Here is a 114,726-nt window from a genome sequence, read left to right as displayed (position 1 = left end):
CACGGTCCGCACCACGCTGGGCATCAGCGGCGCGGTCGCGCTCATCGTCGGCCTCCTCATCACGTTCTGGCCGAAGGACTCGGCAGTCGTCCTCACCGTCATCCTCGGCATCTACCTGCTCATCGCGGGCATCGCCTACCTCGGCCTCGGCATCTTCTCGAAGGGCATCTCGGGCGGAGCGAGGACGCTCGACATCATCCTCGGCCTCCTCTTCATCATCGGCGGCGTCGTCGCGCTCTCGAACCCGACCGAGAGCGCCGTCGTGCTCGGCATCTTCCTCGGCATCCTCATCGGTGTGCTGTGGATCGTCGAGGGCATCGTCGCGCTCGCGCAGCTCGGAGACGCGCCGTCGAAGGGCTGGGCGATCTTCTTCGGCATCCTGAGCATCGTCGCCGGCATCGTGCTGCTGTTCTCGCCGCTCTACGTGGTCGTGCTGTGGTGGATCATCGGCATCAGCCTGATCGTGCTCGGCATCATCCAGATCGTGCGCGCGTTCACGTTCGGCAAGGGCGTCAAGACCGCCTGACGAACGCGCGGTGCGCCGCGCATGAACAACGAGAAGGCCGGCCCCGGATGCTCCGGGGCCGGCCTTCTTCGTCGTGCGGGGCGTTACGCGGTCAGGCTTCCTTCGCGAAGCCCGAGATGTCGCCGACGTAGCGGGTGTGCTCGGCGGGGATCGGGTCCGCGACCGCCGAGGCGACCTCGGCGGCGAACTCGGCGACGTTGTAGAGCCGGCCCGCGTCCTGCTTGCGGGCGTCGATCGCGCCGGGGTTCGCCCGCTCGAGGAGCGTCGCGGTGATCGTGCCCTCGATCATGTCGCCCGAGACGACCACGAACTCGACGCCCGCAGCGTCGAACTCGGGCAGCTTGGCGCGGAGCGCGTCCTCACCGGCGCGCTTCGAAAGGGCGACGGGCTCGTACTCGGGCATGGTCGGAGTGGTGCGGATGAAGTGCGCCTGGTGGCTCGTCACGAACACGATGCGGGCACCCTCGGCGAGGTGCGGCAGCGCGCCCTCGACGACGTTCACCTGGGCGTCGCGGTTGAGGCGCATCGCGTAGTCCTCGCCGAGGCCGGTCTCCATGCCGCCCGAGGCGTTGAGCACGAGCACATCGATCGGCCCGAGCTCGGCGACGGTGCGCTCGAACATCGCCGCGACCGACTCGGGGTCGGTCAGGTCGGCGCCGACGGCGATCGCCGTGCCGCCGGCCGCGGTGATCTCGGCGACGACCTTGTCGGCGCGCGGCGCCTTGCTGCGGTAGTTCACGACGACGGAGGCGCCGGCCTCGGCGAGGTAGCGGGCGGTGTCGGCGCCGATGCCGCGCGACGAACCGGTCACGAGTGCGACGCGGCCGGCGAGCGATCCGGGGGCGAGTGGGTTGGTCACGGAGGCTCCTCGATGGTCTGGGCGCCGCGGGGTCGGCCCGCGCGGCCGAACCGAGACTATCAACTCCCCCATGCCGCGCCGGGCACTGCTAGTTTCGAGAGAAGCCGACCGCGTGCGAAGGAGACCCGATTTGGATGTGCTGACCCAGTACGCGTGGATCGTCTGGCTGGTCCTGATCCTGGCGTTCGCGACGATCGAGGTGTTCACCCTCGAGATGACGTTCCTGATGCTCGCACTCGGCAGCGTCGCGGGCCTGCTCTCGGGGCTGTTCGGCATTCCGTGGTGGGCGCAGTTCATCATCGCCGCGGTCGTCGCGGTCGCGCTCATGCTCGTGCTGCGGCCGCCCCTGCTGCGTGCGCTGCGACGCGGCGGCGACCCGACGCGAAGCAACATCGACGCCCTGATCGGGGCGGAGGGAACGGTCGTGCTGACCGTCGGCGGTGCGGGCGGCCAGGTCCGTCTGCAGAACGGCGAGACCTGGACGGCGAGGCTCTCGCCCGCGACCGAGCAGGCTGACGTACCGGTCGGCGAGCGCGTGCTCGTCACCGCCATCGATGGCGCGACGGCGGTCGTCGTGCCGGTAGAGAGGAGCACCACCGAGTAATGGATGTGCCCAGCATCATCGTGACGGTCGTCGTCATCGCGATCGTCATCTTCGTCATCGTCGTCATCGCACGTTCGATCAGGATCATCCCGCAGGCGTACGCGGGCATCGTCGAGCGGCTCGGCCGCTACCACAAGACGCTCACCCCCGGCCTCAACCTGCTCGTGCCGTTCATCGACCGGCTGCGCCCGCTCGTCGACATGCGCGAACAGGTCGTGTCGTTCCCGCCGCAGCCGGTGATCACCGAAGACAACCTCGTCGTCTCGATCGACACGGTCGTCTACTTCCAGGTGACCGACGCACGTGCCGCGACCTACGAGATCGCGAACTACCTCGGCGCGGTCGAGCAGCTCACCACGACGACGCTCCGCAACGTGGTCGGCGGGCTGAACCTCGAGGAGGCGCTCACCTCGCGCGACAACATCAACGGCCAGCTGCGCGTCGTGCTCGACGAGGCGACCGGCAAGTGGGGCATCCGCGTGTCGCGGGTCGAGCTCAAGGCGATCGACCCGCCCATCTCCATCCAGGACTCGATGGAGAAGCAGATGCGCGCCGAGCGCGACCGCCGCGCGCTCATCCTCACCGCCGAGGGCACGAAGCAGTCCGCCATCCTCACGGCGGAGGGCGAGCGGCAGGCCGCGATCCTCCAGGCCGAGGGCGACGCGAAGGCGGCCGTCCTGCGCGCTCAGGGCGAGGCCGAGGCGATCCTCACGGTCTTCGACGCGATCCACAAGGGCGACCCCGACCCGAAGCTGCTCGGCTACCAGTACCTGCAGATGCTCCCCCAGCTCGCCCAGGGCGACGCGAACAAGCTCTGGGTGATCCCGAGCGAGCTCACCGAGGCGCTCAAGGGCATCGGACGCGCGTTCACCCCCGGAGGCGGCGGGATCCCCCCGGTTCCGGGCGCTGCCGCGCAGACGCCGCCGGCCACGGGCAGCGACCCGCGTCCGCCGGCCGGACCGTTCCCGCAGGCCTGATCGCACGTGGCGTCGTCGTACTTCGATCTTCCGGGCCCCCGTGTGCTGGCGCACCGGGGGCTCGCGGTGGATGCACCGGAGAACACGCTCCTCGCCTTCGCGAAGGCGGTCGCCGCCGGAGCCCGCTACATCGAGACCGATGTGCGGGCGACGCACGACGACGTCTCGGTGATCGCGCACGACGAGTCGCTCGCTCGCGTCGCCGGCCGTGAGGTGTCGGTCGCCCAGTTGACGATGGCCGAGCTCCGGCGCATCGACCTCGGCCACGGGCAGGGGCTGCCCTCGCTCGAGGAGGCACTGGACGCGTTTCCCGACGCCAGGTTCAACATCGACGTGAAAGACCAGCGCGCCGTCGAGGCGACCGTCGCGGCGGTCACCCGCACCCGATCGTCGGAGCGCGTGCTCGTCACGAGCTTCTCCGACCGCCGTCGTCGGCAGCTGGCGCGCCTCGTCCCCGACGCGGTCAGCTCGGTCGGGGCGACGGGCGTGCTGGGGTTCCGTCTCTCCTCGTTCGCGCACGCCGGCACGCTCGCGTCGCGGGCTCTGCGCGGCGCGCGCGCCCTCCAGATCCCCGAGCGCACGGGGCCGCTCCGGCTCGTGACGCGACAGCTCGTCGACACCGCGCACACGCTCGGTGCCGAGGTGCACGTCTGGACCGTCAACGACCCTCGCGACATGGTGCGGCTGCTCGACCTCGGCGTCGACGGGCTCGTCACCGATCGCGCCGACCTCGCCATGCAGGTGATCGCCGAACGAAGCTGAGAATTCCCCGCGAAACTTCAGGCTTCGGAAAGGGAACGCCCAGCTTGATCGTTGAGACTGTCAGACGATCGAGAGGAGAACGCCATGGCGGATCGGAGCCTTCGGGGCATGCGGATCGGTGCGCAGAGCCTGCAGAGCGAAGACGGCGTGGTGTTCGCCGACCGCGCTGAGTACACCTACCAGTGCGAGACCTGTGGACGAGACACGACGATGGTCTTCTCGACCGAGGCCGAGATCCCCGAGACGTGGGAGTGCCGCCACTGCGGTGCATCGGCCGTGCTGCTCGTCGACTCGAAGCCGGTCGAGATCGACCGCTCGGGCGAGAAGGTCGCCCGCACCCACTGGGACATGCTGCTCGAGCGCCGTACCATTCCCGAGCTCGAGGAGCTGCTCGAGGAGCGACTCCAGTACCTCCGGGCCCGCCGCGGCCAGAAGGTCGGCGCCTAGTCCTTCGCGTCGCCGTCGCCGTCGGCTGACGCGCCGGTCGCGTTCGACCTCGTGAGTTCTGTGCGACCCGAGCGCTGCCGCGCGAGCACGCCCGCCGCGATGAGGCCGGCGATCGATCCGAGCACGATCACGATCGCGACCCACGAGCCGAGGACGACCGACGGCGTGAGCCCGTGCCGGAGTTCGACGTCGGTCACCATCGCACCCGCCTCGTAGGCCGGGAGGGAGTCGATCGTGCGCCCCGACGGGTCGATGACCTGGCTCGTGCCGACGGTCGAGATGTTCACGACCGACCGTCCGGTCTCGATCGCCCGCAGGCGGGCGATGGCGAGCTGCTGCTGGTTCTCGTCGGTGCCGCGGAAGTCGGCGTTGTTGGTCTGGAACATGTAGAGCTCGGCGCCCTCGCGGGCTCCCTGCCAGATCACGTCGTCGTAGATGACGTCGAAGCAGATCGCGAGGCCCGCGACGGCCGCTCCAAGGTCGAACACCGGCGAGTTCACGCCGGGCGAGTAGCCGCGTTGCACGAGTCCGGTCAGGTCGGGCACGATCGCATCGTAGAACCACCGGTCGGGGATGTACTCGCCGAACGGCACCGGATGCCGCTTGTCGTAGCTGTCGACGGCCCCCTCGCCCGACCGCCAGAGCAGTGAGGTGTTGAAGTACTCGTCGTCGCGCGTCGTGACGGTGTTGAGCACGATCGGCGCGTCGAGGCGCTCGCCGAGGGTGTCGAAGACCCCCGCTGCGGCGGCGCTCCGCGTCGGATCGATGTCGGAACCGCCCTCGGGCCACAGCAGCACGTCGATGCCGGGCTCGTCGAGCACGGGCTCCGTCGCGGCCAGCTGCTTTGAGAGCACGTCGCCCGGTTCGCGCTCGTCGAAATACCCTGCCGGACCGTTGCCCTGCACGCTGGCGACCCTGAGTTCGCCGGCCGGCGTGGTCGGGAAGGCCGGCACGACGACCGCGACCACCAGCAGCGCGGCGACCGGGATGGCGGTGCGGAGGTCTCGCCATCCGCGGAGCCGGACCCACTCGATGACGCCGGCGACAAGGGCGACCATGACGAACCCGAGCCCGGTCGAACCGATCCACGCCACCACCTCGGCGAACGGGCTCTGGGACTGGCTGAGCGCCGCGCGCCCCCAGGGGAAGCCGCCGTACGGCAACGTGCCGGCGGCCGTCTCGCGGACGATCCAGAGCCCGGCGACGAGCAGCGGCAGCCAGATCAGTCGCACCCAACGCGATGCACTCGCATGCGGCACCCAGCGATACGCGAGCGTGATGAGCACCGCGCCGCCCGCCATGAAGAACGACTCGAAGATCGACAGCGCGAGCCATGGGATCGGGCCGAGGTAGAGCGAGGTCCACGACACGTGCTGGAGGTAGAACGCGAGTCCGAAGACGAATCCGACGAGTGCCGCGCTCCAGGCTCGTCGGCCGATCAGCGTGACGAGTGCGAGGGCGATGCCCACGAACGCGAGGGGCCACGCCGAGACGTCGGGGAAGCCGAGGTCGTACACGACGCCGCCGATGGCGGCGACGACGACCGCCGCCCACAACGGCAGCGGCAGGAGACGGCGGCGCGCGGGCGTGGATGGCACCAGATCAGCCTAAGCGACCGGAGTCACGCGGCCGCGCCGTACGCCACCACCCCCCGGCGCACCGCGTCGATCGCCGCTCGCGCCGTCGTGGCGAGCTCGGCCTCGGCGACGATCGAGATCTGGTCGAGCAGATCGATGACCTGCTTCGTCAGGCGGACGAAGTCGCCCGCCGCGAGTTCGGTGTCGTCGAGCACGTTCGCGAGCGCGCCGCCCCTCGCCCAGCCGTGCATGGCCGAGGCGAGCGCCGGCGACGGCTGCTCGCTGCTCGGCAGGCGGTGGTCGCGTTCGAGGTCGTCGAGGGTGCTCCAGACGTCGAGCGTCCGGTCGAAGGCCTCCCGGAAGCCGCGACGCGGCAGCCGGTACTCGACCCCGCGATCGTCGCGTCGCGGTTCGTAGACGAGGGATGCGGCCATCGCGGCGATGCCCGGGACGTCGAGGCCGTCCCAGAGCCCGCGGCGCAGGCACTCGGCGACGAGCAGGTCGCGCTCGCCGTAGATGCGCTTGAGCACGCGCCCCGCCGGCGTCGACACGAGTTGTCCGCGTGCATCGGACTCGAGGTAGCCGAGCTCCGAGAGCACGTCCGACACACGATCGAACCGCTTGGCGACCTGGCCCGTGCGGCTGCGGATCTGGCGCGACAGGTCGTCGTGCTCCTGCTTCAGACGCCACCAGCGTTCGGCCCAGCGGGCGTGCGACTCGCGCTCGGCGCATCCGTGACAGGGATGCGCGCGCAGCCGCTTGCGGGCGGTGCCGAGCTCGCGCTGCAGGCGTTCGCGAGCGGCTGCGGTCGGGTTGCCCTTGGAGGATTGCCGCTCGAGCCGCCCGATCTCACGGCGGATGCCCGCGTACTCGCCGAAGTCGCCGAGGTGGCAGCGCATCGCCTCCTCGTACCCGGCCATCGACTCCTCCTGCTTCCGGAGCGTACGGGCGAGGTCGACGACCGCGCGGTCGGCCTGGAACTGGGCGAAGGACAGCTCGAGGATCTGCCGGGTGCGCTCGCGTCCGAACTGGTCGACCAGGTTGACGGCCATGTTGTAGGTCGGACGGAAGCTCGAGTTGAGCGGATAGCTGCGTCGCGAGGCGAGCGCCGCGACCGACTCGGGGTCGAGCCCGTCAACCCACTGGATGACCGAGTGCCCCTCGATGTCGATGCCGCGCCGGCCGGCACGCCCGGTCAGCTGGGTGTACTCCCCCGGCGTGATCGGCACCCTCGCCTCGCCGTTGAACTTCTCGAGCTTCTCGAGCACGACCGAGCGCGCCGGCATGTTGACGCCGAGCGCGAGCGTCTCGGTCGCGAACACCACCTTCAACAGCTTCTTCTGGAAGAGCTCCTCGACGATCTCCTTGAACGCCGGCAGCATGCCCGCGTGGTGGGCCGCGACGCCCCGCTCGAGGCCCTCGAGCCACTCCCAGTAACCGAGCACCGCGAGATCCTCGTCGCGGAGCATCCGCGCCCGCTCCTCGACGATCGCCCGGATCTCGGCGCGCTCGTGCCCCTCGGTGAGCCGGATGCCGCTGCGCAGCACCTGGCGGACCGCCTGGTCGCACCCTGCGCGCGAGAAGATGAAGACGATCGCGGGCAGCAGGTTCTTGCCCTGCAGGAGCGCGACGACCTCCGAGCGTTCGAGCCGACCGCCCTTGTCGGCCTGGTGGAAGCGCCCGCGGTCGCCGCCGCGGCGCCCGCGCTGCGAACGCGAACCGATCGATCGGCCGCCGGCGCGTGCCAGCTGCTTGAGTTCGGGGTTCACCCGGTGGGTCGCCGCCTGCCCCGATGAGTCGAACAGGTCGACGAGCTTCGACCGCACGAGCACGTGCTGCTCGAGCGGCACCGGGCGGTCTTCGGAGACGATCACCTCGGTGTCGCCGCGCACCGCCTGCAGCCAGTCACCGAACTCCTCGGCGTTCGACACGGTCGCGCTGAGCGAGACGAGTCGGACGGCCTCGGGAAGGTGGATGATGACCTCCTCCCAGACCGCGCCGCGGAACCGGTCGGCGAGGTAGTGCACCTCGTCCATCACGACGTACGCGAGCCGGTCGAGCAGCGGCGAGTCGGCGTAGAGCATGTTGCGCAGCACCTCGGTCGTCATGACGACGATGCGGGCGCCCGAGTTCACGTTGGTGTCGCCCGTGAGGAGGCCGACCTGGTCGGCGCCCCAGGCGTCGCAGAACTCCTGGTACTTCTGGTTGGAGAGCGCCTTGATCGGCGTCGTGTAGAAGACCTTGGCACCCTGCTCCTGCATGGCGAGGTGCACGGCGAACTCGGCGACGACCGTCTTGCCCGCGCCCGTGGGCGCCGCGACGAGGACGCTGCGCCCCTCGTCGAGGGCGGCACAGGCCGCGCTCTGGAACGGGTCGAGATCGAATCGGGTCGCAGCTGCGAACTCGGCGAGCCGAGGCTGCCGACGTTGTTGGCGCGACCGCGCGTAGCGTTCGGCCGGCGAGAGGCTCATCACCTCTCCAGCCTAGACAGCGTCGGGCCTCAGACGGCCTCTCCGAACTCGGCGAGGTTGCGACGCGCGACCCGCTTGTCGTGCAGGTTCGCGATGAACCACGCCGCGAAGTACAGCACGATCATCGGGATCGCGAGCATGAACATCGAGACGATGTCGGCCGACGGGGTCGCGATCGCCGTGAAGAGCACGATCACGAGGATCGCGACCCGCCACGACTTGATGATCGACGCCGCGCTGATGACGCCGGCGAAGTTCAGCAGCACGATGAACACGGGCACCACGAAGGCGATGCCGATCGCGATCACGAGCTTCAGCACGAAGTCGATGTACTCCTTCGCCGTGAGCAGCGACATCGCCCCCTCGGGCACGAAGCTCGTCATGAGCTTCACGATGTTCGGCAGCACGAACCATCCGGCCGCGCAGCCGGCGAAGAACAACGGGATCGCGGTCGCGAAGAACGCGAGCGTGAAGCTCCGCTCCTTCTTGTTGAGGCCGGGGACCAGGAACGCGAACACCTGGTACAGCCACACCGGGCTCGAGATCACGAGGCCCAACGTCAAGGCGATCTGCAGGCGCAGGTCGAAGGCGCTCGAGATCGTCGGGAAGACGATCGCCGTCTCGGCGTCCTGTCCGCGGGCCTCGGCCACGCGCGCGACCGGCTCCTGGATCGCGTCCCAGACGTAGAGGTCGGTCAGTACCCAGCCGGCGACCATGCCCACGACGATCGCGATCGCCGAGATGAAGAGGCGCTTGCGCAGCTCGATGAGGTGCGCGCCGAGCGACATGCGCTTCTCGCGGTTCTTCTCCCCGCGATCTTTCACCGCGGTCATCGAGGTCAGGCGCTCTTGCCGGAATCCGACTCTTCGGACTTCGGCGCCTCGTCACCGGCGGCGGCCGCGTCGCCGTCGCCCTTGTCGCTGCGCACCTCGGTCTTCAGAATCTTCATCGACTGCCCGAGGCTGCGGGCGAGGGCCGGAAGCTTGGGGGCGCCGAACAGCAGCAGGATGACCACGAGGATGATCAGCGCGTGCCAACCGGTGAAGCCTTGCCACATAGGTTTTCGTCCGTTCTCGGGGGATGTTGGCGACAGTCTACCTGCCGGAGGTTGCTGCGAGATCCTACCTGTGGACGGATGCCCCGACGAACCGCTCCGTTCGTCGGGGTACTCCTGGCTCAGTGGTCGGATGTCTCCTGGCCAGCGTAGCCTGCGAGCCCCGCGTCGGCCCACCCGGCGACCGCTGCTCGCGCTTCGGCGGGCGAGACGACCGTCACGAGTCCCGGAAGACCGGCGACGAGGCGCTTGAGCCCGTGCACGTGCGCGAGGCGGAGCGTGACCCTGAGCCGACCGTCGACCGCTTCGGTCTTCGAGTCGGCGAGGTAGTCGGCGAGCAGCGGCAGCGCCTCGGGCACCGCGTCGACGACCACGTCGAAGTCGCTCTCCGAGCCCTGGAACAGGGTGTCGGGGACCTCGGCCTCGGCATGCTCGTCGATCGGCAGGTCGCTGACGACCAGCCCGCTCATGCGGTCGACCCGGAAGTTGCGCACGTCCTCACGCGTGTGGCAGTAGGCCTGCAGGTACCAGTCGGCGTCCTGCGAGAGGATGCGCAGCGGGTCGACGCGTCGCCGGCCCGCGACGCCGACCGCGTTGCGGTAGTCGAACTCGAGCTGACGGCCGCCTGCGACGGCCTCGCGGATGATCGCGAGCGACCCGTTGCTCGCGGACTCGGCGACGGCGATGCGGCTCGGCGCCGCGGAGGCGCCCGCGGTGAGCTTCTGCATGAGCGCGCCGAGCGACGCACTGCCGGCGTTCTCGGGCAGCGCCGAGAGGTACTGGAGGCCGGCGATCAGCGCCGCCGCCTCGCGGGCCGACAGTCGCGGGGCGTCGTCGATGGCGACGTGGTGCACGATCACGATGACGTCGTCGTCCTCGAAGGCGTCCCAGTCGATGTCGAACAGGTCGTTCGGCTGGTACGTGCCGGTGGCACCCGGGAGGCCCGACGTCGCGATGAGGCGCACGGCCTCGCGGATCTCCTCGTCGGAGACGCCGAAGTGCGCCGCGGCGTCGGGTACGTCGACGACCTGCTGCTCGAGCAGGTACGGCACGAGCGAGAGCAGGAAGACGAGCTTGTCGGAGGCCTTCAGCGGCTTGCGGCGGGGTTCGTTCATCGGGCGGCTCCCTCGCGATGCGCCTCGGCGACGAGTCGGAGCCGGTCGCGCACCGCTTCGCGCAGGGTCGCGGGCGCGAGCACGCGGACCTCGGGGCCGTAGGCCGCGAGTTCGTCGGCGAGCACCGCCTCGTCGGTGTAGTGCAGGCGGATGACCCCCGCGTCCTCATCGCCCTCGACGGCCCGCTTGCCGAGGCGGATCTCGGCGTCGCTGCCCGCGGTCACCGCGAGGTCGGCGACGTTCGCGAGCCGCAGGGCGTCGAGCTCGGCGATCACCCGGTCCTGGATGCCGGGCGGCGGGGCGTCGAACGTCGAGCCCGCGACGAACTCCACGTCGCCCACGATGCGGGAGAGCAGGAACGTGCGGGGCTCGTCGACCGCCCGGTCGCGGGCGTGCAGGTGCCAGCGGCCCTCATGGAGCACGACCGCGAGCGGGTCGACGGTGCGCAGGCGCGGCTCCCGCTCCCCCGGCTTGAAATAGCGGAAGCGAACCGTCTGCCGGCGATCGAGCGCCTGGCGGAGCGGCTCGAAGGCCGCATCGCGAACGCGGAGTCGCGGTGCGTAGCCGATGACGGGGTCGCGCGGCTCGATGCCGAGCGACCGCAGCTTGGTGAGGGCGCGCTGCGAGTCGGCCGAGACGGATGCCTCGCGCCAGACCTCGGCCGCGAGACCGAGCAGGGCGAGCTCGTCGGGACTGAACCGCACCGTCTCGGGCAGTTCGTACTGCCCCTTCGGGATGCGGTAGCGCAGGGACTGGTTGTCGCCCGGCCGGTCGGGCGACTCGACCGTCTCGAGCGGGATGCCGAGATCGCGGATCTCGTCTTTGTCACGCTCGAACTGCCGCTCGAGGTTCGCGTTCTGCCCCCCGGCGTCGTAGCGCTCGGCATAGCCGCGGACGGTCGAGAGGATCTCGGACTTCAGGAGCCCGGTCTCGGTCGCGACGAGGGCGAGGACGAGGCTGAACAACCGGTCTTCGACCGGAACCTTCGCTGCACCACTGGGTTCTGTCACGGCCACACGAGCGATCATACTGAACCGCCGACGCCCAACGGGCGCCGGCGGTCGGGTCGATGGACGCTCAGAGCGCGCCGAGCACGTCGACGACGTAGAACTGCGCGGAACCGCTCGCGTCGTCGCCCTCGGGGACGACGATGACGCCGATCTGGGAGCCGGCCTTCTTGCCGACGAGCGCCTTCGTGACCGCGGGCGGGAGCGGTCCGCCCTGGCCGCCGTCGCCGGCGACGACGCCCGTTGCTGAACCGTCTTCCCACGTCGAGGCGGAAACCTCGTTCGTCTTCCAGTCGACCGAGGTGAACTGCACGATGACCTGGTCGCCGTCCTCGACGACCTCGCCCGAGCCACTCTTCAAGAGCTCCACCTCGGATTGCTTCGGCGGAGCCGCCTTCGGGACCGTGACGCCGGGACGGCCGTCTGGCGCGAGTACCACCGCGGGGAAGCCATCGCGGGTCAATTGGGGTGCACCGTCCGCACGAGCAGGGAAAGCCTGGTGCACGTCGACGACGAAGACGAGACTGTCGCCCGGGTTGACACCGAGCTGCAAAGCCTGCGGGCTCTCGCCGAACCCGTCCTTCTGAGGCATGACGATGGCGACGCGCGAACCTTCTCGAGCGCACGTGAGCCCCTTCGCCAAGCCGGGGAAGACGACGCTGTCCGAGGCGACGACTGGAACCGGCGCCTGGTCGCCGAACCCGTTCGACTGCAGAAGGTCTCCGGTCGCGCCGTTGTACATCGCGAAATCAATCGCAACGGGCTGACCGTTCTGGATCAGGGGCCCCTCCCCTTCGATGACCTCGGTGCACTCGGTCTCCTCCGGCGTGAGCGGCGTCGGGAACTCGACCTTCGGGGTCTTGCCGAAGTCGCCCGTGACGTCGATCGTCGACGACGAGTTGCCGGGCTCCGCCCCGGGCGCGGGGGCCTGGGCGGCGCAGCCGGAGAGCGCGACGGCGACGATTCCGGCCGTGGCGATGAGCGCGAGAGACGAGCGCACAGATCCTCGATTCTTCAGGGGTCGCATCTGGGGTGGTCGCTGAGCGGCGTTGAAAGCCTACCCGTCCGAGACGGGAGCCTCGGGTGCGGGTGCATCGGTCTCGTCGCCGTCGTCGCCGCCCGCGGACTTGCGGGCCGCCGCGTCGGCGGCGCGGACGCGCTTGCGCAGCGCCTTCGCGCTCACCTGACGCTCGCCGAGGGCGCCGGGCGTCCACGCCTCGACGTCCTCATCGCTGAACTCGGTCTTCGACGGCCGGCGCTTGAGCTCGGGCAGCACGGTGTCGGGCGCGAGCCGACGGGCGGTGATGAGGAAGCCGGTGTGCGCGATCATGCGGTGATCGGGCCGTACGGCGAGGCCCTGCACGTGCCAGCCGCGCACCATCGTCTCCGAGGACTGCGGTTCGGTGTAGAGGCCCGTGGCACGGATCGCCTCGGCGACCCGGGAAAGCTGCGTGACGGTGGCGATGTAGCAGAGCACGACACCGCCGGGCTTCAACGCCCGGGACACCTCGTCGATGCACTCCCACGGCGCGAGCATGTCGAGCACGACGCGGTCGACGCTCGCGGGCTCCACCGTTTCGGGCAGCACCTCGGCGAGGTCGCCGAGCGTGATCGACCAGTTCTCGGGCACGGCGCCGTGGAAGGTCGCGACGTTGCCGCGAGCCACGTCGGCGAACTCCTCGCGGCGCTCGAACGAGCAGAGGCGGCCGGTCGAGCCGATCGCGCGCAGCAGCCACAGCGACAGCGCCCCCGACCCGACGCCCGCCTCGACGACGGTCGCCCCGGGGAAGATGTCGGCCTGCGCGAGGATCTGCGCCGCATCCTTCGGGTAGACGATCGCCGCACCGCGGGGCATCGACATCACGAAGTCGCTGAGGAGCGGTCGGAGCGCCAGGTACTCGATGCCGACCTGGTTCGCGACGACCGAGCCGTCGGGCAGGCCGATGAGGTCGTCGTGCGCGATCGGCCCCTTGTGCGAGTGGAAGAGCTTGCCCGGCTCGAGCGTGATCGTGTGCATCCGCCCCTTCGGCCCGGTCAGCTGCACGCGGTCGCCGACCCGGAAGGGGCCGCTCTGCTCGCCTCGGCTCGCGGTCATCGGACGGCCTCCCGCTCGGCGACGAGCGCGGCGACGTCGGCGACGGTCGCCCCCTCGAGGGTCGGCCAGAGCGCGGTCGACGCCACCTCGTCGAGCGCCAGGATGTTCGGCACGCCGACGGCGATCGCGCCCGAGTCGTAGGCGCTCGTGAGTCCCGCCGGCGAGTCCTCGAACGCGACGCAGTCGGCGATGTCGACGCCGAGCTCGGCGGCGGCCTGCAGGTACGGCAGCGGGTGGGGCTTGGGGTGCTCGACCGAGTCTCCCGTGACGATCACGTCGAACGCCGTGAACGGAATGGCCGAGATGATCTCGTCGGCCATCGAGCGGAGCGACATGGTGACGAGCGCGGTCGGCACGGATGCCGCGCGGAGGGCCTCGAGCAGCTCTCGCGCCCCGGGCCGCCAGGGCACGCCGTGCTCGGCGAGCATCTCGCTCACCCGGTCGGTCAGGCGGTTCACGATCGTGTCGGCGTCGAGGTCGACGCCCTTCGCCTGGAAGACCTTGGCCGACTCCCACAGTCCGCTGCCGACGAGGGCGAGTGCGTCGTCGTGGGTCCAGGCACCGCCGAACGCCTCGACGAGCTCCTCCTCGGCGGCCATCCAGTAGCGTTCGGTGTCGACGAGGGTTCCGTCCATGTCCCAGAGGACGGCGGCAGGCAGGCGTGTGGTCACAACCCCCAAGTCTACGGGCACGGCCTATTGTGGAGAGGACCCCGGGCGTCCGGGGCGGGAAGCGGGGCACGCGGAGTGATTCAGCCGGCCGGATTCGAGGGCAAGAGGCTGCTCGTCGTCGCCTTCGAGGGATGGAACGACGCCGGCGAGGCGGCGACCGGGGCCGCGAAGCTCCTCGTCGAGCGGCTCGGCCTCGTCGAGATCGCCGCCGTCGACCCCGAACTCTACTTCGACTACCAGTTCACCCGTCCGACCGTGGTCGCCGGCGACGACGGCGTCCGCCGGCTCGAGTGGCCCGGCGCGGCGGTCCTCGGCCCCAGCGGCGGCGAGGGCGACCTCGACGAACCGGTCACCGGCCCCGGAGCATCCGGCCTGCACGTGCTCATGGGCGCAGAACCCGCCCGCAGCTGGAAGGCGTTCGCCGCCGAGCTCATCGACGCGGCCCTCGCGGCCGACATCGACGGCATGGTGATGCTCGGGGCGATGCTCGCCGACGCGCCGCACACGCGCCCGCTGACCGTGTTCGCGTCGAGCGAGAACCCCGAGGTGCGCGAAGCGCTGGGCGTCGAGCGCTCCACCTACGAGGGACCGGTCGGCATCCTCAGCGTGCTCGCCGACCGCGCCGAGCGGCTCGGCATCCCGACGGTGTCGCTGTGGGCCTCCGTTCCGCACTACGTGCACAACGCGCCGTCGCCGAAGGCCGTCCTCGCCCTCCTCGGCAAGCTCGAGGAGCTGACGGGGCTCTCGATCCCCCGCGGCACCCTCGAGACCGAGGCGCAGGCATGGGAGGCGGGCGTCGACGCGCTCGCCGCCGACGACGAGGAGATGGCGGGCTACATCGCCCAGCTCGAGCAGGCGCGCGACGCCGTCGACGCGCCCGAGGCGAGCGGCGAGGCGATCGCCCAGGAGTTCGAGCGCTACCTGCGCCGCCGCGGCGACGGCCCCGAGGGACGTGCCGACGGCCGGGGGCCTGCGGCTCCCTGACGCGTCCGGCCGCCTCCGGCGCTGATGCAGTGACCTGCGCCCGCGGGCGCGTCCGATCGGGATGCCTCCGGCGGAGGCATCCCGGTTCAGGATGGCCCTCAGAGGGGCTGGAGCGTGCCGTTCGCGAGCAGGAAGAAGATGAGCCCGCCGAGCGCGATGCGGTAGATCACGAACGGCAGGAAGCTGTGCTTCGAGATCCACTTCATGAAGAACGCGATCACGAGGATCGCCACGAGGAACGCGACGCCCGTCGCGGCCGCGGTCTCGAGCGGGCTGTAGACGCTGGGCTCGTCGAGGCTCTTCACGAGCTGGAAGAGCCCGCTGCCGAACACCGCCGGGATCGCGAGCAGGAAGGCGTACCGCGCGGCCGCCGCCCGCTCGTAGCCGAGCAGCAGGCCCATCGTGATCGTGCCGCCCGAGCGGGAGACGCCGGGGATGAGCGAGAGCGACTGGGCGAGGCCGAAGAGGATGCCGTGCGGGTAGGTCAGCTCGTCGAGCTTGCGGCGCTTGGCTCCCGCCCAGTCGGCGAGGCCGAGGATGATGCCGAACACGACGAGCATCGTCGCGGTGATCCAGAGCGATCGCAGGACGGTCTCGATCTCGTCCTGGAACAGCAGCCCGAACACGACGATGGGGATCGAGCCGATGATGATGAGCCAGCCCATGCGCGCGTCGGGGTCGTTGCGGGGCACCCGTCCGGTGAACGACCCGAACCAGTGCGACACGATGCGCACGATGTCGCGCCAGAAGAACACGACGACCGCGGTCTCGGTGCCGAGCTGGGTGATCGCGGTGAACGCCGCGCCCGGGTCCTGGGCGCCCGGGAGGAACTCGCCGAGGATGCGCAGGTGGGCGCTCGAGGAGATCGGGAGGAACTCGGTGAGGCCCTGGACGAATCCGAGGATGAGCGCTTCGATCACGTGGTGCATCCGCCTTCCGCCTCCGCGGAAGTCGGAGGTGTGCGCAAGCCTTCCGGGCGCGGGCCGATCGCGGGCCGCTGCGCCGACGACTCGCCGGTCAGTACTCGAGGAGCAGGTCGCGAAGGACCCGCCTACCGAAGACTAGTGCGTCGAGCGGCACCCGCTCGTCAACGCCGTGGAACATCGCAGGGAAGTCCAAGCCTTCGGGCAGGCGCAGCGGCGCGAACCCGTAGCCCGCGATACCGAGGCGGCTGAGCGCCTTGTTGTCGGTGCCGCCCGACAGCAGGTACGGGAACACGGGCGCGCCCGGGTCGTGCGTCTCGAGTGATCGCTTGACGGCGTCGACGAGACTGCCCGACGTGGGGCTCTCGAGCCCGACGTCGCGGTGCACGATCTCGATCTCGACGTCGTCGCCCACGAGCGCCTGCACCTCGGCCAGCACCGCCTCCTCCTCGCCCGGGAGGGTGCGGATGTCGACGAGCGCCTCGGCGCGGTCGGGGATGACGTTGTGCTTGTACCCGGCCTCCAGCAGCGTCGGGTTCGACGTCGTGCGCAGGGTCGCCGTGATGAATCCCGATGCCGATCCGGTCGCGAGGGCGAGCTCGTCGGGCGAGACCTGCTCGGGGTCGACGCCCAGGACGGCGGCGATCTCGGCCAGCAGTTCTCGCGTCGTGTCGGTTAGGCGCATCGGCCACTCGGTGCGACCGAGCGTCGCGATCGCCTCGGCGAGCTTCGTGATCGCGTTGTCGCGGATGAGCCGGGAGCCGTGCGCCGCGACGCCGCGGGCGACGAGCTTGATCCAGAGCAGGGACTTCTCGCCCGTCTGCAGCAGGTAGGCGCGACGGCCACCGACCGTTATGGAGTAGCCGCCGACCTCGCTGATCGCCTCGGTCGCGCCCGCGAAGAGCTCGGGGTGGTGGTCGACGAGCCAGCCGGAGCCCGCTCCCCCGCCGGCCTCCTCGTCGGCGAAGAACGCGATGACGAGGTCGCGCTCGGGCTGACCGCCGTCGGCGAGCACGTCGCCGAGGGCGGCGAGCATCATCGCGTCCATGTCCTTCATGTCGACGGCGCCCCTGCCCCAGAGCATGCCGTCGCGGATCTCGCCCGCGAAGGGGTCGACGCTCCAGTTGCGTGCGTCGGCGGGTACGACGTCGAGGTGGCCGTGCACGACGAGTGCCGGCTTCTCGGGGTTGCGCCCCGGCACGCGTGCGACGACGCTCGTGCGGCGCGGCTCGGGTTCGAACATCCGCGGCTCGAGGCCGAGCGCGGCGAGACGCGCTTCGACGTACTCGGCGGCCTCGCGCTCGCCGTTCGCGCGACCGTTGCCGTAGTTCGAGGTGTCGAAGCGGATGAGGTCGCGGGCGATCACCGCGGTCTCATCGAGCTGGGTGTCGGGGTTCGCGGATGCCTCGGCCATGCGTTCCACGCTAGTCGGTACCGGCTCCCCCGCGAGTTTCGTTCGTCTCATCCGGGGTTTCCGCTGCGGGAGGCACCGGCTGCGATCGTTTGGTCAAATGCCCTCTCGAAACCGTGCTAATGTCTTCTACGGCCGCTGAGAGATCAGCGGAAACCACGCGCGGGTGGCGGAATTGGCAGACGCGCTAGCTTGAGGTGCTAGTGCCCGTATAGGGCGTGGGGGTTCAAGTCCCCCCTCGCGCACGTGGGTCGAAAGGGCCGGATCGGAAGATCCGGCCCTTTCGCGTTTCTCGGGGCGGTTGCGGACGTTCGGTTTCGACGACTTGCCACATTCGAACATGTGTTCGAAACTTGATGGGTGACGCCGGCTGCTCCCCTCTCCTCGTCGACGGCCCGCCTCGAGCGGGTCGACGAGTTGCAGGCGCGCATCCACGGAATGCAGGCGACCCGGCTCGACACCCGGGCGGTGCCGACCCATCCCGCCTTCGCCGGGCTCCTGCCGGGCGGCAGCCTGCGCGAGGGCACCGTCGTCGAGGCACGCGGGTCGACCACCCTCGTGATGGCGCTGCTCGCGACCCCGTCGGCGAGCGGGCGCTGGGTCGCGGTCGTCGGTATGCCCGAGTTCGGCGTCGAGGCCGCCGCGCGGTTCGGCATCGACCTCGACCGGCTCGTGCTCGTGCCCGAACCGGGTCGGCAGTGGTTGCCGGTCGTCGCGGCGCTCGCCGACGTCATCCCCGTCGTCGCGGTGCGGCCGACCGAGCGCGTCGCCCCCGCCGAGGCATCCCGGCTCGCCGCCCGCCTGCGCGAGCGCGGTGCCGTGCTCATCGCCGCCGGCGCCTGGCCGGGCAGCGACGCGAGCCTCGAGGTCGAGGCGAGCGAGTGGCACGGGCTGGGGGTCGGCCACGGCCTGCTCGACGAGCGCGAGGTCGTGGTGAGCGCAGCCGGGCGGGGATCGTTCGTGAAGCGGCGCCGGTCTCGGCTGCGGCTGCCCGACCGGTCGCTCGGGTTCGCGGCGATGGCCGAGGCGGGGGCCGCCCGACCGGCCGGCGTCCTCTCGTCGTCCGAAGCCGCCCCGTCGGCCGGCGGGCCCGGGCTCGCACCCGTGCTGCACGGCGAGTTCCGGAGGCCGGCATGATGCCCGGCTCCCCCACCCGCTCGATCGTGCTCTGGTGCCCCGACTGGCCGGTGTTCGCCGCCGCCCGCGAGGCCGGGCTCGACCTCGACGCCCCGATCGCGCTCACCGACCGCGGTGCCGTGCACTCGTGTTCGGCGGCGGCACGTCGCGACGGGGTGAAACGGGGGCTCCGGCTCCGAGAGGCGCAGTACCGCTCCCCCGCGCTCACCGTGCTGGCGTACGACCCGGTGCTCGACGTGCGGGCCTTCGAACCCGTCGTGCGGCGGGTCGAAGGCGCCGTGCCGGGCGTCCAGGTCGTGCGGCCGGGCACGCTCGCGATGCGTGCGCGCGGACCGGCCCGCTACTACGGCGGTGAGGATGCCGCGGCCCGGGCGCTGCTCGACACCGTGACGCAGCTCGGCCCAGAAGTTCGCGTCGGGGTCGCCGACGGGCCCTTCGCCGCCGAGCAGGCGGCGCGGGCGGTGCGGGCCGCACCGGACGTCGGCATCGTGGAGCCGGGCGGCGCGGCCGGGTTCCTCGCCCCACTGCCCGTCGGCCTCGTGGTCGACGAGCGCACCCGGGTGCTGCTGAACCGGCTCGGTGTGCGGACCCTCGGCGAGTTCGCGGCGCTGCCCGCCGACGACGTGCGCCGGCGGTTCGGGGCGGCCGGGGCGTTCGCCCACGACCGGGCCGCCGGGCGCGAGTCCACCGGCGTGGCTGCCCGCACACCGCCACCCGAGTTCGAGGTGCTCGCCGAGTTCGAACCCCCGCTCGACCGCATCGACCAGCTCGCCTTCGCGTTCCGGGTGCGGGCCGAGGAGTTCATCGACCGCATGCGGGCGGTCCGCCTCGTCTGCACGGCGATCCGCGTCGAGCTCGACGACGAACGCGGTGGCCGGTCGAGTCGCAGCTGGCTGCATCCGCGCTGGTTCACCCCAGCCGACGTGGTCGACCGGGTGCGCTGGCAGCTGCAGGGTGCCGGCACGGCCGACAGCGGGCTCGCCTCGCCGATCACGGCGTTGCGGGTGATCCCCGAACGGGTCGACGGGACGGCGAACCACGAGGAGGGCCTCTGGGGCCGCGGGCCCGACGAGCGGGTGCACCACGCGCTCACCCGGGTGCAGAGCATGCTCGGGCACGAGGGCGTCGTCACGGCGGCCGTCGGCGGCGGTCGCATGCTCGCCGACCGGCAGGTGCTCGTGCCGTGGGGCGACCGCCCGCCCGAGCGACGCGAGGCACCGTGGCCGGGCAGCCTGCCGGCGCTCGCACCGGCGAGCGTCTTCCGCGAGCGGCATCCGGTCGCCCTGCTCGACGCGGCGAGCGCGCCCGTCGCGATCGACGAGCGGGGGGCGATCTCGTCGCCCCCCGAGACGTTCGCGGTCGGCGGCGCCGCGCCGGCACGGGTGCGCGCCTGGGCGGGGCCGTGGCCGGTCGTCGAGCGCTGGTGGGACGACGAGCACGCCCGCCGCGTGCACCGGTTCCAGCTCGTCGACCACGACGGCTGCGCGTGGCTGCTCGTGCGCGACGCCGACGGCTGGTGGGCCGAGGCGAGGTACGACTGATGGCCACCGCACGGAGGGACAGCCGCTGATGGGCTGGAACAACCCAGAGATCCCGTGGTCGGAGCTCGAGCGCAAGCTCAGCGACCGCCGCAGGCCGAGCCCGTCGAAGCTCATCGCCGACGGGGGCGACGGCCCGGCGTTCAGCCGCAAGCGCCAGCCCTACCGGCCGAGCGAGGGGCTCACCGCCCCCGAGGGCCCCGTCGTGCCGTACGCCGAGCTCCACGCGCACACGAACTACAGCTTCCTCGACGGCGCCTCGGCGCCCGAGCAGCTCGTCGAGGAGGCGCACCGGCTCGGCCTCACGGGGCTCGCCGTGACCGACCACGACGGCTTCTACGGCATCGTGCGCTTCGCCGAGGCGGCTGAGAGCTTCACCGAGCTCACGACCGTCTTCGGGGCCGAGCTCTCGCTCGGGCTCTCCGCGCCGCAGATGGGTGCGGCCGATCCCGAGGGCGAGCACCTGCTCGTGCTCGCGCGGCAGGAGGCCGGCTACCACCGGCTCGCCGCGGCGATCACGGCCGGACAGCTCGCGGGCGGCGAGAAGGGCCGCCCGGTCTACGACCTCGACGACCTCGGTGCGCGGGCCGGCGGCGACTGGACGGTGCTCACGGGGTGCCGCAAGGGGGCGGTCAGGCGGGCGCTCGCGACCGACGGTGCGGATGGCGCATGGCGAGAGCTCGACCGACTGGTCGCGCTGTTCGGGCGCGACCAGGTCGTCGTCGAGTTCTTCGACCACGGGCACCCGACCGACCAGCGGGCGAACGACCTGCTCTCGGGCCTCGCCGAGCGTGCCCGGCTGCGGGTCGTCGCGACGAACGCCGTGCACTACGCGACCCCGCCCGAGCACCGGCTCGCGAACGCGCTCGCCGCCGTTCGGGCCCGGCGCAGCCTCGACGAGCTCGACGGGTGGCTGCCGGCCTCCGACGGCCAGCACCTGCGCAGCGGTGCCGAGATGCAGGCCAGGTTCGCGAGGTACCCGGGCGCGGTCGAGCACTCGGTCACGCTCGCCGAGGAGCTCGGCTTCACGCTGCGCAGCGCCAAGCCCAGGCTCCCCCGTCAAGAGGTGCCCGAGGGGCACACACCGATGAGCTGGTTGCGCGAGCTCGTTCGGCAGGGTGCTGCGGAGCTCTACCCCGAGGCATCCGATGCGGTGCAGGCCCGGCTCGAGCACGAGCTCGCGATCATCGAGCAGAAGGACTTCCCCGGCTACTTCCTGATCGTGCACGATCTCGTCCGGGAGGCGCGCAGCCGCGGCATCCTCTGCCAGGGACGCGGCTCGGCCGCGAACTCGGCCGTCTGCTACGCGCTGCGCATCACCGCCGTCGACTCGATCAAGTTCGGCCTGCCGTTCGAGCGGTTCCTCTCGGCGCTCCGCGACGAGGAGCCCGACATCGACGTCGACTTCGATTCCGACCGGCGCGAGGAGATCATCCAGTACGTCTACGAGAAGTACGGCCGGCAGAACGCCGCGCAGGTCGCGAACGTCATCAGCTACCGGCCGAAGGTCGCGGTGCGCGACATGGCGAAGGCGCTCGGCTACTCGGCCGGGCAGCAGGACGCGTGGTCGCGCCAGGTCGAGCGCTGGGGCGCGGTGGTCGAGACCGACGACCACGACATCCCGGCGCCCGTGATCGAGCTCGCCGAGCAGGTGCTCGGGTTCCCACGCCACCTCGGCATCCACTCGGGCGGCATGGTGCTCACCGACCGGCCGGTGGGTGAGGTCTGCCCGATCGAGCACGCGCGCATGGAGCGCCGCACGGTGCTGCAATGGGACAAGGACGACTGCGCCTGGATGGGCCTCGTGAAGTTCGACCTGCTCGGGCTCGGCATGCTCGCCGCGCTGCAGTACACGTTCGACCTCGTACGCGAGCACACGGGCGAGACGTGGGAGCTGCAGTCGATCCCGAAGGAGGAGCCGGCGGTCTACGACATGCTCTGCCGGGCCGACTCGATCGGCGTCTTCCAGGTCGAGAGCCGGGCGCAGATCGGCACGCTCCCCCGCCTGAAGCCGCGCGAGTACTACGACCTCGTCGTCGAGATCGCGCTCATCCGGCCGGGGCCGGTGCAGGGCGGTGCGGTGCACCCGTACATCCGGCGGCGCACGGGCGAAGAGGCGGTGAGCTACCTGCATCCGAACCTCGAGCCGGTGCTCGAGCGCACGCTCGGCGTGCCGCTCTTCCAGGAGCAGCTCATGCAGATGGCCGTCGCCGTCGGCGGCTGCAGCGCCGCCGACGCCGACCTGCTGCGCCGGGCGATGGGCTCCAAGCGCGGGGTCGAGAAGATCTCGAAGCTGCGCGAGAAGCTCTTCGAGGGCATGGCCGACAACGGCCTCAGCGACGACGACGCGCAGGCGATCTACGAGAAGATCGAGGCGTTCGCGAACTTCGGCTTCGCCGAGAGCCACGCGCTCTCGTTCGCCCTGCTCGTCTACGCGAGCTCGTGGCTGAAGCTGCACTACCCCGCCGCGTTCCTCGCGGCGCTGCTGCGCGCCCAGCCGATGGGCTTCTACTCGCCGCAGACCCTCACCGCCGACGCACGCCGGCACGGGGTGCGGGTGCTGCGCCCCGACGTGCTGCGGTCGGGCGTGCACGCGGGGCTCGAAGCAGTCGTCGACGCGGATGCACCGGGGCGGGCGTCGTCCGGCCGCCGCACGCCGACCGGCATGGCGGCGTGCGCGTGCCCCGACCAGCCCGACATCGGGGACTTCGACCTCGACGCCCCCGACCGGTCGGCCGAGCACCGTCGCGACGGTGCCTTCGCGGTGCGGCTCGGACTCGCCGACGTCTCGTCGATCGGCGTCGAGGTGGCGCAGCGCATCGTCGACGAGCGCGAGGCGCACGGGCCGTATCGCGACCTGGGCGACCTCTCCCGGCGCGCGGCGCTCGACACCGAGCAGTTGGAGGCCCTCGCCGCGGCGGGCGCCTGCGAGGGCTTCGGGCTCGCACGCCGCGAGGCGCTGTGGCTCGCGGGCGAGGCGGCGCAGGATCGCGCCGAGTTCCTGCCCGGCTCCGTCGTCGTGGTGCAGCCCCCGCTCCTGCCGATGCTCTCGCCCGCCGAGCAGGTCGTGTACGACCTGTGGGCGACCGGCATCTCCCCCGACGACCATCCGATCCGGCACGTCCGCGAACGGCTCGACGAGCGCGGGGCCGTGCGCATCGACCGTCTGCGCGAGGTCGAGTCGGGGCGCCGGGTCGAGGTCGGCGGCGTCGTGACCCACCGCCAGCGGCCGGCGACGGCCTCGGGCATCACCTTCCTGAACCTCGAGGACGAGTCGGGCACGCTCAACGTGATCGCCGGCGTCGGCGTCTGGAACCGCTACCGGCGCATCGCCCGCGAAGCACCGGCGATGGTCGTCCGCGGCATCCTCGAACGCTCGAAGGAGGGGGTCACGAACCTCGTCGTCGACCGCTTCGAGCCGCTCACGGTGCAGGCGCAGACGCGGTCGCGCGACTTCCGGTGACGCGCCGATGACACGTCGCCGACCGACGTCGGCCCACTCGCCAGTGCGCCTCGCGCGACGGCGACCGGTGCTCCGATAGCCTCGACCGGTGCCTGCGACCCCTCCACTCGACGCCGACCCCTTCGACCGCTACGGCAGCGACGTGCTCGCCGGCGACTGGAAGGCCCACGGCCGCACCGTGATCCCGACCGTCGAGGCCGAGCGCGACCTCGTCGTCGAGCTCGCCGAGTCGGGCTACTGCGGCGCCGTCGTCGGCATCGAGCAGGGCAGCGTCGTGCTCGAGGACCGCTTCGGCAAGCGCCGGCTGTTCCCGCTCGGTCACGGATTCCTCGTCGAGGGGCGCGCCGTGCAGCTCGTGAAGCCCAAGCCGAAGGCCCCGGTGGGCCGCCTGCGCACCGCCTCCGGCTCGTTCGCCGTCGAGCAGGGAGGGCCCGCGAGAGTCGCCCTGCCGAGCCGCATCTTCGTCGAGGGCCGGCACGACGCCGAGCTCGTCGAGAAGGTCTGGGGTGCCGACCTGCGGGTCGAAGGCGTCGTCGTCGAGTATCTCGAGGGCGTCGACGTGCTCGACGACGTGCTCGCCGAGTTCCGGCCGGGGCCGGGTCGCAAGGCGGGCGTGCTCGTCGACCACCTCGTGCCGGGCTCGAAGGAGCAGCGCATCGCCGACGCGGTCGCGCGCGGCCCGCACCGGGCGCACGTGCTCGTGGTGGGGCATCCGTTCATCGACGTCTGGCAGTCGGTGAAGCCCGCCCGCCTCGGCAAGCAGGCCTGGCCCGTCATCCCACGCGGCACCGAGTGGAAGCACGGCGTGTGCGAGGCGTTCGGCTGGCCGCACGCCGACCAGGCCGACATCGCTCGGGCCTGGCAGCACATCCTCGGCCGGGTGCGCGGCTACGGCGACCTCGAGCCGGCCTTGCTCGGCCGCGTCGAGGAGCTCATCGACTTCGTCACCGCCCCGGCCGACTGACCACGGATCGACGCGCTCGCGCGCGGAGCCGGTACGGCGAGATCCTCAGATCGAGAAGCCGCCGTCGCTGTGGATGAGCTGGCCAGTCACCCAGCGCGCATCGTCGGAGACGAGGAAGCGCACGAGCTTCGCGGTGTCGTCGGGTGTGCCGAGTCGACCGGTCGGCTGCTGCGCGGTGAGCGCCACGCGGGTCGCCTCGTCCATCCAGCCGGTGTCGACCGGGCCGGGATTCACGAGGTTCGCGGTGATGCCGAGCGCCGCGAGCTCGCGCGCCGACGCCCGCACGATCCGGTCGAGCGCGCCCTTCGAGGCGCCGTACGGCACGTTGCCGACGATGTGGTCGCTCGTGAGCGCCACGATGCTGCCGCCGCCCGCGGGCACCTGCGCGGCGAACGCCTGCACGAGCAGCAGCGCGGCGCGCGTGTTCACGGCGAAGTGGCGATCGAAGCTCTCGAGCGAAGTGTCGAGCACACCCGAGTCGACGCTCTGCGCGTGCGAGAGCACGAGGGCGCTGACGGGGCCGAGCGACGCGGATGCCTCGGCGACGAGCCGCGCGGGCACCGCGGGCTCGGCCAGGTCGGCGTCGAGGCCGACCGCACGGGCGCCGATCGAGCGCAGTTCGGCCTCGAGCGATGCCGGGTCGCGGTCGGGGTCGCCGCCGAGACCCATGCGGCGGTCGTAGTCGGCGAGGTGGCTGAAGGCGATGTCCCAGCCGTCGGCGGCGAGCCGGGTCGCGATCGCCCAGGCGATCGTGTTGCGACGACCCGCGCCGGTGATGAGTGCGACGGGACGGTGCATGGTGCTCCTCGAGGTGGTGCGTTCGGGCCGGCTCGGCGGATCAGCCTATCGTCGTCCCGAACGCGAGCCCCAGAAGATAGGTGACCGCGGCGGCGCCGAGTCCGATCGCGAGCTGGCGCAGGGCCCGCTTGAGCGGCGACGCACCGGAGAGGAGGCCCACGGTCGCCCCGGTCGCGAGCAGCGCGATGCCCACGAGCACCGTGGCCGTCACGACCGCCGCGATGCCGCTCATGCCGAACAGGTACGGCAGCACGGGGATGAGCGCCCCGGAGGCGAAGAAGCAGAAGCTCGAGATCGCGGCCGCCATGCCCGTGCCGATCGCCTCGTCGTCGTCGGCTTCGATCGCGAGCGCGTCGGTCGGCGACTGCGCGAGCTCGGCGGCCTGCACGCGGGCGACGACGAGGGCGGCGTGCTCGACGGCCTCATCGGGTTCCATGCCGCGGGCACGGTACACGAGGGCCAGTTCGTTGGCGTCGACGTCGAGGTGCGGCAGCGCCTCGCGTGCGGTGGGGTCGGGCGCCGACGCCTCGAGCAGCTCGCGTTGCGATCGCACCGACACGTACTCCCCCGCGCCCATCGACAGCGCGCCGGCGAGCAGTCCCGCGACGCCGGTGAACAGCACGACGCTCGCGGGCACGCCCGTCGCACCGATGCCGAGCACGAGCGCGAGGTTCGAGACGAGCCCGTCGTTCGCGCCGAACACGGCGGCGCGGAAGGTGCCCGCGAGCCGGCGGCGGCCGCGTGCGGCGAGCCCGCGCACGACCTCGCCGTGGATGCGCTCGTCGGCGGCCATCGCCGCGGTCGCGTCGGGGTCGGAGGCGTAGGGTGAGCGGCCCTCCGCGCGCTGCGCGAGGGCGAGCACGAAGATCGAGCCGAAACGACGTGCGAGCGAGGCGAGCAGGCGCGTGCGCACGTCGGCACGCGGAACTCCCGAGTCGTCGCCGCCGAGCAGTGCGAGCCAGTGCGCCTCGTGGCGTCCTTCGGCGGCGGCGAGGGCGAGCAGGATCTCGCGCTCCTCGCCGTCGCGGCGTGCGGCGAGCTCACGATAGACGGCCGCCTCGGCCCGCTCGGCGGCGAGGTACTTCCGCCAGCGGTCGCGATCGGCCGGCGTGCCCTTCGGCGACTCGTCGGTCATCGTGCCTCCTCGATCATGGCGGGCGCGGGCCGAGACGGTCGTGGGCCCGCGTCATCGCGCGGCCGCGTCACGGCCGACGACCACGCTATCGGCCACGATGCGTCGAGCCGCGCGATTCCGCAGGATTGGCAGCATTTCGGACGACCGAACCGGGAGCTCGGGCGGGATCCCCGGCACCACCGTCTCGGCGATCGCCACGAACACGGATGCCCCGGCCCGAGATGATCCGAAACCGTGGCGATCGCCGAAGACGTGGCGGGCGGACCAGCCCGTGTCAGCCGACGAGCTTGTTCCAACCGTCGCCGTCGACGTGCTCGAAGATGAGGTTGGTCTCGGTGTGGGCGACCGCGGGGTGGCCGGTGAGGTGGTTGAGCACGAACTCACGAAGCTCTTCGGCGTCGCGTGCGGCGACGTGCAGGAGATAGTCCTCGGCGCCGGCCATGTGGAACACGCCGAGGACCCCGGGCAGGTGCGGCACCTGTGCACGGAAGGCGTCGATCTCGCCCCGGTCGTGCTTCACGAGTCGCACGGCGATGAGCGCTTGGAGCGAGACGCCGAGCGACGCGAGGTCGACGTCGACGCGGTAGCCGCGCACCGTGCCGAGCGACTGCAGCCGACGCAGTCGGAGCGATACCGTGGACTCGGCCACGCCGACCTCGGCGGCGAGGGCGGCACCCGATGCGCGGGCGTTCGTCGACAGCGCCTGCAGGAGCGCCCGGTCGACGCGATCGAGTTCTGGCTTCTGCGCCATGCGTGCACCTCATTCGCGAGAGATTGCAGATACTTCGAGATTTCAATCACATCTTAGCGATCGTGCGACCCGAGTTGTAGTTCGCGACAGAATCTGCTTCAGTGCGAGCCATGCAGACATCGTCGTCGCATCTCGAGACCCGCGCCGTGCACGGCGGAATGAGCGGTGTCCGAGAGAGCGGATCTCATGTGCCCACGATCGACTTCTCGACCACGAACCCGCTCGGTTCGGTCGAGACCGGCGGACTCTCGTACGAGGAGCTCGCGACGGGCCACGACCTCGGCGAGGGCCGGTCGGCCGTGTACCAGCGACTGTGGCAGCCCGGAGTGGCCCGCTTCGAGGAGTCGCTCGCAGGGCTCGAGGGCACCGACGGCGCCGTCGCCTTCGGCAGCGGCATGGCGGCGCTCGCCGCGGTGCTCATCGCCACGACCTCTGCGGGTCGACCGCACGTGGTCGCGGTGCGGCCGCTCTACGGGGGTACCGACCACGTGCTCGCGAGCGGGCTGCTGGGCACCGAGGTGACGTGGGCGACGGTCGACGAGGTCGCGGCGGCGATCCGGCCCGACACGGGCCTCGTCGTCGTCGAGACGCCCGCGAACCCGACCCTCGAGCTCGTCGACCTCGGTCGTCTCGCCACTGCGGCGGGCGAGGTGCCGCTGCTCGTCGACAACACGTTCGCCACGCCCGTGCTGCAACGCCCTGCGGAGCACGGCGCCCGGCTCGTGCTGCACAGCGCGACGAAGTACCTCGGCGGCCACGGCGACGTCATGGGCGGCGTCGTCGCGGCCGACCGCGAATGGGTCGAGCGACTGCGCCGGGTACGTGCGCTCACGGGCGGACTGCTGCACCCGATGGCGGCGTACCTGCTGCACCGCGGACTGCGCACGCTCCCCCTGCGAGTACGCGCCCAGCAGGCGACCGCCGGCGAGCTCGCGGTGCGCCTGTCGGAGCATCCGGCGGTCGGGCGCGTGCACTACCCCGGCCTCCCGGGTCAGGACCCGCAGGGCCTGGTCGGCCGGCAGCTCGACGGCGGCGGTTCGATCATCGCGATCGAGCTCGTCGGCGGGTTCGACGCGGCGGTCGCGTTCACCGAGGCGTGCGAGCTCGTGACCCACGCCGTGTCGCTCGGCGGGGTGGACTCGCTCGTGCAGCATCCCGCATCGCTCACCCACCGCCCGGTGGCCGGTGACGCGAAGCCGGGCGACGGCGTCGTCCGCCTCTCGGTCGGGCTCGAGCACGTCGACGACCTCTCGGCCGACCTCATGACCGCGCTCGATGCGGCGGCGGTCGTCGCCGGAATCGGTGCGACCGAGCGGGTCTCGATCGGCTGACCGGGCCGAACGGGTACGCGGCACGCCTCTGTGCCGCGTACCCGCGGCCGGTCACGGGCACGGCGCGCACCGCACGGGCAGCGCGTCAGCTCAACGACCCGACAGCCGCTTCCGCAGCAACTCGATGCGCGCCTGCAACTGGGTCACCGTCGCCTGCGCGACCTCGGGCCCGCCGCACGCCCGTCGCAGTTCGGCGTGCACCATCGAGTGCGCCTGACCGTTCTGCCGGGCGTACAGGCCGACGAGGCTGTTGAGCAGCGAACGCTGCTCTTTCAGCGTGCGGTACAGGGCGACCGGTTCGGCGGCCGTCTCGCCCTCACCGTCGCCGCCGTCGGTGGATGCCGCGTGCCGTCGCCGGTCACTCTGACGACGCGCCTGGCGTGCCTGTCGATGCCGCAGCAGCTCGGAGACCTGCTCGGGCTCGAGCAGCCCGGGGATGCCGATGAAGTCGAACTCCTCGTCGCTGCCGGGCTCGGCGAGCGTGCCGAACTCGGTACCGTCGAAGACCACCCGGTCGAAGCTCGCGTCGGAGGCGATCGCCTGCCAGGTGAACTCGTCGGCGAGCTCGTCGGAGGCCTTGTCTTCGCGGTTGGCCGATTCGAGCAGCCCGTCGTCGAGGCCCGGGTCGTCACCGGCGTCGCCGTCGCGTCGATCGAGGGCGTGGTCTCGCGCCCGCTCGAGCTCGGAGGCGAGCGCCATGAGCACCGGCACGTTCGGCAGGAACACCGAGGCCGTCTCGCCGCGCCTGCGCGCACGCACGAACCTGCCGATGGCCTGCGCGAAGAAGAGCGGCGTCGACGAGCTCGTCGCGTAGACGCCGACCGCGAGCCGCGGCACGTCGACGCCCTCGGACACCATGCGCACCGCGACCATCCACCGGCGCTCGTTGGCCGAGAACTCCTCGATGCGGCTCGACGCCTCCTTGTCGTCGGAGAGCACGACGGTCACCGGCTCGCCGCAGATCTTCTCGAGGATCTCGGCGTAGGCGCGTGCGACGGTCTGATCGGTCGCGAGCACGAGCCCGCCGGCGTCGGGGATCGAGTGCCGCACCTCGGTGAGGCGGCGGTCGGCGGCCTGCAGCACGGCGGGGATCCACTCGCCGGTCGGCTCGAGCGCCGTGCGCCAGGCCGACGACGTGATGTCCTTCGTGTTGTCCTCGCCGAGCTTCGCCTCCATCTCGTCGCCCGCCTTGGTGCGCCAGCGCATGTGCCCGGCGTAGACCATGAACATGACGGGACGGACGACGCCGTCGGCGAGCGCCCGACCGTAGCCGTAGTCGTAGTCGGTCTGCGAGAGGCGCACCCCCTTCGCATCGGGTGCGTACTCCACGAACGGGATCGGGGCGGTGTCGCTGCGGAACGGGGTGCCGGTGAGCGACAGCCGCTTGGTCGCCGGCTCGAACGCCTCGCGGATCGCGTCGCCCCACGAGAGCGTGTCGCCGCCGTGGTGCACCTCGTCGAGGATGACGAGGGTGCGCCCCGAGAGCGTCAGCTCGCGGTGCAGGGCCGGGCGCATCGCGACCTGCGCGTACGTCACGGCGACGCCGTGGTAGTGCCGGGCCGACCGGCCGTGGGCGTTGCGGAAGCCCGGGTCGAGGCGGATGCCGACGCGGGCCGCGGCGTCGGCCCACTGGCGCTTGAGGTGGTCGGTGGGGGCGACGACGGTGAACCGGTCGATGATGCGGCGCGATCGCAGCTCGGCGGCGAGTCGCAGGGCGAAGGTCGTCTTGCCGGCGCCCGGCGTGGCCGCCGCGAGGAAGTCGCGCGGCAGTTCGGCGAGGTACTGCTCGAGGGCCTCGGCCTGCCAGGCCCGCAGCTTCGACGCGGTGCCCCAGGCCGCACGCTCGGGGAAGGACGGTGAGAGGTGCTCGGCGGCCGACGTGCCCGGCTGGGCTCCTGAAGGCGTCGCGGTACTCACTGGTTCGAGGGTAGTGGAGCCCTCGGACAACCTCGAACCGGCGGGGTGTGCAGAATGGAGGAATGGTCACCCAGCAGCATCCCTGGTCTCGGTACGTCGCGATCGGCGACTCGTTCACGGAGGGCATCGGCGACCCCGAGCCCACGGTGCCGGGCGGCCACCGTGGCTGGGCCGACCGCGTCGCCGAGGTGCTCTCGCAGGGCACCGAGGACTTCGCGTACGCGAACCTCGCGGTGCGCGGCAAGCTCATCCAGCAGATCATCGACGAGCAGCTCGAGCCCGCGCTCGCACTGCGCCCCGACCTCATCACGATCTCGGCGGGCGGCAACGACGTGATCCGGCCGCGTACCGATCCCGACGAGATCTCGGCCCGGTTCGAGTACGCGATCGACCGGCTCAGCCGCGACCACGCGACGATCGTGATCTTCACGGGCGTCGACGTCGGCTTCTCCCCCGTCTTCCGCGGCATCCGCGGCAAGGTCGCGATCTACAACGAGAACCTGCGCGCGATCGCCGCGAGGTACGACTGCATCGTCGCCGACCAGTGGGCGCTCTCCGAGATCCAGGATCAGCGCATGTGGGCGCCCGACCGACTGCACCTCAATGCGCTCGGGCACCACACCGTCGCACGCATGGTGCTCGCGGCGCTCAACGTCGACAACGACCTCGACGCGCTGAGGCCCGAGCCGGTGCCCACCACGACGTGGCGACAGGCACGCGTCGAAGATCTCGCCTGGGCGCGCGAGTACCTCGTGCCGTGGGTCGTGCGTCGCATCCGGCACCAGTCGTCGGGCGACTTCATCTCGGCGAAGCGGCCCGACGCTGGGCCCTACTCGCTGCCCGACTGAGCCGTCGCCGGCGCGAGCCCGTCGGGGTTCGCGAGGCGCCACCACGTGCCGGGGTCGTCGATCGCCGCGTCGAGCACGAGCGGCACCGTGACCTCCTGGTCGCCCGCGCGCACGACGACGGTGCCGACGTCCGCGCCCTCCGGCGCGACCGTGACGGGCTTCGCGTGCACCTCGACCTCGACCGGGGTGTCGCTCCAGACGACGAGGGATGCCCCGTCGGCGGCCCTCGCCTTCGCGGTGTCGCCCCACGGGGTGTCGTAGCTCGCGAGCTCCTGCCCGGCCTCGAGGGGGGCAACCTCGTGGAAGCCCGGGGCGACGCTGTCGAGGAGCTTCGCGACGGCGTCGCGCAGCACCGCATGATTCTCGGCGCCGAGCAGGACGCCCACGACCGTCACGGTCTGGTCGCCGACGGCGTAGTCGGCCGAGAAGAGCAGGTTGGCGGCGTCGTCGGTGGTGCCGGTCTTGATGCCGTCGACGCCGTGGGTGCCGAGCAGCTTGTTCGAGTTGTCGAGCTCGCCGAGCTCGGGGATGTCGACCGACTTGGTGGCGACGATCGCCGCGAGCGCGGGCTCCGCGAGGGCGAGCTCGCCGAGCTTCACGAGGTCGGCCGGCGTCGACACGTTGTCCAGCGAGAGGCCGCTCGAGTCGGCGATTCGGGTGTTCGCGAGGCCGTGGTCGGCGAGCCACTTCGTGGCGGCGGTCACGAGCCCCGCCTCCGAGCCGTAGGCCCAGTTCGACAGGGAGATCGCGTAGTTGTTGCCCGAGGGCAGCAGCATCGCCTCGAGGCTCTCCTGGAGCGTGAGCGTCGCGCCAGCCTCGACGGGAGCGACGGAGCCGTTCTGGGCGATCATGTCCCAGTAGATGTCGACGTCGGCGTCGGTGTACTCGATCTCGGGACCGGACTCCCCCTCGGCGATCGGGTGGTCCTGCAGGATGGTGAGCGCCGTGATGATCTTCGTGATGCTCGCGGTCGCCATCTGGCGGTCGGCCTCGCCCGCGGCGAGGAGGCCGTCGAAGCCGACGGCGCCGACCGCATAGCCGCCGTAGCCCGGCAGGTCGAGCGCCTGCGGCGCCGCGATGACGGGTTCGGGTTGCTCGACGACCGGTGTTGCCTCGGGAACGGCGGCGCCGAGGGCGTTCGCGGAGTACACCCCGCCGCCGACGAGGAGGGCGAGAACAACGGCGAGGGCGCTGAAGACGACGATCCGGCGTCGGCGGTAGACGCGCTTGCGCGCCTCGCGGTCGTCGGTCGTCGTCATCGGGTCTCCTCGGGGTCTGCGGCGACGGCGTAGAGCACGACGGCCGCGGCGGCGGCGACGTTGAGCGAGTCGACGCCGTGTCGCATGGGGATGGTCACGACGTGGTCGGCGGCGGCGAGGGCTCGACGGCTGAGCCCGTCGCCCTCCGCCCCGAACACGAGCGCGAGTCGATCGGGTGCCTCGGCGGCGAGCCGGCGCAGCGGCACCGCGTCGTCGGCGAGCGCGAGCGCGGCGATCTCGAAGCCGGCGTCGTGCAGCAGGGCCGCGGCCGGCTCCCAGTCGGGAAGACGCGTCCACGGCACCTGGAAGACGGTGCCCATGCTGACCCGCACGCTCCTCCGGTAGAGGGGGTCGGCGCAGCGCGGCGACACGAGTACGGCGTCGGCGCCGAGCGCCGCGACCGAGCGGAAGATCGCGCCGACGTTCGTGTGGTCGACGATGTCCTCGAGCACGACCACGCGGCGCGCACCGGCGAGGAGCCGGGCGACATCGGGCAGTTCGGGCCGTTCGAACGCCGCGAGTGCACCCCGGTGCACCCGGTACCCGGTGATCTCCTCCAGCTGGTCGGGGTCGGCCAGGTGCACGGGGATGTCGAACGGCTCGAGCACGGGGGCCAGCCCGTCGAGCCACTTCTCCTCCATGAGCACGGAGCGCGGGCGGTGGCCGGCGCCGATCGCACGGCGGATCACCTTCGCCGACTCGGCGATGTAGAGGCCCTCCTCGGGCTCGCGCACGCTGCGCAGGGCGACGTCGGTGAGCCTCGCGTAATCGGCGACGGCATCGGATGCCGCGTCGCGGACTCGTTCGATGTGCATGGATCTCCTCCATCCAAGAGTGCCAGTCCGTGAAACAAACCGGAAAACGAAGGCGTTTACTCTCAGGGGTGTCGAAGGGAGACGACGTGGAGCAGACGATCGGGCGCAGGCCCGCCGACGGGTCGCAGGCGGCGGGGATCGACGAGGCGATCGAGCTCATGCGCGGCGCCCGTGTCGCGGTGCTGACGGGCGCGGGCGTGAGCACCGACTCGGGCATCCCCGACTATCGCGGCGAGGGCGCGCCCGTGCGCACGCCGATGACGGTGCAGACGTTCCTCTCCTCCGAGGCCGCGCGCAAACGCTACTGGGCGGGCAGCCACCTCGGCTGGCGCGACTTCGCCTCGGCTGCGCCGAACGCCGGCCATCGCGCGCTCGCCCGCCTCGAGGCATCCGGCATCGTGTCGGGCGTCGTGACGCAGAACGTCGACGGCCTGCACCGGCGGGCGGGCAGCCGTCATGTCGTCGAGCTGCACGGCGGCATGGACCGGGTCGTGTGCCTCGAGTGCGGCCAGCACTACGCGCGCCAGGCGATCGCGCACGAGCTCACGACGCAGAACCCGTGGCTCGACGCCGGCCGGCCCGTGCGGCTCAACCCCGACGGCGACGTCCAGATCGACGACGTCGACGCGATGCGGATCCCCGCGTGCACGGTGTGCGGCGGCGTGCTGAAGCCCGACGTGGTCTTCTTCGGCGAGTTCGTGCCCGTGCCGACGTTCCGTGCGGCGGCATCGCTCGTCGCCGGGGCCGACGTGCTCCTCGTCGCCGGCTCGTCGCTCGTCGTCAACTCCGGCATGCGACTGCTCGAGCAGGCCCGGCGCAGCCGCCTGCCCGTCGTCATCGTCAACCGGGGCGCCACGAAGGGCGACCCGCGGGCAGCGGTCAAGATCGACGCGGGCGCGAGCGAGACGCTGGCCGCCTTCGCGGCCGCGCTCGATTCGTGATCGCCCGTCCGTCCGTGGCAGAGTCTCCGACATGACGGATGCCACCACCAGCCTCGAACCGGTGACCATCGCGCTCGTGCGGCACGGTGAGACCGACTGGAACGTCGAGCGCCGCATCCAGGGCCGCACCGACATCCCCCTCAACGAGACCGGCCGTCGGCAGGCCGCGCAGGTCGGCGCCGAGCTCGCCGAGTCGACGTGGGATGCCGTCTACGCCAGCCCGCTCTCGCGCGCGGCCGAGACCGCCGAGCTGATCTCCGGTGCGCTCGGCGTACCGGTGCAGGGGCACGTCGACGCACTCGCCGAGCGCAGCTACGGCGTGCTCGAAGGCCTCGACCACGCGGGACGCACTGCCGTCGAGGCTCAGGCCGCCACGATCGAGGGCCTCGAGACCCGCTCCGCCGTGATCGAGCGATCGAGCGCCGCGCTCGCCGAGATCGCGGCTGCGCACCCCGGCGGCCGCGTCGTCGTCGTGTCGCACGGCGGCGTCATCCACTCGCTCATCCTGCACCTGAGCGACTGGACGCTGCCGGGTGCCGGCTACACCGTGACCAACGGCTCCGTCCACCTCGTGACCGCGACGGCCGACGGGCTCGAGCTCGCCGAACCCGAGCTGCTCACGGGTACCGAGGGCTGACGCCGGCGGTCGACATTCGCGACGTCGCCGGCGCTCCTCAGCGACCCCTCCGACGGCCGCCGGGCTCGGCGGCGACCCGTTGCATCAGCTCGAGGAGCGCAGCGGCCGATCTCGCCCACGTGTAGCGGGCGGCGACCTCGACCGACGCGGCCGAGCGCCGCTCCCACACGTCGTCGGTCTCGAGGGTGCGCAGCGCCTCGACGAGCGTCTCGGGCCGGTCGGCGTCGAAGAAGAGTGCGGCGTCGCCGCCGATCTCGCGGAAGATCGGGATGTCGCTCACGACGACGGGCGTCCCGAGCCGCATCGCCTCGACGAGCGGGATGCCGAACCCCTCGGCCTTCGACGCGTGCACGAGGGCCGTCGCGCCCGCGAGCAGCTCGCCGTACGCCGCATCCGTCACGCCGTCGTGGAAGACGAGCCGCGCCTCGGGGGCGAGCCGCGTGAGCCGCTCGCGCTCGGCGGGGCTGATGCGGCTCAGCAGGTGCAACTCGTGGTCGGGCAGGGCCGCAGTCGCCCGCACGAGCGTGTCGACGTTCTTGTACGGCATGTACGAGCCCATGTAGACGAGGCGATGGCCCTCGGGGCGCACGCGCGGCAGATCCGGCACGGCGAGGTCGTCGGCCGCGTTCGGCACGACCGTGATGGGGCGCTTGGTGAGTCGGTGCTCGCGGATCAGCCCGGCTGTGGTCTCCGAGACGGTGACGACAGCGTCGGCCCGGTTGAGGAGCACCCGCTGCGGCCACCACGCGAGGTGGTACAGGCGCCACAGCAACCGGATGGGCGCGGCGAGGTCGCGCGGCGGCGTGCGGTTCTCGTAGTAGATGAGGTCGTGGAGCGTGAGCAGCAGCCGGTAGTCGCGACCCCACGAGCCCATCGTCTGCATGGGCGAGAACACGACGTCGGGGCGCAGCCGCCGCACCTGCCGCGCGACGAACGGCTCGCGTGCGCTCGTCGGCGAGCTCACGAGCTGCCACGGCAGCGGCGGCAGCATCTCGAGCTGCCGGTGGTCGCTGACGAGCATCGTGACCGGATGCAGCTTCGCGAGTTCGCCGACGATGCCCGCGGTGAAGCGGCTGATGCCGTCGTGGTGGCCGATGCGGGTGTAGCGGCAGTCGACGACGATCTTCACGCCTGCTCCCCCGCCCCGAGGAAGCGGCCGATGCGTGCGGCGGCGTCGCCGGGGGTCTCGTAGTGGATGAGGTGCCCGACCTCGGGGATCACCTCGAGCGTCGCGTCGGGGAACCGGGTGGCGAGCCGGTGCTGCGCCGCGAGCGGCGTCACGTCGTCGCGCTCGGCGGCGACGAGCAGGGTGGGCACCGCGATGTCGGCGGCGTACTCGCTGACGTCATGGCTCACCGAGGCGCGGAACGCCTCGAGCAGCTGGTCGCGGTCGCCGAAGTCGGAGAAATAGCGGTCGTGCTGGTCGTGGATCCAGCGGCGGAGTTCGCGGTCGTGCGTCTTCGCCATGGTCACGCTCATGACCCGCACGATCGCCCCGTTGCGGAGCAGGGCGAAGCCCGTGCGTTCGGGAAGGGCGGCCGACGTCTTGTAGTAGAGCACGGCGAGCCGCGTCATGACGCCCCGCGGCCCCTCGAGCGCCGGCGCGCCGATCGGGTTGACGAGGACGAGCCTGCGCGGTGCGAGGTCGCGTGCGACGGCCGCGCTCGCCACGATCGAGCCGAACGAGTGCCCGAGCAGGTCGTAGTCGCCCGTGATGCCTACCGCGTCGATGAACGCGCCGAGCCAGCGCGCGTACCCGTCGATGTCGTGCGCACGGTCGGCGAACACGGCCGAGGCGCCGAAGCCCGGCAGGTCGGGCGAGACGATGCGATAGCCGGGCAGTTGCGCGACGATCGGCTCCAGTCCGTGGTGGTCGCCCCGGAAGCCGTGCACGAGCACGAGCACAGGTGCATCGGCGTCGCCGTACTCCCACCAGGCCGTCGAGGTGCCCTCGACCTCGATGCGGTGCTCCCTGACGGGGATGCGGTCGAGCGCTGAGGCGTACGGCGAGGCGATCATCCCCGCCATTCTACGGACGCCGACCGCGCGGAACCTGCGGAACCGGTGGACACGCGCGCCGCTGCGAGGGTCATGACGGTGGGGCTGCATAGCCTGTCGCACATGGATGCAGTGAACCGGGCCGGGTGGGCCGACAACCTCGCCGTCTTCGACCTCGAGACGACCGGAATCGACGTCGACGTTTGCCGCATCGTCACCGCGCACGTGGGCGTGGTCGGCCCCTCGGGCGAGGTGCTCGAGCAGCGCGAGTGGCTCGTCGATCCCGGCGTCGAGATCCCGACGGCCGCGTCGCTCATCCACGGCGTCACGACCGAGCGCGCCCGACTCGAGGGGCAGAACGCGGCCACCGCCGTCGCCGAGATCATCGACGCGCTCGCGGCGGCCGCGGCACGAGGGCTGCCGATCGTCGCCTACAACGCGGCCTACGACCTCACGGTGCTCGCACGCGAGGCCGAGCGGTACGGGCTCGCTCCGCTGCCGGGGCCCGGACCGGTCGTCGACCCGCTCGTCATCGACAAGGCCGTCGACCGGTACCGCCGGGGCAAGCGAACGCTCACCGTGACCGCCGCGCACTACGGCGTGACGCTCGACGACGCGCACAACGCGGGCGCCGACGCGGTCGCCGCGGGTCGGGTGGCGCAGGCGATCGCCCGGGCGTATCCCGAACTCGCGGCGCTCGCCGTCGGCGACCTGCACGCCCGGCAGATCGACTGGTGCCGCGACCAGGCCGAGAGCTATCAGGCCTGGCGCCGACAGAACGGCGAGCCCGAGTTCACGACGTCCGGCGCCTGGCCGGTGCGGGTCCGGGGCTGACCGCCCCGCCCGCCGAGCGCGGGCATGACGAAGGGGCGGGCGACCGAAGTCGCCCGCCCCTTCTGTTCGGCAGGATTACTTGCCGAAGTTCTTGAAGCGCTGGTTGAACTTCTCGACGCGGCCGGCCGAGTCCATGATGCGCTGCTTGCCCGTGTAGAACGGGTGCGACTCGCTCGAGATCTCGACGTCGATGACCGGGTAGGTGACACCGTCGAGCTCGACCGTCTTGTCGCTCGTCGCGGTCGAGCGCGTGAGGAACGTGGCGCCCGAAGCCAGGTCGCGGAAGACGATGGCGTTGTACTCGGGGTGGATGTCGGTCTTCATGGAGACTTCCTTGGATTTCGGTTGATTGAGCGATCGGATGGTTTTCGAGCTCCCGCCGCGCGAACACGGCACCTTCGCGGTGCGGCTCACTGGTGGGAAAGCATGATGGCGGTAGGGCCAGCTGACGAGTTTAGCAGAATCGGCGCCCGAACGCCTCAGACGGCACGCGCGGCGTACCGGCCGTCGCGCTCGGTGAGCTCGATCTGCATGTCGAAGGTCTTCGACAGGGTCTCGGCCGTGAGCGCCTCGGCGAGCGGCCCGGCCGCGACGATGCCGCCCTTCGACAGCAGCAGCGCGTGGGTGAACCCGACGGGGATCTCCTCGACGTGGTGGGTCACCATGACGATCGCGGGTGACGCGGGCGACGCGGCGTAGCCGCCGAGGAGGCCCACGAGCTCTTCGCGGGCGCCGAGGTCGAGGCTCGCGGCGGGCTCGTCGAGCAGCAGCAGCTCGGGGTCGGTCATGACCGACCGGGCGATCTGCACGCGCTTCTGCTCGCCATCGGAGAGGCTGCCGAACCGGCGACCGGAGAAGCCTTCGAGGCCCCACTCCTTGAGCACGCGCTCGGCACGGCGCAGGTCGATGCCCTCGTATTCCTCGTTCCAGCGACCCGTGACCGAGTAGGCGGCGGTGAGCACGACGTCGAGCACGGTCTCGTCGCGCGGGATGCGACGCGCCATCGCCGTCGAGGCGAACCCGATCATCGGCCGCAGCTCGAAGACGTCGACCTTGCCGAGCTTCTCCTGCAGCACCTCGGCCTTGCCCGACGTGGGGTGCATCGCGGCGGCGGCGATCTGCAGCATCGTGGTCTTGCCCGCGCCGTTCGGGCCGAGCACGACCCAGCGTTCGTCGGAGGCGACGCTCCACGTCACCGAGTCGAGGATCGTGTTGCCGTCGCGGACCACCGATACATCGCTGAACTGCAGGACCGTCGTCGCACTCGTACTCGCACTCGCCATACGTCCATGCTATCGGGAGCGACGACCCCGCCCGACGCACGCCGGCACGCTCAGCCGGCGAGCACCCGCTCGTAGACCTCGATGGTGCGGGCGGCGATCGCGTCCCACGCGAAGTGCGTCTCGGCGCGCCGGCGACCCGCCGCCCCCATCTCGGCGGCGCGCGCCGGATCGGCCACGACACGGGTGAGCGCCGCAGCGAGATCGGCGACGAACCGCTCGGGGTCGAGGGGGGTTCCGGTGCCGTCGTCGGCCTGCTCGATCGGCACGAGCACGCCGGTCACGCCGTCGTCGACGACCTCGGGGATGCCCCCCGTCGCGGTGCCCACGACCGGGGCGCCGCACGCCATCGCCTCGAGGTTCACGATGCCGAGCGGCTCGTACACCGACGGGCAGACGAAGCACGTCGCCGCGGTCAGGAGCGCCGTGAGCTCGTTGCGGGGCAGGTGGCGGTCGATCCAGACGACGCCGTCGCGCTCGCGGCGGAGGCCGTCGACGAGGCCTTCGACCTCGGCCATGATCTCGGGGGTGTCGGGCGCGCCCGCGCAGAGGACGAGCTGCACGTCGGCGGGCAGCATCCTCGCCGCGCGCAGCAGGTACGGCAGCCCCTTCTGGCGGGTGATGCGGCCCACGAACACGATCGACGGGCGGTCGGGGTCGACCCCGAGGGCGCGCACGGCGTCGGCGTCGTGCGACGGCGCCCAGTCGGCGAGGTCGATGCCGTTGTAGACGACCTCCACCCGGGCGGGGTCGAGATCGGGATACGACCGCAGGATGTCGCGGCGCATGCCGTCGCTCACGGCGATCACCGCGTCGGCGTCGGCGAAGGCGGAGTGCTCGACCCACGAGCTCAACCGGTAGCCGCCGCCGAGCTGCTCGGCCTTCCACGGCCGCAGGGGTTCGAGGCTGTGCGCCGTCACCACGTGCGGCATGCCGTGCAACCGCTTGGCGGTGAAGCCGGCGAAGTTCGCGTACCAGGTGTGCGAATGCACGAGGTCGGCCCCGGCGGTGTCGCCCGCGATCAGCAGGTCGACCGCCATCGTCGACAGGGCCGGGTTCGACGAGGCGAACTCGGCGGGCACCGGATAGGCGGTCGTGCCGGCCTCGTCGCGGGGCGCGCCGAAGCAGCGCACGCGCACGTCGATGCTCGCCCGCAGGGCCCTCACGAGCTCGGCGGCATGCACGCCGGCACCTCCGTAGACCTCGGGCGGATACTCGCGGGTGAGGAGGTCGACGCGCATGCTGCAACGCTAGCGCAGGGCACGTGGCGCGTGTCCGAAGTCGAGTGAAACGCTCCGAAACCGGGTGCGCCGAATCGTCGACGTCTGGCTACAGTTGGCACATGGTTGCGCGCAAGGTCTTCGGTATCGTCCTCGCCGGCGGCGAGGGCAAGCGGCTCATGCCCCTGACGGAAGACCGGGCGAAGCCCGCGGTGCCGTTCGCCGGCCAGTACCGGCTCATCGACTTCGCACTCTCGAACCTCCTGAACTCGGGCCTGCGCCAGGTCGTCGTGCTCACGCAGTACAAGTCGCACTCGCTCGACCGCCACGTCTCGCAGACCTGGCGCCTCAACGGCCTGCTGAACTCGTACGTCGCCTCGGTGCCCGCACAGCAGCGCCTCGGCAAGCGCTGGTTCTCGGGATCGGCGGACGCGATCCTGCAGAGCCTCAATCTGATCTACGACGAGCGGCCGGACCTCATCGTCGTGGTCGGCGCCGACCACGTGTACCGCATGGACTTCTCCCAGATGGTCGACGCGCACGTCGAGTCGGGCGCTGCGGCCACGGTCGCGGCGATCCGCCAGCCGATCTCGCTCGCGAACCAGTTCGGCGTCATCGAGGTCGACCCCGCCTCCCCCGAGCGCATCAGCCGGTTCCTCGAGAAGCCGAACGACCCGGTCGGCCTGCCCGACTCCCCCGGCGAGGTGCTCGCGTCGATGGGCAACTACGTGTTCGACGCCGACGCCCTCATCGAGGCCGTGCTGCGCGACGGCGAGACGGCCTCATCGAGCCACGACATGGGCGGCGACATCATCCCCGCCTTCGTCGAACAGGGTGCCGCCGGCGTCTACGACCTCCAGCGCAACGAGGTGCCGGGGTCGACCGACCGCGACCGCTACTACTGGCGCGATGTGGGAACGATCGACTCGTTCTTCGAGGCCCACCAGGACCTCATCTCGGTGCTGCCGGTCTTCAACCTCTACAACCGGGAGTGGCCGATCTTCAGCCAGCAGCTCAACTCGCCGCCCGCGAAGTTCACGCGCGACGCGCGCGGCTCGCTCGGCACCGTCATCGACTCGATCGTGTCGCTCGGCTCGGTGATCTCTGGCGCGCACGTCGAACGCAGCGTGATCGGGCCGTGGGCGATCGTCGGATCGGGCGCCCACGTCGCCGACGCGATCCTGTTCGACCGGGCCCGCATCGATGCCGGGGCGACGGTGCAGCGCGCCATCCTCGACAAGGAGGTCGTCGTCGAGGCCGGCGCCCGCATCGGCGTCGACCGGGCAGAGGACGTCGCGCGCGGCTTCATCGTGACCGACAGCGGCATCACCGTCGTGGGCAAGGGCTCCCGCGTCCGGACCCACGCGTGAGCGCCGCGGTGGACGGCCGCTCCGGCGGCCCGCTCGTCGTGCTCGATGCCGACTCGACGCTCATCCGCGAGGAGGCCATCGAGCTGCTCGCCGAGGCGGCCGGCAGCCTCGAGCACGTCGCGGCCGTCACCGAACGCGCCATGCGCGGCGAGCTCGACTTCGCGGCGAGCCTGCGCGAGCGGGTCGCGACGCTCGCGGGCATCGAGACGGCCGTGTTCGACGAGGTGCGCGCACGCATGACGCCCACGCCGGGCGTGCAGGAGCTCATCGACGGGGTGCATGCGGCCGGCGGCCGCGTCGGCGTGGTCTCGGGCGGCTTCCACGAGCTGCTCGACCCGCTGGCCGAACGGCTCGGACTCGACTTCTGCCGGGCGAACCGGCTCGACGTCGACGGCGGTCGGCTCACCGGCCGGGTCGACGGACCGATCGTCGACGCCGAGGCGAAGCGCACGGCGCTCGAGGAGTGGGCCGCCGCGAGCGGCATCCCGATCGCCCGGACCGTCGCCGTCGGCGACGGTGCCAACGACCTGCGCATGCTCGACCGCGCCGCGCTGGGCGTCGCGTTCTGCGCGAAGCCGATCGTGCGGGCGCAGGCCGACGTCGCGATCGACCGGCCCGACCTCGCGCAGGTGCTCGCCGTGCTCGGCCTGCGCGGCTGAAACTTCGACGCGACACCCGAGGCCGACGATCGGGGTTCGAGACTCCGCGTCAGGAGCGACGAAGGGTCGAGACGCAGTATTCGCGTCTCGACCCCTCGTGCGAGCGGTACCGGCTGCGTCGGCTCAGTGCCCCATGCCGAGGCCGCCGTCGACCGGGATGACGGCCCCCGAGATGTAGCCGGCGTCGTCGCCCGCGAGCCACGCGACCACGCGCGCGACCTCGTCGGGCGAGGCGAACCGGCCGAGCGGGATGTTCTTCTTGTACTCGGCCTGCTGCGCCTCGGGCAGCTCGTCGGTCATGTCGGTCTCGATGAACCCGGGCGCGACGACGTTCGCCGTGATGTTGCGGGCGCCGAGCTCGCGGGTGAGCGAGCGCGCCATGCCGACGAGGCCCGCCTTCGACGACGAGTAGTTGATCTGGCCCGGCGAGCCGTAGAGGCCGACGACGCTCGAGATGAGCACGATGCGACCGAAGCGGGCCTTCAGCATGCCCTTCGACGCGCGCTTGACGACGCGGAACGCGCCCGTCAGGTTCGTGTCGATGACGCTCGTGAACTCGTCCTCGCTCATCCGCAGGAGGAGCGTGTCGCGCGTGATGCCGGCGTTCGCGACGACGACCTCGACGGGGCCGAGCTCGGCCTCGATCTCGGTGAAGGCGCGGTCGATCGAGTCGGCGTCGGTGACGTCGGCGCGAACCGTGAGCGACCCCTCGGGCCCCTCGCCCGAACGGGCGGTGACGGCGACCCGGTGCCCCTGGGCGATGAATTCGCGGGCGATCGCGTAGCCGATGCCCCGGTTGCCACCGGTCACCAGGACGGTGCGGCTCGTCGTCATGCTGGACTCCGTTTCCAAAGGTCGTGCGGGAGGGCGGGCCGAGCGGCCCGTCTCAGCATAGAACGTCCCGTTCACGGCATCCGTCCGGTCGTATCGGACGTAGGCTTGACGCAAGAGGAGCGCCGTCAGATCCCGGCGACCCAGCATGAAGCAGCAGTCGATCACCTCGCTGCCGCCCTCCCCCGAAGCGGAGCGGCGCGCACGCATGATCAAGTACACGGTCGCGATGACGATCCGGGTCGCCTGCATCTTCGCCATGCTGTTCGCGCGCGGCTGGTGGCTCGCGGTGTTCGCGGCGGGGGCGATCTTCCTCCCCTACATCGCGGTCGTGCTCGCGAACGCGCAGGGCTCGGGCCGGGCGGGTCACGTCGTGCGTCCCGACCGCGCGCTGCCCGCGGGGCCGTCCGCGCCGCCGGCCGCACCGCCGTCGGACGAAGGCGACGGGCTGCGATGATCGGCGGGTTCTCCGGCGCCCCCGACGGCGCCGTCTGCTCCCGTGCCGCGTGCACGGCGACCGCGACGTGGCGCATCGACTGGCGCAACCCGAAGATCCACACGGGCGACCGCGGCAAGACCTGGCTCGCCTGCGACGAGCACGTCGGCTACCTGCGCGACTTCCTCGAGGCGCGTGCGTTCCCGGTCTCGGTCGCCGCCTTCGACGGTGACGCGAACGATGCGGATGCCGCGGCGGGAGGCCGCGCGTGAACGACTGGCGCTTCCTGCTGAGCGGCCGTTGGGCCGGCTATCTCGTGCTCGTCGTGATCTTCGCGATCGCGTGCTCGGCGCTCGGCACCTGGCAGCTCAACCGCCGCGCCGAGGCGCTCGCCGAGGTCGCCCGTATCGACGCGAACTACGATGCCGAGGCGGTCCCGGTCGCAGACGCCCTGCCCGATCCCACGGCGTTCGACATCGACCAGCGCTGGAAGGTGGTGTCGCTCGCCGGCGAGTACCTGCCCGCCGAAGAGGTCGTCGTGCGCAACCGCCCGCTGAACGGCAACGTGGGCTTCGAGGTCATCACGCCGTTCCGCCTCGACGACGGCACGGTGTTCATGGTCGATCGCGGCTGGATCCCCGAGGCGCCCGACGGCCGGCCGGGCGACATCCCTGCGGCGCCGACCGGCGAGATCGAGGTCGAGGCGCGGCTCAAGGCCGGCGAGGGCACGATCGCCGGGCGCACCTCGACCGGCACCGAACTCGCGACGATCGACCTCGACGAGCTCGCCGCACGCGTCGGTACGCCGGCCTACACCGGGGCGTACGGCCTGCTCGTGCAGTCTCCCGACGACGCGGCGGAACCCCCGCTCGCAGCGCCCCGCCCCGAGCGCGACGAGGGCCCGCACCTGTCGTACGCGCTGCAGTGGTTCGTGTTCGCCCTGCTCGCCTTCATCGGCCTCGGCTGGGCGGCGAACCAGGAGCGCAAGGCGCTCGCCGAGGCATCCCTCACCGGTGCAAGGGGCGGGCACGACGAGCGCCGGGCGCCCCGCCGACCCGAGCGCAAGCCGCGGCGCGACGCCGACGCCGACGTCGAGGACGGGATCCTCGACGGGCGGTAGCCGCGCGCGCGAATCCCGCTCCGAAACCGCGCGCCACCGCGCCACCGCGCAGCTGCGCGGCCGGCTCGCCCGCGGCCCGGGGTCAGGCGAGTTCGATGAGCTCCTGGTACTCGGCCGACCAGTGGTCCTCGACGCCGTCGGGCAGGATGAGCACGCGCTCGGGGTTCAGCGCCTCGACCGCCCCGGGGTCGTGCGAGACGAGCACGACGGCGCCCTCGAAGTGCGAGAGCGCGTCGAGGATCTCGGCGCGGCTCGCGGGGTCGAGGTTGTTGGTCGGCTCATCGAGGAGCAGCACGTTCGCGCCCGAGACGACAATCATCGCGAGCGCGAGGCGGGTCTTCTCGCCGCCCGACAGCACGCCGGCCGGCTTGTGCACGTCGTCGCCCGTGAAGAGGAAGGAGCCGAGCACCTTGCGCGCCTCGGTCTCGGTGAGGTTCGGCGACGAGCTCACCATGTTCTCGAGCACCGAGCGTTTGACCTCGATGGTCTCGTGCTCCTGCGCGAAGTAGCCGATGCGCAGGCCGTGGCCCGGCTCGACGTTGCCGGTGTCGGGTTCGTCGACGCCCGCGAGGATGCGCAGGAGGGTCGTCTTGCCGGCGCCGTTGAGGCCGATGATGACGACCTTCGACCCGCGGTCGATCGCGAGGTCGACCGCCGTGAAGATCTCGAGCGAACCGTAGCTCTTCGACAGATCGCTCGCGCTGATCGGCGTGCGACCGCACGGCGCAGGCGTCGGGAACCGGAGCTTCGCGACGCGGTCGACGGCGCGCACCTCCTCGAGGCCGGCGAGCAGCTTCTCGGCGCGCGCGACCATCTGGTGGGCGGCGGCGGCCTTCGACGCCTTCGCGCCGAACTTCGCGGCCTGCAGCTTGAGCACGTCGGCCTTCTTCTCGGCGTTCGCGCGCTCCTTCTTGCGGCGCTCCTCGTCGGCGGCGCGCTGGCGCTGGTAGTGCTTCCAGCCCATGTTGTAGACATCGATGAGCGAGCGGTTCGCGTCGAGGTAGAAGACGCGGTTCACGACCTCGCCGACGAGCTCGACGTCGTGGGAGATGACGATGACGCCACCCTTGTACGCCTTGAGGAATTCACGCAGCCACACGACCGAGTCGGCGTCGAGGTGGTTCGTCGGCTCGTCGAGGATCATCGTCTCGGCGTCGCTGAAGAGGATGCGGGCGAGCTCGATGCGGCGGCGCTGACCGCCCGAGAGCGTCTTCAGCGGCTGGTCGAGGATGCGGTCGGGCAGGTTGAGGTTCGAGGCGATCGATGCCGCCTCCGCCTCGGCGGCATACCCGCCGAGCGCGTTGAAGCGGTCGGTCAGGTTGCCGTACTTCTTCATGGCCTTCTCGGCGGCCACGGGGTCGTCGCTGCCCATGTTCATGGACGCCTCGTGCATGCCGAGCGCGAGCGAACCGAGCCCGCGCGCGTCGAGGATGCGCGTGCGCGCGAGCATCTCGGGATCGCCCGAACGCGGGTCCTGCGGCAGGTAGCCGATCTCGCCCGACCGGTCGATGCGACCGTCGGTCGGCAGCGTCTCGCCCGCGAGCGTCTTGGTGAGCGTCGTCTTTCCGGCGCCGTTCCGGCCGACGAGGCCGATCTTGTCGCCGTCCGAGACGCGGAACGAGACGTTCTCCATGAGCAGGCGCGCGCCGACGCGGATCTCGAGGTCGTGGACGGCGAGCACGGCGGGGCCTCCTGGCTGCATGGGAATCGGTGCCGAGTGGCACAGCCTCCCAGTCTAACGTCGAGCGGGCGCTGTGGTCGCGCGCTGTCGGCGGTGTCCGGCAGACTCGCAGCATGACGACGGATGCCTCGCCCGGGACTTCGCTCACGGCGCTGCGCGCCGCCCGACTCCGTGCGCAGGGACTCGCCTCGCCGTTCGGCTCGCCCTCCGAGGCGATCGAACACCTCGTCTGCGTGCAGGCGCAAGACCTCGCCGCGGCGAAGTGGGTGCTCGGCGCCCGCCTGGCCGACGCGAGCGAGGCCGCGATCGACGCCGCGATCGAGGATCGCCGGGTGGTGCGCTCGTGGCCGATGCGCGGAACGCTGCATTTCGTTGACCCGGCGATGCTGCGACCGATCCTGCGGATCGCGGCGCCTCGCGCCCGCCTGCGCTCCGCCAAGCTCGAGCGCGACGAGGGGCTCGACGCGCACGTGCTCGCCACGGCGCGCGAGGTGGCGATCGGCCTGCTCAGTGGCGGCCGCTCCGCCACGCGCGACGAACTGCAGGCCGCTTGGAGCGCCGTGGGCATCTCGACCGACGGGCAGCGCGGCTATCACCTCATCTGGGTGCTCGCGACCGAGGGGCTGCTCTGCAACGGCCCCGTCGAGACCCGGGCACGCCAACGGTTCGTCCTGCTCGACGAATGGTCGCCGGCGTCGTCATCGGAGCCGGGCGACGACGAGGCGCTCGCGCGACTGTTCACCGGGTACGCGCGCGGGCACGGCCCCGTCACCGTTCGGGACTTCGCCTGGTGGACCGGGCTGACGCTCACGCAGGCGCGCGCGGCAGCCGCCGAGGCGGGTGCAACGGTGCAGCCGTGGGGCGACGACCACTTCGTCGCCGTCGACGCGCCGACGCCGACGGCCGCTCCCGACGGCGACCACGTGCTCGCGCCGTTCGACGAGTACTTCCTCGGCTACGGCGATCGCACGGCGTACTGCTCCCCCGACGACGCGCTCCGCGTCGTGCCCGGAAAGAACGGGCTCTTCCTGCCGATCCTGGTGCGCGACGGCGAGGTCGTCGGCACCTGGCGCCGCTCGCCCGAGCGCCGTGCGGGCACGACGGTGACCCTCGACCCGTTCCGCGCGGGCACCGACCTCGAGGGCTTCGCACCCGCGCTCGAGCGCTGGGCTGAATTCTGGTCGGTGCGGCTCGCCGGGGTCGAGGCGGCCGCCGCCGGTTGAGTCCCGCGATCACCTCCCGCGATCGGCTGCCGAGCCCGGCCCGGGACGGCTCGGGTACGACGAAGGGCCGAATGCCTGTGGCATCCGGCCCTTCGATCGATCGCCGCCGATTACTGCTGGAGCGCCGCCTGCAGCTCGAGGGTGATGGTCACCTGGTCGCCGAGCAGCACGCCACCGGTCTCGAGCGCGGCGTTGTACATCAGGCCGAAGTCCTCGCGGTTGATGACGGCCTTCGCCGAGGCGCCGCCCTTGTAGTTGCCGTACGGGTCGCCGCCGAAGCCGCCGAAGTCGAAGTCGAAGGTGACCGGCTTCGTGATGCCGCGGATCGTGAGCTCGCCGTCGACCTTGAAGTCGCCCTTCTCGACGCGCACGCCGGTCGAGACGAAGTCGATGGTCGGGTAGGTCTCGGCCTCGAAGAAGTCGCCGGTGCGCAGGTGCGCGTCCCGGTTCGGCTCGTTCGTGTTGACCGAGGCGACCTCGGCCGACGCCGTGACGCTCGAGTCGAGCGGGTTCTCCGCAGTGACGAAGGTCGCGTTGAAGCGCTCGAACTTGCCCTTGACCTTGCTGATCATCAGGTGGCGGATCTGGAAGCCGACCTCGCTGTGCGTGGGGTCGATGGTCCAGGTGCCTGCGCGGTAGCCGGGGATCTCGATCGTCGGGGCGGTGGTCGTCATGTGTCGCTGTTCTCCACTTCGGATGGTTCGGGCCGATCGGCCTCACGTATGCAAACGCATGGATATCGACGATCTATTCCCGCCCTCGCGACTTTTTCCGAGGCGCGACCCGATCAACTCAGTTCACGACGGAGCGTGAGCACGCGGGTGACGGCATCGTCGAGCCGCGCTTCGGGGATACGGCCCGACGAGACGGCGGCGCCGATCGCGCCGACGAGCCCGTCGACCGAGATGCCGAACTCCGACGGGTCCGCCGGCAGCACGTAGAGCAGCAGGTCGGAGCCGGCGGCGATCGCGCGCACCGCGTTCTCACCGGGGTCGGCGTACTCGGGCAGGCCGTTGTGCTGCAGCATGAGCATGTCGTCGGTGACGACCACCCCGTCGAAGCCGAGCTCGTCGCGCAGGATGCGGTGCCACTCGGGCGAGAGCGACGCGGGGGCCGGATCGATCGCCGGGTACGCGAGGTGGCCGGTCATCACGAGCTCGGCGCCGGCATCGATGCCCGCTGCGAACGGCAGCGCCGGGCCGGCACGCCACGCCGCGAGGTCGAGCGGTGCGCTCGGGATGCTGGAGTGCGAGTCGCCCGGCGCGGCGCCGTGGCCCGGGAAGTGCTTGAGCGTCGTCGCGACCACGCCGCGTTCGCCGGCGACGGCCGCCGCGACCCGATCGGCCGCGGCCTGCGGCTCGGTGCCGAGTACCCGCCCGGCGATGAAGGAGTCGGGGTCGGCGGTGACGTCGGCGATGACGCCGAAGTTGACGTTCGCGCCGCCCGCCGCGACGCTCGCCGACCGCGCCGCGAACGCCGCGGTCGTGTCGGCCGGCGGAGCGTCGCGCAGCGCCTCGGCGGTCGCCGCGGTGTCCCAGTCGAGGCGCTGCACCTCGCCGCCCTCCTCGTCGATCGCGACGAGCGGCACGAGCTCGGGATCGACCATCAGGGCCTCGGTCAGCGCGTGCATCGACGCGGCATCCCCCGCGATGTTGTCGCCCATGAGGATGACGCCCGAGGTGCCCTGCTCGAGCAGTGCGCGAATCGGCCCGGGATCGGTGCCGGGGGCGTGCAGCATGAGCAGTGCCGCAGCCTTCTCGGCGACCGTCATGGCGGCGACGCGTTCGGCCACCCACGCCTCGGTCGCGTCGACCGTCGGGGTGGGAGTCGCCGTCGCACGGGGCTCTGCCGTCGCCGTCGCCGTCGCGGTCGCCCCCGAGGGCGACGAATCCGAGGCGCAGCCGACGAGCGCGAGTGCGCCGACGGCGAGCATCGTCACGGGCAGGAGGCGGGGGAAGCGCACCCGGCGAGTGTACGCTGCGTGTCTGACCGGGGGCGGAAGACAGCGCTGGGTAGACTCGCGGCCTCGGGAGGGGTGAGTCGATGCGCCGCAGTCGCCTGATCGTGCACGCCGCGACCGTGATCGCCCTCGTGGCGGGACTCGGCCTCGTCGCCGCGCCCGCGGCGGCGGAGGACTACCCCACCTGGGACGAGGTCGAGGCCGCGAAGCAGAGCGTCGCCGGCCGCGAGGCCGAGGCCGATCGGATCACGACGCTCGTCGACGGACTGGAACAGGAGGCCGGACGCCTCGGCGACCTCGCCGTCGAAGCGGCCGCCACCGCCGCGACCGCGGCCGCCGAGCACCGGGCGGCGGCGACGCGTGCCGCCGACCTGCGCTCGGCCGCCGATGCGGCGACGCGGACCGCCGACGAGGCGGCCGCCCGGTTCGCCCGGTTGAGCTCCGTGCTCGCACGCACCGGCGGGGCCGACGTGGCGATGCGGCTCTTCGTCGAGTCGGGCGAGGCCGGTGATGCCGACGACCTGCTCGACAGCCTGACTCGCGGCGCCCAGCTCGCCGATCTCGCAGCCGGGCTCGCCGCGAGCGCCGAGGCGGCCCAGCACGACGCCGCGTCGCTCAGCGACCAGGCCGACGTCGCCGAACGGGAGCGGGCACGTCTCGCCCGCCTCGCCGAGCAGGCTGCCGACGAGGCACGCGCGGCGCACGAGGCCGCCGAGGCACGTGTCGCCGAACAGCGGCGTGCGCTCGACACCCTCTACGCGCAACTCGCCAGCCTGCGCGACCGCTCCGTCGAGCTCGAACGCCGATTCCGCATCGGTGAACAGGCGCGGCTCGAGGCTGAAGCACGCGAGCGGGCCGCCGCCGAGGCCGCCGAGAACGCCGGCGGCGGTGGCGGCAGCGGTGGCGACGACGCTCCGCCTCCCGGAATGGACGTCGACCCGGAGGGTGCCAAGGCGTACGCGGCAGGCGCGGTCGGTCGCTACGGCTGGGGCTCCGCGCAGTTCCAGTGCCTCGTGCTCCTGTGGACCCGGGAGTCGAGCTGGCGGGCCGATGCGTACAACGCTTCCAGCGGCGCGTACGGCATCCCGCAATCGCTGCCCGGCAGCAAGATGGCCGCCGCGGGAGCGGACTGGCGCACCAACGCCGCCACGCAGATCGAATGGGGTCTCTCGTACATCGCCGGCCGCTACGGCGCCCCCTGCGGTGCATGGGCGCACTCCGAGCAGTTCAATTGGTACTGATGCACGACGACGAACTCCTCTTCCGCCGCCATGCCGCCGAGGGAGTTCTCCTGCTCGGCGGCGGCGCGGCCATCCTGCTGCAGCTCGCCGACCCGCGGGTCGCGCGCGGGGTCGCCCGTCACAGCGACTTCGCCCACCGTCCGCTCGATCGACTCTTCGGCACGCTCGACTACGTCTACGCGGTGGGCTTCGGCGACGAGGACGTCGTGCGCGAGGCGGTGCGCCGCGTCAACCGGCGGCACGGCCCCGTACGCGGCGCGGGCGACGGCGACTCCCCCGGCTACGACGCGTTCGACGCCGAGACCCAGCGCTGGGTCGCCGCGACCATCCTGGCGACCGCGCTCGCGCTCGAGGAACGGCTGTGGGGTCCGCTCGACCCCCGGGTCGCCGACGTGATCGTGCGGGGCTACGGCGCGCTCGGCTCGCACCTCCAGGCCGGTCGGGCGGGGTGGCCGCAGTCCCGCGCCGAGTTCGACGCGTGGTGGCTGCACCGCCTCGCAGCGGTCGAGGTCGGCGACGAAGCGCGACAGGTCGCGCGCACGCTGTTGGGCGCGTCGAGCGCACTGCCGCGGGGGTCGGGGATGCTGCTGCCGTTCGTCCGCCTCATGACGGCGGCCCTCCTGCCGCCGTCGGTGCGCGACGCGTACGGGTTCCGCTGGACCCCGCGAACCGACCGCGTGAGCACCGCGTGGCTCCGGGTGATCGCCGCCGGCTGGCCATGCCTTCCGAGGTTCGTGCGGCAGGCACCGATGCGGGCCTCGCTCAGGCGCGCGACGCGGTCGAACCGGTACGCTGGGCGGTGAGGCAGAGGACGAGGATGACCCCGCAGGCACCGCATCAGAACGAGGCGCTCGACAGCATCGACCGCCGCATCGTGGCCGAACTCAGCCGCGACGGTCGCCTCTCGGTGCGCACCCTCGCCGACCGGGTGCACATCTCCCGAACCGCGGCGCACAACCGACTCCAGCAACTGCAGCAGCGGGGCGTGATCACCGGCTTCGGTGCACAGATCGACCGCCGTTCGATCGGGCTGCACATCTCGGCGCTCGTCGTGGTGCGCATCGGCGAAGTCTCGTGGGAGGAGATCGCCGCGAAGCTCGCCACCCTGCCGTTCGTCGAGAAGGTGCAGGCCGTGTCGGGCGACATCGACATCATCCTCACGGTCAGTGCGCCCGACCATGAGCAGCTGAGCCAGGCGATCCTCCGCGACATCCACGACATGCCCGGCGTCGTCTCGACGCGCAGCCACCTCATCCTCGAAGAGATCGACGGGCAGCCGCCCGCGCAGACCCTGGACATCTGGCGCAGCTGACTCCCCGCCGAGCGGACGAATGGCACGGATTCCGGCGGGCGCGGGCCGTTCGTTCACGGATGGATGACACGCCCGCGGGGCCGGGCGAACATGTCGCACGATGGGCTCATGAGCCTCAACGTGGAGCACCTCCCGACGCGCACCCTTCCCGCCGAGAAGCCCCTCCGCCTCCTCGACAACGCGGGGCATGCGGTCACCGGCGCGTCGACCGGCGGCTTCTCGCTGCCCGACGTCGACACCCTCCTCGACCTCTACCGCAAGATGGTCGTAGCCCGCCGCTTCGACGTGCAGGTGACCGCGCTCACGAAGCAGGGGCGGCTCGCCACCTACCCGTCGGCGTACGGTCAGGAGGCCTGCGAGATCGGCGCCGTCGCCTCGCTCGACCCGGTCGATTGGCTCTTCCCGACCTACCGCGACAGCATCGCGCTCCTCACCCGGGGCATCGCGCCCGGCGAGATCCTGCAGTCGTTCCGCGGCGACTGGCACAACGGGTACGACCAGCACGCCTACCGCACGGCCGCCCAGGCGACCCCGCTCGCGACGCAGGCGCTGCACGCGGTCGGCCTCGCGCACGCCGCGCGGCTCCGCCGCGACCCCATCGTCTCCCTCACGTACCTCGGCGACGGCGCCACGAGCGAGGGCGACGCCCACGAGGCCTTCAACTTCGCCGCCGTCTGGCAGACGCCGACCGTCTTCATCGTGCAGAACAACCAGTTCGCGATCAGCACCCCGCTCGCGCGCCAGACGCACGCGACGACCCTCGCCGACAAGGCCGTCGGCTACGGCATGCCGGGCTTCCACGTCGACGGCAACGACGTCGCCGCGATGTACGCGGTGACGAGGGCCGCGGTCGACCGGGCACGGGCGGGCGGCGGTCCGACCCTCATCGAGGGCGTCACCTACCGCATCGAGTCGCACACCAACTCCGACGACCCCACCCGCTACCGCTCCTCGCGCGACGTCGAGCACTGGAAGCGGCGCGACCCGATCGAGCGCCTCGAGAAGTACCTCGTGTCCGAGGGCGTCCTCACCGAGACCGTGCGCGCCGAGATCACGGACGCCGCCGAGGAACTCGCCGCCGCGACGCGCGAGGTCATGACGGTCGAGGCCGAACTCGACCCGCTCGAGCTCTTCGACCACGTCTACTCGCGGCCTCGTGCCGCACTCGCCGAGCAGCGCGCCTACCTCGCGGCCGAGCTCGCCGGCGCCCGCGACCAGGCGGAGGGCGGCCGATGAACGCCACGACGACCGAGGCGCCTCGCACCGAGGCATCCCCGACCCAGCTGACGATGGCCGGCGCGCTCAACGCCGCGCTGCGCGACGCGATGGCCGCCGACGACCGCGTCGTCGTCTACGGCGAGGACGTGGGCCCGCTCGGCGGCGTGTTCCGCGTGACCGACGGCCTGCAGGCGGAGTTCGGCGACGAGCGCATCTGGGACTCGCCGCTCGCCGAGTCGGGCATCATCGGAACGGCCGTCGGCATGGCGATGTACGGCATGCGGCCGGTCGTCGAGATGCAGTTCGACGCGTTCAGCTATCCGGCGTTCGAGCAGATGGTGTCGCACGTCGCGAAGATGCGCAATCGCACGAAGGGCCGGGTGACGCTGCCGATGGTGGTGCGCATCCCCTGCGCCGGTGCGATCGGCGGGGTCGAGCACCACTCCGACTCGTCGGAAACGTACTGGGCGTCGACCCCGGGCCTGACGGTGGTGATGCCGTCGAACCCCGCCGACGCCTACTCCATGCTGCGCGAGGCGATCGCGAGCGACGACCCGGTCGTGTTCATGGAGCCGAAGAGCCGCTACTGGGCGAAGGCGCCGCTCGCCCTGCCCGTCACGACGACGCCCATGGATCGGGCCGTCGTCGTGCGCGAGGGCACCGACGTGACCCTGCTCGCCTACGGACCGACCGTGCGCACCGCGCTCGAGGCCGCCGAGGCCGCGGTCGACGAGGGCCTCTCGATCGAGGTCGTCGATCTTCGCAGCCTCTCCCCGTTCGACGACGAGACGGTCGGCGCCTCGGTGCGGAAGACATCCCGCGCCGCCGTCATCCACGAGGCGGCGCAGTTCGGCGGCTACGGGGCCGAGGTCGCGGCCCGGGTCACCGAGCGCAACTTCCACCACCTCGCGGCGCCCGTCCTGCGCATCGCGGGCTTCGACATCCCGTACCCGTCGCCGAAGCTCGAGGAGCACCACCTGCCGACGGCCGACCGCGTGCTCGCCGCGCTCGACACTTGGGAGTGGGACGCATGACGCGCGAGTTCATCCTGCCCGACCTCGGCGAGGGCCTGACCGAGGCCGAGATCGTCGCGTGGCTCGTCGCTCCCGGCGACGAGGTCGCGATCGACCAGCCCGTCGTCGAGCTCGAGTCGGCCAAGTCGGTCGTGCAACTGCCGACGCCGTTCGCCGGCGTCGTCGAATCGCTCGGCGGCGACGTCGGCGAGACCCTGCACGCCGGGGCCGTGCTGCTGACCCTCGCCGCAGACGGCGCACCCGCTGCGGATGCCGCTGGCCCCGCGTCCACCGCGACCGCTGACGACCGTGATGCCGACACCCCCGGCCCAGGCACTGGGCCGGTCGCTGCCGAACCGGGCATCGCCGCGCCGACGGAGGTGGCGACCGAGGCGTCCGGCGCCGTGCTCATCGGCTACGGCACCCGCACGTCGAGCGTCACGAAGCGCGCCGCGTCCGCGCCCGCGCGGTTCGGTCGACGCAGCGGCGTCGACGCCCCGTCGGAAGCGGCGACAGCGACGGCGACGATGACGCTCGACGCGACTCGCCGATCGCCCGTGGTCTCCCCCATCGTGCGACGCCTCGCCCGACAGCACGGCTTCGACGCGAGCCGACTCGAGGGCACCGGTCCCGACCACCTCGTCATGCGCCGCGACGTCGAGGCCTTCATCGGCGAGCAGTCCTCCCTGCGAGCAGCCACCGCTCCTGCGGGCGGTGCATCAACCACGCCATCGACGGAACCCGTCGGCGCCGCGGCATCCCCGTCGCAACCGGCGGCCGCCGCGGCCGAGCCGGCTCCTGCGCCCCCCGGTGACGAGCGGATTCCGCTCGATCGCGTCGCTCGCGCGGCCGCCGCCCACTTCTCGCGGTCGCGCCGTGAGATCCCCGAGGCGACGGTCTGGATGGACGTCGACGCGACCGCGCTCGCCGACGCCCGGCGTCGGCTGCAGGACGCCACGGGCGAACGCTTCGGCACCACGGCCCTCATCGCACGATTCGTCGTCGCGGGCCTGCGCCGACACCCGCGCCTCAACGCGAGCTTCGACGCCGAGCGCGGAGAGCTCGTGCTCCACCATGCGGTCAACCTCGGCCTCGCGGCGCAGACCCCCCGCGGACTCATGGTCCCCGTCGTGCACGGCGCCGAGGCGATGAACCTCCGTCAGCTGCGAGACGCCGTCGGCGCCCAGACCGACGCCGCCGCGACCGGTGCGTTCGCGCCGGCCGCCCTCTCGGGCGGCACGTTCACGCTCAACAACTACGGCACGCTCGGGGTCGACGGGTCTGCGGCGATCATCAACCACCCCGAGGTCGCGATGCTCGGCGTCGGGCGACTCGTCGAGCGCCCGTGGGTCGTCGACGGCGCGCTCGCGGTGCGCACGGTCACCGAGCTGACGCTCTCATTCGATCACCGCGCGTGCGACGGCGCCGAGGCGGCCGCCTTCCTGACCTTCGTGGCGCGGTGCATCGAGCAGCCGGTCTCGCTGCTCGCGGAGCTCTGAGGCCCGGGCGGCCGAGCGATCAGAAGAACTCGTCGGGCGTGCCGGCTGCGCGCTCGACGTCGCGCGTGTCGACACCTGCGGCGCGGAGCTTCGCGACCGACACCCGGAGGCCCGACTCCATCTGGGCGGCCCAGGCGTCGGACTCGCGAGCACTCGTCTCGGCGGCGTGGGCCCGCGCGTCAGCGGCCACGGCGGCGTCACGGGCGTCACGCACCTGACGGAGCGCGAGCGAGATGCCGTAGTAGGCGGCGACCATGGTGGCGATCGGGGCCGCGACGATCGCGAGGGCACTGACGGCACCGGCCGTCGGACCGAACGCCACGACGAACACGAACGCGATGAACAGCACGACGACGGCGACGAGCACCACGAGCATGAAGCGGAGATCGCGCCCCCACGGGCGCTGGTCCTGCACCGGAGCCGGCGGAATCGTCACGGCGTCGTCGGTCTCTGCGGCCGGAGCGAAATCGGGCACCGTCGGCTGGTCGTCGCGGCTCGGTCGGGCGTACACGTCGGACATTCGGACTCCGCTCACCTGTTCAGATCGACTGTTCAGATCGACCCCCCAATTGTGGGCCGCCCCCGTCGGAGGGTCAAGGAAACGCGCCGGGCGGCGATGGATGCCTCAGGCTGCGCGCAATCCCTCGAGGCCGCGCTCGATCGTGGCGACGATCTCGGGGTCGTCGGGCTCGGTCGTGGGCCGGAATCGGCGCACCTCTCCGCTCGGCAGGATCACGAACTTCTCGAAGTTCCACTTGACGCGGCCCGCCTTGCCTCGGGCGTCGGGCACCTTGGTCAGCTCCTCGTAGAGCGGGTGCCGGTTGCGCCCGTTGACCTTCGCCTTCTCCATGAGCGGGAAGCTCACGCCGTATGTCATCGAGCAGAACTGCTTGATGTCGGAGGCGTCGCCCGGCTCCTGGCCGGCGAACTGGTTGCAGGGGAACCCGATCACGGTGAAACCGCGGTCGCCGTACTCGCGTTGCAGCGCCTCGAGCTTCTCGTACTGCGGCGTCAGGCCGCATCGTGATGCGACGTTCACCACCATGACGACCTCGTCGGCGTGGTCGGCGAGCGATGCGGCTTCGCCGTCGATGGTCATGAGGGGGATGTCTCGGATCTCCACCCCTCGAGCCTACGCGGCCGCACGGCCACTGTGGGCAGCTGCCGCTACGATCGCATCGCCCTACCGGAAGGATCCGCCCGATGCACCGCTCCCCCACGACCGTCGACCACGCCACCGAGAGTCGTCGCCCGTGATGGGCGTGAATCACGCGGTCAGCGGCGCGGCCGCCTGGATCGCGGTGACCGGTGCCGTGCCCTACCTGACGGTCGGGGTGCTCCCCCTCGACCCCGTGGCCGTCATCGCCGGCTCGGTCGTCTGCGCGGGCGCGGCCCTCCTGCCCGACGCCGACCACCACAGCGCGACGATCGCGCAGTCGGTGCCCGTGCTCGGCCGCCTCGGCGCCCGCACCGTCGAGGCGATCTCGGGCGGCCACCGGCACGGGGCGCACTCCCTGCTCGGGGCGTTGCTCGTCACGGCCGCAGCCTGGGCACTGACGTTCGCGACGATCGACGTCGGTGCCGCCGGAACCGTCGCGATCGGGGTCGGCGCCGGCATCGCCGCCCTGACGTGCTTCGCCGTCAAGGCGCGCGGATTCGTCAGGTCGTGGCTCGTCGCCTGGATCACCGGCATCGCGCTCGCGTTCGCACTCGTCAGCGTCGTGCCCGGCGGGCTCGCGTGGTTCCCGGTCGCCGTCGCCGTCGGCTTCGTCGCCCATCTCGCGGGTGACGCGCTCACCACGGGCGGGCTGCCCGGCCTGCTCTGGCCGTGGATGCCGCGGCCGCCGTCGATCGTACGCTCGGTGCCGGTCGTGAATCGCGTCTGGCTGCCGAACGGGTTCGTGGCACTGCCGTTGCTCGGCGACACCGGCTCCTGGCGCGAGAAGACGTTGGGCGGGGTGCTGACGCTCTACTGCACGGTCGTCGTCGGGTTCGAGGCGCTGCGGCTCGTCGGGATCGAGCAGACACTGCTCGGGTAGGCCCGCGCAGACACTGCTCGGATAGACCCGACGCGGAACGGCTCGTGGGCGACCGACTCCGCCGACGACGTGGGATCCGGCGCAGTTTCAACCGGGCGCGCTTGCGCCGACCCCTGCGCCGGCGTCGACCGGCGAGGTCGACCTCGTGCGCAGTCCCATCGTCGCGAACATCGCCGATGTACCGTCCGCCGATCGTCGGGATGCCGAACGTGGCACGCTTGCCCCGAATGCGGGCGATGACCTCGAACATCATCACGCACATCACGAGCGTTCCGAAGCCCCAGGGGACGAAGGTCGCGATCGCGCGATCACACGGTCGCACGAAACGAGAAAGCCCCGGTCCTCTGTGAGAACCGGGGCTCGTTGGTGGATCTGAGGGGACTCGAACCCCTGACCCCCTGACAGTGCTGCGCGTCGGCGTGAGCGCACCTGTTTGGTTGTGGATACCAGCAATTGTACGGCCAGGATGACCCAGCGGGCGATCCGAGGGCGTTCGATGGATGCCGTTACATGGAGGTGCCTGTGGTTGAAAACGGACCCAAAAGGGCCCCACTCGATCTCACCGACGAGCCGTATTGATCCCGTGCCCGATGGCTCCCAGCGGGTGACTATCGGTACTCACGATTGCCCTCGCCGCATCTCGACTGATTTGGACCTGATCAAGCACTTCTTGTACGTCGTGTTTCCACACAGACAGAAGACGCGGTTCTGTCTCGGGCGTTCTGGACGCGTCTCGGATCGAAAAGTGGAGGATAGATGATCACGCGGCGGATCTACTCTGCGCGCGAGTACCGCCTCGCGGGAAAGACGAGGTCAACGACGCCTCCAGCAATCCCCTCTGCATCCGATGCGGTGCCCGCGGAGGTCTGCTGCAGTTCGGCACGCTTGGCCCGCTCCTCGCAGAAGATGGTTGCTCGACTGACGCGTGAGGCCCGCGAAGCGCGTGAGGCAAAGCCCACGGCGACCCTCGAGTCTGCGCGGAGTCGGCAAGATTTCTGGCCGGATTAGGAGTCCTGGATCCGCGACGAGATCTGGCGCGCGTGGGTGCACCGAGTAATGGCCGGAGAGAAGAGCGTGTATCAATTGCGGGACGGGTACCTCTTGAGACCGGCGTTTGCGGATTCGCTCCAGATCCTCGACGACGGGCAGCTCGACAAGACGATGCGGGCGGCGGTGTACGTACTGATCGGGCGAGCGCACGAAGTGCAGAGCCTCGACTTGCACGAACTTCGCACCGGACCTAGCGGCGGCGATCCCCCGGTCGTGCCCGCCGATGGCGCCAAGTGCTGGCGCGTGGCGATAGAGCAGAAGAGGGCATCAGCGCGGCGCCTGCATTATTGGCTGCTGCCGGGCGGGAGGATCGAGCTCAGCCCGCGTCGGAATCCACGACGATTACACACCCTGATCGCGAAGCGAGTCTCTCCCGGGCATCGTCGCTGCCCAAGCACGCGCCAATGGGTTAGGCCACCTGAACCGATCGCCCGCGGGCCATCGCGGCGCCGGGCGAACACCACCTGGTTCTGCCGTTCTGGAAGCGTGCGAGTTCCTTCGCGCTGTGCGCGACGAAGCTGACTTGGATGAGGGTAGGCATGATTCAGGCGACCTTCAGTTGCCCGTCACGGGACGGAGAAACCCTAGCCTGACCAGGCCAATCCGACAGCGTGGCGAGAGTCCGACGGTGTGCTCCGTCCATGGACCATCTCTCCGCGACCATCAGTCCAATCGCGAAACCCCGGCTGCCTCCAGGGGCGACGCGCGCCTCCATTGGCTGCCGTTCAGTTCGCCAGTCGCGTCGGTTGGGCCCGGGTATGTCTCGGCCGGGACCCAGCAGTCGCCCGGACCGCACCAGCCGTGACCTCCGGGGGCGGGGTGCGTACCTCTGCCTGACGCGAGGGTCCGCGGCGGAAACCACGCAACATTGCCGAGCAGCACACACCAGAGCACCCGGGCTAAGCCCGCGCGAAGTGCCTGCGGGACCGGTCGCCTTTTCAGCTGAGTGCGCTCTCTTTCGATCGAGCCCACTCGCGAGTCTTCTCCTGGCGTGTCGGCGTGTACGCATAACGTGGGATCAGATTCCTGGACCCGTAGGAGCTCGAAGTGGTTGATGTGCTGAAGCTCGATCGAGACGAGTTCGAAAAGTTGGTCGAGCTTCTGATTCTTCGCATGTATCAGCGGAACCACCCTGAGCTCGTGGCGACCCCAGTTGACGGCCGCGGCGGCGACGGCGGCATCGACATCGACGTCCGCGTGAAGAAGACGAATCAGCTGGTGAAGATCTACCAGCTGAAACACTTCCCCGAGGGATTCTCCGGTGCGTGGGGAAAGTCTAGGAAGCCGCAGATCAAGAAGTCCTTCAACGCAGCGATGAAGGAGGAGCCACCCGTCTGGGCACTCGTCATCCCCCGCAACATCTCGGTATCCGAGCGCAAGTGGGTTACAACCATCTCGAACACGCACAAGGTGCGGATCGAGTACATCGGCGAAACCGCGCTCAACAGTATGCTCACCGACGACCCCGACGTAGCCGACCGGATCGAGAGAAACGCCCATAGGGAGGCACTCAAGGTAGTAGCGCGCGACAGCGCCGCACTGGCCGATTCGCACGCCCTCATGGACGAAGTCCGGCGACTGTCGGAGAAGGCGAACGCGCGCAGCGCTTTCTGGGGCATGAACTTCTCCGTCGATGGTGGCGCGATCATGGAAACGATCTACGCTCGGCGACCCGATGCTCCTGACCACGAACCGCTTGCGATCAACTTCGAAGCGGACTTCACTGATCGCCAAGAACTCCGCGCGGACTGGCAGCGGATGCTCGCCTACGGGTCGTTCACCCCAGTCGTCCTGCCAGCCGACGTCATCAAGAAGTTCCAGAAGGTGGGCCCAGATTGGTTCGCAAGCTCAAGCGACGGCGGCATACTCGAGGTTCACGCAACACGATCTGATCGCAGCGACCCCACGAGGATTCGCGTTCGCCCGCGAACCCCTGGCCCGGCGCGTTCAATTTCGGGGACGACGATCTGGTCAACGGCCGGAACTGACGGCGGCATCGTGCGGATGACCCTTACCGGCGGCCTCACGATGACGTGGACATTGAGCTTTGCACTCGAGGGCGATATCACGGTGAACATCGATTTCGCGCCCCCCGGCAACGGCATCACCGACGTCCGAAACGCGATCGCATTCCTTGAAGCATTCAACGATGCCGGCCAGATCGCCATGGAGATCGGCGGGCACAAGATTGACATGACGATCAGCAGGCCCGGCGGCATTGAGATCAGCCAGTTCGTCAAAGAACTCCTCGATGATCTCGCGGTGATCGAACGCGAGACCGGCGCGCGGTTCAGCTTCCCGTCATCCTTGGAAGACAGCCATGAGCGGATCTGGGCGCGAGTCTTGCGCGCCGTACTCGAAGGTCGGTGCATGTTGATGCCCGGCGTCAGCGGACTGAACTTCACCCTTGAAGGCACTCTGTCCGAGGGCATGGAGAATCTGCTCACGTCTGGAGGCGCGATACTCGCGTCTCAAGCGGATTACGAGCACGAGCTGTTCGGCGAGACAGTAGTGATTGGTGAGCTCTTCGCGTACATGCCGGCGGCCCACGTCCCAGACAGCGCAGCGCACCTCGCGGCGCTGAAGGCCGGGGTCGGCAGGGGGCGCCGCATCGATATCGAGCCCATTGAGAATGCTGGCATCCGTGTCTACCGACCGAGACCAGACAACCCCGACAGTGCAATCGAGCTCGAACCATGGGGCATCGAGGGGCTGAAGGAGCATCCGGAGCTCCGTGACGAGTCAGGTGCGGAATCCATCGCAAGCTGACAAGCCAATACTGTCGCACCGTGGAGCGATCGTCTCGAAGTGAGCGCATTGCATGATGGGCCGATGTGGCCAAGCACGGACGCCGGGACACCTGACCAAATGCTGACACTTCACGGCCGAGCCGACTCGCAGTCAGTGACAAACTGACCGGCGATTCACACTGCGGACAACCAATAGCGTTGACCTCATGGCACAGTTCAAGCAGGTCATCGCTCCCAATTCCCCAGCGGCTGTCCGGCTTGCCCTGCTAGCCGGCTTCAACGCTGATCTCACGGATGCCCTTTATGGATTCAGCATCGCGCTCCACATGATCGAGTCGAATGAGAGCTCGGAACAGAACCTCGCGCGGCGGCTGGTCTCGGACGCGACAATCGCGTACGTTCGGTGCTTCTCGCGTTCGAATGTCCGGCCGAACCTCGACACGATAATCGCCGTGCCGGACGGGTACGCAGACGCGCACCGTACCCTGAAGAGGCTCCGCAACAGCACGGTCGCCCACTCGGAAAGCACCCTTACGCCTTCGTACGCCGTCGTGAGCCTTGAACGGGATGAGACGACTGGAAAGGTGTGGGCAACCGAGGCCCTAGCAATGACGGTTCACTTCTCGTTCTCAGCTGAGGTGATTCGACTCTTCCACGATCTCGTCAAGGCTGTGAAGGCGCGACTGCTTGTCGAAATCGAGTCGGCCAAGGGCCTGCTCGTCACCGAACTTAACACAAAGGGCGAAATCGTGGCGCTCTGGGCTGAGGGCGTGCTTCCGCAGATCGCGCCAATCGCGATGGAGGAATGGGACGTCGACTCTCGGCGCGCGAGTTATCCCGACTCACACGTGATCCCGGTCGTGGCCGCGCCAGTTAGAACGTTCCTGGCTCCGTCGTCTGGCGATGATTTCGAGGGCGAGGCCGACGCAATTTAGTCGCGCGCCTAACCGGGGCCCTCGACGCCATCGCGGCGGTGTTCAACCGGTCAGCCCGGGCGGCGCGATAATGGTCTCGACTCGCAATTGCCGTGCCGAAGCCAGACTCAGCTCAGACTCGAGGATCCCCCTGATCTCCGTTGATCCGCGATCAAGCAATTTCCGGACATCTCCAGCGCTCAGCAGGTTCGTCGGCGTCCGATCGACTACTTCCTGGAGCGCTATCCGGATCAGGAGCTCATCTCGAGTGAGTGGTGGTCTCCCACGTCGGCGCCGAGCGTGACTCTCAATCGCCGCATCCGCAGCGAGCCTCGACCGATCCCGCTTCACGAGCATCGTGACGGCCCGCACAAGCTGGTCGTATTGTTGCTTCCGCTCCAATTGTCGCAACGCCACCTTCGCACTCCGCACCGCCGCCGCGACATCCCGACTCGTGAGCAGTTCGACCCTCGGCCCCTGATCGAGCACGACCTCGACTGCCCGTGCCCACGTCACGTCATCAGCCTGCGCATCGGGCAGCCCCATCCGTTCGCGTGTTGCGACGTAGGACTCGGCGAATTCGCGCATCCGCGCATGGTGTTTCAACATGTGCCCGGTGAGCGACTCAACAAAGACGCTCACCTGACGCACATGCTCCGGCAGCGCCGGGTCGGCGAAGTATGCGTCGGCAGCGCGTTCATTCGCTCGACGCTCAGCCGCCGTCGCTGGATGCACGCTCTTGGGCGGCAGACCCGCGCGGGCGAGCGCGCGCTTGAGTCGGCGCGCAGCGGCGCTCGCCTCGAGCTCAGCCGCGTAGATCTCGGGGTTGGCGCGGCGAGCACGCTGCAGCTCAGCGCGCCGCTCCTTGTGCGCGGCAGCCCACGCCTGATTCCTGGCCTTCGTGCCGACCGGGTCTGCGTCACGACGAGCGGTCATCTTGGCGTTCACCTCGTCGCGGTGCGTGTCGTAGTACCGGCTGGCGTACTCGCGTACCTTGTCTCGGTTCGCCGCAGCCCAATCTCGCTGATAGGCCCGAATGCGATCGGGATGCTTCTCTCGCCATCGCCGTGCTCGTTCCTTGGTCTTCGCCCGGCTCTCGGCGTCGCGCCGCTTTCGGGCAGTGGAGCGGCGCATCGACTCACGGTTCTGCTTGCGCGCGTGCTCGAGGTGCTCGTCGCGCCATCGACGGTTCGATGCGCGGATTCGTTCGCGGTTCGCCTCAACCCACCTGCGGCGCTGGGCGGCATGCTCTTCGGGGTGGGCGAGCCGGTACCGCCGATCGCGCTCGCGCTTCCGATCGCGAGCTGCATCATCTCGCGCGGAGACGCGAGCATCCGGCTCTGACTGCGGCGAGGCATCCTTGTCGGCTGAACGCGTCATCATCGCCTACTCGTTCGGCGGCGGCGCCAGTTCCGCGACAAGCGCGAGCAAATCAGACCTGAATGAGGTCGGATCCGCGATTGCTCGCCCGATCGACTCCCGCAGGCGCTCCATGTCGGTAGCGGGCAAACCATCGACCGGCTGCAGGCAATACTCGACATCGTCCTGCAACCGGTACGCGCCGTCCTCAACGGTCACCTCCGGAAGGTAGAACAGCGAAGCCAGCGCGGTACGGCCGAGCAGGTCGTCAAACTGTTCTTGCGAAATCGCCATGCGGGGCCTCCCTGTCGGCACGCTCGTACGTGACAAGCCTGCCGTGAGAAGGAGGTGCGCCGACGGCGCCGTGCCGCTCGACCGCGCCTTCAGCCCTGAAGCGCCGGCTCGACCCTCGTTGTGTCCTGCTCCTCAGTCTCGAGTTCGAGCATTGCGAGAATCTGACGGGCACGCGCCTCGCGTGCCCGCACTCGCAGAAGGCGGACGAAGGTGACGGGACCTGCAACGAGAAACTTGAACGCGTTCCACACGCAGAGGAGCGCGAGCAAGCTGTACCACCCGCCGTGCTCAGTCAGCCCGGTGAACGCGACCGCGGCGAGCAGATACGGTACCGCGAGCAGCATCGCCGGCACACCCCACTTCAGGCCGCGACGCTTATGAACAGCATCGAGCAGGATGCTAGTCGGCATGAATCGACGAAAGAACGTCGCCGTGCGGATAGTCATGGCGAAGACGATTGCGAACATGCGGCTGCTCTCCGATCCGTCAGCAGCGAGAACCAGGAGAGACGGCCTGTCAGACGTCGTGCCTTCGTGTCGAACGACGGCGAACATATTGAATGCTGCTCGACCTGCACTTTAGACCCGAAGACCGACATCCGAAAGACCGGGCGTGACGTTCGGCCCATAAGCCAGTGACGGGTTGATCTCCTGATCCGCGATGCGCCGGGCAGCTTCGAGCGCGGCCCGGGCGCGCGCAGCATCCGCCTTCTGGGCGTCGGATGTTGGTTGCCCGATGCCGAGCGGTCGGCCGCCGACGATCCGGTAGCGGTCGCGGTACGCAGCGACGGTGGCCGCGCAGCGCCACCACGTGGCCGAGGCTGCGCCGGTTGGCGCGGTGCCGAGCGCACGCAACCACGGCTCCGCCGCCGCGTCGGCGTGCTTGGCCAACGCCGTTGCTCGCGCCTCGATGAGGCTGACCCGCTCGCGTAGAGCACGCTCGGACGCGGCGTCCATCGGGCCGCTCGCGACCGGCAGCAGTCCCGCGACGAAGCGTCGCGTATGCGCTGCACGTCCGGCTGCAGCATCCTGCATCAGGGCGCGCGCGACCCGTGCGCGCAGGACCGCAGCGATGTCGGCCGCATCATCGAACCCGCGCTCGCCGGCCACGCGTCGCAGCAATAGCGCGACGCCCGCGCCGTGTGCCTCAGCCCGTCGGAGTTCGGCCCCGAGTGGGCCGAACGCGTCCGAGTTGATGGCGGTGTCCGCCTGTTCGGCGGTGAGCCCGCAGTCGCCCACGGCTGCGACCCAACGGTCGCGCTGGGCGGCGGCGGCGATGGTCTCGTATTCCGCGGCGAGCTGCGCAATCGAGCCCCACGCCTCCTGCTCGGCCGCGAGCATCTCGTGCGCGGAGAGCTCTGCTCCGACGTGCTGGAGCACGCCGGTCAGCACCGACTCGGCGGTTGCGTCGGCGTCGTCTCGGGGTCGAATACCGGTGTGGGCGACATCCGGCCGGTCGAGGGCAACATAGGCGGTATTCGCTTCGCGTCCGCGGGTCATCGCGACGTAGAAGTTCTCGCGGGTCATGCCACGCGCGACGACCACGTGCGCGGTATCGGTCGTCAGGCCCTGGGCGCGGTGGGCGGTCACGGCGTACCCGAGCTCGACGTGCTCGATCACGTACTCGGCGGGCAGCAAGGTACTGCTCCCCCACCGATACCCGTGCCGGCGGACCTCGAGCGCACCGTACCGGTGCACGGCGAGGATGGTCCAGCGGTCGCCGTTGCGCACCCATCCCCGGCCGGCACGCAAACGCCGGTCGTTGCGGCGGGTGATGATCGTGTCGCCCACCCCGGCGCGGGTGCCGTCGTGCAGGGCGACCTCGTGCAGGGCGTCGACGCGGCCGTCGAGGATCGCATCGGTGCGGGCCCGTTCGTTCAGCGCCGCGACCGCGTCGTTCGAGTCGCTGATCAGCACACTCACCCGGCCCGCGCGGGCGTCGGCGCGCCAGCCCTCGTAGGCGGCATCCGCCATCACCTCACTCTCACCCTCCCGTACCCGGTCGTGTGCGAGGTACCGGTCGATGGATGCCACGTCGCCACGTCGCAGCCCGAGCGATGCGGTCTTCTCCCAGCCGTTGACGAACCGGTGCACGTCCACGAGCTCGGGTGGGTCGGGGCGATCGTGCACGAGCATCGCGAATACGCCGCCCGCGTCCACGGATTGCAACTGCGCGTAGTCCCCGACGAGCAGCACCTTCGCCCCCGCCCGCGCGGCGAGGGCGCTCACGCGGTCGAGCGCAAGCGTGCCCGCAAGGGAGGCTTCGTCCACGATCACGAGCTGGCCGGCATGGAATGCGTCGCCGTGGATGAGGTGGTTCTGCCACCACTTCGCGAGGTTCTCGGTCGCGATGCCGAGATCTACGGCGAGCACGTGCGCGGCCGCCGCCGACGGGGCGAGACCTATCACGGAGCCGCGACCGTACTCGCTCTCCCAGGCGCGGCGAAGCGCGCCCATCACCGTCGACTTGCCAGCGCCGGCCGGTCCGACCAGTACATCCACGACGCGACCCGAACCGACGATCGCTTCCAACGCGGCCGCCTGATCAGCACCGAGGCGGGCGCCACCTCGGAGCCTTCGTCGGGCGACCTCGCGCACGATCGCCGACTGGATAGTCGGGCCGGTCGTGGTCGCGGCACATTCGCGGAGGTGTGCCTCGGCGTCGAGCAACACCTCCGAGGTGTAGACGGTCGAGTGCTTCGGGCGAAACACGCTCGTGCCGTCATCGCGTTGGAACACGGCCGGGCTCGTCGCGAGCTCGGGTGGTGTGATCCGCAACGACGCACGCTCGGCCGCGTCGACGACGAGCCCGATGAGTGCCTCGCGATCGTAAGTCGTCACGAACCGGTACTGCATCGTCTGGCGTGCAGCCTCGGCTACGAGGTTCCAGTGCCGCCAGGTTGCACGCTTCTCACACACCACACGCAATACCCGCCCGCCGAGCGTTGCAACGACATCGAGCGGCACATCCTCGGCGTGCAACACCAGCGGTGCAACGTCGGCGGACGCAACACGCGCCCATGCCGTGGCATCCTGCCCGAGAACAGCGGTTGCGCGCTCCCGCCAGCCATGGGTGAGCTCAGAGAGGGAACGCACCTGCTTCTCAGGCCGCGTCGACAGCGTCGTCTGCGCGCGAAGCCTCATGATCGTCGCCCGACTTGGGCGGTGGCCGTGCGCTTCGACGTAGGCGGCGATCAGGCGATCGGTCGCCGCGTCGATGTGGCGTGAACGCGTCGAGAACTCCGCGATCAGTGGTTCAGGCACCGATGCAATCGACCACGTTGGGTTGCGATCACGGCCACGGTCGCGCTGCTCCCACTCGACACCGACCGCACGCGTGAGCGCATCCTGGAACAGCGCCTCGTGCAGCTCCGAGAGTGCGACGACCGCAGCGTGCAACGGACGCCCATCAAGCGAGCGCCACCTGCCGTCAAGCACGGTCTGCACCTTGTTGCTCACCACCACATGCGTATGCAGGTGCGGATCCCCCGCACGGCTATCGAAATGATCGAACACCGTCGCAACCAACCCCGTCACGTCGACCTGCGCGACCGCCCCGTCACTGGCCGCGACCCCGGTGCGTGTCGCGGCGACCTCGCGCTCCATGAACGCCACCACCTCCGCAACTGCTCCGTGGTGCGCCCGCACGATGATCTCCTGCGTGGTCGCATCCGCCACACCCCACAGCACGCTCGCCGACTTCGGCACCGAGAACGTGAAGTCGAACCCCGCCACCGCACGCTTGCTGCCGCTTTCATACTGCGGGAACGAACGCCCGAGCGAATCACCGGTGACCGGATCACGGCCGAGGCCGATCAGCAACTGAAGCTGCTCCTCGGTGACCGCGTCGCCGGCCGAGAGCACACCGCCGGCAAGCCCGCCAACACCGCCGCCCATCCACCTCCCTGGCGGCGTGCCTTTCGCCTCGTAGTACCGCGTCAACGGCGTCGCAAGCGACCGCTCACCATCGTCGGCCACGACCGTGCGAAGCAGATACCGGAACCCGTCCCCGGCGCTCATCACCCGCATCGACACCGTCACCCGCGCCACCCCCAATCACGCCGACAAGGTGCGCGCCCTCGATCTGCAAGAGGCGTGGCATGGCAACGGTACGTGCCGTGTCACGTTCGAAGCGCTGTCAGCATTGCTCGTCCAGCGGGGCGACGCGTACACGGCAAGACTTGGTTGCGACTACGGCGCCCCCGCGTGTGTCAAGGCCCGGCGCCGCACCCGATGAATGACTATGCGCTGCACGCTCGACACCAACGCGATCCAGTCCGGGTGTGACCGACTCGACTCGAAATCTGAGGCCAACGAACCGCTCGTACTTGCCGCCGCTCAGGACGCGATGTGCGCCGCCGCAGGCGCGTAACCGCTACGCAGTGTTAGCTGGCTCCAGTGCGTCGCGAAGGGCGTTCGCGCTGTCGCGTAGTGCCGTCCCGATCTTCCAAATGTGGATCATCGGTTGCTGAATACCGGTAGCAGTATCCCGATGTATCCGCCGACGACAGCCAGCACCGCGAACACCGCTTGAACAAGTCGCGGCCGATCTCCGCGTGGACGACGGCGCGCGAACTGGATCGCAACGATAATTGCGCAGATGCCCCAGACGACAGCGTCGAAGTAGATCTTCAAGACAAGACTCATCAGGAGTCCTGTCGCTGTAAGCAATGCGGCCGCCCAAAGTGACGGGATGTCAATTCTCCTGCCGAACGGCGTTAGTACCAGCGCACTGAAACCGAGGACGACGGCGGCGGCTACGGCGGTCGTCAAGGTGAAGGATCTTCCCAGACTCACCTCGAAATAGAGCACTGTCGCCAATTGGAGCGTTGGTGGCAACATACGCGCTGGCCATCGTTCAATCGAGATTCGAGCGAGGATCAACGTCGGCAGATAGAAACCCAGCCCAACGCCACGCGGCGCAGCTCCCGCGCTTCCCTCGAAGGGCGACACGAAGATCCCGGCAGCCACATAGAAGAGCGAAGCCCAGATCATTGCGCCGATGGCAATCGCCACGGACGGCACGATGTCGCGTGTCACGCTTCTGCTGTCTTCGGAGCCCGCTTCAGCAAACTTATCGGTCATTGGCTCCATCCTCAGTACCGAGTGCCGCACCAGCGTGATGGCATATCCGGGTTGAATGCGGTGCACGTGCGTGACGCAAGGATCGGCCAGAGCAAATCGGGAATCGGGTTCCATCCTCCGTTTGGCCCGACTGCATCTACATTCAACTTACTGCCGCCGTCGCTGAGTGAGAAGGTAATCACGTTTCCCGCACCCTCCGCATGACCTGGCAGGGAAGCGAGACTCAGTGACGTCGGACCAACGGCGACCACCTTCGCCGGATTCGAGAACACGCCCATCACACCGAGGCTAATCTTCTGGCCAGGCTTCGGATTGTTGGGAAGCCCTGACAGCGGGAAGATGGAGGACAGATTCGACTTGAAGTGCTTGAAGGCTGCACGACTCGACGAATACGTGTGCCGATCTCCAAACTGTACGGTGTAGCTCTTTGAATAGTTGTATCCGCCAGTTGTTCGTGCGGTCACAGCCTTCCCCCTGAAGTAGCACGCATTGCCGCAATCCAACCGCGTCCCGCTAAGGTCCGTACCGTTGATGGGGTCAGCAGGGTAGTCGTAATTATTGGTGACGCCGCCTTCGACCGGGTCGACTTCGAGGAACCGGCCGAGTGCGGGGATGTACTGGCGGGCGCCCATCTCGATCGTCATGATCGACCCGGCGTGTTCGGTGAGCTTGCGGTTGGTACCGAGCCAACCCCAGTCTGCCGAACCAGGGAGCGTGTCGAGCCCCGAATCATCCCCGACTACGGTGCCTGCCTGCCCGGAGGCCGGATCGATCGGCCCACCGAAGGGGTCGTACCTCAGTACCGCGGCCACGCGCAGACCGGCTTGGTCGGCGGTGACGGTGATGTCACCATGCAGGTTCGGGTACGACCATGACTGCCCATCGGCGGTGATACTCATCGCGACGCCGCCCGGGAGGGCGTGCACCGACTGCAGCAGCGCCCCAGCCGCGTCGAGGATGAGAGATGGCGCGTCGCCACCACCGGAGTGGCCGTATCGAACGATCACCGGGTCCCCGGTGGTTGTGGACTCGGTGCGCTGCACGATACGGCCGGTGACGTCCCGCAGGTACTCCACCTGAGTACCGTCATCCAACGCTGTCGTGGTGTGCCGGTCGGCGGCGTCATATCCGAGCTCCTGGTCGGCCAAACTCGTCGTGTTACCGTGCGCGTCGTACCCGAGGGAGGACGCGGCAAGTCCGGCGCCGATGGGCGACAGGCCAGGACCGGCGGGCGCACCTGTGACGCTCGAGGAGGTCAGCCGGTCGGTCTGGTCGTAGCAGTATGTCGTGGTGACCGGCGCGGCGCCGTCTGGCGTCTCGGTCTTGCTTGTGCGGTTGTCGTTCAGCCCGGCAAGCGTGTTCACGCCGCACCCACCTGTGGCGGCGAACCCGTACTCGAGCGTGCGGCCCGGAAGCGTTGCCTTCACGAGTCTGCCGGCGGTATCGAAACGGTACTGCGAGACGTACTGTGAGCTGCCATCGCTGAGTGTGTTCGCGACAACCCGGCCCGACTGCGAACGCACGACCGTGTCTGTTACCGACGATTGCCCGCCCGAGAACTGCCAGGTCGTCGACGACACCGAGCCCACATGATCGCGTTGAATGCTCGTGAGCGAACTTCCATTGCCATACGCAACGCCCGCCAGCTGACCCGCCACATAGCTGGGGTCGGCAACCTGCACTCCGTTCACCTTGACGGTCTCAGCCTGGCCATCGAGGTCATACGTAGCCTCGGTCGTCGTCGCCGGCCCGACGGGAGGTGTCACGAGGGTCTTCGTTGCTTGCCCGAGACGGTTGTAGGTGACTTGCGTGGTCGTGCCCCACACGTCGACGTACGCGGTGACTTGGCCGAGAAGGTCACTGGTCGTCGTGAGCTGGCCCGCGGAGTCTTCCGCGCGAGTGACGAGCGGATTGCCGCCGACGGCGAACGCGAACGTCGCAGTGCGCGCCGCTTCATCACCATACGCGGGCGTCTTGACCTCGACTGTTCGGCCGCGTGCGTCGAATTTCGTGCACGACCAGCTGTCGTCGCCGCTGCGTTTCGAACCGACCGCGCGTCCGAACAGGTCGTACACGAACTCGGTGACGACCCTCGTGCCGTCCACCGACGCCGGCGGGGTGGACTTGCGGAGGGCACCGTACTGAGGTGTTGCCGCGGCAACCCCGCAGATCGCATCGCTCGTGTTGAACGCCTGACCGAGGGTCTCCTTGTCCCCGTAGTACGCGTAGGTGGTGCCGGCCTCTGCGACGGTTGCGCCAGCAGCGACGCCGGCTGGGAGCATGCGGCTGGTCCGACGGAGGTACCCGTCGCCCTCCGCTTCGTACCCGGTGCGTGTCGTGAGCTTGAGACCGGCCGGGTCGACGGTCGACTCCGTCGGGAGTCCGAGCCAGGGCGTGCTGCCATACTTCGTTGTCGTCGTGATCGAAGGTGCGGAATCGGTCGGCAGACCGGTCGCGGCCGCGACGCTGTCATCGGTCGTTGTCGACGTTGCGAGATCGTAGCCCGGCGACAGGCTTGCTCCCGGGATCGTGACGGACGTGGTCTGGCCCGGCGGCGTCCATTTCAGAACGAGGCGTGCGTCGCCCGTGTCGTCCATGTATTGCAGGCGGATGCGTTTGCGTTCGCCCGCAGTCGCGGTGATGTTCACCTCGGTCGACCGGAGAGCACCGGTCTGCCAATTGTCAAGCGCCAGGACATCGTTGAGCCAGATCTGGGTCGCGTCATCCGCGTACGTCTCAAACTTGTAGGTACCGGCCGCGGGGAAGGTGAGCACCCCGGTCAGCCGCACCGACCACTTGTCGATCGGCAGCCCAGTCTGAGCTGCAGCGGCCGCCCAGTTCTTGTCGATCGCCCCACCGGCGCCGCCGACCCCGGCAGCGAACACGTCAGGGACACCGGACAGGGTCGCGTTGTCGAAATAGGCGCCCTGGAGCCCTGTCAATCCCTCGTCGTACCTCGTTGACGAGTGGGCAGGCGTGATCGCGCACGTCGCAATCGGCTTACGGCTCGCGTCGAAACATGCCGCCGGCGCAGGCCCGTAGGTGTCAGTCGGGCGGTCGGCCCAGTCGTACAGGGTGGTGCTCATCCGCCCCTGCGGGTCGGTCGACGACAACTGCTGGTCCTTGTCGTTCCACACCGTGGTGCCCGTGAGCCCGAGCGCGCTTCGATCGGACGTCTGGCGCAGGGCGGAGTCGAACGTGACCGTGCGGGCGTGCCCGTTCGAGACCGAATCCGTTGGCACCGCTAGCGCGTCGACATCGACGTAGCTCGTACCGCTGCCGTACGTGTATCGCTTGATCGGCCGGTTCGCGAGCGTGACTCCGTCGGGCGCCGCGAGCGCGACACTCGCGACCTTGCCCGCTGCGTCGTACGCGATCGTGGTTCGATTCGCGTCGGACGGAGCGGTGCCGGAATCGGTCAGCCAGTCGACCTCCAACGGGCCGCGGACGCCGACCACGCGCCGCTTCGAGTCGTACTGCAAGTGCGTCGTCTCAGCGCCCGGGTCCATTATCGCGACCAGCCGGTCAGATGAGTCGTAGAACAGTTGGGTGGTGTCGTCTTGTCCGGTCGAGCCCGGGTAGATGATCCGGCACAGCTTCTCCGGGTCCGGCGCCGCGTACGACGTGCCCGATGGCACCGGGCACGCAGGACCGACACCCGGCAGCCCCACAGCTGCGAGTGTGTCGGAACCGTATGCGAATCGCACCTCGCGCGAGTACTTGGGCGTCGCGGCATCGTCCGACGACAACCGGTCCGAAATCCGGTCGGGGCTGCCGTTGGACCGGTAGGTGATCTTCGGTGTCGCGGGCTTCTTCCCATCCAGCGGATCGGCGGTCTCCTGCAGCTTGCCGGCCGCGTTGAACACGTAGACGACCCCATCGGAATCAGTCAGGGTGACGTTGCCCTTCGTGTCCAGGCTCGCGACCCCGTACTCGCCGGTCGGGGCGGTGTAGCCGCCCTTCGACGCCTTCGTGTACGTGTGCACTCCACCGGAGCGGTCAGTGAACACCAGCGTGGTATCGGTCGCCCGCACAGTCACGTAGGTCGAACCAGACCCCGCAACGGGCGCCGAGGCCTCCCACCCCTGCGGCAGCGTCGGCACCGACCGGGTGAACCAATCAGCCGGGACGATGAACTCCTTGTCGGTCGCTTCGTCGCGAGCCCAAAGCTGCGCGGCCGCTCCACCCGTGTGATCGAAGTACTGCAGGTCGAACGGGACCGCGCCCGCGGTCATCACGGTCGACGCCGGAGCCCACTCGATCGCCCCTGACGTCCAGGTGTCGGTGTACTTGTCGATGACTGTCTTGCCGTCGATCAGCAGCTTTGCGCCGTTGTCGCGGACCATACCGAACGTGTATGTACCCGCAGCGGGTGGCTTGATGAATCCGGTCCACTTCACGATGAAGTCGTTCGCGGGAACTGATGGTGCAGGCTCAGCTGCCCACTTGAAACTCACCATTGGATCGGTGCGGATCAGCACCGGTTTACGCGACCCGATCTGTGGATCGAACGTGACTCCCGACGCGGGTGTTGCGTCGTAGTACGCAGCGTTCAGACCGCGGTCATCGCGTGCGGGCGTGTAGTTGAAGGTCAACCCCATCGGGCCGCCCGCGGTCGACACCATGGGCGAAGCGAACGAGAGATTCAGGTTGCCGTTGCCGAGATTCACGCTCACCGGCCCGGCCTGATCGACCGGCGCCGGCCCTGGCGCACCGACCCGTAGATCGATCTGGAAGGCGTTCGTCCACACCGGGCCGTACTCCTCGATGCTGTCCTTCGTCAGCACCGTCCAGTAGTACTTGCCGCCGTCCTGCAGCGTGCCTGCCGGTGGCACCCACTTCGGGTTCGACCCGTCCGACGGCGCAGCCAACCACCCCGACGACGCGACGAGACCGGACTTGCCATCCGAACCCGACGTCACCTGGAACTTGTACTGCACCTGCTGGCCAGCCCCGTTCGTCACTCGCCCCGTCGTCAGCGTCGGGGTCAACGTCGCGAGCTTCGCGCCCTCGACCGGGGACGCGGTCGATTCAGCCGGCATGCCCGGCTTGTTCGTCGTGAACGACCACACCGACGAACTATCTACTGTCGACGTTCCCAAGTGCCCGTCAGCGGTGTCGTGGATGTCGACCTTCCAGTAGTACTTCTTCCCAGGCTCGAGCTCATTCACCGGGACGGTCGCCTCGGAGGTGCCGATCCCGGTCGAACCGACCCATCCCGAGTCCCACACCCGCGTGTCCCACACCGCCGACGACGTTCCCACAATGAATCGCCACGACACCTGATACCCAGCCGCCGACGTCGCCCCCGTCGACTTCAGCGTCGGCGTCAAGTCCACCAACGCGCCATTCGCGGGCGAAGAAGGCGATCCCGGCGTCGGGAAGCTCTTGTATGCCACGCGTGTGTGCAGTGATGCGTAACGCTTGTAGGTGTAGCCGTTGATCTCTTCGCCGCGCATCGCAACGTACTTCCCCGTAGCGCGAGCATTTACCCAGTCCGAGATCTGCTTTGACAGACGACTATCGTTTGCGTACGCATATCCGGTACCGCCGACGAAGGGCCCCAAGACGGCCCCATAGCCGCCATACGTCAGCGAGGTACCCACATGGACATAGTTCGTCCGAGTTGTTGTCGTGGAGTCAGATGAAAGGAGGTCGAAGTCCATCACGACGTCGAGCACCTGCTTGCCGAACAGACCCTCGTAATCAATGTCTGCCCAGGTCCGCCAGATCCCTGTTTCGTTGGTGTTGCCGACCTGGACTCCGTAGAACGAGTTCGTCTGGCCGTTCGACTTGATGCTCTTGACATCGTTCGACCCGTAGGTGCCCTCGGGGTCCACAGTCACGGGATAGACGCGAGCATCGTCGTTGAGCCAGTCGCGGTCGGCCTTCAACGTGAGGCGCCAGCGATCGCCATCCTCGACGACCGCTGCCTGCACGTCCTGAGTTGCATTGGGTTGGTCCTGCTCGCCGACTTCACCGGCGGAGTCCCACATCATGGGAGCCGGAATCACAAACACGGGCGTGTCTTCCGAGTCCCGCAGTTCGATCGTGCCGTCCTCGAGCTCGACCATGTCGAGCCCGTCTGTATCGATCGACCATTCCCACGAAACGCGACCATCCGACCCGGGCGCTTCCTTCAGCTGGAACAGGTCCTTCACCCCGCCGGTGCGAACATCGAACACGAGATCGGTGTTTGGGAACACGTCCCCGTAGACAACCCGCGATCGCTCCCCAGACCACGGATTCAGATCTCGCACGAGCTTCGAGCCGCCAGCGTCCACAAGTGTGAATGCGATGTCGTAGCCATCCTTCGAGAGACGCAAGATGCCGTCGTCACTCGCAGTCTCGGCGAACTCGGGGCGCAACGGGTGCTTCGCAACCTCACCGCCGCCGAACCCGAGGAACGACCAGAATCCCGTCCCGTCAACCGCGGTTTGGATGGTCTCCCACTCGCCGTCGATCTTGATGTTCTGCGGCTCCTGCGAGAGATCCACCATGCTCACCCCGTCGCCGAGGTCGTAGGTCGTCTCGAATTCTCCCCGATCAACGATGTCCGACTCAGGTGGCAGCGGCGCTTCGGGATCCAACTGGAACGGCTCTTCCGCCTCGACAGCGCTGGCCTCGGCCGCCTCGGGCAATTCTGCCGGGGTGTCACCGGCGGGTACAACAGGAGCCGGGGCCTTTGCCGGCTCCGCGGACTGTTCCATCGGGAGGTCAAGGACCTCCTCGACAGTCGCGAGCTCCGGCTCAGTGGTCTCCTCAGCGCCCGCCGGCGTCACCACGCCAACGATGAGCGCGCAGACCAGTGACGAGACCAGCATAAAACGATTCCGAAGGCGCACGGCTTCCTCCAGAGGCCACAGCATTGATACCGGCCCGGGAATGGAACCGCGGGAATGAACATAAACGTCAACACCCCTACCTTTCGTACAAAACCGGCGCATCGGTATGCATCCGTTATCGGAACCACGCATCAATAAGGCGGAGCGGGATCGGCGAGTCGAAAAACGCACAGCCGGCACCAAGGTGCCGGTCGATGCGGGAGCCCGCCCGCGCGGCTCAGTATTCGCCTGCTGGCCCGACGGTCGCCGCACGTGGCAGGAGGCCACGTGCACGTCCTAGCTGGTCACTCGCGCGGCACCTCGCAATGGCGCGGCCTCGAATTCGCTCCGGTTCGACGCCCGCGAGATTCTAACGTTACGCAGTGCGCATCGTGAGGCCGGAACAGCCTCGAACGCGTCCCGGGCACGTTGACACACGACTGGATCAACCGATCCCGTCGTCCCGCATCTCGCCGGGTCGCCTACAGGGCCGGGGTGAACCTGTCCGCGCAGGGTCAATCGATTGGCGCTTATGACGCGACACTTGGGCGAGCAGCCCTCCGACGCGGGTTCGCCAGCGGTCGGGTTCGACGTTCCATGTCATTGTGTGATCAGCATCGAACTCTTCAGTTCGAATGGTCGAATGTGAGTGCGCCAACTGCGCGACGAGATCGACGGATACCGAGGTATCCCGGGCACCGTGCAGCACAATGGCGGGAATCTGTAGCGTGCGAGCTCGCTCAACGGAGGCGACGCTTTTTAATCCAATTGGTGCGGTGAGACCGGCACAGTGTGCGAGGAGTGACGAATCCAACCATGGCACTGCCAGGGCGCCCGCGCTCTTTGGCAGTCCGGCCCGTCCGCAATTCGCCTTGATCGTCTCAACCCAGTCGAGCACCGGCGACTCGAGTACAAGGCCGGCCACTCGATCGCGAAGGGCCGACCGCACAGCGAGTTCCAGCGCGATCGTTCCGCCCATCGACCATCCGAACAGGACCACCCTTCCTGCACCGTGGTCGATGGCGTAGCGCACGGCTGCTTCGACGTCGTCCGTCTCTGTTGCTCCGAGTGTGGAGCGAGCACTTCCAACGCTCGGACCTTCACCATCATTGCGGTAGGTGACGACAAGCGAGGTCAGTCCAGCGTCTGCCGCGACCTGCACGCCGCGCAATGTCCCAGCCCGATGACTTCCGAGCCCGTGGATGTGGACTGCCCAGATGTCCTGGGAAACGTCTGTCGGCGGGATTAGCCATGCCGGCGCGGAACCAAACTCCGTTGACACCTCGACATCGATGGCGTCAAAGCCGGCATCAGCGGGCGTCTTGAAGTACATGCCACTCCACGAGGCCCGGGTGCCGACTGTGAGCGCCTCGGGATCCACGTCACCCACGACCTCGCGGCCGACGAGCTCGGCGCTGACGTCGAGCACCTTCTCGCTGAGCTTGACCCACGTGCCGTTCTCGAGGATCAGGTTGAACAGGCCGGGCGTCGCGGTCTGCGCGGTCCGGGTGAGGATGACGATGACTCGCTCTTCTGAGACATCGACCCCACGCACGACGAGATCGAATCGGCGCGGACCGACCGGCGCAGTAACTCGTCTGGCGATGACGTATCCGAGCCCTCCGAGTGCCGCGGAGACAACAACGCCGCCGGCGATGACGCCGCCAACGACCCGTCGGGCCCTCATGCCGTCACCCGCGTCCGCTGCGGCAACTTCGAATCCTCGCCGACGAGATGCCGCTCCGCCCGCTCGAGCACCTGACGATCCGCGTCACTGATCGAGAACGCAACGCGTGTGTCGATCATCGCGTCGCGGACCTCGACGACCTGGCGATGCAGCAACGCTTCGGGATCGGTGGCGTCGAACGCGGCATCCGGACGCTGGCTGATCCCGGGATGCACCGCCGAAGCTGCATGCCAGATGGGAGCAAGCTCGCGAGTCAGCGTTTGAGTTGCGCGGGCCCGGGCACGCGCCCGGAAGGCGCGCGCGGCCGGTTGACTCGCGAAGCCGCCGCACAAGAACACGAAGGTCAACAGGTACAGCGTGCTGTAGGGCGTCGCGGCTGAAGCCATGAGCTCTGGACGACCGGCGAAGTGCGCAAGATCCATCAGGATCACGTCGACCGTCAGAGCGATACCGAACGCGCATCCGATGATGAGCAGAATCGGTGGCGCAACGAGGATGCCACGGCTGACGCGGACCTGCCGAATCGCGACAGTGGCCATCGCTGCGAGCACGACCGCGTAGTACGTGAACAGCGCCATCGAGTAGACCATGGCCGCCGGTTGGGCTCCGAAGTCGATCATGAAGTTCGTCGTCGTCGCGTCTCGATCGATCACGAAGAACGTGCCGGCCGTAGCCGCCGCCGCGGCAACATACGTCACACGGCTCAGCGCCGTGCGCACCGCCCGGGGAGGTTCGTCCGCGGCTTTCATCACGCCTCGGCCGAGGAGAAACACGCCAGTCATGAGCGCGAGATCGGCGACGAGCGTGACGAAGTTCGTGCCACTGGCAAGACGGTCGAGCTCGACGTACACCGCGTCGATGTTGAGCGTCATCGCGATCGCGATCGTCAGCGACGCCCACGTGATCGCGCGCTCGACTCGACCTCGGCGCAGGATGAGCAAGCTCGCGACGAGGAGCCACATCAAACCCGCAACGAGGATCGCAGTCACCCGAAGATCTCCACGAACCGAGTGTCGTGCGTAGCCGACGAGCGAATCGCTGCTGCGAGCCGGTCGGCGAGGTATTCGGCCTCGATCTCGACCGGGTCGTCGAGATTCTGACGCCGAAGCAACCGTTGTCGAGTCTCACGCGGGATGTCGGGCAGCAAGAAGTCGGGGGCGCCGGCGTCTTCGCTGTCGATGTGCCCGAGGATGAGATGGGCGCACTCGTGCAGAACGAATTGCTGTCGGTGCAGCGCCGACTCGGTCGGCGCGTGGAAGATGAGATCTTCGCCCGCGCGTTCGACCAGCAGCGCACAAAGGCCGGCCTCATCCCCCAGCTCGGGGATCTCAACGATGTGGATCGCGGTCTCGCGCAGCCGCTCGATCGCGCCGATCAACTCGTTGAACGTGAACGACGTGCCGAGCTCGAGCCCCGGTAGTGTCGCCGACACTGCGCCTTCGCTGTTCACGGCTTCGTCCTCCCCTTCGGACGTCTACGGCTCGTAACCCTTGACGCTGACGCGTCGCCGGTTCACGTATGCGCGATCTCCTCATCGAGGTACCTGCTGATCGCGTTGAGTGCGTTGGGCGAGATGTCGCCCAACGCACGAGCTGCGTATGCCTTGACGCGCGCGGCTCGCATCGCTCGCACGAGGTCGAGCTGAGCACTCACGCGCTCGGGCGTCGCCGCACCACTCACCCCGGCGAGAAACTCAGGCTCAACATCGAAGAACGCCGCCAACCCCTCGAGGAGTCGTCGGTCTTGCACGGCGCGATGACCGTTGACCATGTAGGTCCAGCGCGAGCGCGAGAGTTTGATACCGCGTTCGCCAAGGAACTGGGCGATCTGCGTGTAGGTCGGCTCCGTGCCGGTCTCGGCTGCAGCGACATCGATGAGCAGCCGGAGGCGCTTCGCCAGGTCTTCGGCTGCCGCAGTCGTGTCGTATTCGGTCATGTGATTCAGTCCCTCTCCCCCTCGGGTCAGGCAGGGCTGAGCGTCACCTCCCGCTCGTATTGAGCAAAACTCACCCTAGCAATTGAGCATGCCCAACGCAAGGGTTGCGCATGCTCAAACCGAGTGCTATAAAGACCTCGAATCCATCGATTGAGCATGCTCAACAATGGCCGACGAGCCGGTGCTGAACATGCGCGGTACCGCCAATCGCGCTCGCCAAGCGGGGTGGCGGCGCCGGTTCTCAGTTGCGCCCGAGAATGCCTCGTGCGCAGCCGACACACCTCTGTGTCAGCCGCCCAGCTCGAGCGGCCGGCGCTTGCGAAAGGTGATGGACGTGCCCAGGAATCCAGAATCGCGACCTGACCACGAAGCCAAGCTCGCTGAACTCCATGAACGCCTGACAGCCGCTGTCGAAGCCCTCGTCACCGGTGACAGTTGGAAGCAGTCGTTGGAGTTCGCAGCACGCTTCCGCACCCGGTCATTCGGCAACATGCTGCTGATCCAGGCTCAGCACCTCGCTGCCTTCGAGCGCGGCACGGTGCCCGAGCCGATGCCCACGTACCTCGCCGGCTTCAAACAGTGGCAGACGCTCGGCCGGCGCGTGCTCGCGGGCCAGCACGGGTACGCGATCCTCGCACCGCGAACTGCCCGCTTCGCCTCCGCCGATCCGACCGATGTCACGTCGTGGCGACGTCTCAGAAATGGCGAACGTCCAAGGCCTGGCGAAGTCGTTCGGCCGAAGCTGACCGGCGTTCGCCCCGCCTACGTCTGGGACGTCTCGCAAACCGACGGCCGGCCGATCCCGGTGCGGCCGGTCCCGCAGCTCCTCCGGGGCGAGGCCCCACCCGGCCTCGAAGCCGCCCTCGCGATGCTCATCCGCGCCGCCGGTTTCGAGCTCACGACGGTGATGGATGCCACGGCAATCGGCGGTGCGAACGGGATCACCGACTTCGTGAAGCGCACGGTCGTCGTCCGAGGCGACCTCGACGCAGCCGCGCAGGTGAAGACGCTCGCCCACGAACTCGCGCACGTCCGCCTCCACGACACCACCGAGAACGCCGAGTTGCCACCTCATCGTGGCATCGGCGAGGTGGAGGCCGAGTCGGTGGCACTCATGATCGGTGCCGCGCACGGGATGGACACGACCGACTACACAATCCCGTACGTCTCCGGGTGGGCGTCGACTGTCCCCGACAAGACCCCGGTCGAAGTCGTACAGGCCACGGGCGAGCGCGTCCGCCGCGCCGCCCGCGACATTCTCGACGTGCTCCCGACTACGAAGTTCAATGGCGGCGACCCGCCCGGACTCACCCGCGCGCCCTCCCGCGCTTCGGCTTCGTCGGTGGCGCGGACAGCGCCGCGGAGTCGCACGCTCGAGCGCATCCAGTCGAGGCGGCTCGCATGAACATCGCAGAAGTGATGCTCGCCGTAGCATCGCTCAGCCCTCGTGATGCGGCGCTGAAATTCGCGGAAGCGGGGGTGCCGGTGTTCCCCTGCCTGCCTGACGGCAAGCGGCCACTGACGTCGGCCGGCTTCCACGATGCGACCTCCGATCTCGAGATCGTCCGGGTGTGGTGGTCGCAGTGGCCGGCAGCGAACCTCTCGATGCCGACCGGGCCGACTTCCGGATTCGATGTCGTCGACGTCGATATCACCGACACCGGCTCTGGGCTCCCCGCACTCGAGGCAGCACAGGCAGCCGGCCTTGTCGACGGTGACGCGATTCGCGTTCGGACCCCATCGGGTGGGCTGCACATCTACTTCCCCGCCGAGCCGCGTCGACCGCAACGCTGTTGGCAGTCGGCCAGCGCGCACATCGACTTTCGCGGCGATGGTGGGTACGTCGTCGTACCGCCATCAACACTCGTGAACGGCACCAGACGGACCAGCTATCGCGTCTGCGCGATCAACTCCTCCCCGCAGCATCCGGTCGACGCCTCGGCACTCCGTGAGCTGATCGATCCTCGGCCTGAACCGACGAACTGGTCGACACCGAGCGAACCGGCAGACCTTGCCCGCCTCGCCGCCTGGGTGAGCCTGCTGCAGGAAGGTGAGCGCAACCACGGGCTCTTCTGGGCTTCTTGCCGACTCGCTGAGGCCGGCCAATCGCCCGACGGAATCATGAGGGCCCTGGGTGATGCGGCAGCGAGTTCCGGACTCTCCGACCGGGAGATCGCCGTCACGATCCGATCTGCAGTTCGTCGTGCCGCTCTGCCGCGGGCGTCAGCAGACCACTGGCGCGATCCTGGGCAGACCTCCCGACGAGCAGGTGAGGCACCATGCCTGCGCTGACCGCCCATCGCCCTGACGGCGTGCGCCTCGCCATGATCACAGCGATCATCGGCACCATCTTCATCGCAGCGGGCGCGTTCTGGCTCTCGTTCACATCGCTCAGCGACCTCGCTCGCCGCTCCGGAGTCGCGACCGACCAAGCATGGATCTGGCCGCTGATCATCGACGGCATCATCGTGGTCGCGACCGTCGCTGTCGTCGCTCTCGCCAGCTCCCGCGCGGCGTGGTACCCGTGGATGCTCCTCGTGGCCGGCGCAGCGATCTCTGTCGCGGCAAACGCCATCCATGCCGTCGTCGCCGAGACCACCGAGGTGCCGCTCGCGCTCGCCGCGTGCGTCGCATCGGTGCCGCCCCTCGTGCTGCTCGCGATTACCCACCTGACCTCGATCCTCATGCGTACCCCACGAGCCACGGCCCCCGCGACGGCGGCAGCACCGGCTGCCTCGAAATCGACTGCTCGAGTCTCGGCGGCAACGAGTATCCCGAAGAAGCCCACGACCGTCCTCGCCCCTCGCGAGGACGCGTCCTCTCTGCGAGCACTCGGCTGGTCGAACTCGGCGATCGCCCGTCAGCTCGGCGTGCATCCCTCGACCATCGGCCGATGGCTCCGCGAACACGTCGGCGCACCTACCTCGCAAAACCCCACTGTGAGGGAGGGCGCGAACGATGGATGAGGACGACTTCGAGCAGAACCGCCGCCCCTGGGATGATCGGCGGCCCAGAGGCTCGCACGCGGAATCCGAGACCGACGACGTCGGCCACCGCATTCGCGCTGCGCTCGCTGCACGAACGCGGTCATACGAGAGCAACCCAGAAGCCACGGTCGACCCAATCGGTGGTGCCAATCAGCCCGGAATCGTGTGGGTCCGCGCGTCCGATCTCCTGAACACGGGCACGGGGCGAATCGCCGGCCGTGGTCTCGACCTCGAAGCCGAGCTCGCACGGCGACTCCGCCGCGCACCCGCAACGACCAGGCGCGCCATTCGCGAGCGGGCAGCGAAACTGCCGCCCCTCTCCGAATTCGGACGGACGCAGGAGCGCACCCGGTTCACCCGCCCAGGACTCGGACGGCGGTGAATCATGAGCATCCTGCTGACCGCGGCAACACGCACCGATCCGACAGGAGGTGCCGCCATGGAGTGGAGCTCGACGCTCGAACGTGAGACAGAAGCCTTCCGAGGGCCAGAAGGTCTGCGAAGACTCCTCAAGCGCCTGCAGGAAGCCGACGGCGCTGCGTGGCGCACCGACCCCGAGGCATCCGCCCTGCTGCAGTACGCCGCCCAGAAGTACTCGGCGCTCGCCCGCAAGCACCACCTCGACCCGTGGGAGGCCGCGTCGGCCGCATTTGATGCGATGCGGGCGCCCGCGACGCTGCGAGCGGATGACCCATGGGCGCTCGTCACTCGTGCCGTACAGGTCACGTGCATCGCCGAAGAGCGCGCACAGGGCTTGCTGTGCTCCGTGCACCAGGCACGACGAGCAAAGGTCTCAGCCTTCCACGATGCCGAACGGTTCAGCGACCGGGAGCACGAACTGCCCGAATACCACCCGGCGTTCCGCACCGAGCCGGCCGACGCCGTGCTCGACGCAGGCTCCGCACCCCGCGAAGACGTGCAGGCCGCCATCGCCGACGCGGTCACGCTGTTCACCCTGCTCGGCTGGCCCGGCGACCGCGCGCGCACCGGCGTCGAGTATGTGTGCGGGCGGCTCGCGGATGCCCCATCCCGAGCGTCTGCATACGAGTCGTTGCGTCGCGACTACGCGGCCCGCGCGCAACTCGACCTGCCGCAGCACGCCTGGCACGCCATGCTCAAGGCGCTCTTGGGATGCTGCGACCCGATGCATCAGCACACCGTTGCGGGTCGCGGCATCCTGCTGCGGCTGCTCATCGGGGAGCCGCTCCGCGCCCTTCTGCACGACGACGACCTCATCACCGACGTGGTCGTCAACACCCCGCGGGCGGCGACGTGACCAGCGGACATGGGCACATCGAGCTCGATCGGGCCATCGACTCGATCCGCGTCGGTGTGCGCCATCGTCGGGACCTCGGCGATATCGAGGCCCTCGCCGCCTCGATCGAGCGGCAGGGGCTGCTGCAGCCGATCACGGTGACGCCAGACGGCGATCTCGTGTGCGGGGCACGGCGGCTTGCGGCCTTGCGGCGGCTCGGGCATCGACAGGTGAGTGTGTGGGTGCGATCCGGCATTTCGGATGAACTCGCCCGGCTGCTTGCCGAGCAGGACGACAACGCCATGCACAAGTCGCTCGCACCTACCGAAGCAGCGGCGCTGTATCGCGAGGTCAAGGCGCTGCTCAGCGAGGACGCACAACGGCGGCAGGCGACCGGCCGATTCGGAATCGGCGGTGTCCACCAGAGCGGTGCCGCGTCGGACGCGGCACCGCTCCGACGAGGCCTCGGCGACACTCGATCGCAGGCCGCCTTGATGGTCACCGGACAACGCTCCTACGACACCCACGAGCGCATCGGTCGACTGCAGCAGATCGTGGACGACGAGCATGCGACGGAGGAACTCCGAGCCGACGCAGCTCGCGCGCTCGTCGCCATCGACGGCGGTGCGCCGGTCAAGCCAGCACTCCGAGCCGTGACCGCGCATCTGCATGCCGTCGACGGGTCGGCCACTCCCCCGGAACTGGAACAGCTCGCGAAGGAAGCGCTTGCCCGGGTGAAAGCAGATGCACGATCGAAGCGACGCGCCCGACCCACACAGCGCGTCGGCGGCGAGACCGTGAAGCTGCCGGTGCGGGCATTCGTGCTCCAATGGGCTGACCTGAAGGACTGGTGGCTGCGCTTCGACGTCGACGAGATCGCGGCGGAGCTCACCGACGAGCAGAGCGACGAGTTCGAAGCGACGATCGCGGGGACGGTCGAATTCGCTGCTGCGCTTCGCGGGCTCCGAAGCCAGACGCAGGCGATCGCCCGCTGACGACGCGCGCACCTGTCCCATGACCTTGCTCATCGGGATGCTTCGGAGGAACCAGCCGTGCCATTCGCCCATCGACGCCGACTGATCATCGCCATCGTGGCGGGCGGTTGCCTGCTGCTCGGGTTGATCTGCGTCGGCATGTACGGACTACTCCGCGGGACAGCGACCGCTGCCGATCATGAGTCGCGACCCATAGCCGACAGTTCCCAGGATCAGCCGACCCCGATCTCCTCACCTCGGTCGGTGGCCGGGACCCCGGATCCCGAGCGCTTCGTCCGCGCCGTCGCCCGAGCGCTCTTCGACTGGGATACACGCTCGTCCGATGGCCCCGGGGAGTGGGCGCAGCGCCTCGTCGACGTCGCCGACCCCGAGGAGGCGGCCGGCGTCGCGGCCGACGTCCGCGCGTACCTGCCGAATCCAACCACCTGGGACCAATTGCGGGCCTACAGCACCCGGCAGAAACTCGACATCAACACCATCGAGATTCCGGATGCCTGGAACACAGCCCGCGCGCAGGCAACGCGCGGGCAGTTGTCGAAGACGGCCGTCGCGTTCACCGTGACCGGCACCGCACAACGGCATGGCACCTGGAATCGTGACCCCGTCGAGAGTTCGCGCGCGGTGTCATTCACGGTCTTCGTCGATTGCCCAACCGATGAGCACTGTCGGCTGCTGCGACTCTCACGACCCGATGCGCCACTCCATTGAGGATCCCCGGTGAAGAAGATCCTCGCCATCGTGCTCCTCATCACCTTCCTCGGGCCGCCCGCTGGACTGGTGAGCGTGGCTGTGCTGGTCAACCCGGCAGCTCGCTCGTGCGAATCCGGGTCGCTCATCGTCAGCGACATCCCCGACTCGCTCACTGCCCGCACGCGCAGTGGCGAGACGCTCACGCTGAATCGCCGGCAGTTGACCCACGCGGGCACGATCACGACCATCGGCTCGCAGACCGCGGGCGTCGGGCGGGACGGCGTCATCATCGCACTGATGGCCGCCCTCACAGAATCGGGCCTCAGGATCCTCGCGAACTCCGGCGTCTACCCCGAATCGATCGGCTTCCCGAACGACGGTGACGGATCCGACCACGACTCGCTCGGACTGTTCCAGATGCGCCCGGCCTCGGGATGGGGCACGGTGGCCGAACTCATGGACCCGAGGTACCAGGCCCGCGCCTTCTTCGGTGGAGCGTCGGGGCCCAACGGTGGCTCGCCGCAGGGGCTGCTCGATATCGCCGGTTGGCAGCAGCTCGAACGCGGTGCGGCTGCGCAAGCCGTCGAGGTCAGCGCTTTTCCCGACCGGTATCGCGAGTACGAGCCGGTCGCCGAACGGATCCTCGCCGCACTCACCGATACGCGGTCGGCCGGTGATGCGCACGGCGGACTCCCCCGCGTCCCCGAGACGACGCGAGTCGTATTCCCCCTCCCGGAAGGCACCTATACGAACACCGACAGTTTCGGGCCCCGCGTCGACCCGTACACGGGCGAGTATCGGTTCCATGCGGGCAGTGACCTCGCCGCACCTTCCGGAACGCCGATCCTCGCGATCGCCGACGGTCGGGTCGTGTTCGCAGGCGACCGCGGAACCTACGGCGGGCTCATCATCCTCGAGCACACCATCGGCGGTCAGAGGGTCGCGTCGTACTACGCGCACATGTACGACACCGGCATCCATGTCACCGCCGGCGACAGCGTCGCCGCCGGACAGCACATCGGCGACGTGGGCTCAGCCGGCAAGTCGACCGGCCCGCACCTGCATCTCGAGATCCACCCCGGTGGACAGGACCATCCCGCAGTCGACGCCCTCGCCTGGCTCACCGAACATGGTGCGGCCGCCGTCGGCGACGCCGCCGTCAATCTCGCCGGATGCCGCCCCGAGGGGATCCGCTGAGATGGACGTCTTCCCCGACTTCGGCGCCGTGGGCGCCGCCGCCGAGTTCCGCAGCGTCATCGGCGCGCTCATGACCTACGTGCTCATCTTCGCTGTGCTCATGATCATCGTGAGTGCGGTCACGTGGGCGATCGCCGCCGCAAACGGGCACTTCCAAACGGCCACCCGCGCACGCCTCGGCCTTTGGATTGCCTGTGGCGCGGCCGCCCTCGCCGGAGTCGGCGTGGCGTGGGCGAACTTCCTCCTTAGCGTGGGTGCGACGCTCTGATGCACCATCGACCCGAACGGGGATGAAGTCCCGTGGCGCGCCTGCCAGGAAGGCATTGGCGCACCATTCGCGTCTCGCACGAGTGATCGCGATCAGTCTTCGATCCCGTGCTTCGCGTCGAAGGCCATGACCGAGAGCACCTCCCAGACGGTATGGGCCGCAGCGAGACCTGTGAGTTGGGCGTGGTCGTAGGCGGGCGCGACCTCGACGATGTCGGCGCCGATGATGCCGATCCCGGTGAGTCCCCGGATGGTGGCGAAGAGCTCCCTTGTCGTGAGGCCGGCGACCTCGGGCGTGCCGGTCGCGGGGGCGTGGGCCGGGTCGAGCACGTCGATGTCGATGGAGAGGTAGACGGGGCCTCCGGCGACGCGTGCGCGAATCCGGTCGATGATGACCTTTACACCGTGTTCTTGGTAGTCGTCGGCGCGGATGACCTGGAAGCCGAGGACCTTGTCGTCCTCGAGTTCGACGCGGTCGTAGACTCCACCGCGAAGGCCCACATGCAGGCATCGACTTTGGTCGAGGATGCCTTCCTCGGCAGCGCGGCGGAACGGCGATCCGTGCCAGATCGGCGCGCGGTGGAGGGTGTCCCACGTGTCCAGGTGAGCGTCGAAGTGGATCACTGCCACCGGTCCGTGCTGCTTGGCGACAGCGCGCAGGAGCGGCAACGCGATGGTGTGGTCGCCGCCGAGTGCGACCAGGCGGGTGCCCTGCTCACCGAACTCATTCGCGGCGCGCTCGATGGTCGAGACGGCGGAGGCGATGGAGTACGGCGACACCCCGAGGTCACCGGCATCGACGACCTGATGGACGGCGAACGGGTGGACATCGTGGGTCTGGTGGTACGGATGCAGCTGGCGGGAGGCTTCGCGGATGTGACTCGGCCCGAAGCGAGCACCCGGGCGGAAGCTCGTCCCGCCGTCGAACGGGATGCCGAGGACGGCGATGTCCGCGTGCGGAACGGATTCGATGTGAGGGAGGAGGGCGAAGGTGGCAATGCCCGCGTAGCGCGGCATTCCGGCTTCGTCGCTTTGGCCGACTGGGATGTGCTCGTTGCTCATCGGATGCTCTCTGTTCGTGAGTTCGGATTGCGTTAGCGGCCGTTGGTACTGTCGTCGCGCTGCTGGGCGGCGAGGCCGCGCTCGACGCCGGCGACGTTCTCGACGACGAGTCGGCGCAGCGCGGGTGCGGCGTCGGCGTTCTGGTCGAGCCAGGCGTGGCTCGCGTCGACGAGGGCGCGGTTCGCGAGGGTCGCCGGGTAGAGGAGCTCGACGAGCTTCTCGGCGATGGCGTAGCTGCGGGTCTTCCAGACCTCGCCGATCATGGCGAAGTAGCATTCGACGAACGGTGCGAGCAGCGACTGGTCGTCGGAGCGGACGAAGCCGGCTGCGGTGGTGCGCACGACCGAGTTCGTCGCGGTGTCGGCGACGACGATCGAGTCCCAGGCACGCTGCTTGCCCTCTGCCGTCGGCATGGCGGCGCGGGCGTGGGCGGCCGACTCCTGGCCGGTCGCGGTCTTGTCGGTGGCGAGTCGGGCGTCGATCTCGGCGTCGCCGGCGCGGCCTGCGGCGACGAGCGCGATGAGCAGCTCCCAGCCGAGGTCGGTGTCGATGTCGAGGCCCTCGAGCTTGCGCTCGCCCGCGAAGAGCGCAGCGAGTTCGTCGACGTGGCTGCCAGCTTCCGCTAGTGCGGCAAAGTACTTGACGAACTGGAACTGGGCGTCGCTACCGGGTTCGGCTCCGTTCGCCCATTCCCATAGCTTGTCCGCGAGTTCGCGTCGGGTCGATGCCTGACGCTCCGGGGCGGTGTAGAGGCTGGCGGCGAGTTGGGCGTTGGCGAGCACGATGCGGATGGTGTTCGATTCGGTTTCGGCGGCGATGTTGCCGAGCACGAGGTCGAGGTAGTCGCTCGCGCTGGTCTCGGCGTCGCGGGTGGCGTCCCACACGCTCGACCAGACGAGGGCGCGGGCGAGCGGGTCCTCGATCTTCGAGAGGTTCTCGATCGCGACCTGCTGGGACGCTTCGTCGAGGCGGATCTTCGCGTAGGCGAGGTCGTCGTCGTTGAGCAGCACGAGGTCGGGGCGTGCGAGGCCGACCAGCTCGGCCACGTCGGTGCGTTCGCCGTCGACGTCGAGCTCGACGCGGTGCTCGCGCACGAGCTTGCCGTCACGCAGGTTGTAGAAGCCGATCGCGAGGCGGTGCGGGCGGATCGTCGGGTAGTCGGGGTGGGCCGACTGGAGCACCGCGAACGAGGTGATCGTGCCCGAGTCATCCGTGGCGATCTCGGGGCGCAGGGTGTTGACGCCGGCGGTCTCGAGCCACAGTTTCGACCAGCCCGACAGGTCGCGGCCCGAGGCGACCTCGAGCTCGGCGAGGAGGTCGGCGAGGGTCGTGTTGCCCCATGCGTGCTTCTTGAAGTAGGCCGAGACGCCCGTGAAGAACGCGTCGATGCCGACCCAGGCGGCGAGCTGCTTCAGCACCGAGCCGCCCTTGGCGTAGGTGATGCCGTCGAAGTTGACGAGCACGTCTTCGAGGTCGCGGATCTCGGCGACGATGGGGTGCGTCGAGGGCAGCTGGTCCTGGCGGTACGCCCAACCCTTTTCGCTTGCCGCGAAGGTGGTCCAGGCTTCGTGCCATTCCGTGGCCGCCGCGGTCGCGATGGTCGACGCCCACTCGGCGAACGACTCGTTCAGCCACAGGTCGTTCCACCACTTCATGGTGACGAGGTCGCCGAACCACATGTGCGCGAGCTCGTGCAGGATCGTGACGACGCGACGCTCCTTGATGGCGTCGGTCACCTTGGAGCGGAAGACGTAGACCTCGGTGAAGGTCACGCAGCCGGCGTTCTCCATCGCGCCCGCGTTGTACTCGGGCACGAAGAGCTGGTCGTACTTCGTGAACGGGTAGGGCACGTCGAACTTCTGCTCGAAGTAGGCGAAGCCCTGCTTCGTCTTCTCGAAGATGTAGTCGGCGTCGAGGTACTGCGACAGGCTCTTCCGGCTGAACACGCCGAGCGGGATGACGCGGCCGTCGCTCGACGTGAGCTCGTCGCGCACGACGTCGTACGGGCCCGCGACGAGGGCCGTGATGTAGCTCGAGATGCGGGGGGTCGGTTTGAATGACCAGGTCGCGCGGTCCTGCCCATCGTGCGTTGGCTCGGCCACTCCGAGTGCAGCGGTCGGCTCGTTGGAGACGACCTGCCAGTGCGCGGGCACGGTGATGGTGAAGGTGAATGCGGCTTTCAGGTCGGGCTGCTCGAACACGGCGAAGACGCGGCGAGCGTCGGGCACCTCGAACTGGGTGTAGAGGTACACCTCGCCGTCGGCGGGATCGACGAAGCGGTGCAGGCCCTCGCCGGAGTGCATGTAGCGACCGTCCGACACCACGACCAGCGTGTTGGCGGTCTGAAGGTTGGGCAGCTGAATCCGCGTCCCGTCGCTCACGCTGGTGGGGTCGAGGGAGACGCCGTTGAGGGTGACCGAGTGCACGGCCGCGGTGATCGCGTCGATGAACGTCGAGGCTCCCTGCTGAACCGCGTCGAACCGCACTGTTGTGGTCGAACGGAACACCTCGGGGCCCGTCGTGACGTCGAGGACGACGCTGTAGTCGTGGACCTGGATGAGCGCGGCGCGCTCCTCGGCTTCCAGGCGGGTGAGGTTCTCTCCGGGCATGTGTTCTCCTTGCGGTGCGGCGCCTTTTGGGCGCGGTGAAGCTCGCCGGGTGCGGCGAATGGGTTCGGGCGGGCTATCGAGTGGCGGGGAGGGCGTCTCGGTCGCGTGGGAAGAAGCTGCCGGCCAGGATCCCGATGAATCCGAGACCTGCGGTGATGAGCAGGCCGATGATGAACGCTGCGGCAGGGAGATCGGGGTTCGCCAGCGCGGCGGCGCCGAGCTGGGTTCCGACTGCGAGGCCGAGGGTGCGTGAAAGGGAGACCAGCGCGGTGGCGATGCCGACCTCGTGGAAGGGCACTGCGAGCGCGGTCGCCGCGTACGCCGTGGACGAGATCGTCGCGGAGCCGATGCTCACCGTGACCAGGCCCATGACAGTCCCGACGGCCGTCGTGTTGAACGCGAGGAAGAGCGAGCCGAGAATGAGCAGCACGCTCCCGGAGATGGCGATCAGGGCGGTCCCGAATCGCGCGGCGAGGCGTCCGGCGAGGGGCGCGGCCACGATTGCGGCGATGGATCCGCCGATGAGGAAGAGGCCGGTCTGGCCGACGTGGGCTCCGAGGCCGTACCCGGTGTCCTCTGGGAGGGCGATCCGTTGAAGTATGAGGAACGAGGTCGCCGCCATCGTTGCCCCTTCGATGACGCTTGCGAGCATCGGCGCCCACACTCCGCGCTCGCGGAGGAGCCCCACTTCCACCAACGGGTTTCTGGAACGGTGATCGCTGATGAACCATCCGACGAGGAACACTACCCCGGCGAAGAGGAGTAGGAGGGTCGAGGGTTCGAGCCATCCGACGTCCAGGCCGAAGTTCAGCCCGGCGAAGGTCGCCAACAGTCCGATGCCGAGCAGGATCGCCCCGGTCCACGGCACGCGGCCGCGGTGTTCGCGCTCCGTGTTCCCGATGCGGCAGAGCCAGAGGAGGATGGCGGCGAGGGCAAGCAGGCCGGTGGGGATCGCGAACATCGCGGCTCGTGAGAACGACAGCGCGATGGGTCCGCCAAGCAGCGTTCCGAAGCCTTCACCGGCTGCGAGCATCGCCACCATCACGCCGGACGCCAGCTTCATCCGGTTCGCGTCGAAGGTCGCGCGGAGCACGACGAACGCGACGGGAACGAGGGTGAATCCGCATCCGATCAGAACTTGACCGATCAGGAACACCGGGAACGCCGTCGCAGCGCCCGACAGGTATCCGCCGAGGATCGAGATGCCGAGGATCACGAGCATCGTGGGTCGGGCTCCGTAGAGGTCTGCGATGCGTCCGGCGAGCGGCGTCACGACCACTGCGGCCAGGGTGGAGGCGGTCAAGGCAGAAGCGATGGTCAACGGGTCGACGCCCAGTTCCGTCTGCAGCAACGGCATCGTCGGCAGGATGAGGCCGGCGAGGAAGGGCCAGGCGAGCGCGATCAATGACAAGGTGATGAGCGTCAGGGTCCTGCGCTCAGCCGGGGCAGGGGTCTGGTGCGCGCCCTCGCTGGTCGCGGTCGTGTGCTCGGTGGAGTTCCGCCCGGTCGAGGTGGTCACGCTACCGCCATTTCTGCTTCGCGTGCCCGTTGCGCGTCAGGGGCAACGGAAGGAACTCGGCGGGTTGGCCGCCAGCCCGGGCCAGGCACGCTGTTGCGCAGCAACTGCGTGTAGGCGGCTTGGGGATTGTCCAGAACTGTGGGGGTCAGGCCGGATTCGACGATCTGTCCCTTCCGCATGACCACACAGGTCTCCGTGAGGTGCCGCACGACGGCAAGGTCGTGGCTGATGAGGATGTACGCGATTGACGTTTCGGCGCGGATGTCGGCCAGTAGGTTCAGGATCTGGGCCTGGATGGAGACGTCCAGCGCAGAGACGGACTCGTCGAGGATCATGACGCTCGGCTCGACGGCCAAAGCTCGTGCGATGGACACGCGTTGGCGTTGTCCGCCGGAGAGCCTGCGTGGGAGTGCACGGCGTTGGCGTTCGTCGAAGCCGACCAGGTCTGCGAGCTCGTTCACGCGCGCGAGCCGCGCCTGCTTTCCGAGCTCCGGCCGATGGAGTCTCAGCACCTCCTCGATGCAAGACTCCACAGTTTGGCGGGGGTCGAGCGTCGAGTACGGGTCCTGGAAGACGATCTGCAGCTCGCGTGCGCGACGTCGCCGCTCAGCGAGCCCGGCGTGGCTCTCCCGAACGCGTCCGCACACCCGGATCGTCCCGGCGGTCGGAGCCTCCAGGCCGATCAGCATCTTGGCAACGGTGGTCTTGCCAGATCCGGATTCACCGACGATCCCCAAGGATCCGCCGGGGTCGAGGGTGAAGCTCACGTCGTCGACGGCAAGGGTGTGGCCGAACTTCTTCTGCAAGCCGGCAACTTCGACGATCGGGGTTGTTGAGGTCATCGAAGTACGCCTTCCATCGGGTTGAGCTGGAGTTCGTCGGCGAGCAGGCAGCGCACCGCGCCACTGCGGTCGATCTCGAGTGGCGGATCGGTATTGAGGCACTCGGGCTCGACGAATGCGCACCGGTCGGCGAACGCGCATCCGCGGTGCACTTCGAAGGCGGCCCGGGGGCGGCCCGGGATCGCCTGAAGGCGGGAGACGGTCGAGGCGATTTCGGGCTTCGCACCGAGCAGCCCGGCTGAGTAGGGATGCCTCGGGGCGTTTACGAGTTCGTCACTCCCCCGGATCTCGATGACCTGGCCGGCGTACATGACGGCGGTGCGATCGCAGATCGCGGAGGCGAGCTCGAGATCGTGAGTGATGAACACGAGCGCCATCCCGCGCTCTTTGCAGAGCTCGTCGATGATCGCCATGACGTCGGACTGGGTGGAAACATCGAGGGCGGTCGTCGGCTCGTCCGCGAGGAGGATCCGTGGCTCGCAGGCGAGCGCGGAGGCGATCATCACCCGCTGCAGCAGCCCGCCGGAGAGCTCGTGCGGGTACTGCCGGAGCCGTCGTTCGCCGTCGGGGATGCCGACCTCGTCGAGCAGGCTGATGACTTTGCGTTCGGCGGCACGTTTGGTGAAGCCGCGGGTCTTCACGAGGCCTTCGGTGAGGAAGTCGCCGATGGTGCGGACGGGATTGAGATGGACGCGGGGGTCTTGGAAGATGACCGCCATCTGCGTCGACTGATATCGCCGAAGGGCTGCATCTTTCAGTGTCAGGACTTCTTGACCGTCGAACCTGATTGATCCGTCGACCTTCGCTCCGCGGGGAAGGAGCCGTGCGATGGCGCGGGCGGTCATCGACTTCCCGGAGCCGGATTCGCCGACGATGGCCAGTGACTGGCCGGCGTCGAGTTCGAGGTCGATTCCGCGGAGCACGACTCGTCGTTCTTTCCCGACGGGGAGGCTGACGCGGAGGTCTTCGATGGTGAGCAGACTCATGCTGCGAGCACCTCCCCGCGCCGGGTGATGCGTTCGCCGAGCAGGCTGAATGAGCAGATCGCGATGACGAGGCTGAGGCCGGCGGCGAGAGCCTCGGTCGGGTAGCCCTGCAGGACCCCGGTCTGACCGTTTGCGAGCATGATGCCCCAGTCGGCGGCCGGCGGTTGGATGCCGAGGCCGAGGAAGGAGAGGCCGGCGATGTCGACGGTCGCCCAGGCCACGGTGAGCACGGCTTGACCGAGCACGATGGGGAGGATGTTCGGGATCACGTGGCGGACGCAGATCACTAGGCCTGAGAATCCCTGCACCTTCGCGGCGGCGACGTAGTCCTTGTTGATCTCGGCGAGAGCCGCGGACCGGACGATGCGTGCCATGTACGGGGTGTAGGCGATCGCGAGTGCGATGACGGTCGCTTGGATGCCGGGACCGACGATGGCGACGACCATGACGGCGAGCAGGAGGCCGGGGAACGCCAGCGAGGAGTCGAGGATCCCGGCAAGAGCTGCATCGATCCAGCCCTTTCGCCACGCGCCGATGAGCGCGAGGGTCATGCCGAGCGTCGTGGCCACGACGACGATGATGAGCGGGCCGAGGAAGCTCGACCGTGCGCCGTACAGCAGACGGGAGAAGATGTCACGTCCCTGTTGGTCGTAGCCGAGCGGGTGTTCGGCGTCCGGGCCCCAGTACGAGCGGGAGAGGTCGACTGCGTTCGGGTCATGCGGTGCGATGAGCGGTCCGAAGGCGGCGAGGAAGGCGAAGACGAGCACCAGCAGCAGTGCGACATGCCCGATGAAATCGAGTCCGGGGATGAGGCGGATCTTTCGGCCCGCTCCCGGCGGGTCGAGTTGCGCGACGATGGCGGCGGTCAAGCTGTCCTCCAAGAGGTGCGAACGCGCGGGTCGAGTGCGGCGTAGAGGAGGTCGACGATGACGTTCGTGACCGCAAAGACCGTGACGAGGATGAGGGCGACCGCCTGGGCGACGGGAAAGTCGCGGCCGGTCACCGAGGTGATGAGCAGGCTGCCCAGCCCGTTCAGCTGGAAGGCGCTCTCGACGATGGCGGTACCGGCGACGAGCCCGGCGAAGGAAAGCCCGACAACGGTGCTGATCGGGATGGCGGAGTTGCGGAACACGTGCTTCCGGACGATGTGGGAGGGGGAAAGTCCGCGGGACCGGGCGGTCTCGACGTGCTCGCGCCCGTGCTCTTCACGCATCGATGCGCGCGCGGTCTCGCCGATGACTGGCCACCAAGCGATGGTCAACGCGATTGCCGGAAGGACCAAGTGATGGAGTCGGTCGAGGAAGTCGGTGCCTGGTCCGAAAACGGGGAACCAGCCGAGACCGACGGCGAACACCGAGATGAGCAGGATGGCGGAGACGAACACGGGGGTGGCCAGGGAAACGGTCATCGCGGAGAGGATGCCGTCATCGATCGGGCCGCGCCTGAAGGCGGCGATCCCACCGAGCAGCACTCCGATCAGCACGACAAGCAGCAACGTCATCAGCACGAGCAGGATCGTGGTCGGCAGGCTGGTCGCGATGAGTTCAGTGACGGGGCGGCGTCGCACAATCGATTCGCCGAAATCTCCGGCGAACGCGTCGCCGAGCCACTGCAAGTACCGCTGGAAGAAGGGGTCGTTGAGGTGGTATTGATCAGCGAGCGCTTCACGCATCTCGGGGGTGGAGGGGCGACCTCCGATGAGGAAACTGATCGGATCACCGGGCGCGAGGTAGAGGCCGGCAAAGATCAGGAAGCTGGCGCCGGCGATGGTGGCTGCGCAGATGACGAGCCTTCGTGTCAGGAACTGCTTCACCGGTTCATCCCAACGGCGCGGCGGCGTCAGCAGGGACGAGTGACCGGAGCAATTGGCTTAGCCCGGCACGGGCGGCCACACTGACGGTTTCCGGTTCGCGGGAGATCGTCGCGAACAGGAACAGACCGTCCATCGTGGACTCCAAGAACTCGACCATCGGTCGCTCCGGGTCCCGCCCGAGTGCCTCGAGCAGTGCCGCGTAGGCGTCTTCTGCGGCGGTTTCCCAGGCATCGAACAAGAGTCGGTCGATCGTCAAGCGCGGGATCTCGAGTGTGAGGGCGTATCCCGCGATCGCGCGGTCCCGGCGTGCTCCGGCGCGTTCCGCAACCTCGGCGACGAGCATCTCGGTGAGCGCTTCGACATCTCCAGGGACTGTGAGGATCCGGTCCCGGAGCTGCGTCATCTGCTCGGCCTCATCAGCCGCCAGGGCGTCGAGCGTTGCCGAGATCAGCGCATCGGTGGAACTGAAGTGGTAGGTAATCAGGCCGACGGACGCGCCGGCCTCAGTCGCCACCCGACGGTGGGTGACGGCGCGTACACCTTCGAGCGCGATCACGCGCAGGGTGGCGTCCAGGATGCTCGAACGTCTGAGCTCTCCCCGCGACATTGCAGTTGAAGTCATGACGGTCACCTTCGCACAAGTTGAGCTTGTGCTCAACTCCAACTTGTGCAATTGTTCAACTCGGCCACCCACGAGGAGCTGGCCATCCCCCACTTCGAAGGGTGCTCAATGACGAACATCACCTGGCGTCGGTCCGCCGCCACGGCCGCTGCCCTCCTCACGGCCGGCATCATGCTCGCCGGTTGCACGGGCAAACCGCACGAGACGAACGGCACGACGGATGGACTCGACCTGCCGACCGCTGCCCCGCCCGCGACTACGGACGTCGACCTCGTCACCTGGAACCTCAGCGGCGGCGAGCCCGCAACACTCGATCCGGTCAAGGCCTTCTCCGGCTCAGATCTGCAGGTGAGCGCGAACCTCTGCGAAAGCCTGCTGACGATGACCGACACCGGTGACATCCAGCCCGGTCTCGCGAGCTCGATCGACCAGCCTTCCCCGACCGAGTACGTCGTGCACCTCCGCGACGGCGTCACCTTCACCGACGGCACGCCGATGACTTCTGACGATGTGGTCTACAGCCTCAATCGCATCCGTGACCCCGAAGCCGGCTCCTACTGGGGCTACTTCGCCGAGCGTGTCGAATCGGTGACCGCCGTCGACGCATCGACCGTGAAGATCGACATGTCGCAGCCGGACGCCGTCTTCTACCGAATGCTCGTCACCCCCGTAGGCCAGGTCATCCAGAAGGCCTTCGCAGAAGAGGCCGGCGAAACGTATGGCACGCCGACAGGTGGCGTGATGTGCACCGGCCCGTACACGCTGGCGAACTGGACCCCCGGCGACAGCATCACCCTCGAGGCGAACCCGAACTGGTGGAAGATCGGTCAGCAGCCGCTCCGGACCAAGTCCGCGAAGTTCACATTCCTCACCGAGGACGCCACGATCACCTCCGCGCTCGTCAACGGCGACATCGACGGATCGATGGACATCGCGAGCACCAGCCTCCCGCAGCTGCTCAACGCACCGAACGGGGAGATGTACGCCGGCCCCTCGACCAGGCAGTTCGTGATCATCCCGACTGATCTGAGCGCTGACAGCGCAAGCCCACTAGCCGACCCGAAGATCCGTCAGGCCCTCGCCAAGTCCATCGACTATCAGGGACTGCTCACCACCGTCTGGGCGGGTCTCAGCGAGCCGCTGCGCACCATCGTCCCGCCGGGAGCCTGGGGATACAGCAAGGAGATCTACCAGACCGCCTACGACGAGTTCAGCGACCCCGCCCGCGACATCGAAGGTGCCAAGGCGCTCCTGAAGGAAGCCGGCAACCCGAACCCCAAGATCGTGCTGGCCGTGCCGGCGGACTTCCCCCAGTACGTGACCATCGGCGAGAGCATCCAGAGCAACGCCAAGGATGCAGGGTTCGACATCGAATTGCGCGCCCTACCCGGTGCCGAGTCGAACGCACTGTTCTCAGACCCGGACGCCCGCGCCAAGGTCGACGCGTTCATCTCCGACTACTTCTCCGACATCCCGGACCCAACCGAGCTGTACATGCAGCTCGGAGTTCCCGATGGCGCCTCGAACTTCAACAGCTACGACAACCCCGAGGTTGCCGCGCTACTCGAGGAAGCACGTGGCACCGCCGATGACGACGCCCGCGCCGAGCTGACGGTGAAAGCACAAGCGACGATCACCGAGGATCTCGTCTGGATCCCGGTTTCCTACCCGCTGCAGAGCGTCTTCCTGAACAACCGCCTCGGCGGTATGACGGCAGCGTTCCCCGCGGCCCTGTACACCCCCTGGCTGGCCTTCCTCGGCGGCCGATAAGCAACGGAGAACCACACACGATGGACCTGACGAAGGCGCTCGCCTCGCTCACACCGGAATCCAGATTTCCCACGTTCCGACAGATCCTCGCAAGGATCGACGAGTTGGCGGGCGCCTTCCCAGGCGTGATCGCAGTGGACACCATCGGGTTCACCGCCGACGGAAACCCCCTGCGACGATTGCGCCTCGGAACGGGTGCTCGTCAAGCGGTCGTAATCGGCATGCCGCACCCCAACGAGCCGACCGGCAGCCTCGGCGCCCTCCAGTTGGTGGAGCTACTCTGCCGAAACCCACGAATGCGGGGTCAGCTCGGCTTCACCTGGCACGTCCTCCCCTGCGCCGATCCGGACGGCACCGCACTGAACGAGTCATGGTTCTACGGCCCGTTCACACGCGAGACCTACTCGGCCGGCATCTACCGCCCACCAATCGACGTCGACTTCGAGTGGACATTCCACCGCGCCGATCTGAACGAACCCGGGCTTGCGCCCACCCCCGGCTCGCGCGCCGTCATGGCGCTCATCGACGAAGTGCGCCCGGAGCTTCTCGTGTCGATGCACAACAACGAGGCTGGCGGGCTCTACGCCTATGCGACGCATGATGACGTCCCCATCGCCGCCGGATTCGAGCAGACAAGCCGACTCACCGGCCTCCCCGTCGACTGCGGCTTTGCCGAGGCCCCCGCCGATACGCTCGCGCCCGGAATATTTCTCGCCGAGCCGCTGCTTGACGGTGGAGCCATGATCAGCAGCACCGACTACGCGGGCAAGTACGGCACCTTCGGCGTGATCGTCGAACCCCCGCTGTGGATCGCACCGCAGGTCACCGATACTCGGCTCACGCACATCACCGCGGGCCGGCTCTACGACGAGATGGAGCTCGAACGCACCGAACTGCGCGAGGAGTACGCCGGGTGGCTCAGCACACTCGACCACGAAGTCGACCGGCACTCCACCCGGTGGGCCGCCATCGCTGCTGGCACCAAGAACCTCGAGCATCCGTGGCACCCGATGACCGATGAGGATCACCGCATGACCTTCGCCGAAGTGTCATCGGTCAAACGCCTCCGCGACCTCGAACGGCTCCGCTTGGCGGGTCACGTTGTGGCGGCCGTCGCGCACTCGCCTCACCGCATCTCCAAGGCGGAATCCCACGTACTCGGCCAAGCACGTGCCGCCCTCCGCCGTTGGTCTCTCGCTGCAGAAGGCGGCGAGTTCTGCGGCCTCGACCGAGCAGTCGCCGCCCACGTCGGCATTACTCTCACGTGCGCGGATGCCATCCGGGCACGAGGATAGACGACCACGCACTAAGGAAGGCAAGGAGCTTAGGAGATGGGGACTCGGGAGCATCCTCGAGCATCTGAAGGATCAATCGGAGAGCGGGCCGACCTCCGGCGGGCACCAGGTCTGTCCCTCGATTCTCCGTCTGAGCGCGCGTCGGCAAACCTGGGTGCCCCGGCTGGGCTGACGCGGATGCACATTGCACTGACCGCGCAAGATCTCACTGGTGTTCAGCGTCTCCTGCAGGTGCTCGCCCAGCGCGGCCACCTCCTCGCCAAAGCGGCCCTCGAGACACGCGGCACTCACCTGAGAATGGAGTTCACAGTCGATGTGATCCAGCCACAGCTCCTCCTCGACCGGCTCCACCGCATCATCAGTATCTACGACATCTGGCATACGTCCGAACCTGCGCGATAGGGCCGACTTGGTCGCGGTCGAGCGGCCGAGCAAGCGAACCGGCCTGCTGATCCGTAGCCCTCCTTGCTCGCGCGAACGGGGCCACCACGCGCACCTCCCAGTCGACCGTTCGATCGGCTGAGGAGTGGAACATGATCGACATCGACCCCAACGGGACCGGCCTACCCGGCATCGACCAACTGCGCACCATCGTCGGTGCTGTCATGACTATCGGCCTCATCTTGGCCGTGCTCGCGCTGATCATCGCCGCGATCGTCTGGGGATTCGGCGCGAACTCGTCGAATCCCCACCTCGCATCGAGGGGAAAGACCGGCGTCCTCATCGCATGCGGTGCCGCCGTCGTCTGCGGCGCGTCAGTGACGCTCACCAACTTCTTCTGGAACGTCGGCCAATCCGTCTGAGAGCGCCACCCCGTTCAGGGCTGCACGATGAGCGTCTGCGACATCCCAGTCATCGCCGAGGTCTGCACGACGGTCGGTGAGGGCACCGCGTCACTCGTCACAGCCCCCTTCGACTGGCTCGCCTCGGCGATGGGCTCAGCAGCGGCATGGATGTTCGAAGCCGTCTGGACCGCGTTCGACACCACGACACTCGTCGATGTCACCGAACCGAGCTACCTCGACGTCTTCAACGTCCTCTTCGGCGTCGCCGTGTTCGTCACCCTGCTGTTCTTCTTCCTCCAGCTCATCACCGGACTCATCCACCGCGACCCGACTGCAATCCCCCGCGCCGGCGTAGGTCTCGCCAAGTCGATCCTCGGCTCATTCGTCATCGTCAGCCTCACTGCCTTGCTGCTAGAGATCACCGACCAACTCTCGATCGGCATTGTGCAGGCAACGGGCAACACGATGGAAGGCATGGGCGACCGCATCGCTCTCCTCGCCGGAGGTCTCGTGACAGTCAACATCGCAGGCCCCGGCATCGGCGCGATCGTCACGATCTTCCTGTCCGCCCTCGCGATCAGCGCCGCTGCGATCGTGTGGTTCTCGCTGCTCATCCGCAAGGCGCTGCTGCTGGTCGCGCTCGTGTTCGGCCCGATCGCTCTGGCCGGGGCGACCTGGGAGGTCACGAAGGGATGGCTCGGCAAATGGATCGCGTTCGTCGCGGCGCTCATCTTGTCCAAGCTCGTCCTGGTCGTGATCTTCCTCGTCGCGATCGCGCAGGTTGCGGCACCGATCGATGCCGACCTCGCCTCGATCAGCGACCCGATCGCGGGAATCGTGCTGATGTTCGTCGCCGCATTCGCCCCCTACATCACCTACAAGTTCCTCAATTTCATCGGTGTCGACATGTACCACGCCATGTCGAGCGAGCAGGAGGCGAAGTCCGCTTTGAACCGGCCAGTGCCGGTGCCCGGTGGGCACGGGGTCGACGGTGCGAAGAAGATCCTCGACGGCGGAGGAAGCACCAAGGATGCCGCGGCCGGGAATCCGGCCCCGACCGGCGCAACCGCGGGCCACGCCGGCGGCCGAGCGGGAACCCCGACGGGCTCGGCGGGAGGATCTGGCTCAGCATCGAAGGCGGGGACGTCGGGCGGTACCGCCGCCAGTTCATCCGGCGCTGCTGGGCGCGGCGCTGCAGGTGCGGGCGCGGCTGCGGGACCGATGGGCATTGCCGCCGTTGCCGGCGCGCAGGTCGTCGGCGCAGCCGCGAAGGCCGGTCCGAGCGTTGGAAAGGCTGTCGCACAATCGGCCGATTCGCATTTCGGCGCCGCAGGCGACACCGTCCGACCGCCGACGGTGTCCCCTCCAGCGACTCGGACGAATGGGCCGCCCGCGGTGCCACCGAATCCACGAAAGGATGGCTGACCGGTGAAGCTAGAAACACAACATGACTACCGGCTCGCCACCGTGCAATTCTCGCGGCTGACTCGACGCGGCATCCTGCTCGGCCTGTCAACGCCACAGTTGGTCGCGCTGACAGTAGCTCTGCTCACGATCGCGACCGCGCTGTACTCGGCGGGCGCCGACGGAGTCGCATGGACCACACCGATCTGGGCCACCGCCGCGCTGACCGCAGCAGTCCCTGTCGGCGGACGCAAGATCGTCGAATGGGTGCCCGTCACGACCAAATGGACGCTACGCGTCATGCGAGGCCAGCTCACTTACCGGCGCCGCATCATGCGACCGCGTCCCGTCGGAACCCTCGCGCTGCCCGGCGATGCAGCCCCCCTCCGCGAATGGCGCGACCCAGAGTCCGGCGCCGTGATGATCCACGACCCTCATCAGCAGACCCTGACCGCGATCGTTGCGATCTCCCACCCAGCGTTCGCGCTCATTGATCCAGGCGAACAACACCGCCGAGTCCAGGCGTGGGGGCGCGTGCTCGCCGGCGCATGCCGCTCTGGACGAATCGCACGCATTCAGGTCAACGAACGCACGCTGCCTGACTCCGGCACCGGGCTTGCCGAGTGGTGGGAGCAACACGGCCTCGAAGACGATTCGTGGGCCGCCGGGACCTATCGCGAACTCATTGAACGCGCCGGACCCGCCGGCGAGCGCCATGCGACCACGATAAGCCTCGCACTCGACCTGACCGCTGCGGCCCGGCAGGTGCGGTCGAACGGCGGCGGCATGCGCGGCGCCGCCGCAGTGCTCCGTCAGGAAATGGCAGCCCTCACGAGTGCGCTCCGCGCCGCAGATCTCGCGGTCGGCGGCTGGCTCACCGCTGACGACCTCGCCACAACGCTCCGAACCGCCTACGACCCGGTCGTCGGGGTCGAGCTCGAGCGGCATCCGACGATTGGCCGCGATCTCGCCGCCGCCGGCCCCGTCGCAGTCATCGAGTCCTGGGACCGGCTCCGCACCGACACGGCGTTCCATGCCGTCCTCTGGATCAGTGAATGGCCCCGGTCGCAGGTCTATCCCGGCTTCCTCGCCCCGCTCGTCTACACGAACGGCATCCTCCGCACGCTCAGCTTGCACTATCTCCCCGTCAGCGCGGACAAGGCCGCGCGCGACCTCCGAAAGAAGAAGACCGAGCTCGTCAGCGACGCCCATCAACGCCGCCGAATCGGCCAGATCGAGGATGCCTCCGCCACGGCAGAGTACGGCGACGTGCTCCAACAGGAAGCCGATCTCACCGCTGGTCACGGGGTGCTCCGCGTTACCGGGCTCATCTCGGTGACGGCGTCAACCGCCGACGAGCTCGACGCAGCGATAGCCACGATCGAACAAGCTGCGATTCAAGCGTCATGCGAGGTGCGGCGACTCGTCGCACAGCAAGCGCAAGCCTTCACGGCGGCGGCGCTGCCTCTGTGCCGCTGCCTTTAGTCAGCAGGTATCATCGCCGACGTGCTCCGCCTATCGTTCGCGCAACTCGCCAACCTCGGATTTGCGGCGCTTTCAAACGCCCGGACCCTTTTCGAAGACGCAGAACGACTACGCGCAGCAGAACGATTCACAAGCGCATACATTCTGCTTGGACTCGCCGCCGACGAGATCGGCAAGCACATTCTCGTTGTTGCCTTTCCAACCAGAGATGCATCGGATGCAGACTGGAAGAAGTTCTGGAGGCGGTTTCGCGCCCACGAGGAGAAGCTCGGGAATACCCTGTTCATCGATTGGTCGCTCGATCCGTTCGACGTCGACGAGCCTCCCAGCCGCAAAGACTTTCATCTCCGCCGGCTGGACGCGACCTACGTGGATTTCAGAGACGGTCGAGTTCAAGCTCCCCACGATTTCGTCGGTGCAGATGCAGTAGACGCGGCGCATGGATTGGTTAGTCGTCAGCTTGAGCGATGCGAGCAATTTACCTCAAGGACAACTCCGGCGAAGCTGGCCGCGACCATGGAGAGAGTTCATTCAGAACGGCTCCAAGCCGCTTCCCCTGTGGGCAGCCAGCACATACCTGGCCTTCGCAATCTCTCCACACTTATGCTTTCTGAGGAAGAGCTCGCGGCGATGGTCGAGGAGGCTGCGGTTATGTTCGGGCCTTCGAACAGAGCCAACCTCTTCAAGAAGCCCTAACCGATGTCTGGCGAGTAACGCAATCGGCGCCGAGCGCATCCACCCACGCCTCCGCGTGCGCGTCACCGAAGGAAGTCACGCCTTCCAAGGGCGGATCAACCCAATCGTGGCAGCCCTTTCGTCATGTGGGTGTCCGCCCCAGCCAGATCGGCATCGGAGAAATTCGCCCCTGCGAGATTCGCATTCCTAAAGGTCGCGCCAGCGAGCTTCGCACCACTCAGATTCGCGCCGCTCAGATTTGCCCCATTGAAGGTGGCAGGCTGAAGGTCCTCACCAAGTTCGTTCGCCCGAGCAAAGTACGCGTAGCTCAAGTCTGCGTCTATGAGGACTGCGTCCGAGAAGTTCGCGCCTGCAAGAAAGACGTCGTGAAGGTTCGCACCCGCGAGGTTGGCGCCAACGAATCTCGCCTCGCCCATGTTTGCGCCACGGAAATCCATGCCCGAAAGGTCACAACCAGAGAAATCGATGCCATACAAATTGGCGACCGGCCTACCCAGGCGAATATCTACGCCCGATATCGTCGCGCCTGACAGGTTCACGCCTTCGATGTGGGCACCGTTCAGGTTGGCCCCGTCCAATCGGGCATGCGAGAGATCGGTCGGGGACAACACACTCGGCAATCTTGTTCGAAGAGCCGCCTCAGCCTGCTCGATCTGATCGCGCGTCATGTTGTCGAGCACAAGCTTGGTCATGAAAGTGCCCGAAAGATTCGCTCGAGACAAGGCTGTTCGAGATAGGTCGCTCCCCCAGAACATTGCGCCTGCAAGATCGACCCCCGACAGATCCAGCCCGGAAAGGTCTGCATTCACCAGCGCAGCCCCCGCCAGCGACCTGCGGTCATTTACGGCGTCAATGACCGCCTCACGTAATGTCGATGCACGCTCGGAGCGATACATCGTGTAGTTCTCGGAATCCACGATCTCGAACAAGCGTTCTCCGTTCACTCACACGCCGGACACCATGGTTCTCCAGTATCGTCTCAAGTTCCTAGCGTGTGGACACGCCTTGCACACCTTTCATGCGAAGCATCCAGATTGGAGCTGTTCATGCATGTCTTCGAACGCGATGAGGCGTCGACGCGGTGGATCAGCATCGCCTTCCTGCAGGGTGAGGATGCCGAGGAGTTCCTCGAACTCATCGATGAGGAAGGCCCGATCTCCGCGATCTATCGCCTCAGCGAGCGCGACCTGGGCGACGAAAGCGTCGAGGCTGCCCTCGCGAACGGCTACGTGTACGACACCGTGCCCGCCGGAAGCACCGACCACACGATCGAACCGTTCGGGTCGCCTTATGCGCTGACGTACAGCGAGAAGTACGGATACGTCTCGCTCCTGCGCCGATACGAGGCGCAGCCTCAACCTGAGCCGGCGCCGGGCGGAGGAGCGCTGCTCGCGTTCGAACGGCCGACGCGGTCGATTGCCGGCGAATCACGCGCACCCACGTCCTCGGCGGCGCGAGGCTCGCGGATGGGGCATGGGGTGGCATTGTGATCGTCGGCGAGCGTCTACACACGTCGCCGCTGATCAACCCCCGCAACGAGCCACACCGTCTCCGGCGGGCACGCAAGCGCGCAGCATCCAGGATCGAACACGACGCCCGCAAATCGGCTGCCGGCACGAGGCGTGAACAATTCGAGGCCGAACGTGCGGCCGCCCGTGCAGCCGCCTACCTGCCACGATCCGGCGAGCTTGGCCCCGCCGCCCTCCGTACCCCGGGCCGGTTGAAGCTGCCGAAGCATCAGGACACCTCAGCGACCCTCGCAGGCCACTACCCGTTCCTCGCCGAGGGCGGGCTCGGCTCAGCGGGCGTCTTCGTCGGTCAGGACCTCTACTCGGGTGGATCATTCGTGTACGACCCGTGGGTGCTCTACCAGCAGGGCATGATCACCGCCCCGAACGTCGTGCTGGCTGGCATCGTCGGCTCGGGCAAGTCGTCGCTCGCGAAGTCGCTCTACACGCGGTCGCTGCCGTTCGGTCGGCGCGTGTACGTGCCTGGTGACCCGAAGGGAGAGCACTCCGTCGTGGCCGAGGCCGTCGGCGGCAAGGCGATCATCCTCGGCCACGGCCTCCGAAATCGGCTGAACCCGCTCGATGAGGGGCACAGGCCGAGCAATGCATCCGACGCTGAGTGGGCCGCCCAGCTCGCCGCACGCCGCCGTGAGCTCATCGGTGCGCTCGCCGAGACCGTGCTCGATCGCCCGCTCTCCCCGCTCGAGCACACCGCCATCGACCTCGCGCTCAACGACGCCGTGCGCAGCGCCGACGTGCCGATCCTGCCGATGGTCGTCGACCGCATCCTCGACCCGAGCATCACCACCGACCCCGACCGCCGCTTGGGCGAAGACGGACGTCTCGTCGGCCATGCGCTCCGCCGCCTCGTCGCGGGTGACCTCGCCGGCCTCTTCGACGGGCCGTCAACGGTTCGATTCGACCCGTCACTGCCGATGGTCTCGCTCGACCTCTCACGGGTGGCCGAGAATTCGACCCTGATCTCGGTGCTGATGACCTGCTCGTCAGCGTGGATGGAGTCAGCACTCTCCGATCCCGATGGCGGGCAGCGCTGGGTGGTTTACGACGAGGCCTGGCGACTCATGGCCTACCCGGCGCTGCTGCGTCGTATGGACGCTCAGTGGCGCCTCGCCCGGCACTTCGGCATCGCGAACATGCTGATCTTCCACAAGCTCTCCGACCTCGACAACGTCGGCGATTCCGGCTCCGCGATGCGCGCGCTCGCGTCATCCCTGCTCGCGAACGCCGAAACCCGCATCGTCTACCGGCAGGAACCCGACCAACTCGGCGCGACCGCGACGGCGCTGGGGCTCTCCAGCACCGAGCAGAAGCTCCTCCCAACCCTCGGCACCGGGCAAGGGCTCTGGCGCGTGAAAGACCGCAGCTTCGTGGTACAGCACCAGCTCCACCCCGAAGAGCTGACAGTGTTCGACACCACGGCCCGCATGATGGCGGGCGCTACACGGTGATCGGGGTGCCGCGTGCCGACGGCGACGCGGGTGCACCTTCCGTTCAACCGAGGAGGCCCCGTGACCACAGACGACGAACGTGACGCGAGGATGACGCTCGCCGCCGCATCCGAACCGGCCGACATCATCACCGGCACCCTCGTCAAACGCCTCGGCGCCTCCGAGGCCCTCGCGCTCGTGGATTCACGCACCGCCCTTCCGTCCGACATCGACCCGGCTGAGGGCGAGCTCTGGCGTCGACGGCTCGCTTCCCGGGTCACGCCTGGCGAGAACGAACGAATCCAGCGCCGAATGGAGCAGCACGAACTGCGCATGATCACTCCCGGCGACCAGCGCTGGCCCGCCGAGCTGAGCCAGCTCGGACCGAGCGAACCCCTCGCAATCTGGATACGAGGCGACATTGCACCGCTGAACGTCCCGCTGGAACAGCGAGTCGCAATGACCGGAGCGCGGGCCTCGACCTCATACGGCGATCGGATGGCGGCAGACATCGCAGCCGACCTGGCCGGCCGCGGGAAGGTGATCGTCACAGGAGGCGCGTACGGGATCGACGCTGCCGCACTCCGCAGCGCGACCGACATCGCTCCCGGGCACGCGATTGCCGTCCTCGCGGGTGGACTCGATCTGCCCTACCCCAGCGGCCACCACGACTTCTTCGCCCACGTCACCGACGCAGGGGGTCTTCTGCTCAGCGAACTCCCGCCGGGCACTGCGCCGACGAAATGGCGGTTCTTGCAGCGAGGCCGGCTCGTCGCCGTGCTGGGCAGCGCGACGATCGTCGTCGAGGCCGGTCGACGCTCGACCTCGCTGCACATCGCTGGGTTCGCGCACGCGCTCGGCCGTCCGGTCGGTGCCGTCCCTGGGCCGCTCACCTCGGTCGCGAGCGCCGGAGCGCATCGGCTGATCCAGGACGGCATCGCCAGCCTCGTCGTCAACGCCGCCGACATCATCGAACTGACCGACCCCGCCGCCAGATATGCGGCCGGCCGGCCGTTCGCCTACTCACACGCTCGCCGCAGTCGCCTCGTCGGCACCGGAATCGGTCGCTAGACGGATGAGCACCCAACGACACAGCACGGCGGGACTCGGCGACGAGCTCACCAACCTCGGCATGTTCGTGCTGGTCGGTGGTGCTGGACTCGCGCTCGTGCTCCGAGGCGCTGGAAGCGTCGCGGCATGGGCCACTGGCGTCACGCAACCAACCAGTGGCCCCGGGTCCGGCCTCGCCGTTCTCTTCCGGCCCGGCGAACCCGGCAGTGCGCTCGGCACCCCGAGCCTGCATCCGGTCGCCTACTGGGTTGCTGCCGGACTGCTCGTGTCGGCCGTCGCGGCGGCCGTGCTCTTGCTCGGGCGCGCGTTCCACACATCAACGCATGCCCACCGAATCGACCCGTTTCGGTACCCGGGAATCGCCACACGGTCCGAGATCGCCGATGCTGCATCGCACGCTGCGCTCATGCGGCGCGCCCGGCATCTCCGCCCGTCATTGACGGGTGCGACCCCCGCTGATGTCGGCTATCGACTCGGCAGCTCGCGGGGCGTCGAGGTGTGGGCGTCGGTCGAGGACTCGATCCTCGTCATCGGCCCGCCGCGCTCCGGCAAGGGCGCGCACATCGTCATCAACGCGATCCTGGATGCTCCCGGCCCTGTCGTGACGACCTCGACTCGCCCTGACAACCTCACGACCACTTTGCGCGCGCGAGCGCAGCAGGGGCCGGTCGCCGTATTCGACCCGCAGCACCTCGCTCCAGGCATCCCGGCAGGGCTTCGGTGGTCGCCCATTCGCGGCTGCGACGACCCGCTCACGGCGATGATCCGCGCGACCGGTTTGGCCGCCGGCACCGGTCTCGCCGCAGGTGGAGTCGAGAGCGGCAGCTTCTGGGAGGCCAAGACCCGCGTCGCCCTCCAAGCACTCCTCCATGCTGCCGCCCTCGACCATCGGACGCCCGTCGAACTGTTTCGCTGGACTCTCGACCCCGCGGCTGCAGCCGATGCTGTCGCGATCCTCACCGCCCACCCGGCCGCCGCGGTCGGATGGGGCGACTCATTGCAGGCGATGCTCGAAGCGGACCCGCGCACCCGTGACTCGATCTGGCAGGGCGTCTCCCTCTCGCTCGCCGCCCTCGCCGACCCGCGCGTGCTCGACGCCGTCTCCCCCAGCGACCAAGAGGAATTCCACCCCGAGGCGTTCCTCAGGAGCAACGGCACCCTCTACCTGCTCGCCACCAGTGCAGGCGCGAACAACGCCGCGTCGCTCGTCGCCGCGTTCCTCGAAGACGTCATCGAAACAGCCCGCCAGATCGCCGCCCGCAGCCCCGGCGCCCGCCTCGATCCTCCCCTACTGCTCGCCCTCGACGAGATCGGCAACCTCGCCCCGCTCCCCTCACTCCCCAGCCTCATGGCCGAAGGCGGTGGCACCGGCATCACGACGATGCCGGTGCTGCAATCCCTCGCCCAAGCCAGAACCAAGTGGTCCGACAGCGCAGCCAGCACGATCTGGGATGCCTCGATCGTCAAGATCGTCCTCGGCGGAGCATCCAACTCGAAAGACCTGCAGGATCTCTCCACCCTGATCGGCGACCGCGACGACCGAACCGACTCGACCACCATCGGCGACCGCGGGTCACGCTCCGCGCAGCGCTCGGTTCGCCGCGTGGCGACGATGCCACCCGACGCGATCCGCATGCTCCCTTTCGGCACCGGCCTCGTCCTGCTCCGCTCGGCCCCGCCCATCATTGCGCGCCTCCGCGCTTGGACCCGGCGGACCGACGGGAAGGCGGTCCGGGCAGGGCGTGTCGACGTCGAAGCGCTACTCCGCGCACCGACGCCGGCAGCGGCATCCGAACCGGAAGCCGACGAGGCGACCGATCCCGTCGAGTGAGGCTGCATCGAGCGGTGTGGATGCCGCGGCGGAGCGCTGAGCGCACCTCTTGGTGAGCGCGGATCGACGATCCGCCCGGCACAGGAAGGCACAGTCCCATGGCTCTGCACACTCAGCAATCGATCTCGGGCTTCATCGCGACCGAGCCCCGGCAGTCGGTCACCGAGCGCGGCGAGACTCGCTTCTACGCACGCATCGGCCAACCCAGGTTCCGCCGCGAAGACGACGGCACCTTCACCGAACTCGCACCCACGTTCCACGACCTCGTCGCCTACCGCGCCACTGCCGACCGAGCAATGGCCCGGTTCGCGAAGGGCGACAGCTTCGTCGCCGAAGGCTACGTCCGCACCTTCCAGGTCGAACACGACGGCGAGATCGTCGACCGAGAAGAGTTCGTCGCGAAGAAGCTCGGTCATGACCTCGCCCGCACCGAGTACGAAGTCGATCGCTCCCATCGGCACACTGCAGTGATTCAGGCGGATGCCACGACCAAGGCCCCTGACACCCTCGTGGCGGAGGGCGATCAGCCGCGAACCCACGAGAACGGCGGGCCGACAGCCTTCGGAAACGCCGTCCTCGGATTGTGATCGACGTGGTCGACGCATCGCGTGGCGCCGCGTCCGCCGACCAGGAGCCCCTGTTCGGCGGACGCACCTTCAACGAGGCCCTCTTCGACGACCATGCCTTCGACGGCGCCACCGAACCGCTGATCGCCGAGCCGCCGCATCCCGTCAACTGGAACCTGCTCACCGCGGAACAAGCCGAGACCGAATGGATCGAGCTGAACCGCTGGGTCAACTGGCTCCGCCGCACCTACGGTCTCCCGGCGTCGATCATCCCGCCGTTCTGGCACCGCCATCCCGAACTCGTGTGGGAGCTTTCGGCCCTGCACCTTCACTGGCTCAGTGCGTACGACCCAGACCAGCACGGCTCCGCACCATTCGGCTGGCATCGCGACTTCGCCGACGCTCGCAACCGCCTCCACGATTGGGTCGCCACTTCCGGAACCCGCCTCGACCGCGACCGCCCCACCCGCCAAACCGCGTGGCCGGGTGAGGCGCCGGCCGAGGCCATTGACGACGTCTCTATCGCGGACCGTGACGCCGACTTCGTTGAATTCGTCATCACGGATATCGAGCGGCGGCGTGCGGCCGACGGACAGTCATCCGATCCTCAGACAGGTTGTCGCCGCCCAAACGACCGTTGAAGCGGCGCGGGAGATCAGGCTCGCATGGCTCGGGCGACAAGCGGCACGGCGAGCCCCCGTGGCAGCCGAGGAAGCAGCGCAGCTGTGACCGCGTTCGCCGTGCCTGGCACGATGACGCTCGGGGGTTCCGGCGTGTCGAGTGCGCGCAGAATGGTCGCGACGACATCGGCGGGAGCGGCGTGCATCCTGTCGGGGCCGGGGATTCGACCACCATGGGCGCCGAACTCGGTGCGCGTCGTGCCTGGCATGACAGTGATGGCGCGGACACCGGTTCCCCTGAGCTCGACGTCGAGCGCGTAGGTAAAGCTGTAGACATACGTCTTGCTCGCTGAATATACGGCCATGTGCGGAGTGGGGATCGCTGCGGCGACGCTCGAGATGTTGACGACGATGCCGCTGCCGTTCGTGACCATGTCGGCGCCGTAGCGGCGGGACAGTCCTGTGAGTGCGAGCACATTCAGGCGCAACAATTCGTCGAGACGCTCCGCTTCGGTTTCGATCACGTCGGCGTCGGTGCCGATTCCGGCGTTGTTGACGAGCACGTGTATGCGAAGGCCGTGAGTTCTCGTATGAAGCCGCTCCGCCGCATCCGGTTCACTCAGGTCCATCAGGATGACCGTCACGTCGACCGACGCAGTTCTGCGGATGCGTTCGGCGACTTCGAGGAGGCGGTCCCCACGGCGGGCGACGAGGACCAGGTCCAGCCCGCGTTCGGCGAGCTGCACGGCGAGTTCGGCCCCGATCCCGGAGCTCGCTCCGGTCACGAGCGCACGCATGCCGCGTGCGAGTCCGGGTGCCTCGTGCGCGCTGTCGAGCCCCTCGTTCATGAACGGTCCCTCTCTAACTGGGAGCCGCCGGCACCGGCGGCCGCAACATTTCGGAGGGCAACCTCCACGGCTTCCGTCACAGGAAGGTGGTGGGGGACGACGAAGCCGCGCTCGTCGGCTGCGAGCGGTTCGAGCGCCTCGAGTTGCGAGGCGAGCATCGACGCGGGCATGAAATGACCGGTTCGCTTGGTGATGCGTTCGGTGAGCTCGGCCTCGGTGCCGTGCACGTGCACGAACGCGAGGTCTGTCTCGCTGGCCCGAATGAGGAACTCGCGATATCTCCGCTTGAGGGCAGAGCAGGAGACCACGATGGCGCGTCCCTCGGCATGCTCGTCGTGCGCCCGAGCTGCTACGCGGGCGAGCCAGGGCCACCGGTCGTCATCGGTGAGTGGGATCCCGGCGGCCATCTGAGCCTTCGCCTCTGGCGAGTGCAGGTCATCTGCCTCGATGAACACTCCGTCGATCCGGTCGGCGAGGGCTGCGGCGAGGGTCGACTTGCCGGCACCGGCAACCCCCATGACGACGATCGCCGCGGGCGGGACAGGCGCAACCGGGTCAGCACCGGTCGCCCCGATTCGTTCGGTCATCTCGGTCACCAGTCGTGGACCGTTCCGTCGAGGAGCCGGTTGTAGGGCAGGTAGGCCTGCTCGTACGGGTACTTGCCAGCCTCGTCGATGTTCAGCTCGACCCCGAGGCCGGGTTGGTCGCCGGGATGCAGGTATCCATCCGTCCAGGTGAAGGACTGCTCGAACACCTGATCGGTCTTCGCCCCGTGCTTCATGTACTCCTGGATGCCGAAGTTGTGGATCGACAGACCCAGGTGCATGGCTGCGGCCATACCGACCGGGCTGATGTCGGTCGGGCCGTGCATGCCGGATTTGACCTGATACATCGCCGCGTAGTCGAGCGTCTTCTTGAGCGGGGAGATGCCGCCCATGTGCGTGACCGCGCCGCGCACGTAGTCGATGAGCTGGTCGCGAATGATGTCCTTGAAGTCCCAGACGGTGTTGAAGATCTCGCCGATCGCGAGCGGTGTCGTGGTGTGCTGGCGCACGAGGCGCAGCGCTTCTTGGTTCTCGGCCGGGGTGCAGTCCTCGAGCCAGAACAGGTCATACGGTTCGAGGTCCTTGCCGAGTCGTGCAGCCTGGATGGGGGTCATCCGGTGGTGCCCGTCGTGCAGCAACGGCAGATCCGGTCCGAACTCATTGCGGACCGCCTCGAACACGCCGGGCAGGTGGTTCAAGTAGGCGCGGGTGTCCCAGTCCTCCTCCACGGGCTTGGCGCCGCGCCGCGCAGGCTCGTGGTCGTAGCGCACCGTCGCGTCGCCGACATCGGCGCCTTGCGCCGCGATGCCGTAGATCGCCTTCAGCGTTGGCACACCGGTCTGCACGCGGATCGCCTTGTACCCCTGCTCCTGGTGCGCCCGGATCGAGTCGAACAGTTCGGGCAGTTCCTTGCCCGACGCGTGTCCGTAGGCCATGAGCCCGTTGCGGGAGGCACCACCGAGGAGTTGGTAGACGGGCATGTCTGCGGCCTTGCCCTTGATGTCCCACAGCGCCATGTCGACGGCTGCGATCGCGGCCATCGTGACTGGCCCGCGACGCCAGTACGCCGAGCGGTACAGGAACTGCCAGGTGTCCTCGGTGCGGCTCGCGTCGCTGCCGATGAGCAGCGGCACGACGTGCTCCTGCAGATAGGCGACGACGGCGAGTTCGCGCCCGTTGAGGGTCGCGTCACCGAGGCCGGTGTGCCCCTCGTCGGTCGTCAGCTTGAGCGTGACGAAGTTCCGGTCGGGGCTGGTCACGATGACTTCAGCCTTGTCGATGATCATGAGGGCCTTCCGTGGTTCAGTGCAATGGAACTAAGGACTTGTCCGGTGAGAGCCGGGCGAGCGCAGAACCCACGAGGTCTGCGAAGCCCGGATGGTCTGTGAACCCCGAGTCGAGCGCGGTGAGGAGGGCGTCTCGCGCGGCCGCCTCGAGCGGCTCGGACGCCGCGACTGCGGCGATGCCGCCGGGCAACGCTGCCGTGCCCGAACGGACGCCGAGGATCCATGCGGCGATGGCGGCTGCGCATCCGCCAGCGGCTCGGCCGGCGGCGAGTTCGCGGAGGGCGACCGGCACGATGCGCAAGCGAACCTTCGTGGTCGAGTCGAGGGCGATCTGCGTGAGACGGTGCTCGATGCGCGGGTTGCGGAATCGAGTGAGAAGCGCCGCTCGGTATGCGGTGAGGTCAAGGTCGGGCAACTGCGCGGCGTCGTCGTCCCACAGCGACTCGACGGCCGCTCGGCACACGGGGTCCTCGATCGCGGTGCTCACGACCGCGTGGCCGCGCGCCTGACCGAGCGTTGCGAGCACGGTGTGCGCACCGTTCAGCATCCAGAGCTTGCGGTGCTCCCATGGTTCGAGGTGGTCGACGAACCGGGCGCCTGCGGCCTCCCATTCGGGCCGGCCGGCCGGGAACTCTCCAGACAGCACCCAGTCGGAGAACGGCTCGGTGACGACCGGCGCGGCGTCCAGGCATCCGGTCGCCCGGCCGATCGCGGCCGACTCGATTACTGCGTCGATCGCCGGCGTGATCCGGTCCACCGAGGTGGACACGACTGCCGCGTTCGCAGAGAGCCAGGCGGCCAGTTCGTCGGACACTCGCCCAGCGAGGTCGGCCAATGCGCGCCGGAGAAGTCCGCCGTTGTTCGGCAGATTGTCGC

General features: G+C 69.0%; 104 protein-coding genes and 1 tRNA gene (2 of these 105 cut by a window edge). 52 read left to right on the top strand and 53 right to left on the bottom strand.

Annotated elements, in window-relative coordinates:
* Positions 1-526, top strand: the 3' portion of a protein-coding gene (locus tag MUN74_RS18730) for an HdeD family acid-resistance protein (protein WP_244854112.1). The gene continues 77 nt to the left of window position 1, outside the view; the window shows 526 of its 603 coding nt (coding positions 78-603); the start codon falls outside the window, past its left edge; the stop codon is at positions 524-526.
* A 91-nt stretch (positions 527-617) separates the two neighbouring features.
* Here the strand turns inward: MUN74_RS18730 and MUN74_RS18725 are convergent, their stop codons facing one another.
* The gene (locus tag MUN74_RS18725; RefSeq protein WP_244854111.1) at positions 618-1,385 is read right to left on the bottom strand and encodes an SDR family oxidoreductase; all 768 of its coding nucleotides are present in this window, start codon (positions 1,383-1,385) and stop codon (positions 618-620) included.
* A gap of 136 nt (positions 1,386-1,521) precedes the next feature.
* On the opposite strand from MUN74_RS18725, the gene MUN74_RS18720 reads away from it, so the two are divergent.
* The 4 genes from MUN74_RS18720 (at position 1,522) to MUN74_RS18705 (ending at position 4,175) form a co-directional block, all read left to right on the top strand.
* The gene (locus MUN74_RS18720) at positions 1,522-1,989 is read left to right on the top strand and encodes an NfeD family protein (protein WP_244856501.1); all 468 of its coding nucleotides are present in this window, start codon (positions 1,522-1,524) and stop codon (positions 1,987-1,989) included.
* The gene (locus MUN74_RS18715; RefSeq protein ID WP_244854110.1) at positions 1,989-2,966 is read left to right on the top strand and encodes an SPFH domain-containing protein; all 978 of its coding nucleotides are present in this window, start codon (positions 1,989-1,991) and stop codon (positions 2,964-2,966) included. Before MUN74_RS18720 ends, MUN74_RS18715 begins: the two co-directional genes overlap by 1 nt.
* A 66-nt stretch (positions 2,967-3,032) precedes the next feature.
* On the top strand, positions 3,033-3,728 hold the full coding sequence (locus MUN74_RS18710) for a glycerophosphodiester phosphodiesterase family protein (protein WP_244854109.1): 696 nt from the start codon (positions 3,033-3,035) through the stop codon (positions 3,726-3,728).
* Between the two features lie 84 nt (positions 3,729-3,812).
* Positions 3,813-4,175: an RNA polymerase-binding protein RbpA gene (locus MUN74_RS18705; RefSeq protein WP_244854108.1), complete on the top strand. Its 363-nt coding sequence runs from the start codon at positions 3,813-3,815 to the stop codon at positions 4,173-4,175.
* On the opposite strand, the gene lnt is transcribed toward MUN74_RS18705, so the two are convergent.
* The 9 genes from lnt to MUN74_RS18660 form a co-directional block, all read right to left on the bottom strand.
* Positions 4,172-5,773, bottom strand: coding sequence for an apolipoprotein N-acyltransferase (gene lnt / locus MUN74_RS18700; protein WP_244854107.1), 1,602 nt, complete (start codon positions 5,771-5,773; stop codon positions 4,172-4,174). The two genes, MUN74_RS18705 and lnt, sit on opposite strands and share 4 nt — an antisense overlap.
* Positions 5,774-5,796: 23 nt before the next feature.
* Positions 5,797-8,223 (bottom strand): DEAD/DEAH box helicase, encoded by a 2,427-nt coding sequence (locus MUN74_RS18695; protein WP_244854106.1) that lies wholly within the window; start codon positions 8,221-8,223, stop codon positions 5,797-5,799.
* Positions 8,224-8,252: 29 nt separating this feature from the next.
* On the bottom strand, positions 8,253-9,011 hold the full coding sequence (gene tatC / locus MUN74_RS18690; protein WP_244856500.1) for a twin-arginine translocase subunit TatC: 759 nt from the start codon (positions 9,009-9,011) through the stop codon (positions 8,253-8,255).
* Between the two features lie 50 nt (positions 9,012-9,061).
* Positions 9,062-9,280 (bottom strand): twin-arginine translocase TatA/TatE family subunit, encoded by a 219-nt coding sequence (gene tatA / locus MUN74_RS18685; RefSeq protein WP_244854105.1) that lies wholly within the window; start codon positions 9,278-9,280, stop codon positions 9,062-9,064.
* A gap of 119 nt (positions 9,281-9,399) precedes the next feature.
* Positions 9,400-10,392, bottom strand: coding sequence for a helix-turn-helix transcriptional regulator (locus MUN74_RS18680; protein WP_244854104.1), 993 nt, complete (start codon positions 10,390-10,392; stop codon positions 9,400-9,402).
* On the bottom strand, positions 10,389-11,402 hold the full coding sequence (locus tag MUN74_RS18675) for a helix-turn-helix transcriptional regulator (RefSeq protein ID WP_244854103.1): 1,014 nt from the start codon (positions 11,400-11,402) through the stop codon (positions 10,389-10,391). The genes MUN74_RS18680 and MUN74_RS18675 overlap by 4 nt, the downstream gene beginning before the upstream one ends.
* 67 nt (positions 11,403-11,469) lie before the next feature.
* Positions 11,470-12,426 (bottom strand): FKBP-type peptidyl-prolyl cis-trans isomerase, encoded by a 957-nt coding sequence (locus MUN74_RS18670; RefSeq protein WP_244854102.1) that lies wholly within the window; start codon positions 12,424-12,426, stop codon positions 11,470-11,472.
* Between the two features lie 30 nt (positions 12,427-12,456).
* Positions 12,457-13,494: a tRNA (adenine-N1)-methyltransferase gene (locus MUN74_RS18665; RefSeq protein WP_244854101.1), complete on the bottom strand. Its 1,038-nt coding sequence runs from the start codon at positions 13,492-13,494 to the stop codon at positions 12,457-12,459.
* Complete coding sequence (locus MUN74_RS18660; RefSeq protein ID WP_244854100.1) at positions 13,491-14,165, bottom strand: HAD family hydrolase; 675 nt, start codon at positions 14,163-14,165, stop codon at positions 13,491-13,493. The genes MUN74_RS18665 and MUN74_RS18660 overlap by 4 nt, the downstream gene beginning before the upstream one ends.
* Positions 14,166-14,240: 75 nt before the next feature.
* Here MUN74_RS18660 and MUN74_RS18655 point away from each other — a divergent pair, with 75 nt between their 5' ends.
* A complete protein-coding gene (locus MUN74_RS18655; RefSeq protein WP_244854099.1) occupies positions 14,241-15,149 on the top strand; it encodes a PAC2 family protein in 909 nt (302 codons plus the stop codon).
* Between the two features lie 98 nt (positions 15,150-15,247).
* Here the strand turns inward: MUN74_RS18655 and MUN74_RS18650 are convergent, their stop codons facing one another.
* A complete protein-coding gene (locus MUN74_RS18650) occupies positions 15,248-16,078 on the bottom strand; it encodes an undecaprenyl-diphosphate phosphatase (protein WP_244854098.1) in 831 nt (276 codons plus the stop codon).
* A gap of 88 nt (positions 16,079-16,166) precedes the next feature.
* Entirely contained in the window at positions 16,167-17,486 is a 1,320-nt protein-coding gene (locus tag MUN74_RS18645) for a M20/M25/M40 family metallo-hydrolase (protein ID WP_244854097.1), read from the bottom strand.
* A 157-nt stretch (positions 17,487-17,643) separates the two neighbouring features.
* Between MUN74_RS18645 and MUN74_RS18640 the strand changes: the two genes are divergently transcribed.
* The 5 genes from MUN74_RS18640 (at position 17,644) to MUN74_RS18620 (ending at position 24,585) form a co-directional block, all read left to right on the top strand.
* Positions 17,644-17,728 (top strand) — tRNA-Leu (locus tag MUN74_RS18640).
* A 115-nt stretch (positions 17,729-17,843) separates the two neighbouring features.
* The gene (locus MUN74_RS18635) at positions 17,844-18,620 is read left to right on the top strand and encodes a hypothetical protein (RefSeq protein ID WP_244854096.1); all 777 of its coding nucleotides are present in this window, start codon (positions 17,844-17,846) and stop codon (positions 18,618-18,620) included.
* Positions 18,617-20,161: a DNA polymerase Y family protein gene (locus tag MUN74_RS18630; protein ID WP_244854095.1), complete on the top strand. Its 1,545-nt coding sequence runs from the start codon at positions 18,617-18,619 to the stop codon at positions 20,159-20,161. Before MUN74_RS18635 ends, MUN74_RS18630 begins: the two co-directional genes overlap by 4 nt.
* A gap of 28 nt (positions 20,162-20,189) precedes the next feature.
* Positions 20,190-23,621, top strand: a complete 3,432-nt coding sequence (locus MUN74_RS18625) for an error-prone DNA polymerase (protein ID WP_244854094.1) — start codon at positions 20,190-20,192, stop codon at positions 23,619-23,621.
* An 88-nt stretch (positions 23,622-23,709) separates the two neighbouring features.
* The gene (locus MUN74_RS18620; RefSeq protein WP_244854093.1) at positions 23,710-24,585 is read left to right on the top strand and encodes a DUF3097 domain-containing protein; all 876 of its coding nucleotides are present in this window, start codon (positions 23,710-23,712) and stop codon (positions 24,583-24,585) included.
* Positions 24,586-24,630: 45 nt separating this feature from the next.
* Here the strand turns inward: MUN74_RS18620 and MUN74_RS18615 are convergent, their stop codons facing one another.
* From MUN74_RS18615 to MUN74_RS18605, 3 genes are all read right to left on the bottom strand, one after another.
* Entirely contained in the window at positions 24,631-25,383 is a 753-nt protein-coding gene (locus MUN74_RS18615; protein WP_244854092.1) for an SDR family oxidoreductase, read from the bottom strand.
* Positions 25,384-25,423: 40 nt separating this feature from the next.
* A complete protein-coding gene (locus MUN74_RS18610) occupies positions 25,424-26,518 on the bottom strand; it encodes a VIT1/CCC1 transporter family protein (RefSeq protein WP_244854091.1) in 1,095 nt (364 codons plus the stop codon).
* Positions 26,519-26,792: 274 nt separating this feature from the next.
* Complete coding sequence (locus MUN74_RS18605; protein ID WP_244854090.1) at positions 26,793-27,269, bottom strand: Lrp/AsnC family transcriptional regulator; 477 nt, start codon at positions 27,267-27,269, stop codon at positions 26,793-26,795.
* A 110-nt stretch (positions 27,270-27,379) separates the two neighbouring features.
* Between MUN74_RS18605 and MUN74_RS18600 the strand changes: the two genes are divergently transcribed.
* Entirely contained in the window at positions 27,380-28,600 is a 1,221-nt protein-coding gene (locus tag MUN74_RS18600; RefSeq protein WP_244854089.1) for a trans-sulfuration enzyme family protein, read from the top strand.
* A gap of 90 nt (positions 28,601-28,690) precedes the next feature.
* Here MUN74_RS18600 and MUN74_RS18595 read toward each other — a convergent pair whose 3' ends face one another.
* Positions 28,691-30,517 carry a DEAD/DEAH box helicase gene (locus tag MUN74_RS18595; protein ID WP_244854088.1) on the bottom strand — a complete coding sequence of 609 codons (1,827 nt, stop codon included), beginning with the start codon at positions 30,515-30,517 and terminating at the stop codon, positions 28,691-28,693.
* A 62-nt stretch (positions 30,518-30,579) separates the two neighbouring features.
* Here MUN74_RS18595 and MUN74_RS18590 point away from each other — a divergent pair, with 62 nt between their 5' ends.
* Positions 30,580-31,365, top strand: a complete 786-nt coding sequence (locus MUN74_RS18590; RefSeq protein WP_244854087.1) for an SGNH/GDSL hydrolase family protein — start codon at positions 30,580-30,582, stop codon at positions 31,363-31,365.
* Here the strand turns inward: MUN74_RS18590 and MUN74_RS18585 are convergent.
* Positions 31,347-32,624: a D-alanyl-D-alanine carboxypeptidase family protein gene (locus tag MUN74_RS18585; RefSeq protein ID WP_244854086.1), complete on the bottom strand. Its 1,278-nt coding sequence runs from the start codon at positions 32,622-32,624 to the stop codon at positions 31,347-31,349. The two genes, MUN74_RS18590 and MUN74_RS18585, sit on opposite strands and share 19 nt — an antisense overlap.
* Positions 32,621-33,439: a TrmH family RNA methyltransferase gene (locus MUN74_RS18580; protein WP_244854085.1), complete on the bottom strand. Its 819-nt coding sequence runs from the start codon at positions 33,437-33,439 to the stop codon at positions 32,621-32,623. The genes MUN74_RS18585 and MUN74_RS18580 overlap by 4 nt, the downstream gene beginning before the upstream one ends.
* A 158-nt stretch (positions 33,440-33,597) precedes the next feature.
* Here MUN74_RS18580 and MUN74_RS18575 point away from each other — a divergent pair, with 158 nt between their 5' ends.
* Positions 33,598-34,380: a Sir2 family NAD-dependent protein deacetylase gene (locus MUN74_RS18575; protein WP_244856499.1), complete on the top strand. Its 783-nt coding sequence runs from the start codon at positions 33,598-33,600 to the stop codon at positions 34,378-34,380.
* Between the two features lie 31 nt (positions 34,381-34,411).
* Positions 34,412-35,017 carry a histidine phosphatase family protein gene (locus tag MUN74_RS18570; protein WP_244854084.1) on the top strand — a complete coding sequence of 202 codons (606 nt, stop codon included), beginning with the start codon at positions 34,412-34,414 and terminating at the stop codon, positions 35,015-35,017.
* A gap of 37 nt (positions 35,018-35,054) precedes the next feature.
* Here the strand turns inward: MUN74_RS18570 and MUN74_RS18565 are convergent, their stop codons facing one another.
* On the bottom strand, positions 35,055-36,146 hold the full coding sequence (locus tag MUN74_RS18565) for a glycosyltransferase family 4 protein (protein ID WP_244854083.1): 1,092 nt from the start codon (positions 36,144-36,146) through the stop codon (positions 35,055-35,057).
* Positions 36,143-37,036: an alpha/beta fold hydrolase gene (locus MUN74_RS18560; RefSeq protein WP_244854082.1), complete on the bottom strand. Its 894-nt coding sequence runs from the start codon at positions 37,034-37,036 to the stop codon at positions 36,143-36,145. The genes MUN74_RS18565 and MUN74_RS18560 overlap by 4 nt, the downstream gene beginning before the upstream one ends.
* A gap of 102 nt (positions 37,037-37,138) precedes the next feature.
* Here MUN74_RS18560 and MUN74_RS18555 point away from each other — a divergent pair, with 102 nt between their 5' ends.
* Positions 37,139-37,849: a 3'-5' exonuclease gene (locus MUN74_RS18555; RefSeq protein ID WP_244854081.1), complete on the top strand. Its 711-nt coding sequence runs from the start codon at positions 37,139-37,141 to the stop codon at positions 37,847-37,849.
* A 75-nt stretch (positions 37,850-37,924) separates the two neighbouring features.
* On the opposite strand, the gene MUN74_RS18550 is transcribed toward MUN74_RS18555, so the two are convergent.
* The 3 genes from MUN74_RS18550 to glgA form a co-directional block, all read right to left on the bottom strand.
* A complete protein-coding gene (locus tag MUN74_RS18550; RefSeq protein WP_231431010.1) occupies positions 37,925-38,173 on the bottom strand; it encodes a type B 50S ribosomal protein L31 in 249 nt (82 codons plus the stop codon).
* A gap of 155 nt (positions 38,174-38,328) precedes the next feature.
* Entirely contained in the window at positions 38,329-39,132 is an 804-nt protein-coding gene (locus MUN74_RS18545; protein WP_244854080.1) for an ABC transporter ATP-binding protein, read from the bottom strand.
* A gap of 50 nt (positions 39,133-39,182) precedes the next feature.
* Positions 39,183-40,370: a glycogen synthase gene (glgA, locus tag MUN74_RS18540; RefSeq protein WP_244854079.1), complete on the bottom strand. Its 1,188-nt coding sequence runs from the start codon at positions 40,368-40,370 to the stop codon at positions 39,183-39,185.
* 101 nt (positions 40,371-40,471) lie between these two features.
* On the opposite strand from glgA, the gene MUN74_RS18535 reads away from it, so the two are divergent.
* Positions 40,472-41,719, top strand: coding sequence for a glucose-1-phosphate adenylyltransferase (locus tag MUN74_RS18535; protein WP_244854078.1), 1,248 nt, complete (start codon positions 40,472-40,474; stop codon positions 41,717-41,719).
* The gene (gene serB / locus MUN74_RS18530; RefSeq protein ID WP_244854077.1) at positions 41,716-42,378 is read left to right on the top strand and encodes a phosphoserine phosphatase SerB; all 663 of its coding nucleotides are present in this window, start codon (positions 41,716-41,718) and stop codon (positions 42,376-42,378) included. The genes MUN74_RS18535 and serB overlap by 4 nt, the downstream gene beginning before the upstream one ends.
* 123 nt (positions 42,379-42,501) lie before the next feature.
* On the opposite strand, the gene MUN74_RS18525 is transcribed toward serB, so the two are convergent.
* Positions 42,502-43,212, bottom strand: a complete 711-nt coding sequence (locus MUN74_RS18525; protein WP_244854076.1) for a beta-ketoacyl-ACP reductase — start codon at positions 43,210-43,212, stop codon at positions 42,502-42,504.
* Positions 43,213-43,357: 145 nt separating this feature from the next.
* On the opposite strand from MUN74_RS18525, the gene MUN74_RS18520 reads away from it, so the two are divergent.
* Genes MUN74_RS18520 through MUN74_RS18510 form a run of 3 tightly spaced genes read left to right on the top strand, consistent with a single transcriptional unit; the run spans position 43,358 to position 44,765 of the window.
* Positions 43,358-43,666 carry a DUF3099 domain-containing protein gene (locus MUN74_RS18520; RefSeq protein ID WP_244854075.1) on the top strand — a complete coding sequence of 103 codons (309 nt, stop codon included), beginning with the start codon at positions 43,358-43,360 and terminating at the stop codon, positions 43,664-43,666.
* The gene (locus tag MUN74_RS18515; protein WP_244854074.1) at positions 43,663-43,917 is read left to right on the top strand and encodes a hypothetical protein; all 255 of its coding nucleotides are present in this window, start codon (positions 43,663-43,665) and stop codon (positions 43,915-43,917) included. The genes MUN74_RS18520 and MUN74_RS18515 overlap by 4 nt, the downstream gene beginning before the upstream one ends.
* Entirely contained in the window at positions 43,914-44,765 is an 852-nt protein-coding gene (locus tag MUN74_RS18510; RefSeq protein ID WP_244854073.1) for an SURF1 family cytochrome oxidase biogenesis protein, read from the top strand. Before MUN74_RS18515 ends, MUN74_RS18510 begins: the two co-directional genes overlap by 4 nt.
* An 82-nt stretch (positions 44,766-44,847) precedes the next feature.
* Here MUN74_RS18510 and abc-f read toward each other — a convergent pair whose 3' ends face one another.
* Positions 44,848-46,446, bottom strand: coding sequence for a ribosomal protection-like ABC-F family protein (abc-f, locus tag MUN74_RS18505; protein ID WP_244854072.1), 1,599 nt, complete (start codon positions 46,444-46,446; stop codon positions 44,848-44,850).
* A 113-nt stretch (positions 46,447-46,559) separates the two neighbouring features.
* On the opposite strand from abc-f, the gene MUN74_RS18500 reads away from it, so the two are divergent.
* On the top strand, positions 46,560-47,669 hold the full coding sequence (locus MUN74_RS18500; RefSeq protein WP_244854071.1) for a winged helix DNA-binding domain-containing protein: 1,110 nt from the start codon (positions 46,560-46,562) through the stop codon (positions 47,667-47,669).
* 110 nt (positions 47,670-47,779) lie between these two features.
* On the opposite strand, the gene MUN74_RS18495 is transcribed toward MUN74_RS18500, so the two are convergent.
* Both MUN74_RS18495 and MUN74_RS18490 read right to left on the bottom strand, forming a co-directional pair.
* On the bottom strand, positions 47,780-48,343 hold the full coding sequence (locus tag MUN74_RS18495; RefSeq protein WP_244854070.1) for a YceI family protein: 564 nt from the start codon (positions 48,341-48,343) through the stop codon (positions 47,780-47,782).
* Positions 48,344-48,456: 113 nt separating this feature from the next.
* The gene (locus MUN74_RS18490; RefSeq protein WP_244854069.1) at positions 48,457-49,632 is read right to left on the bottom strand and encodes a glycoside hydrolase family 3 N-terminal domain-containing protein; all 1,176 of its coding nucleotides are present in this window, start codon (positions 49,630-49,632) and stop codon (positions 48,457-48,459) included.
* Between the two features lie 80 nt (positions 49,633-49,712).
* On the opposite strand from MUN74_RS18490, the gene MUN74_RS18485 reads away from it, so the two are divergent.
* The 6 genes from MUN74_RS18485 to MUN74_RS18460 all read left to right on the top strand — a co-directional run bounded on the left by MUN74_RS18485 (position 49,713) and on the right by MUN74_RS18460 (position 55,912).
* Positions 49,713-50,870, top strand: a complete 1,158-nt coding sequence (locus tag MUN74_RS18485) for an aggregation-promoting factor C-terminal-like domain-containing protein (RefSeq protein ID WP_244854068.1) — start codon at positions 49,713-49,715, stop codon at positions 50,868-50,870.
* Complete coding sequence (locus tag MUN74_RS18480; protein WP_244854067.1) at positions 50,870-51,673, top strand: oxygenase MpaB family protein; 804 nt, start codon at positions 50,870-50,872, stop codon at positions 51,671-51,673. The genes MUN74_RS18485 and MUN74_RS18480 overlap by 1 nt, the downstream gene beginning before the upstream one ends.
* Before the next feature lie 14 nt (positions 51,674-51,687).
* Positions 51,688-52,182: an Lrp/AsnC family transcriptional regulator gene (locus tag MUN74_RS18475; protein ID WP_244854066.1), complete on the top strand. Its 495-nt coding sequence runs from the start codon at positions 51,688-51,690 to the stop codon at positions 52,180-52,182.
* Between the two features lie 108 nt (positions 52,183-52,290).
* The gene (gene pdhA, locus MUN74_RS18470) at positions 52,291-53,418 is read left to right on the top strand and encodes a pyruvate dehydrogenase (acetyl-transferring) E1 component subunit alpha (protein WP_244854065.1); all 1,128 of its coding nucleotides are present in this window, start codon (positions 52,291-52,293) and stop codon (positions 53,416-53,418) included.
* Positions 53,415-54,434, top strand: coding sequence for an alpha-ketoacid dehydrogenase subunit beta (locus MUN74_RS18465; protein WP_244854064.1), 1,020 nt, complete (start codon positions 53,415-53,417; stop codon positions 54,432-54,434). Before pdhA ends, MUN74_RS18465 begins: the two co-directional genes overlap by 4 nt.
* Positions 54,431-55,912 (top strand): dihydrolipoamide acetyltransferase family protein, encoded by a 1,482-nt coding sequence (locus tag MUN74_RS18460; protein WP_244854063.1) that lies wholly within the window; start codon positions 54,431-54,433, stop codon positions 55,910-55,912. The genes MUN74_RS18465 and MUN74_RS18460 overlap by 4 nt, the downstream gene beginning before the upstream one ends.
* A 19-nt stretch (positions 55,913-55,931) precedes the next feature.
* Here the strand turns inward: MUN74_RS18460 and MUN74_RS18455 are convergent, their stop codons facing one another.
* Both MUN74_RS18455 and MUN74_RS18450 read right to left on the bottom strand, forming a co-directional pair.
* On the bottom strand, positions 55,932-56,432 hold the full coding sequence (locus tag MUN74_RS18455; RefSeq protein ID WP_244854062.1) for a hypothetical protein: 501 nt from the start codon (positions 56,430-56,432) through the stop codon (positions 55,932-55,934).
* A gap of 105 nt (positions 56,433-56,537) precedes the next feature.
* Positions 56,538-57,035: a glutathione peroxidase gene (locus MUN74_RS18450; protein ID WP_305038259.1), complete on the bottom strand. Its 498-nt coding sequence runs from the start codon at positions 57,033-57,035 to the stop codon at positions 56,538-56,540.
* Between the two features lie 133 nt (positions 57,036-57,168).
* Here MUN74_RS18450 and MUN74_RS18445 point away from each other — a divergent pair, with 133 nt between their 5' ends.
* The 3 genes from MUN74_RS18445 to MUN74_RS18435 all read left to right on the top strand — a co-directional run bounded on the left by MUN74_RS18445 (position 57,169) and on the right by MUN74_RS18435 (position 62,686).
* Positions 57,169-57,951, top strand: coding sequence for a metal-dependent hydrolase (locus tag MUN74_RS18445; protein ID WP_244856497.1), 783 nt, complete (start codon positions 57,169-57,171; stop codon positions 57,949-57,951).
* A 2,097-nt stretch (positions 57,952-60,048) separates the two neighbouring features.
* On the top strand, positions 60,049-61,770 hold the full coding sequence (locus MUN74_RS18440; protein WP_244854061.1) for a hypothetical protein: 1,722 nt from the start codon (positions 60,049-60,051) through the stop codon (positions 61,768-61,770).
* 187 nt (positions 61,771-61,957) lie between these two features.
* The gene (locus MUN74_RS18435; protein WP_244854060.1) at positions 61,958-62,686 is read left to right on the top strand and encodes a hypothetical protein; all 729 of its coding nucleotides are present in this window, start codon (positions 61,958-61,960) and stop codon (positions 62,684-62,686) included.
* 42 nt (positions 62,687-62,728) lie between these two features.
* On the opposite strand, the gene MUN74_RS18430 is transcribed toward MUN74_RS18435, so the two are convergent.
* The 10 genes from MUN74_RS18430 to MUN74_RS18385 all read right to left on the bottom strand — a co-directional run bounded on the left by MUN74_RS18430 (position 62,729) and on the right by MUN74_RS18385 (position 79,848).
* On the bottom strand, positions 62,729-64,048 hold the full coding sequence (locus tag MUN74_RS18430; RefSeq protein WP_244854059.1) for a hypothetical protein: 1,320 nt from the start codon (positions 64,046-64,048) through the stop codon (positions 62,729-62,731).
* Positions 64,049-64,051: 3 nt separating this feature from the next.
* The gene (locus MUN74_RS18425; protein WP_244854058.1) at positions 64,052-64,318 is read right to left on the bottom strand and encodes a hypothetical protein; all 267 of its coding nucleotides are present in this window, start codon (positions 64,316-64,318) and stop codon (positions 64,052-64,054) included.
* 89 nt (positions 64,319-64,407) lie between these two features.
* Positions 64,408-64,785, bottom strand: a complete 378-nt coding sequence (locus MUN74_RS18420) for a sulfate permease (RefSeq protein WP_244854057.1) — start codon at positions 64,783-64,785, stop codon at positions 64,408-64,410.
* 111 nt (positions 64,786-64,896) lie between these two features.
* On the bottom strand, positions 64,897-68,346 hold the full coding sequence (gene mobF / locus MUN74_RS18415) for a MobF family relaxase (protein ID WP_244856496.1): 3,450 nt from the start codon (positions 68,344-68,346) through the stop codon (positions 64,897-64,899).
* A 429-nt stretch (positions 68,347-68,775) separates the two neighbouring features.
* On the bottom strand, positions 68,776-69,402 hold the full coding sequence (locus tag MUN74_RS18410) for a hypothetical protein (protein WP_244854056.1): 627 nt from the start codon (positions 69,400-69,402) through the stop codon (positions 68,776-68,778).
* A gap of 11 nt (positions 69,403-69,413) precedes the next feature.
* On the bottom strand, positions 69,414-76,226 hold the full coding sequence (locus MUN74_RS18405; protein WP_244854055.1) for a PA14 domain-containing protein: 6,813 nt from the start codon (positions 76,224-76,226) through the stop codon (positions 69,414-69,416).
* 445 nt (positions 76,227-76,671) lie between these two features.
* Positions 76,672-77,913, bottom strand: a complete 1,242-nt coding sequence (locus MUN74_RS18400; protein WP_244854054.1) for an alpha/beta hydrolase family protein — start codon at positions 77,911-77,913, stop codon at positions 76,672-76,674.
* Positions 77,910-78,902, bottom strand: a complete 993-nt coding sequence (locus MUN74_RS18395; protein WP_244854053.1) for a DUF6545 domain-containing protein — start codon at positions 78,900-78,902, stop codon at positions 77,910-77,912. Before MUN74_RS18395 ends, MUN74_RS18400 begins: the two co-directional genes overlap by 4 nt.
* Positions 78,899-79,363 (bottom strand): hypothetical protein, encoded by a 465-nt coding sequence (locus MUN74_RS18390; protein WP_244854052.1) that lies wholly within the window; start codon positions 79,361-79,363, stop codon positions 78,899-78,901. The genes MUN74_RS18395 and MUN74_RS18390 overlap by 4 nt, the downstream gene beginning before the upstream one ends.
* A gap of 62 nt (positions 79,364-79,425) precedes the next feature.
* Entirely contained in the window at positions 79,426-79,848 is a 423-nt protein-coding gene (locus MUN74_RS18385; protein ID WP_244854051.1) for a hypothetical protein, read from the bottom strand.
* A 166-nt stretch (positions 79,849-80,014) separates the two neighbouring features.
* Here MUN74_RS18385 and MUN74_RS18380 point away from each other — a divergent pair, with 166 nt between their 5' ends.
* From MUN74_RS18380 to MUN74_RS18340, 9 genes are read left to right on the top strand one after another with little or no spacing between them, the layout of a single operon-like run.
* On the top strand, positions 80,015-81,253 hold the full coding sequence (locus MUN74_RS18380; RefSeq protein ID WP_454665263.1) for an ArdC-like ssDNA-binding domain-containing protein: 1,239 nt from the start codon (positions 80,015-80,017) through the stop codon (positions 81,251-81,253).
* The gene (locus tag MUN74_RS18375; RefSeq protein ID WP_244854050.1) at positions 81,250-82,140 is read left to right on the top strand and encodes a bifunctional DNA primase/polymerase; all 891 of its coding nucleotides are present in this window, start codon (positions 81,250-81,252) and stop codon (positions 82,138-82,140) included. Before MUN74_RS18380 ends, MUN74_RS18375 begins: the two co-directional genes overlap by 4 nt.
* Positions 82,128-82,814 (top strand): DUF2637 domain-containing protein, encoded by a 687-nt coding sequence (locus MUN74_RS18370; protein WP_244854049.1) that lies wholly within the window; start codon positions 82,128-82,130, stop codon positions 82,812-82,814. The genes MUN74_RS18375 and MUN74_RS18370 overlap by 13 nt, the downstream gene beginning before the upstream one ends.
* Positions 82,807-83,217 (top strand): hypothetical protein, encoded by a 411-nt coding sequence (locus MUN74_RS18365; protein ID WP_244854048.1) that lies wholly within the window; start codon positions 82,807-82,809, stop codon positions 83,215-83,217. The genes MUN74_RS18370 and MUN74_RS18365 overlap by 8 nt, the downstream gene beginning before the upstream one ends.
* Before the next feature lie 3 nt (positions 83,218-83,220).
* On the top strand, positions 83,221-84,111 hold the full coding sequence (locus MUN74_RS18360) for a hypothetical protein (protein WP_244854047.1): 891 nt from the start codon (positions 83,221-83,223) through the stop codon (positions 84,109-84,111).
* Positions 84,108-85,085, top strand: a complete 978-nt coding sequence (locus MUN74_RS18355) for a ParB/RepB/Spo0J family partition protein (protein ID WP_244854046.1) — start codon at positions 84,108-84,110, stop codon at positions 85,083-85,085. Before MUN74_RS18360 ends, MUN74_RS18355 begins: the two co-directional genes overlap by 4 nt.
* A gap of 57 nt (positions 85,086-85,142) precedes the next feature.
* Positions 85,143-85,793, top strand: coding sequence for a hypothetical protein (locus MUN74_RS18350; RefSeq protein WP_244854045.1), 651 nt, complete (start codon positions 85,143-85,145; stop codon positions 85,791-85,793).
* 9 nt (positions 85,794-85,802) lie between these two features.
* Positions 85,803-86,972: a M23 family metallopeptidase gene (locus MUN74_RS18345; protein ID WP_244854044.1), complete on the top strand. Its 1,170-nt coding sequence runs from the start codon at positions 85,803-85,805 to the stop codon at positions 86,970-86,972.
* A 1-nt stretch (position 86,973) separates the two neighbouring features.
* Entirely contained in the window at positions 86,974-87,240 is a 267-nt protein-coding gene (locus MUN74_RS18340; protein ID WP_244854043.1) for a DUF6112 family protein, read from the top strand.
* Between the two features lie 92 nt (positions 87,241-87,332).
* Here MUN74_RS18340 and speB read toward each other — a convergent pair whose 3' ends face one another.
* The 8 genes from speB to MUN74_RS18300 form a co-directional block, all read right to left on the bottom strand.
* Entirely contained in the window at positions 87,333-88,301 is a 969-nt protein-coding gene (speB, locus tag MUN74_RS18335; RefSeq protein WP_244854042.1) for an agmatinase, read from the bottom strand.
* 32 nt (positions 88,302-88,333) lie between these two features.
* A complete protein-coding gene (gene pepN / locus MUN74_RS18330; RefSeq protein ID WP_244854041.1) occupies positions 88,334-90,910 on the bottom strand; it encodes an aminopeptidase N in 2,577 nt (858 codons plus the stop codon).
* Between the two features lie 73 nt (positions 90,911-90,983).
* A complete protein-coding gene (locus MUN74_RS18325; protein WP_244854040.1) occupies positions 90,984-92,429 on the bottom strand; it encodes an MFS transporter in 1,446 nt (481 codons plus the stop codon).
* A complete protein-coding gene (locus tag MUN74_RS18320) occupies positions 92,426-93,271 on the bottom strand; it encodes an ABC transporter ATP-binding protein (RefSeq protein ID WP_244854039.1) in 846 nt (281 codons plus the stop codon). Before MUN74_RS18320 ends, MUN74_RS18325 begins: the two co-directional genes overlap by 4 nt.
* Positions 93,268-94,257: an ABC transporter ATP-binding protein gene (locus MUN74_RS18315; protein WP_244854038.1), complete on the bottom strand. Its 990-nt coding sequence runs from the start codon at positions 94,255-94,257 to the stop codon at positions 93,268-93,270. The genes MUN74_RS18320 and MUN74_RS18315 overlap by 4 nt, the downstream gene beginning before the upstream one ends.
* A complete protein-coding gene (locus MUN74_RS18310; protein ID WP_244854037.1) occupies positions 94,254-95,126 on the bottom strand; it encodes an ABC transporter permease in 873 nt (290 codons plus the stop codon). Before MUN74_RS18310 ends, MUN74_RS18315 begins: the two co-directional genes overlap by 4 nt.
* Positions 95,123-96,070, bottom strand: a complete 948-nt coding sequence (locus MUN74_RS18305; RefSeq protein WP_244854036.1) for an ABC transporter permease — start codon at positions 96,068-96,070, stop codon at positions 95,123-95,125. The genes MUN74_RS18310 and MUN74_RS18305 overlap by 4 nt, the downstream gene beginning before the upstream one ends.
* A 4-nt stretch (positions 96,071-96,074) precedes the next feature.
* A complete protein-coding gene (locus tag MUN74_RS18300) occupies positions 96,075-96,692 on the bottom strand; it encodes a TetR/AcrR family transcriptional regulator (protein WP_244854035.1) in 618 nt (205 codons plus the stop codon).
* 108 nt (positions 96,693-96,800) lie between these two features.
* Between MUN74_RS18300 and MUN74_RS18295 the strand changes: the two genes are divergently transcribed.
* Both MUN74_RS18295 and MUN74_RS18290 read left to right on the top strand, forming a co-directional pair.
* Complete coding sequence (locus MUN74_RS18295; RefSeq protein WP_244854034.1) at positions 96,801-98,462, top strand: ABC transporter substrate-binding protein; 1,662 nt, start codon at positions 96,801-96,803, stop codon at positions 98,460-98,462.
* A 20-nt stretch (positions 98,463-98,482) separates the two neighbouring features.
* Positions 98,483-99,757 (top strand): M14 family zinc carboxypeptidase, encoded by a 1,275-nt coding sequence (locus tag MUN74_RS18290; RefSeq protein WP_244854033.1) that lies wholly within the window; start codon positions 98,483-98,485, stop codon positions 99,755-99,757.
* A gap of 72 nt (positions 99,758-99,829) precedes the next feature.
* Here MUN74_RS18290 and MUN74_RS18285 read toward each other — a convergent pair whose 3' ends face one another.
* A complete protein-coding gene (locus tag MUN74_RS18285) occupies positions 99,830-100,138 on the bottom strand; it encodes a hypothetical protein (RefSeq protein ID WP_244854032.1) in 309 nt (102 codons plus the stop codon).
* A 152-nt stretch (positions 100,139-100,290) separates the two neighbouring features.
* Here MUN74_RS18285 and MUN74_RS18280 point away from each other — a divergent pair, with 152 nt between their 5' ends.
* Genes MUN74_RS18280 through MUN74_RS18265 form a run of 4 tightly spaced genes read left to right on the top strand, consistent with a single transcriptional unit; the run spans position 100,291 to position 104,127 of the window.
* The gene (locus MUN74_RS18280; RefSeq protein WP_244854031.1) at positions 100,291-100,560 is read left to right on the top strand and encodes a DUF6112 family protein; all 270 of its coding nucleotides are present in this window, start codon (positions 100,291-100,293) and stop codon (positions 100,558-100,560) included.
* Positions 100,561-100,587: 27 nt separating this feature from the next.
* Complete coding sequence (locus MUN74_RS18275; protein WP_244854030.1) at positions 100,588-101,967, top strand: conjugal transfer protein TrbL; 1,380 nt, start codon at positions 100,588-100,590, stop codon at positions 101,965-101,967.
* A gap of 3 nt (positions 101,968-101,970) precedes the next feature.
* Positions 101,971-103,431 carry an SCO6880 family protein gene (locus MUN74_RS18270; RefSeq protein WP_244854029.1) on the top strand — a complete coding sequence of 487 codons (1,461 nt, stop codon included), beginning with the start codon at positions 101,971-101,973 and terminating at the stop codon, positions 103,429-103,431.
* Positions 103,432-103,452: 21 nt separating this feature from the next.
* Positions 103,453-104,127, top strand: coding sequence for an AbiV family abortive infection protein (locus MUN74_RS18265; RefSeq protein ID WP_244854028.1), 675 nt, complete (start codon positions 103,453-103,455; stop codon positions 104,125-104,127).
* Positions 104,128-104,222: 95 nt separating this feature from the next.
* On the opposite strand, the gene MUN74_RS18260 is transcribed toward MUN74_RS18265, so the two are convergent.
* Positions 104,223-105,056, bottom strand: coding sequence for a pentapeptide repeat-containing protein (locus tag MUN74_RS18260; RefSeq protein WP_244854027.1), 834 nt, complete (start codon positions 105,054-105,056; stop codon positions 104,223-104,225).
* A gap of 105 nt (positions 105,057-105,161) precedes the next feature.
* Between MUN74_RS18260 and MUN74_RS18255 the strand changes: the two genes are divergently transcribed.
* From MUN74_RS18255 to MUN74_RS18230, 6 genes are all read left to right on the top strand, one after another.
* Entirely contained in the window at positions 105,162-105,617 is a 456-nt protein-coding gene (locus MUN74_RS18255) for a hypothetical protein (RefSeq protein WP_244854026.1), read from the top strand.
* Positions 105,614-107,104, top strand: coding sequence for an ATP-binding protein (locus MUN74_RS18250; protein ID WP_244854025.1), 1,491 nt, complete (start codon positions 105,614-105,616; stop codon positions 107,102-107,104). The genes MUN74_RS18255 and MUN74_RS18250 overlap by 4 nt, the downstream gene beginning before the upstream one ends.
* A gap of 60 nt (positions 107,105-107,164) precedes the next feature.
* On the top strand, positions 107,165-108,154 hold the full coding sequence (locus MUN74_RS18245; protein WP_244854024.1) for a DNA-processing protein DprA: 990 nt from the start codon (positions 107,165-107,167) through the stop codon (positions 108,152-108,154).
* A gap of 4 nt (positions 108,155-108,158) precedes the next feature.
* Positions 108,159-109,985, top strand: a complete 1,827-nt coding sequence (locus tag MUN74_RS18240; protein WP_244854023.1) for a type IV secretory system conjugative DNA transfer family protein — start codon at positions 108,159-108,161, stop codon at positions 109,983-109,985.
* A 98-nt stretch (positions 109,986-110,083) separates the two neighbouring features.
* Entirely contained in the window at positions 110,084-110,572 is a 489-nt protein-coding gene (locus MUN74_RS18235) for a single-stranded DNA-binding protein (protein WP_244854022.1), read from the top strand.
* 50 nt (positions 110,573-110,622) lie between these two features.
* Positions 110,623-111,192, top strand: a complete 570-nt coding sequence (locus tag MUN74_RS18230) for a hypothetical protein (protein ID WP_370647391.1) — start codon at positions 110,623-110,625, stop codon at positions 111,190-111,192.
* 14 nt (positions 111,193-111,206) lie between these two features.
* Here the strand turns inward: MUN74_RS18230 and MUN74_RS18225 are convergent, their stop codons facing one another.
* The 4 genes in view from MUN74_RS18225 to MUN74_RS18210 are tightly spaced (at most 59 nt apart) and all read right to left on the bottom strand, a layout consistent with a single transcriptional unit that may run on beyond the window.
* Positions 111,207-111,956, bottom strand: a complete 750-nt coding sequence (locus MUN74_RS18225) for an SDR family NAD(P)-dependent oxidoreductase (RefSeq protein ID WP_244854020.1) — start codon at positions 111,954-111,956, stop codon at positions 111,207-111,209.
* A 59-nt stretch (positions 111,957-112,015) separates the two neighbouring features.
* Entirely contained in the window at positions 112,016-112,606 is a 591-nt protein-coding gene (locus MUN74_RS18220) for a gluconokinase (RefSeq protein ID WP_244856494.1), read from the bottom strand.
* Between the two features lie 5 nt (positions 112,607-112,611).
* Complete coding sequence (gene manD, locus MUN74_RS18215) at positions 112,612-113,850, bottom strand: D-mannonate dehydratase ManD (RefSeq protein ID WP_244854019.1); 1,239 nt, start codon at positions 113,848-113,850, stop codon at positions 112,612-112,614.
* A 16-nt stretch (positions 113,851-113,866) separates the two neighbouring features.
* Positions 113,867-114,726, bottom strand: partial view of a mannitol dehydrogenase family protein gene (locus tag MUN74_RS18210; protein WP_244854018.1) — the 3' portion only. It continues 562 nt past the right edge of the window; the window shows 860 of its 1,422 coding nt (coding positions 563-1,422); its start codon lies off the right edge, out of view — the gene reads right to left on this strand; the stop codon is at positions 113,867-113,869.

Source organism: Agromyces sp. H17E-10, assembly GCF_022919715.1.
Lineage (GTDB): Bacteria > Actinomycetota > Actinomycetes > Actinomycetales > Microbacteriaceae > Agromyces.
The sequence above is the reverse complement of the archived record's forward strand: the minus strand, read 5'-3'. Positions and strand labels throughout refer to the sequence as shown.

What these genes read in the sequence shown, in the direction of transcription:
- MUN74_RS18455 (WP_244854062.1), bottom strand. Translation starts at nt 56,432, where the DNA reads ATGTCCGACGTGTACGCCCGACCGAGCCGCGACGACCAGCCGACGGTG.
- MUN74_RS18285 (WP_244854032.1), bottom strand. Translation starts at nt 100,138, where the DNA reads ATGCCAGATGTCGTAGATACTGATGATGCGGTGGAGCCGGTCGAGGAG.
- MUN74_RS18475 (WP_244854066.1), top strand. Translation starts at nt 51,688, where the DNA reads ATGACCCCGCAGGCACCGCATCAGAACGAGGCGCTCGACAGCATCGAC.
- MUN74_RS18535 (WP_244854078.1), top strand. Translation starts at nt 40,472, where the DNA reads ATGGTTGCGCGCAAGGTCTTCGGTATCGTCCTCGCCGGCGGCGAGGGC.
- MUN74_RS18425 (WP_244854058.1), bottom strand. Translation starts at nt 64,318, where the DNA reads ATGGCGATTTCGCAAGAACAGTTTGACGACCTGCTCGGCCGTACCGCG.
- manD (WP_244854019.1), bottom strand. Translation starts at nt 113,850, where the DNA reads ATGATCATCGACAAGGCTGAAGTCATCGTGACCAGCCCCGACCGGAAC.
- MUN74_RS18240 (WP_244854023.1), top strand. Translation starts at nt 108,159, where the DNA reads ATGAGCACCCAACGACACAGCACGGCGGGACTCGGCGACGAGCTCACC.
- MUN74_RS18320 (WP_244854039.1), bottom strand. Translation starts at nt 93,271, where the DNA reads ATGACCTCAACAACCCCGATCGTCGAAGTTGCCGGCTTGCAGAAGAAG.
- MUN74_RS18715 (WP_244854110.1), top strand. Translation starts at nt 1,989, where the DNA reads ATGGATGTGCCCAGCATCATCGTGACGGTCGTCGTCATCGCGATCGTC.
- MUN74_RS18495 (WP_244854070.1), bottom strand. Translation starts at nt 48,343, where the DNA reads ATGACGACCACCGCCCCGACGATCGAGATCCCCGGCTACCGCGCAGGC.
- MUN74_RS18695 (WP_244854106.1), bottom strand. Translation starts at nt 8,223, where the DNA reads ATGAGCCTCTCGCCGGCCGAACGCTACGCGCGGTCGCGCCAACAACGT.
- MUN74_RS18365 (WP_244854048.1), top strand. Translation starts at nt 82,807, where the DNA reads ATGGATGAGGACGACTTCGAGCAGAACCGCCGCCCCTGGGATGATCGG.
- MUN74_RS18445 (WP_244856497.1), top strand. Translation starts at nt 57,169, where the DNA reads ATGGGCGTGAATCACGCGGTCAGCGGCGCGGCCGCCTGGATCGCGGTG.
- MUN74_RS18435 (WP_244854060.1), top strand. Translation starts at nt 61,958, where the DNA reads ATGGCACAGTTCAAGCAGGTCATCGCTCCCAATTCCCCAGCGGCTGTC.
- MUN74_RS18275 (WP_244854030.1), top strand. Translation starts at nt 100,588, where the DNA reads ATGAGCGTCTGCGACATCCCAGTCATCGCCGAGGTCTGCACGACGGTC.
- MUN74_RS18645 (WP_244854097.1), bottom strand. Translation starts at nt 17,486, where the DNA reads ATGGCCGAGGCATCCGCGAACCCCGACACCCAGCTCGATGAGACCGCG.
- MUN74_RS18560 (WP_244854082.1), bottom strand. Translation starts at nt 37,036, where the DNA reads ATGATCGCCTCGCCGTACGCCTCAGCGCTCGACCGCATCCCCGTCAGG.
- MUN74_RS18625 (WP_244854094.1), top strand. Translation starts at nt 20,190, where the DNA reads ATGGGCTGGAACAACCCAGAGATCCCGTGGTCGGAGCTCGAGCGCAAG.
- MUN74_RS18570 (WP_244854084.1), top strand. Translation starts at nt 34,412, where the DNA reads ATGACGGATGCCACCACCAGCCTCGAACCGGTGACCATCGCGCTCGTG.
- MUN74_RS18630 (WP_244854095.1), top strand. Translation starts at nt 18,617, where the DNA reads ATGATGCCCGGCTCCCCCACCCGCTCGATCGTGCTCTGGTGCCCCGAC.
- MUN74_RS18410 (WP_244854056.1), bottom strand. Translation starts at nt 69,402, where the DNA reads ATGACCGATAAGTTTGCTGAAGCGGGCTCCGAAGACAGCAGAAGCGTG.
- MUN74_RS18515 (WP_244854074.1), top strand. Translation starts at nt 43,663, where the DNA reads ATGATCGGCGGGTTCTCCGGCGCCCCCGACGGCGCCGTCTGCTCCCGT.
- MUN74_RS18670 (WP_244854102.1), bottom strand. Translation starts at nt 12,426, where the DNA reads ATGCGACCCCTGAAGAATCGAGGATCTGTGCGCTCGTCTCTCGCGCTC.
- glgA (WP_244854079.1), bottom strand. Translation starts at nt 40,370, where the DNA reads ATGCGCGTCGACCTCCTCACCCGCGAGTATCCGCCCGAGGTCTACGGA.
- MUN74_RS18525 (WP_244854076.1), bottom strand. Translation starts at nt 43,212, where the DNA reads ATGACGACGAGCCGCACCGTCCTGGTGACCGGTGGCAACCGGGGCATC.
- MUN74_RS18590 (WP_244854087.1), top strand. Translation starts at nt 30,580, where the DNA reads ATGGTCACCCAGCAGCATCCCTGGTCTCGGTACGTCGCGATCGGCGAC.
- MUN74_RS18555 (WP_244854081.1), top strand. Translation starts at nt 37,139, where the DNA reads ATGGATGCAGTGAACCGGGCCGGGTGGGCCGACAACCTCGCCGTCTTC.
- MUN74_RS18280 (WP_244854031.1), top strand. Translation starts at nt 100,291, where the DNA reads ATGATCGACATCGACCCCAACGGGACCGGCCTACCCGGCATCGACCAA.
- MUN74_RS18610 (WP_244854091.1), bottom strand. Translation starts at nt 26,518, where the DNA reads ATGACCGACGAGTCGCCGAAGGGCACGCCGGCCGATCGCGACCGCTGG.
- MUN74_RS18235 (WP_244854022.1), top strand. Translation starts at nt 110,084, where the DNA reads ATGGCTCTGCACACTCAGCAATCGATCTCGGGCTTCATCGCGACCGAG.
- MUN74_RS18220 (WP_244856494.1), bottom strand. Translation starts at nt 112,606, where the DNA reads ATGACCGAACGAATCGGGGCGACCGGTGCTGACCCGGTTGCGCCTGTC.
- pdhA (WP_244854065.1), top strand. Translation starts at nt 52,291, where the DNA reads ATGAGCCTCAACGTGGAGCACCTCCCGACGCGCACCCTTCCCGCCGAG.
- tatC (WP_244856500.1), bottom strand. Translation starts at nt 9,011, where the DNA reads ATGTCGCTCGGCGCGCACCTCATCGAGCTGCGCAAGCGCCTCTTCATC.
- MUN74_RS18520 (WP_244854075.1), top strand. Translation starts at nt 43,358, where the DNA reads ATGAAGCAGCAGTCGATCACCTCGCTGCCGCCCTCCCCCGAAGCGGAG.
- MUN74_RS18585 (WP_244854086.1), bottom strand. Translation starts at nt 32,624, where the DNA reads ATGACGACGACCGACGACCGCGAGGCGCGCAAGCGCGTCTACCGCCGA.
- mobF (WP_244856496.1), bottom strand. Translation starts at nt 68,346, where the DNA reads ATGCGGGTGATGAGCGCCGGGGACGGGTTCCGGTATCTGCTTCGCACG.
- MUN74_RS18615 (WP_244854092.1), bottom strand. Translation starts at nt 25,383, where the DNA reads ATGCACCGTCCCGTCGCACTCATCACCGGCGCGGGTCGTCGCAACACG.
- MUN74_RS18405 (WP_244854055.1), bottom strand. Translation starts at nt 76,226, where the DNA reads ATGCTGGTCTCGTCACTGGTCTGCGCGCTCATCGTTGGCGTGGTGACG.
- MUN74_RS18460 (WP_244854063.1), top strand. Translation starts at nt 54,431, where the DNA reads ATGACGCGCGAGTTCATCCTGCCCGACCTCGGCGAGGGCCTGACCGAG.
- MUN74_RS18360 (WP_244854047.1), top strand. Translation starts at nt 83,221, where the DNA reads ATGAGCATCCTGCTGACCGCGGCAACACGCACCGATCCGACAGGAGGT.
- MUN74_RS18290 (WP_244854033.1), top strand. Translation starts at nt 98,483, where the DNA reads ATGGACCTGACGAAGGCGCTCGCCTCGCTCACACCGGAATCCAGATTT.
- MUN74_RS18430 (WP_244854059.1), bottom strand. Translation starts at nt 64,048, where the DNA reads ATGATGACGCGTTCAGCCGACAAGGATGCCTCGCCGCAGTCAGAGCCG.
- MUN74_RS18485 (WP_244854068.1), top strand. Translation starts at nt 49,713, where the DNA reads ATGCGCCGCAGTCGCCTGATCGTGCACGCCGCGACCGTGATCGCCCTC.
- MUN74_RS18370 (WP_244854049.1), top strand. Translation starts at nt 82,128, where the DNA reads ATGCCTGCGCTGACCGCCCATCGCCCTGACGGCGTGCGCCTCGCCATG.
- MUN74_RS18380 (WP_454665263.1), top strand. Translation starts at nt 80,015, where the DNA reads ATGGCCGACGAGCCGGTGCTGAACATGCGCGGTACCGCCAATCGCGCT.
- MUN74_RS18480 (WP_244854067.1), top strand. Translation starts at nt 50,870, where the DNA reads ATGCACGACGACGAACTCCTCTTCCGCCGCCATGCCGCCGAGGGAGTT.
- MUN74_RS18420 (WP_244854057.1), bottom strand. Translation starts at nt 64,785, where the DNA reads ATGTTCGCAATCGTCTTCGCCATGACTATCCGCACGGCGACGTTCTTT.
- MUN74_RS18300 (WP_244854035.1), bottom strand. Translation starts at nt 96,692, where the DNA reads ATGACTTCAACTGCAATGTCGCGGGGAGAGCTCAGACGTTCGAGCATC.
- MUN74_RS18340 (WP_244854043.1), top strand. Translation starts at nt 86,974, where the DNA reads ATGGACGTCTTCCCCGACTTCGGCGCCGTGGGCGCCGCCGCCGAGTTC.
- MUN74_RS18650 (WP_244854098.1), bottom strand. Translation starts at nt 16,078, where the DNA reads ATGCACCACGTGATCGAAGCGCTCATCCTCGGATTCGTCCAGGGCCTC.
- MUN74_RS18315 (WP_244854038.1), bottom strand. Translation starts at nt 94,257, where the DNA reads ATGAGTCTGCTCACCATCGAAGACCTCCGCGTCAGCCTCCCCGTCGGG.
- MUN74_RS18550 (WP_231431010.1), bottom strand. Translation starts at nt 38,173, where the DNA reads ATGAAGACCGACATCCACCCCGAGTACAACGCCATCGTCTTCCGCGAC.
- MUN74_RS18295 (WP_244854034.1), top strand. Translation starts at nt 96,801, where the DNA reads ATGACGAACATCACCTGGCGTCGGTCCGCCGCCACGGCCGCTGCCCTC.
- MUN74_RS18400 (WP_244854054.1), bottom strand. Translation starts at nt 77,913, where the DNA reads ATGAGGGCCCGACGGGTCGTTGGCGGCGTCATCGCCGGCGGCGTTGTT.
- pepN (WP_244854041.1), bottom strand. Translation starts at nt 90,910, where the DNA reads ATGCCCGGAGAGAACCTCACCCGCCTGGAAGCCGAGGAGCGCGCCGCG.
- speB (WP_244854042.1), bottom strand. Translation starts at nt 88,301, where the DNA reads ATGAGCAACGAGCACATCCCAGTCGGCCAAAGCGACGAAGCCGGAATG.
- MUN74_RS18385 (WP_244854051.1), bottom strand. Translation starts at nt 79,848, where the DNA reads ATGACCGAATACGACACGACTGCGGCAGCCGAAGACCTGGCGAAGCGC.
- MUN74_RS18600 (WP_244854089.1), top strand. Translation starts at nt 27,380, where the DNA reads ATGCAGACATCGTCGTCGCATCTCGAGACCCGCGCCGTGCACGGCGGA.
- MUN74_RS18705 (WP_244854108.1), top strand. Translation starts at nt 3,813, where the DNA reads ATGGCGGATCGGAGCCTTCGGGGCATGCGGATCGGTGCGCAGAGCCTG.
- MUN74_RS18500 (WP_244854071.1), top strand. Translation starts at nt 46,560, where the DNA reads ATGACGACGGATGCCTCGCCCGGGACTTCGCTCACGGCGCTGCGCGCC.
- MUN74_RS18575 (WP_244856499.1), top strand. Translation starts at nt 33,598, where the DNA reads ATGCGCGGCGCCCGTGTCGCGGTGCTGACGGGCGCGGGCGTGAGCACC.
- tatA (WP_244854105.1), bottom strand. Translation starts at nt 9,280, where the DNA reads ATGTGGCAAGGCTTCACCGGTTGGCACGCGCTGATCATCCTCGTGGTC.
- MUN74_RS18545 (WP_244854080.1), bottom strand. Translation starts at nt 39,132, where the DNA reads ATGGCGAGTGCGAGTACGAGTGCGACGACGGTCCTGCAGTTCAGCGAT.
- MUN74_RS18605 (WP_244854090.1), bottom strand. Translation starts at nt 27,269, where the DNA reads ATGGCGCAGAAGCCAGAACTCGATCGCGTCGACCGGGCGCTCCTGCAG.
- MUN74_RS18465 (WP_244854064.1), top strand. Translation starts at nt 53,415, where the DNA reads ATGAACGCCACGACGACCGAGGCGCCTCGCACCGAGGCATCCCCGACC.
- MUN74_RS18375 (WP_244854050.1), top strand. Translation starts at nt 81,250, where the DNA reads ATGAACATCGCAGAAGTGATGCTCGCCGTAGCATCGCTCAGCCCTCGT.
- MUN74_RS18680 (WP_244854104.1), bottom strand. Translation starts at nt 10,392, where the DNA reads ATGAACGAACCCCGCCGCAAGCCGCTGAAGGCCTCCGACAAGCTCGTC.
- MUN74_RS18665 (WP_244854101.1), bottom strand. Translation starts at nt 13,494, where the DNA reads ATGACCGCGAGCCGAGGCGAGCAGAGCGGCCCCTTCCGGGTCGGCGAC.
- MUN74_RS18580 (WP_244854085.1), bottom strand. Translation starts at nt 33,439, where the DNA reads ATGCACATCGAACGAGTCCGCGACGCGGCATCCGATGCCGTCGCCGAT.